Annotated in this window: 89 protein-coding genes, 1 tRNA gene, 1 rRNA gene, 1 pseudogene and 1 riboswitch (1 of these 93 running past the window's edge); of the genes and pseudogenes, 60 read left to right on the forward strand and 32 right to left on the reverse strand. The window is 69.9% G+C overall.

Features of this window, described 5'->3' with window-relative positions:
• The first annotated feature begins 163 nt into the window (after positions 1 to 163).
• The 3 genes from rrf to ABT004_RS08590 all read left to right on the forward strand — a co-directional run bounded on the left by rrf (position 164) and on the right by ABT004_RS08590 (position 1,222).
• Positions 164 to 280: ribosomal RNA gene (gene rrf / locus ABT004_RS08580) — 5S ribosomal RNA — on the forward strand.
• Positions 281 to 399: 119 nt separating this feature from the next.
• Positions 400 to 1,065 (forward strand): DegT/DnrJ/EryC1/StrS family aminotransferase, encoded by a 666-nt coding sequence (locus ABT004_RS08585; RefSeq protein WP_351333077.1) that lies wholly within the window; start codon positions 400 to 402, stop codon positions 1,063 to 1,065.
• Between the two features lie 84 nt (positions 1,066 to 1,149).
• Positions 1,150 to 1,222, forward strand: a tRNA-Thr gene (locus ABT004_RS08590).
• Between the two features lie 62 nt (positions 1,223 to 1,284).
• On the opposite strand, the gene ABT004_RS08595 is transcribed toward ABT004_RS08590, so the two are convergent.
• Positions 1,285 to 3,906, reverse strand: coding sequence for a SpoIIE family protein phosphatase (locus ABT004_RS08595; RefSeq protein WP_351332886.1), 2,622 nt, complete (start codon positions 3,904 to 3,906; stop codon positions 1,285 to 1,287).
• A 378-nt stretch (positions 3,907 to 4,284) separates the two neighbouring features.
• On the opposite strand from ABT004_RS08595, the gene ABT004_RS08600 reads away from it, so the two are divergent.
• From ABT004_RS08600 to ABT004_RS08640, 9 genes are all read left to right on the forward strand, one after another.
• On the forward strand, positions 4,285 to 9,834 hold the full coding sequence (locus tag ABT004_RS08600; protein WP_351332888.1) for a HAMP domain-containing protein: 5,550 nt from the start codon (positions 4,285 to 4,287) through the stop codon (positions 9,832 to 9,834).
• 274 nt (positions 9,835 to 10,108) lie between these two features.
• Positions 10,109 to 10,789, forward strand: a complete 681-nt coding sequence (locus ABT004_RS08605; protein ID WP_351332890.1) for a response regulator — start codon at positions 10,109 to 10,111, stop codon at positions 10,787 to 10,789.
• Positions 10,790 to 10,925: 136 nt separating this feature from the next.
• A complete protein-coding gene (locus ABT004_RS08610; RefSeq protein ID WP_351332893.1) occupies positions 10,926 to 13,703 on the forward strand; it encodes a DNA translocase FtsK in 2,778 nt (925 codons plus the stop codon).
• A gap of 216 nt (positions 13,704 to 13,919) precedes the next feature.
• Positions 13,920 to 14,774: a helix-turn-helix domain-containing protein gene (locus ABT004_RS08615; RefSeq protein WP_351332895.1), complete on the forward strand. Its 855-nt coding sequence runs from the start codon at positions 13,920 to 13,922 to the stop codon at positions 14,772 to 14,774.
• 66 nt (positions 14,775 to 14,840) lie between these two features.
• The gene (rimO, locus tag ABT004_RS08620; RefSeq protein WP_351332896.1) at positions 14,841 to 16,301 is read left to right on the forward strand and encodes a 30S ribosomal protein S12 methylthiotransferase RimO; all 1,461 of its coding nucleotides are present in this window, start codon (positions 14,841 to 14,843) and stop codon (positions 16,299 to 16,301) included.
• Positions 16,298 to 16,978, forward strand: coding sequence for a CDP-diacylglycerol--glycerol-3-phosphate 3-phosphatidyltransferase (gene pgsA / locus ABT004_RS08625; protein ID WP_351332899.1), 681 nt, complete (start codon positions 16,298 to 16,300; stop codon positions 16,976 to 16,978). The genes rimO and pgsA overlap by 4 nt, the downstream gene beginning before the upstream one ends.
• Positions 16,975 to 17,544 carry a CinA family protein gene (locus tag ABT004_RS08630; RefSeq protein WP_351332901.1) on the forward strand — a complete coding sequence of 190 codons (570 nt, stop codon included), beginning with the start codon at positions 16,975 to 16,977 and terminating at the stop codon, positions 17,542 to 17,544. Before pgsA ends, ABT004_RS08630 begins: the two co-directional genes overlap by 4 nt.
• A 109-nt stretch (positions 17,545 to 17,653) precedes the next feature.
• Entirely contained in the window at positions 17,654 to 18,034 is a 381-nt protein-coding gene (locus ABT004_RS08635) for a helix-turn-helix domain-containing protein (protein WP_351332903.1), read from the forward strand.
• Positions 18,035 to 18,211: 177 nt separating this feature from the next.
• Positions 18,212 to 18,685, forward strand: a complete 474-nt coding sequence (locus tag ABT004_RS08640) for a Dps family protein (RefSeq protein ID WP_351332906.1) — start codon at positions 18,212 to 18,214, stop codon at positions 18,683 to 18,685.
• 462 nt (positions 18,686 to 19,147) lie between these two features.
• Here ABT004_RS08640 and ABT004_RS08650 read toward each other — a convergent pair whose 3' ends face one another.
• From ABT004_RS08650 to ABT004_RS08660, 3 genes are all read right to left on the reverse strand, one after another.
• Positions 19,148 to 19,924 (reverse strand): SDR family NAD(P)-dependent oxidoreductase, encoded by a 777-nt coding sequence (locus ABT004_RS08650; RefSeq protein WP_351332907.1) that lies wholly within the window; start codon positions 19,922 to 19,924, stop codon positions 19,148 to 19,150.
• Positions 19,925 to 20,041: 117 nt separating this feature from the next.
• Positions 20,042 to 20,848 (reverse strand): Fpg/Nei family DNA glycosylase, encoded by an 807-nt coding sequence (locus ABT004_RS08655; protein WP_351332910.1) that lies wholly within the window; start codon positions 20,846 to 20,848, stop codon positions 20,042 to 20,044.
• A 45-nt stretch (positions 20,849 to 20,893) separates the two neighbouring features.
• Positions 20,894 to 25,744, reverse strand: a complete 4,851-nt coding sequence (locus ABT004_RS08660; protein WP_351332912.1) for an ATP-dependent helicase — start codon at positions 25,742 to 25,744, stop codon at positions 20,894 to 20,896.
• An 88-nt stretch (positions 25,745 to 25,832) separates the two neighbouring features.
• Here ABT004_RS08660 and ABT004_RS08665 point away from each other — a divergent pair, with 88 nt between their 5' ends.
• Genes ABT004_RS08665 through ABT004_RS08675 form a run of 3 tightly spaced genes read left to right on the forward strand, consistent with a single transcriptional unit; the run spans position 25,833 to position 27,858 of the window.
• Positions 25,833 to 26,852 (forward strand): AraC family transcriptional regulator, encoded by a 1,020-nt coding sequence (locus ABT004_RS08665; protein WP_351332915.1) that lies wholly within the window; start codon positions 25,833 to 25,835, stop codon positions 26,850 to 26,852.
• Positions 26,783 to 27,553: an AzlC family ABC transporter permease gene (locus ABT004_RS08670; RefSeq protein ID WP_351332918.1), complete on the forward strand. Its 771-nt coding sequence runs from the start codon at positions 26,783 to 26,785 to the stop codon at positions 27,551 to 27,553. Before ABT004_RS08665 ends, ABT004_RS08670 begins: the two co-directional genes overlap by 70 nt.
• A complete protein-coding gene (locus ABT004_RS08675; protein WP_351332921.1) occupies positions 27,550 to 27,858 on the forward strand; it encodes an AzlD domain-containing protein in 309 nt (102 codons plus the stop codon). The genes ABT004_RS08670 and ABT004_RS08675 overlap by 4 nt, the downstream gene beginning before the upstream one ends.
• Here the strand turns inward: ABT004_RS08675 and ABT004_RS08680 are convergent.
• On the reverse strand, positions 27,848 to 29,137 hold the full coding sequence (locus tag ABT004_RS08680) for an MFS transporter (protein ID WP_351332924.1): 1,290 nt from the start codon (positions 29,135 to 29,137) through the stop codon (positions 27,848 to 27,850). The genes ABT004_RS08675 and ABT004_RS08680 overlap by 11 nt on opposite strands.
• Positions 29,137 to 30,555 carry an alkyl sulfatase dimerization domain-containing protein gene (locus ABT004_RS08685; protein ID WP_351332927.1) on the reverse strand — a complete coding sequence of 473 codons (1,419 nt, stop codon included), beginning with the start codon at positions 30,553 to 30,555 and terminating at the stop codon, positions 29,137 to 29,139. Before ABT004_RS08685 ends, ABT004_RS08680 begins: the two co-directional genes overlap by 1 nt.
• 157 nt (positions 30,556 to 30,712) lie before the next feature.
• Between ABT004_RS08685 and ABT004_RS08690 the strand changes: the two genes are divergently transcribed.
• The gene (locus ABT004_RS08690) at positions 30,713 to 31,891 is read left to right on the forward strand and encodes a PucR family transcriptional regulator (RefSeq protein ID WP_351332930.1); all 1,179 of its coding nucleotides are present in this window, start codon (positions 30,713 to 30,715) and stop codon (positions 31,889 to 31,891) included.
• Between the two features lie 46 nt (positions 31,892 to 31,937).
• Here the strand turns inward: ABT004_RS08690 and ABT004_RS08695 are convergent, their stop codons facing one another.
• Positions 31,938 to 32,888: a hypothetical protein gene (locus tag ABT004_RS08695; RefSeq protein ID WP_351332933.1), complete on the reverse strand. Its 951-nt coding sequence runs from the start codon at positions 32,886 to 32,888 to the stop codon at positions 31,938 to 31,940.
• Between the two features lie 79 nt (positions 32,889 to 32,967).
• Here ABT004_RS08695 and ABT004_RS08700 point away from each other — a divergent pair, with 79 nt between their 5' ends.
• Positions 32,968 to 33,162, forward strand: coding sequence for a DUF3046 domain-containing protein (locus ABT004_RS08700; RefSeq protein ID WP_351332936.1), 195 nt, complete (start codon positions 32,968 to 32,970; stop codon positions 33,160 to 33,162).
• Between the two features lie 57 nt (positions 33,163 to 33,219).
• On the forward strand, positions 33,220 to 34,455 hold the full coding sequence (locus tag ABT004_RS08705) for an AI-2E family transporter (RefSeq protein WP_351332939.1): 1,236 nt from the start codon (positions 33,220 to 33,222) through the stop codon (positions 34,453 to 34,455).
• A gap of 6 nt (positions 34,456 to 34,461) precedes the next feature.
• On the opposite strand, the gene ABT004_RS08710 is transcribed toward ABT004_RS08705, so the two are convergent.
• Both ABT004_RS08710 and ABT004_RS08715 read right to left on the reverse strand, forming a co-directional pair.
• Positions 34,462 to 35,226, reverse strand: coding sequence for a hypothetical protein (locus tag ABT004_RS08710; RefSeq protein ID WP_351332942.1), 765 nt, complete (start codon positions 35,224 to 35,226; stop codon positions 34,462 to 34,464).
• 82 nt (positions 35,227 to 35,308) lie between these two features.
• Entirely contained in the window at positions 35,309 to 36,223 is a 915-nt protein-coding gene (locus tag ABT004_RS08715) for an aminoglycoside phosphotransferase family protein (RefSeq protein ID WP_351332945.1), read from the reverse strand.
• Positions 36,224 to 36,467: 244 nt separating this feature from the next.
• Between ABT004_RS08715 and recA the strand changes: the two genes are divergently transcribed.
• On the forward strand, positions 36,468 to 37,589 hold the full coding sequence (gene recA, locus ABT004_RS08720; protein ID WP_351332948.1) for a recombinase RecA: 1,122 nt from the start codon (positions 36,468 to 36,470) through the stop codon (positions 37,587 to 37,589).
• A 6-nt stretch (positions 37,590 to 37,595) separates the two neighbouring features.
• On the forward strand, positions 37,596 to 38,378 hold the full coding sequence (gene recX / locus ABT004_RS08725) for a recombination regulator RecX (RefSeq protein ID WP_351332951.1): 783 nt from the start codon (positions 37,596 to 37,598) through the stop codon (positions 38,376 to 38,378).
• A 130-nt stretch (positions 38,379 to 38,508) separates the two neighbouring features.
• On the opposite strand, the gene ABT004_RS08730 is transcribed toward recX, so the two are convergent.
• From ABT004_RS08730 to ABT004_RS08765, 8 genes are all read right to left on the reverse strand, one after another.
• Positions 38,509 to 38,910, reverse strand: a complete 402-nt coding sequence (locus tag ABT004_RS08730) for a rhodanese-like domain-containing protein (RefSeq protein ID WP_451190186.1) — start codon at positions 38,908 to 38,910, stop codon at positions 38,509 to 38,511.
• The gene (locus tag ABT004_RS08735) at positions 38,901 to 39,470 is read right to left on the reverse strand and encodes a cupin domain-containing protein (RefSeq protein ID WP_351332956.1); all 570 of its coding nucleotides are present in this window, start codon (positions 39,468 to 39,470) and stop codon (positions 38,901 to 38,903) included. Before ABT004_RS08735 ends, ABT004_RS08730 begins: the two co-directional genes overlap by 10 nt.
• A gap of 82 nt (positions 39,471 to 39,552) precedes the next feature.
• Positions 39,553 to 39,642 (reverse strand): putative leader peptide, encoded by a 90-nt coding sequence (locus ABT004_RS08740; protein ID WP_323187227.1) that lies wholly within the window; start codon positions 39,640 to 39,642, stop codon positions 39,553 to 39,555.
• A gap of 85 nt (positions 39,643 to 39,727) precedes the next feature.
• Positions 39,728 to 41,413, reverse strand: coding sequence for an FAD-dependent monooxygenase (locus ABT004_RS08745; protein WP_351332960.1), 1,686 nt, complete (start codon positions 41,411 to 41,413; stop codon positions 39,728 to 39,730).
• 212 nt (positions 41,414 to 41,625) lie between these two features.
• A complete protein-coding gene (locus ABT004_RS08750; protein WP_351332963.1) occupies positions 41,626 to 42,624 on the reverse strand; it encodes an amino acid ABC transporter permease in 999 nt (332 codons plus the stop codon).
• The gene (locus tag ABT004_RS08755; RefSeq protein ID WP_326021166.1) at positions 42,621 to 43,268 is read right to left on the reverse strand and encodes an amino acid ABC transporter permease; all 648 of its coding nucleotides are present in this window, start codon (positions 43,266 to 43,268) and stop codon (positions 42,621 to 42,623) included. Before ABT004_RS08755 ends, ABT004_RS08750 begins: the two co-directional genes overlap by 4 nt.
• 144 nt (positions 43,269 to 43,412) lie before the next feature.
• On the reverse strand, positions 43,413 to 44,333 hold the full coding sequence (locus ABT004_RS08760) for a glutamate ABC transporter substrate-binding protein (RefSeq protein ID WP_351332965.1): 921 nt from the start codon (positions 44,331 to 44,333) through the stop codon (positions 43,413 to 43,415).
• Between the two features lie 93 nt (positions 44,334 to 44,426).
• Positions 44,427 to 45,206: an amino acid ABC transporter ATP-binding protein gene (locus tag ABT004_RS08765; RefSeq protein WP_351332969.1), complete on the reverse strand. Its 780-nt coding sequence runs from the start codon at positions 45,204 to 45,206 to the stop codon at positions 44,427 to 44,429.
• Between the two features lie 247 nt (positions 45,207 to 45,453).
• Here ABT004_RS08765 and ABT004_RS08770 point away from each other — a divergent pair, with 247 nt between their 5' ends.
• A complete protein-coding gene (locus ABT004_RS08770) occupies positions 45,454 to 46,140 on the forward strand; it encodes a response regulator transcription factor (RefSeq protein WP_351332971.1) in 687 nt (228 codons plus the stop codon).
• 21 nt (positions 46,141 to 46,161) lie between these two features.
• A complete protein-coding gene (locus tag ABT004_RS08775; protein ID WP_351332974.1) occupies positions 46,162 to 47,676 on the forward strand; it encodes a sensor histidine kinase in 1,515 nt (504 codons plus the stop codon).
• On the opposite strand, the gene ABT004_RS08780 is transcribed toward ABT004_RS08775, so the two are convergent.
• Positions 47,655 to 48,650 (reverse strand): TAXI family TRAP transporter solute-binding subunit, encoded by a 996-nt coding sequence (locus tag ABT004_RS08780; protein WP_351332976.1) that lies wholly within the window; start codon positions 48,648 to 48,650, stop codon positions 47,655 to 47,657. The genes ABT004_RS08775 and ABT004_RS08780 overlap by 22 nt on opposite strands.
• A gap of 145 nt (positions 48,651 to 48,795) precedes the next feature.
• Here ABT004_RS08780 and miaB point away from each other — a divergent pair, with 145 nt between their 5' ends.
• Entirely contained in the window at positions 48,796 to 50,328 is a 1,533-nt protein-coding gene (gene miaB / locus ABT004_RS08785; protein ID WP_351332978.1) for a tRNA (N6-isopentenyl adenosine(37)-C2)-methylthiotransferase MiaB, read from the forward strand.
• Positions 50,329 to 50,413: 85 nt separating this feature from the next.
• A complete protein-coding gene (locus tag ABT004_RS08790) occupies positions 50,414 to 51,130 on the forward strand; it encodes a class III extradiol dioxygenase subunit B-like domain-containing protein (protein WP_351332981.1) in 717 nt (238 codons plus the stop codon).
• 79 nt (positions 51,131 to 51,209) lie between these two features.
• Here the strand turns inward: ABT004_RS08790 and ABT004_RS08795 are convergent, their stop codons facing one another.
• Together ABT004_RS08795 and ABT004_RS08800 are read right to left on the reverse strand one after the other, a co-directional pair.
• A complete protein-coding gene (locus ABT004_RS08795) occupies positions 51,210 to 51,494 on the reverse strand; it encodes an antitoxin (protein WP_351332983.1) in 285 nt (94 codons plus the stop codon).
• Between the two features lie 43 nt (positions 51,495 to 51,537).
• On the reverse strand, positions 51,538 to 51,816 hold the full coding sequence (locus ABT004_RS08800) for a hypothetical protein (RefSeq protein ID WP_351332985.1): 279 nt from the start codon (positions 51,814 to 51,816) through the stop codon (positions 51,538 to 51,540).
• Positions 51,817 to 51,998: 182 nt separating this feature from the next.
• Here ABT004_RS08800 and miaA point away from each other — a divergent pair, with 182 nt between their 5' ends.
• The 6 genes from miaA (at position 51,999) to hflX (ending at position 59,937) form a co-directional block, all read left to right on the forward strand.
• Positions 51,999 to 52,937 (forward strand): tRNA (adenosine(37)-N6)-dimethylallyltransferase MiaA, encoded by a 939-nt coding sequence (gene miaA / locus ABT004_RS08805; RefSeq protein ID WP_351332988.1) that lies wholly within the window; start codon positions 51,999 to 52,001, stop codon positions 52,935 to 52,937.
• Between the two features lie 108 nt (positions 52,938 to 53,045).
• Positions 53,046 to 53,513, forward strand: coding sequence for a hypothetical protein (locus ABT004_RS08810; protein WP_351333083.1), 468 nt, complete (start codon positions 53,046 to 53,048; stop codon positions 53,511 to 53,513).
• 67 nt (positions 53,514 to 53,580) lie between these two features.
• Positions 53,581 to 54,450: a diaminopimelate epimerase gene (gene dapF / locus ABT004_RS08815; protein WP_351332991.1), complete on the forward strand. Its 870-nt coding sequence runs from the start codon at positions 53,581 to 53,583 to the stop codon at positions 54,448 to 54,450.
• A gap of 139 nt (positions 54,451 to 54,589) precedes the next feature.
• Positions 54,590 to 56,719, forward strand: coding sequence for a RelA/SpoT family protein (locus tag ABT004_RS08820; RefSeq protein WP_351332994.1), 2,130 nt, complete (start codon positions 54,590 to 54,592; stop codon positions 56,717 to 56,719).
• A 78-nt stretch (positions 56,720 to 56,797) separates the two neighbouring features.
• Positions 56,798 to 58,252 carry a M1 family metallopeptidase gene (locus ABT004_RS08825; RefSeq protein ID WP_351332997.1) on the forward strand — a complete coding sequence of 485 codons (1,455 nt, stop codon included), beginning with the start codon at positions 56,798 to 56,800 and terminating at the stop codon, positions 58,250 to 58,252.
• 176 nt (positions 58,253 to 58,428) lie between these two features.
• Complete coding sequence (gene hflX / locus ABT004_RS08830; RefSeq protein ID WP_351333000.1) at positions 58,429 to 59,937, forward strand: GTPase HflX; 1,509 nt, start codon at positions 58,429 to 58,431, stop codon at positions 59,935 to 59,937.
• A gap of 111 nt (positions 59,938 to 60,048) precedes the next feature.
• Here hflX and ABT004_RS08835 read toward each other — a convergent pair whose 3' ends face one another.
• The gene (locus ABT004_RS08835) at positions 60,049 to 61,272 is read right to left on the reverse strand and encodes a trypsin-like serine peptidase (protein ID WP_351333003.1); all 1,224 of its coding nucleotides are present in this window, start codon (positions 61,270 to 61,272) and stop codon (positions 60,049 to 60,051) included.
• Positions 61,273 to 61,734: 462 nt separating this feature from the next.
• On the opposite strand from ABT004_RS08835, the gene ABT004_RS08840 reads away from it, so the two are divergent.
• From ABT004_RS08840 to ABT004_RS08860, 5 genes are all read left to right on the forward strand, one after another.
• Positions 61,735 to 63,150, forward strand: coding sequence for a diaminobutyrate--2-oxoglutarate transaminase family protein (locus ABT004_RS08840; protein ID WP_351333086.1), 1,416 nt, complete (start codon positions 61,735 to 61,737; stop codon positions 63,148 to 63,150).
• Between the two features lie 99 nt (positions 63,151 to 63,249).
• On the forward strand, positions 63,250 to 65,250 hold the full coding sequence (locus ABT004_RS08845) for an IucA/IucC family protein (RefSeq protein WP_451190050.1): 2,001 nt from the start codon (positions 63,250 to 63,252) through the stop codon (positions 65,248 to 65,250).
• A gap of 15 nt (positions 65,251 to 65,265) precedes the next feature.
• Positions 65,266 to 66,129 carry a GNAT family N-acetyltransferase gene (locus ABT004_RS08850; protein WP_351333006.1) on the forward strand — a complete coding sequence of 288 codons (864 nt, stop codon included), beginning with the start codon at positions 65,266 to 65,268 and terminating at the stop codon, positions 66,127 to 66,129.
• Between the two features lie 40 nt (positions 66,130 to 66,169).
• Complete coding sequence (locus ABT004_RS08855; protein ID WP_351333009.1) at positions 66,170 to 68,104, forward strand: IucA/IucC family protein; 1,935 nt, start codon at positions 66,170 to 66,172, stop codon at positions 68,102 to 68,104.
• Positions 68,105 to 68,144: 40 nt separating this feature from the next.
• A complete protein-coding gene (locus ABT004_RS08860) occupies positions 68,145 to 70,121 on the forward strand; it encodes an ATP-dependent DNA helicase (RefSeq protein WP_351333011.1) in 1,977 nt (658 codons plus the stop codon).
• Positions 70,122 to 70,222: 101 nt separating this feature from the next.
• On the opposite strand, the gene lexA is transcribed toward ABT004_RS08860, so the two are convergent.
• Positions 70,223 to 71,008, reverse strand: coding sequence for a transcriptional repressor LexA (lexA, locus tag ABT004_RS08865; RefSeq protein WP_327661174.1), 786 nt, complete (start codon positions 71,006 to 71,008; stop codon positions 70,223 to 70,225).
• A 530-nt stretch (positions 71,009 to 71,538) separates the two neighbouring features.
• Between lexA and nrdR the strand changes: the two genes are divergently transcribed.
• Both nrdR and ABT004_RS08875 read left to right on the forward strand, forming a co-directional pair.
• Complete coding sequence (gene nrdR / locus ABT004_RS08870; RefSeq protein ID WP_351333092.1) at positions 71,539 to 72,084, forward strand: transcriptional regulator NrdR; 546 nt, start codon at positions 71,539 to 71,541, stop codon at positions 72,082 to 72,084.
• 136 nt (positions 72,085 to 72,220) lie between these two features.
• Complete coding sequence (locus ABT004_RS08875; protein ID WP_351333015.1) at positions 72,221 to 75,121, forward strand: vitamin B12-dependent ribonucleotide reductase; 2,901 nt, start codon at positions 72,221 to 72,223, stop codon at positions 75,119 to 75,121.
• 116 nt (positions 75,122 to 75,237) lie between these two features.
• Here the strand turns inward: ABT004_RS08875 and ABT004_RS08880 are convergent, their stop codons facing one another.
• Positions 75,238 to 75,777, reverse strand: coding sequence for a TerD family protein (locus tag ABT004_RS08880; protein ID WP_351333017.1), 540 nt, complete (start codon positions 75,775 to 75,777; stop codon positions 75,238 to 75,240).
• 147 nt (positions 75,778 to 75,924) lie between these two features.
• Here ABT004_RS08880 and ABT004_RS08885 point away from each other — a divergent pair, with 147 nt between their 5' ends.
• The 3 genes from ABT004_RS08885 (at position 75,925) to ABT004_RS08895 (ending at position 78,218) form a co-directional block, all read left to right on the forward strand.
• Positions 75,925 to 76,530, forward strand: a complete 606-nt coding sequence (locus tag ABT004_RS08885; protein ID WP_351333020.1) for a YdbC family protein — start codon at positions 75,925 to 75,927, stop codon at positions 76,528 to 76,530.
• 110 nt (positions 76,531 to 76,640) lie between these two features.
• Positions 76,641 to 77,300 carry a histidine phosphatase family protein gene (locus tag ABT004_RS08890; RefSeq protein ID WP_351333023.1) on the forward strand — a complete coding sequence of 220 codons (660 nt, stop codon included), beginning with the start codon at positions 76,641 to 76,643 and terminating at the stop codon, positions 77,298 to 77,300.
• 12 nt (positions 77,301 to 77,312) lie between these two features.
• A complete protein-coding gene (locus ABT004_RS08895; RefSeq protein WP_351333026.1) occupies positions 77,313 to 78,218 on the forward strand; it encodes an ADP-ribosylglycohydrolase family protein in 906 nt (301 codons plus the stop codon).
• Between the two features lie 30 nt (positions 78,219 to 78,248).
• Here ABT004_RS08895 and ABT004_RS08900 read toward each other — a convergent pair whose 3' ends face one another.
• Positions 78,249 to 79,805 carry an MFS transporter gene (locus ABT004_RS08900; protein ID WP_451190058.1) on the reverse strand — a complete coding sequence of 519 codons (1,557 nt, stop codon included), beginning with the start codon at positions 79,803 to 79,805 and terminating at the stop codon, positions 78,249 to 78,251.
• A gap of 256 nt (positions 79,806 to 80,061) precedes the next feature.
• On the opposite strand from ABT004_RS08900, the gene ABT004_RS08905 reads away from it, so the two are divergent.
• From ABT004_RS08905 to ABT004_RS08915, 3 genes are read left to right on the forward strand one after another with little or no spacing between them, the layout of a single operon-like run.
• Positions 80,062 to 80,688, forward strand: coding sequence for a TetR/AcrR family transcriptional regulator (locus ABT004_RS08905; RefSeq protein WP_351333098.1), 627 nt, complete (start codon positions 80,062 to 80,064; stop codon positions 80,686 to 80,688).
• 51 nt (positions 80,689 to 80,739) lie between these two features.
• Positions 80,740 to 81,441, forward strand: coding sequence for a ribonuclease HII (gene rnhB, locus ABT004_RS08910; RefSeq protein ID WP_351333028.1), 702 nt, complete (start codon positions 80,740 to 80,742; stop codon positions 81,439 to 81,441).
• A 45-nt stretch (positions 81,442 to 81,486) separates the two neighbouring features.
• Positions 81,487 to 82,146: a hypothetical protein gene (locus ABT004_RS08915; RefSeq protein WP_351333101.1), complete on the forward strand. Its 660-nt coding sequence runs from the start codon at positions 81,487 to 81,489 to the stop codon at positions 82,144 to 82,146.
• 81 nt (positions 82,147 to 82,227) lie between these two features.
• Here ABT004_RS08915 and ABT004_RS08920 read toward each other — a convergent pair whose 3' ends face one another.
• Together ABT004_RS08920 and ABT004_RS08925 are read right to left on the reverse strand one after the other, a co-directional pair.
• The gene (locus ABT004_RS08920; RefSeq protein WP_351333031.1) at positions 82,228 to 82,866 is read right to left on the reverse strand and encodes a hypothetical protein; all 639 of its coding nucleotides are present in this window, start codon (positions 82,864 to 82,866) and stop codon (positions 82,228 to 82,230) included.
• Between the two features lie 224 nt (positions 82,867 to 83,090).
• On the reverse strand, positions 83,091 to 85,253 hold the full coding sequence (locus ABT004_RS08925) for a RecQ family ATP-dependent DNA helicase (RefSeq protein ID WP_351333034.1): 2,163 nt from the start codon (positions 85,251 to 85,253) through the stop codon (positions 83,091 to 83,093).
• A gap of 132 nt (positions 85,254 to 85,385) precedes the next feature.
• On the opposite strand from ABT004_RS08925, the gene ABT004_RS08930 reads away from it, so the two are divergent.
• From ABT004_RS08930 to ABT004_RS08960, 7 genes and pseudogenes are all read left to right on the forward strand, one after another.
• Positions 85,386 to 86,795, forward strand: a complete 1,410-nt coding sequence (locus ABT004_RS08930; protein ID WP_351333037.1) for a DUF4192 domain-containing protein — start codon at positions 85,386 to 85,388, stop codon at positions 86,793 to 86,795.
• Positions 86,796 to 86,962: 167 nt separating this feature from the next.
• Positions 86,963 to 89,145: pseudogene (locus ABT004_RS08935) on the forward strand (glycogen debranching N-terminal domain-containing protein).
• A 107-nt stretch (positions 89,146 to 89,252) separates the two neighbouring features.
• On the forward strand, positions 89,253 to 90,014 hold the full coding sequence (locus ABT004_RS08940; RefSeq protein WP_351333039.1) for an NUDIX hydrolase: 762 nt from the start codon (positions 89,253 to 89,255) through the stop codon (positions 90,012 to 90,014).
• Positions 90,015 to 90,237: 223 nt separating this feature from the next.
• Entirely contained in the window at positions 90,238 to 92,181 is a 1,944-nt protein-coding gene (locus tag ABT004_RS08945; RefSeq protein ID WP_351333042.1) for an ATP-binding cassette domain-containing protein, read from the forward strand.
• 163 nt (positions 92,182 to 92,344) lie between these two features.
• Positions 92,345 to 93,229 carry a FadR/GntR family transcriptional regulator gene (locus ABT004_RS08950; protein ID WP_351333044.1) on the forward strand — a complete coding sequence of 295 codons (885 nt, stop codon included), beginning with the start codon at positions 92,345 to 92,347 and terminating at the stop codon, positions 93,227 to 93,229.
• 456 nt (positions 93,230 to 93,685) lie between these two features.
• Positions 93,686 to 95,236: an RNA polymerase sigma factor gene (locus ABT004_RS08955; RefSeq protein ID WP_351333047.1), complete on the forward strand. Its 1,551-nt coding sequence runs from the start codon at positions 93,686 to 93,688 to the stop codon at positions 95,234 to 95,236.
• 159 nt (positions 95,237 to 95,395) lie between these two features.
• Entirely contained in the window at positions 95,396 to 96,220 is an 825-nt protein-coding gene (locus ABT004_RS08960) for a serine protease (protein WP_351333049.1), read from the forward strand.
• A 102-nt stretch (positions 96,221 to 96,322) separates the two neighbouring features.
• On the opposite strand, the gene ABT004_RS08965 is transcribed toward ABT004_RS08960, so the two are convergent.
• The gene (locus tag ABT004_RS08965) at positions 96,323 to 96,553 is read right to left on the reverse strand and encodes a DUF7455 domain-containing protein (RefSeq protein WP_266714963.1); all 231 of its coding nucleotides are present in this window, start codon (positions 96,551 to 96,553) and stop codon (positions 96,323 to 96,325) included.
• 440 nt (positions 96,554 to 96,993) lie between these two features.
• On the opposite strand from ABT004_RS08965, the gene ABT004_RS08970 reads away from it, so the two are divergent.
• The 6 genes from ABT004_RS08970 to ABT004_RS08995 all read left to right on the forward strand — a co-directional run bounded on the left by ABT004_RS08970 (position 96,994) and on the right by ABT004_RS08995 (position 103,923).
• The gene (locus tag ABT004_RS08970) at positions 96,994 to 99,117 is read left to right on the forward strand and encodes a DNA gyrase/topoisomerase IV subunit B (RefSeq protein ID WP_351333051.1); all 2,124 of its coding nucleotides are present in this window, start codon (positions 96,994 to 96,996) and stop codon (positions 99,115 to 99,117) included.
• A gap of 195 nt (positions 99,118 to 99,312) precedes the next feature.
• Positions 99,313 to 99,819 (forward strand): DUF1453 domain-containing protein, encoded by a 507-nt coding sequence (locus ABT004_RS08975; RefSeq protein ID WP_351333052.1) that lies wholly within the window; start codon positions 99,313 to 99,315, stop codon positions 99,817 to 99,819.
• Complete coding sequence (locus ABT004_RS08980) at positions 99,816 to 100,973, forward strand: sensor histidine kinase (RefSeq protein WP_451190071.1); 1,158 nt, start codon at positions 99,816 to 99,818, stop codon at positions 100,971 to 100,973. The genes ABT004_RS08975 and ABT004_RS08980 overlap by 4 nt, the downstream gene beginning before the upstream one ends.
• Positions 100,970 to 101,677, forward strand: a complete 708-nt coding sequence (locus ABT004_RS08985; protein WP_351333054.1) for a response regulator transcription factor — start codon at positions 100,970 to 100,972, stop codon at positions 101,675 to 101,677. Before ABT004_RS08980 ends, ABT004_RS08985 begins: the two co-directional genes overlap by 4 nt.
• A gap of 105 nt (positions 101,678 to 101,782) precedes the next feature.
• A complete protein-coding gene (locus tag ABT004_RS08990; RefSeq protein WP_351333055.1) occupies positions 101,783 to 102,316 on the forward strand; it encodes a DUF485 domain-containing protein in 534 nt (177 codons plus the stop codon).
• Entirely contained in the window at positions 102,313 to 103,923 is a 1,611-nt protein-coding gene (locus ABT004_RS08995; protein WP_351333058.1) for a monocarboxylic acid transporter, read from the forward strand. The genes ABT004_RS08990 and ABT004_RS08995 overlap by 4 nt, the downstream gene beginning before the upstream one ends.
• Positions 103,924 to 103,939: 16 nt before the next feature.
• Here the strand turns inward: ABT004_RS08995 and ABT004_RS09000 are convergent, their stop codons facing one another.
• The 4 genes from ABT004_RS09000 to ABT004_RS09015 all read right to left on the reverse strand — a co-directional run bounded on the left by ABT004_RS09000 (position 103,940) and on the right by ABT004_RS09015 (position 107,339).
• Entirely contained in the window at positions 103,940 to 104,617 is a 678-nt protein-coding gene (locus ABT004_RS09000; protein WP_351333061.1) for a response regulator, read from the reverse strand.
• Entirely contained in the window at positions 104,614 to 106,266 is a 1,653-nt protein-coding gene (locus tag ABT004_RS09005) for a sensor histidine kinase (RefSeq protein WP_351333063.1), read from the reverse strand. Before ABT004_RS09005 ends, ABT004_RS09000 begins: the two co-directional genes overlap by 4 nt.
• A 176-nt stretch (positions 106,267 to 106,442) precedes the next feature.
• A complete protein-coding gene (locus ABT004_RS09010; RefSeq protein WP_351333065.1) occupies positions 106,443 to 106,679 on the reverse strand; it encodes a hypothetical protein in 237 nt (78 codons plus the stop codon).
• Between the two features lie 129 nt (positions 106,680 to 106,808).
• Entirely contained in the window at positions 106,809 to 107,339 is a 531-nt protein-coding gene (locus ABT004_RS09015; RefSeq protein ID WP_351333068.1) for a DUF6082 family protein, read from the reverse strand.
• Between the two features lie 344 nt (positions 107,340 to 107,683).
• On the opposite strand from ABT004_RS09015, the gene ABT004_RS09020 reads away from it, so the two are divergent.
• Positions 107,684 to 108,796: a CobW family GTP-binding protein gene (locus ABT004_RS09020; protein ID WP_351333070.1), complete on the forward strand. Its 1,113-nt coding sequence runs from the start codon at positions 107,684 to 107,686 to the stop codon at positions 108,794 to 108,796.
• Between the two features lie 13 nt (positions 108,797 to 108,809).
• Here the strand turns inward: ABT004_RS09020 and ABT004_RS09025 are convergent, their stop codons facing one another.
• A complete protein-coding gene (locus ABT004_RS09025; protein WP_351333072.1) occupies positions 108,810 to 111,266 on the reverse strand; it encodes a DNA gyrase/topoisomerase IV subunit A in 2,457 nt (818 codons plus the stop codon).
• 294 nt (positions 111,267 to 111,560) lie between these two features.
• Here ABT004_RS09025 and ABT004_RS09030 point away from each other — a divergent pair, with 294 nt between their 5' ends.
• The 3 genes from ABT004_RS09030 to ABT004_RS09040 form a co-directional block, all read left to right on the forward strand.
• Positions 111,561 to 112,904 carry a M16 family metallopeptidase gene (locus tag ABT004_RS09030; RefSeq protein ID WP_351333105.1) on the forward strand — a complete coding sequence of 448 codons (1,344 nt, stop codon included), beginning with the start codon at positions 111,561 to 111,563 and terminating at the stop codon, positions 112,902 to 112,904.
• 17 nt (positions 112,905 to 112,921) lie between these two features.
• On the forward strand, positions 112,922 to 114,289 hold the full coding sequence (locus ABT004_RS09035; protein WP_351333107.1) for a M16 family metallopeptidase: 1,368 nt from the start codon (positions 112,922 to 112,924) through the stop codon (positions 114,287 to 114,289).
• 239 nt (positions 114,290 to 114,528) lie between these two features.
• Positions 114,529 to 114,690: riboswitch (cyclic di-AMP (ydaO/yuaA leader) on the forward strand.
• Positions 114,691 to 114,703: 13 nt separating this feature from the next.
• On the forward strand, positions 114,704 to 115,343 hold the 5' portion of the coding sequence (locus ABT004_RS09040) for a M23 family metallopeptidase (RefSeq protein WP_351333074.1). It continues 161 nt past the right edge of the window; 640 of the gene's 801 nt are visible here — the first part of the coding sequence; its start codon is at positions 114,704 to 114,706; its stop codon lies off the right edge, out of view.

Here is a 115,343-nt window from a genome sequence, read left to right on the forward strand (position 1 = left end):
TTGATAGGCCAGATCTGGAAGCACCGCAAGGTGTGGAGGTGACTGGTACTAATAGGCCGAGGGCTTGTCCTCAGTTGCTCGCGTCCACTGTGTTGGTTCTGAAACCACGAACAACCCCGTATGTCGGGCCACGACTACGGTGCGGTTGACAGTTTCATAGTGTTTCGGTGGTCATAGCGTGAGGGAAACGCCCGGTTACATTCCGAACCCGGAAGCTAAGCCTCACAGCGCCGATGGTACTGCAGGGGGGACCCTGTGGGAGAGTAGGACGCCGCCGAACTAATTTTAGAGAAAGAGCTGGTCCCCGAACCTTTTGGTTCGGGGACCAGCTCTTTTTTGTTGCGCTTCACCCGTCGTTCACGTCGCCTGGGCACGATCCCTGTCATGGGCACAGTTGAAATGCTGCGAGCCGCAGGTGTCGGTACCGGGGACGAAGTCATCGTGCCGGCCTTCGGGAACGCCGAGGTCGCAGAGGGCGTCGTGCGGGCGGGAGCCGTGCCGGTCTTCGCCGACATTCACCCGGAGACGTACTGCATCGATCCCTCCCACGTTGCCGCCGGCGTGAGCGCACGCACCGCGGCGGTTGTCGCCGTACACCGTTTTGGGCACCGGGCGGATCTTGCTGGTCTGCGGGAGCTGGGCCGGCGGCATGGACTGCTGGTCCTGGAAGAGCCGGGCGAGTCCGAGAAGTCGTACGACGAGGTGGCTCAACGCCGCGTCCACGCCGCCTATTTGAGTGCGAGGCTCACCGGCGTACGGACCCCTGTGGGGGAGGAAGGGCACACCTATCAGCAGTACGTGGTGCGGGTGCCCGGTAATGGGCGGCCGGATCGGGATGCTTTCGCGCGGGTGTTGCGTGGGAAGGGCGTCGAGTGCCGGGTGCCGGTGAAGACGCCGGTGCACCGACTGCCCGGATTGCGATGCGACATCGCACTTCCGGAAACCGAGCTGGCCGCCGACGAGACGCTTGCTCTGCCGATCGAAGCGGCAATGTCGCGGCGGCAGTTGCAACGGGTCGTACATGCCTGCAACGCATTGGGCGGACTACTGCAACCGGCCTTCTAGGACGCACTACTCGGTGGTCCGTAGGGGGTCCAACATCAGGTAAGCTTTGTTCCGTTGCCGAGCGGGAAACCGCGAAAGCGACAGGCCCCTATAGCTCAGTCGGTAGAGCGTCTCCATGGTAAGGAGAAGGTCAGCGGTTCGATTCCGCTTGGGGGCTCGTTCGTTCAAGGCCTCCGCCCATTGGGCGGAGGCCTTTTTTGCTGTCCCGTCCCGGCGGGCTCAGTCGTGGTGCAGGCCGGGCACGCGCATCGCGAGGATCGCCATGTCGTCCGACGGAGCGTCAGCGGCGAAGCGCTCCACCGCGCGCATGATGCGTGCGGCAACGGCCCCTGCCGTGAGGCCCGTACAGGTGGAGAGGACATCCGCCAGGCCGTCGTCGCCGAGCATGCGGCTGCCCTCACGGCGCTCGGTGATGCCGTCCGTGACGCAGAGCAGCACGTCGCCCGGGTCGAGCGTCAGCGTCTGCTCGTACAGCTCCAGGTCGTCCATGACGCCGAGCAGCGGCTGGGGCTCCGCGTACGGTGCGACGGAACCGTCCTGGCGCAGGCGCAGCGGGAGCGGGTGGCCGGCGCAGACCATCTTCAGGATCGCCGAGCCGTCCTCCTGCGGCCACAACTCCCCGTAGAGCAGGGTCAGGAAACGGCTGCGGGCGCCCTCGTCGAGGATCGCCGCGTTGAGGCGCTCCAGGACCGCGGGGCCGCCGAAGCCCTCGCGAGCGAGCAGGCGCAGGGCGTGGCGGGCCAGGCCGGTGACGGCCGCAGCCTCCGGGCCCGTGCCACAGACGTCGCCGATGGCGAAGCCGTACGCGCCGTCCCGGATGGGGAACAGGTCGTAGAAGTCGCCGCCCACCTCGTTGCCCTCGCCGGCCGCGCGGTAGATGACCTCCACCTCGACACCGGGGACGTCGGGCAACTCCGGGGGCAGGAGGCTGCGCTGGAGGGACTGGCTGATCGCCATGCGCTCCGAGTAGAGGCGCGCGTTGTCGAGGGCGAGGGCCGCCCTGCGGCTCAAGTCCTCGGCCAGCTCCAGGATTTCCTGGCGGAAGTGTTCGTCCGTCGGCTTGCCGAGGGTCAGCATGCCGATGACGCGGTTGCGGGCCACCAGGGGGAGCACGACGGTCTCGCCGCCGACCGCTGAGGCCGTCTGGAGCGTCGTGCCGATGCCGGAGCTGACGCTGGCCGGTTCGCCGAGCCCCAGGCTCCTCATGGACGTACGCAGAGCCGCCTGGTGGGCGGCTTCCGCGGGGGCCGCCCAGACGCGGGCGCCGGGAGTCGGGACCGGGTCCGGCGGGGCGATCTTCGAAAGGAGTGCCTTCAAGCCGTCGATACGCTCCTCGTCCTCGTGCAGCACATAGGAGAGGTACGGCTCCGAGGCCTGATCGGCGATCGTGTAGACGGCGCACCACGTGGCGAGGGTTGGAACCGTCATCTGGGCCATGAGCGCCAGGGTTTGGTCCCTGTCGAGCGTTCCCGCCAGGAGGTCGGAGGCTTCGACGAGGAAGCTGAGCGAGCCGCGGCGGAGCTTTTCGAGTTCGCCGAGGCGGGCCGATTCGACGGCCAGCGCGATGCGGTCGGCGGCGAACTGTAGGCGCAGTGCTTCTTCGTTGGAGTAGCGGTCGGGGGATTCCGCCGCCACTCCTAGGGAGCCCGTAAGCCGGCCTTCTACCTTGAGGGGCACCGTGACGACCGAGCGCATGCCCGTGCCGTTCAGGAGCGGGACGGCGCCTGGCACTTGGGTCAGGTCCTCGTGCACGGCGGGCATCCGGGCCGAGCCGTAGCGGTTGGGGCCGACTTCCACGGGCACGCGCGCGAAGCGCTGCCGTGCGGAGGGCAGGCCCGTCGACGCGCGGACCTCCAGCTCCGTCTCGTCGTCCGTGGCGAGCAGGAGGAACGCGGAGTCGCCGTCGAGCATGTCGCGGGCGCGCTCGACGGTGCGCTGGAGCAGCCCGTCGAGGTCGTCGGGGGCCGGCGAGCCGATGAAGACCTCGAACGGGTCGGAGCCCTGGCTGTCCGAGTGCGTCGCGGGGTCGGGCGAGGGGAGGCGCAGCGGGGTCTGGAGGATGGCCCGCTCGTGATCGCGTACCAGGAGGCACACGGTCGACGGCTCGCCGTCGGTGTCGCGGACACGCAGGTGCGAGGCGTACACGGGCGTCACACGGCCATTGGCGGTGCGGATGCCGTAACTGCCCTCCCAGCGCGAGAGCTGCAGCGCCTCGACGATGCCGGTGCTGGTGCCGGGCGTGTGCGGCCATGCCGCGAAGTCCGTGAGGGGCTTGCCGGTGACCTGCTCGGCCGCGTACCCGAAGAGCTCCTCCGCGTCCTCGTTCCACCCGGTGATCGCGCCGACCCGGTCGATCTGGACGACGGCCACGCGGACCCGCTCGTCCGCGAGCGGGAGGAGGTCGATGGGGAGGTTGGGGCCTGCGGCGCGGGTGCCCACCGAGCGCTCGGGCAGGTCGAGTTGGAACCAGACCCGCTTGTGCATGGCCGAATAGTCGACGCCCCAGCGGCCGGCGAGCGCGGCGCAGAGCTGGAGGCCGCGGCCGCCCTCGCGGTCGGGGCTGCCCATGTTCATGCCGGACGACTGAATCGGAATCTCGCGCTCCGGATAGCGGTCGGAGACCTCGATGCGGACGTGATCCTCACTTCGCAGGCACAGAACCTCCGCGGATGTGCCCGCGTGAACTACGGCATTTGTCACGAGTTCGCTGGTCAGGACGACGGCGTCGTCGATGATGTCGGCATGGCCCCACCCTTGGAGGGTGTCGCGCACGAAGGAGCGGGCGGTCGCGACGGATCGCCCGACCGGTTCGAAAGTGGCAGCCGCGCGCGCGGTGATCACAGAACTCCCTGTACGAGTTGTACTCGTTGTCCGAGTGTCGAGGCCCAGGTCTCCCGTACCCATGTCTCGGCCGCCCCTCCGATGCCCGCTCGTTTTTCGCCACCGCCCAGGCCGGGCAGACCGGGGTGGGTGGACAGCCGCTGCCAAGGTTACTTACCTTCGCCGTCCATGCGGATGCCGGTCGTCTGTCTTTCCGCCCGGAGGGTGTGCGGACGGTGTGCGAAGCTGCCGAACTGTTATGGCCTGGTTCAGCCATGGTGAAACACTGGGCAAGCTTCCATAGAAGAACGCATTGAACTGTCGATGCGGCGGTAGAAGCGAATCCGAGAAACCCGAGCTACCCGAGCAGTACAGGTCGACCCCTGCGGGAGGGACACAGTGGAGTCTGGCGCAGCGACGCGGAGCAAAAAGACGCGCGCAGAAGACGGACAGTCCCTGGCAAAACAGCGCAAAACGCGCGGTGGCGGCGGAACGACGACGGTGGATACCGCGGCGCTGAACAGGCTGCTCGCAGGCCTTGTCGCGATGAGAGACGGCAACGCCCGCAAGCGCCTGACCGTCAGCGGCGACGGAGTGATGTCGGAGATCGCGGCCGTCTTCAACGAGGTGGCCGACCGAAATCTGCACCTGACGGGTGAGATCTCGCGGGTGCGCCGCATGGTGGGCCGCGAGGGCAAGCTCACCGAGCGGCTCGAGACGGGCGCCTGTGAGGGTTCCTGGGCCACCGCGATCAATGCGTCCAACGCGCTCGTGGACGACCTCGTACGGCCCGTCTCAGAGGTCGGGAGGGTGCTCTCGGCGGTCGCGGACGGCGATCTGTCGCCCCGTATGGAGCTGCGGGCCCAGGTGCCGGAAGGGAAGCCGGAGGCGCACGGGCATCCGCTGCGCGGCGAGTTCCTGAAGGTCGGCCGGACGGTCAACAATCTCGTCGATCAGCTCTCCACGTTCACCGACGAGGTCACGCGCGTGGCCAGCGAGGTGGGTACCGAGGGCAAGCTCGGCGGGCAGGCGCGCGTACGTGGAATGTCCGGTTCGTGGAAGGATCTCACGGATTCCGTCAACACCATGGCGTACCGGCTGACCGCGCAGGTACGTGACATTGCTCTCGTCACCACCGCGGTGGCCAAGGGTGACTTGTCTCGAAAGGTCACGGTTCACGTCGCGGGCGAGATGCTCGAGCTGAAGAACACCGTGAACACGATGGTGGACCAACTGTCGTCGTTCTCCTCCGAGGTCACGCGTGTGGCCCGCGAAGTGGGTACGGAGGGTGAGCTCGGCGGCCAGGCGCAGGTGCCCGGTGTGGCCGGAGTGTGGAAGGACCTCACCGATTCGGTGAACCTCATGGCCGGCAACCTGACCGCGCAGGTGCGTGGAATCGCTCAGGTCACCACGGCCGTGGCCAATGGTGACCTGTCGCAGAAGGTCACGGTGTCGGCGCGCGGCGAGGTCGCCCAGCTGGCCGAGACCATCAACCAGATGACGGAGACCCTGCGAACTTTCGCGGACGAGGTCACGCGTGTGGCGAACGAGGTCGGCGCCGAGGGGCAGCTCGGCGGTCAGGCCAACGTGCCGGGAGCCGCCGGCACGTGGAAGGACCTCACCGATTCGGTGAACACGGTTTTCCGAAACCTCACAACTCAGGTGCGGGACATCGCCACCGTCACGACGGCGGTGGCCAACGGCGATCTGTCGCAGAAGGTCACCGTCGACGTCGCGGGCGAGATGCTCGAGCTGAAGAACACCGTGAACACGATGGTGGACCAGCTGTCCGCCTTCGGTTCCGAAGTGACGCGTGTGGCCCGGGAGATCGGTGTCGAGGGTGAGCTCGGCGGTCAGGCTCTCGTGCCGGGAGCAGCCGGGACGTGGAAGGACCTGACCGACTCCGTCAACACGGCGTTCCGGAACCTCACCGGACAGGTGCGCAACATCGCCCAGGTGACGACGGCGGTGGCGAACGGTGACCTGTCGCAGAAGGTCACCGTCGACGTCTCCGGCGAGATGCTTCAGCTGAAGAACACCGTGAACACGATGGTGGACCAGCTGTCGAGCTTCGCCGACCAGGTGACGCGGATGGCGCGTGACGTGGGCACGGAGGGCCGACTCGGCGGTCAGGCCCGCGTGGACGGCGTGAGCGGCACGTGGAAGGAACTGACCGATTCCGTCAACTTCATGGCCGGAAACCTGACTTCACAGGTACGGCAGATCGCTCAGGTCACGACCGCGGTGGCGCGGGGTGATCTGTCGCAGAAGATCGACGTGGATGCCCGCGGCGAGATCCTGGAGCTGAAGAACACCATCAACACGATGGTCGACCAGCTCTCCGCCTTCGCCGACCAGGTGACCCGCGTGGCCCGCGAGGTGGGCACGGAAGGCCGCCTGGGCGGCCAGGCCCAGGTGCCCGGCGTCGCAGGCGTGTGGCGCGACCTGACGGATTCCGTGAACGGCATGGCCGGCAACCTCACGGCGCAGGTGCGCAACATCGCCCAGGTGGCCACGGCGGTGGCGCGGGGTGATCTGTCGCAGAAGATCGACGTGGACGCGCGCGGCGAGATCCTGGAGCTGAAGAACACCCTCAACACGATGGTGGACCAGCTGTCGGCCTTCGCCGAGCAGGTGACGCGGGTGGCCCGCGAGGTGGGTACGGACGGCATCCTCGGCGGACAGGCCGAGGTGCAGGGTGTGTCGGGTACGTGGAAGGACCTGACGCAGTCCGTGAACGGCATGGCCAACAACCTGACGCTTCAGGTGCGCAACATCGCCGAGGTCACGACGGCCGTGGCGCGAGGCGACCTCTCCAAGAAGATCACCGTCGACGCCAAGGGCGAGATCCTCGAACTCGTCACCACGGTGAACACGATGGTGGACCAGCTCTCGGCGTTCGCGGAGCAGGTGACGCGGGTGGCCCGTGAGGTGGGCACCGAGGGGCAGCTGGGCGGCCAGGCCCGGGTGCCGGGCATCACCGGCATCTGGAAGGACCTGAGCGACAACGTCAACCTGATGGCCAACAACCTGACCATGCAGGTGCGCAACATCTCCCAGGTCGCCAACGCGGTGGCCAACGGCGACCTGACCCGGCAGGTCACCATCGAGGCGCGCGGCGAGGTCGCGCAGCTCGCCGACACGTTCAACACGATGGTGCGGACCCTGAGTTCGTTCGCCGACCAGGTCACCAAGGTGGCCCGCGAGGTGGGCACGGACGGCATCCTCGGCGGCCAGGCCCGCGTACCCGGAGTGTCCGGTACGTGGAAGGACCTGACCGAATCCGTGAACGGCATGGCCTCGAACCTGACCGGACAGGTGCGCAACATCGCGATGGTCACGACCGCCATCGCCAAGGGCGACCTGACCAAGAAGATCGACATCGACGCGCGCGGCGAGATCCTCGAGCTGAAGACCACGATCAACACGATGGTGGACCAGCTGTCGTCGTTCGCGGAGCAGGTGACCCGGGTGGCCCGTGAGGTGGGCACCGAGGGTCAGTTGGGCGGCCAGGCGCGGGTGCGCGACGTGGACGGCACGTGGCGCGACCTGACCGAGTCGGTGAACGAGATGGCCGGGAACCTGACCCGTCAGGTGCGCGCCATCGCGGCCGTCGCCACCGCGGTGACCCGCGGCGACCTCAACCTCAAGATCGACGTCGATGCCGCGGGCGAGATCCAGGTCCTGCAGGACAACATCAACAAGATGATCTCGAACCTGCGCGACACCACGATCGCCAACGAGGAGCAGGACTGGCTCAAGGGCAACCTGGCCCGTATCTCGGGTCTGATGCAGGGCCGTCGCGACCTCGACGACGTGGCGGGGCTCATCATGAGCGAGCTGACGCCGGTGGTGTCGGCGCAGCACGGCGCGTTCTTCCTGGCGCTGCCGCTGGACGACAGCGCCGACGTGGCGATCGCGGACGAGGACGCGTACGAGCTGCGCATGTGCGGGAGCTACGGCTACTCCATGGGCTCCATGCCGACGGCGTTCCGGCCCGGCGAGACGCTCATCGGGACGGCCGCGCAGGAGCGGCGCACGATCCTTGTGGACAACGCGCCCAGTGGCTACCTGAAGATCGCCTCCGGGCTCGGCGAGGCGCCGCCGGCACAGGTCATCGTGATCCCCGTGCTGTTCGAGGACACGGTGCTCGGTGTGATCGAGCTGGCGTCGTTCACGCCGTTCACGCAGATCCAGAAGGACTTCCTCGGGCAGATCGCCGAGATGATCGCGACGAGCGTCAACACGATCTCCGTCAACACGAAGACGGAGGTCCTGCTGCGGCAGTCGCAGGAACTGACCGAGCAACTCCGTGAGCGTTCCGCCGAGTTGGAGAACCGGCAGAAGGCCCTCCAGGCGTCCAACGCCGAGCTGGAGGAGAAGGCCGAACTGCTCGCCCAGCAGAACCGTGACATCGAGGTGAAGAACACCGAGATCGAGGACGCGCGGCAGGTCCTGGAGGAGCGCGCCGAGCAGCTCGCCGTCTCGATGCGCTACAAGAGCGAGTTCCTCGCCAACATGTCGCACGAGCTGCGCACGCCGCTCAACTCGCTGCTCATCCTTGCCAAGTTGCTGGCCGACAACGCCGACACGAACCTCACCCCGAAGCAGGTCGAGTTCGCCGAGACGATCCATGGAGCGGGTTCCGACCTGCTCCAGCTGATCAACGACATCCTGGACCTGTCGAAGGTCGAGGCGGGCAAGATGGACGTCTCTCCGACGCGCATCGCCCTGGTGCAGCTTGTCGACTACGTAGAGGCCACGTTCCGGCCGCTGACGGCGGAGAAGCAACTCGACTTCTCCGTAAGGGTGTCGCCGGAACTGCCCACTACGTTGCACACCGACGAACAGCGGCTCCTTCAGGTGCTGCGCAACCTGCTCTCCAACGCGGTGAAGTTCACCGACTCCGGTGCCGTCGAGCTGGTCATCAGGCCGGCCGGCGCCGACGTACCGAACGCGATCCGTGAACAGCTCCTGGAAGCGGGCTCGTTGACCGAGGTCGACGGGGACGTGATCGCCTTCTCGGTGACCGACACCGGAATCGGCATCGCGGCCAGCAAGATGCGCGTCATCTTCGAGGCGTTCAAGCAGGCCGACGGCACGACGAGCCGCAAGTACGGCGGTACGGGCCTCGGTCTGTCCATCAGCCGGGAGATTGCCCGCCTCCTGGGCGGCGAGATCCACGCGCAGAGCGAGCCCGGACGCGGCTCGACCTTCACGCTGTACCTGCCGATGCACCCGAGCGAACTGCCGCCCCAGGGGTACGCGCAGCTCGCGCCGACCATCGAACCGGGGGAGCGGCTCGCCCTCGACGCGGCGCCCGAGCCCGCGGAGGTGGTGACCCCGTCCGAGGTGAGGTCCTACCAGGACACCCAGAACGGGCCCGCGGCGCTCTTCCGGCGCCGCCGCAGGTCGACCCCGACGCAGCCCGAGCGGACGACGCTCCAGGGGTCGCCGCAGAGCCAGCCGATGCCCGCTCAGGAGCGCGCGGAGGAGCACTGGGACGGCGGCATGGCGGGTGCGACGGGTGCGGCCGAGAAGAGCTCGCCCACGCCGCGGCGCGGGCTGCTGTTCGGCGGCGAGAAGGTGCTCATCGTCGACGACGACATCCGTAACGTGTTCGCGCTCACCAGCGTCCTGGAACAGCAGGGCCTCTCGGTCCTGTACGCGGAGAACGGGCGGGAGGGCATCGAAGTCCTCGAACAGCACGACGATGTGACAGTTGTGCTGATGGACATCATGATGCCGGAGATGGACGGCTACGCGACGACGACGGCGATCCGTAGGATGCCGCAGTTCGCCGGGCTGCCGATCATCGCGCTCACCGCGAAGGCGATGAAGGGCGACCGGGAGAAGGCGATCGAGTCGGGTGCTTCCGACTACGTTACGAAGCCGGTCGATCCGGACCATCTGCTCTCTGTGATGGAGCGGTGGATGCATGGTGAGTGACAGGAATCCGAAATGTTCAAGATGAGTTGCTGACTGAGTGTGGTCGAAGTCGTGTAGAGGCGCGGGATTCGGGGAACCTTCTGGTCTCCCACCGCGTTTCTGCTACGTGCACGGTGACATCGCGGTGACAGGGTGTGGCGACAGGCGGGGTGCGGCTACCATGACCGGCACAAGGACGGGCGACGCAAGGGAGTCGTTCCCTGGGGCGGCGAAAGGAGCCTCCCCGAGTCCTGCGGACAGGGGCGGCCCCATGCCGGGGCGAGGAGGGCGGGCCATGGTGCAGAAGGCCAAGATCCTCCTGGTCGATGACCGGCCGGAGAATCTGCTGGCGCTGGAGGCCATCCTCTCCGCGCTCGATCAGACACTGGTACGGGCATCGTCCGGGGAGGAAGCGCTGAAGGCGCTGCTCACGGACGATTTCGCGGTCATTCTGTTGGACGTTCAGATGCCAGGAATGGACGGTTTCGAAACCGCTGCGCACATCAAGCGGCGCGAGCGGACACGGGACATCCCGATCATCTTCCTGACCGCGATCAACCACGGACCGCATCACACGTTCCGTGGCTACGCGGCAGGAGCGGTCGACTACATCTCCAAACCGTTCGACCCCTGGGTGCTGCGCGCCAAGGTCTCGGTGTTCGTCGAGCTGTACATGAAGAACTGCCAGCTCCGGGAGCAGGCGGCGCTGCTGCGGCTCCAGCTGGAGGGCGGCGGCAAGGCCATCGGGGACGCCAAGGAGCCCGCCGGGCTGCTCGCCGAGCTGTCGGCGCGGCTCGCCGCGGTCGAGGAGCAGGCCGAGGCGCTGTCGAAGCAGTTGGACGACGAGTCCGCGGACGCCGCGGCGGTGGCCACGGCGGCACACCTGGAGCGCAAGCTCACCGGACTGCGCAGGGCGCTCGACGCCCTGGAGCCCGGGGCGGGCAGCGGAGCGCCCTCACTGCCGTCCCAGAACTGAGGCGGCCGCCCCGGAATCGGGGGCGGCGCTCGGGCTTTGAGGGCACGTCAGTTTTCGCCCCGTCAGTTCGCGACACGATCGGGTGAAGCAGTGGGCACACGTGTCCAAGGTCGGCTCCCCCGGTAACCTCACACCTATGGCCTCACGTCCCGCAGCCAAGAAGTCGCCCGCGAAGAAGACGGCGGCGCCGACCAAGGCTCCGGCGAAGAAGGCCGCTGCCAGAAAAGCCCCCGCGAAGAAGGCCGCGGCCAAGCCGGCGCCCAAGAGGGCACCCGCCAAGAAGGCCGTGGGGAAGAAGCCCGCCCCCAAGGCGGCACCCAATCCGACCGGGGGCCTGTACAAGCTCGTACGAGCCCTGTGGCTCGGCGTCGCGCACAGTGTGGGGGCCATGTTCCGCGGGATAGGGCGTGGTGCGAAGGGGCTCGACCCGGCACACCGCAAGGACGGGCTCGCGCTGCTGCTGCTCGGGATCGGGCTGATCTGTGCGGCCGGCACCTGGTCCAATCTGCAGGGCCCGGTCGGTGACCTGGTCGACATGCTGGTGACCGGCGCGTTCGGGCGCCTCGACCTGCTGGTGCCGATCCTGCTCGGGGTCATCGCCGTGCGCTTCATCCGGCACCCCGAGAAGCCCGAGGCCAACGGGCGGATCGTGATCGGCCTCTCCGCACTCGTCATCGGCGTGCTCGGACAGGTCCACATCGCGTGCGGCTCACCCGCGCGCGGGGACGGCATGCGCGCCATAAGGGACGCGGGCGGACTCATCGGCTGGGCCGCCGCGACACCGCTGAGCTTCACGATGACCCAGGTGCTCGCGGTCCCGCTGCTCGTTCTGCTGACGGTGTTCGGGCTGCTCGTGGTGACCGCGACGCCCGTCAACGCCATTCCGCAGCGCCTGCGCCAGCTCGGCGTGAAGCTCGGCGTCGTGCACGAGGACGCGGCCTTCGCCGAGGGCGTCCCGGACGAGTACGACGACGATTGGCGCGAGGCCGCGCCCGTGCGCTCGCGCAAGCGCCCCGGCGCCCCTGCCCCGGAGTCGTACGACCCGGATCGGGCCGAGGAGGAGGCGTTCGCCAAGCGGCGCAAGTCGCGGCGGTCCGTGCAGCCCGCGATGGAGCGGCCGATGGACGCGGTCGACGTGGCCGCAGCGGCCGCCGCCGCGCTCGACGGGGCCGTGCTGCACGGCATGCCGCCGTCGCCGCTCGTCGCGGACCTCACGCAGGGCGTCTCCGGCGAGAGCGGCGGCGAGAACAGCGGTGAGACGTCCACAGATGGCCGCTCGGCACCCGTCCCGGGGGCCAGAGTCAAGAAGACCCCGGCAGGCGCTCAGAAGGAGCCTGAGCCGACCCCCACGTCCCTCGGCGTGCCGGACCTCACCAAGTCCGCGCCCGACGCGAGGGGGGACCTGCCGCCGCGCGCCGAGCAACTCCAGCTCGCCGGCGACATCACGTACGCGCTGCCCTCCCTTGACCTGCTCACGCGCGGTGGCCCCGGCAAGTCGCGCAGCGCCGCCAACGACGCCGTCGTCGAATCGCTGCAGACCGTCTTCACCGAGTTCAAGGTCGACGCGGGCGTCACGGGCTTCACGCGCGGCCCCACGGTCACGCGGTACGAGATCGAGCTCGGCCCCGCCGTGAAGGTCGAGAAGATCACGGCCCTGGCGAAGAACATCGCCTACGCCGTCGCGTCCCCGGACGTCCGGATCATCTCGCCGATCCCCGGCAAGTCCGCGGTCGGCATCGAGATCCCGAACACGGACCGCGAGATGGTCAACGTCGGCGACGTGCTGCGTCTCGCGGACGCGGCCGAGGACGAGCACCCCATGCTGGTCGCGCTCGGCAAGGACGTCGAAGGCGGCTACGTCATGGCCAACATGGCCAAGATGCCGCACATCCTGGTCGCCGGCGCCACCGGTTCCGGTAAGTCGTCGTGCATCAACTGTCTGATCACCTCGATCATGATGCGGGCGACACCCGAGGACGTCCGGATGGTCCTTGTCGACCCCAAGCGCGTGGAGCTGACCGCGTACGAGGGGATCCCGCACCTGATCACGCCGATCATCACCAACCCCAAGAAGGCCGCCGAGGCACTTCAGTGGGTCGTGCGGGAGATGGATCTGCGCTACGACGACCTCGCGGCCTTCGGCTACCGGCACATCGACGACTTCAACAAGGCGGTCAAGGACGGCAAGCTCACCACGCCCGAGGGCAGTGAGCGGGAGCTGAAGGCGTATCCGTACCTGCTGGTGATTGTCGATGAGCTCGCCGACCTGATGATGGTCGCGCCGAGGGACGTCGAGGACTCCATCGTCCGGATCACACAACTCGCGCGCGCGGCCGGTATCCACCTGGTCCTCGCCACGCAGCGGCCGTCGGTCGACGTCGTCACCGGTCTCATCAAGGCGAACGTGCCCTCCCGGCTCGCCTTCGCCACTTCCTCGCTCGCCGACAGCCGGGTCATCCTCGACCAGCCGGGCGCCGAGAAGCTCATCGGCAAGGGCGACGGCCTGTTCCTCCCCATGGGGGCGAACAAGCCGACCCGTATGCAGGGCGCTTTCGTCATAGAGGACGAGATCGGCGCCATCGTGCAGCACTGCAAGGACCAGATGGCGCCCGTCTTCCGGGACGACGTCACGGTGGGCACCAAGCAGAAGAAGCAGATCGACGAGGACATCGGCGACGACCTGGACCTGCTGTGCGCGGCAACCGAACTGGTTGTCTCCACGCAGTTCGGCTCGACCTCCATGCTGCAGCGCAAGCTGCGCGTGGGCTTCGCGAAGGCCGGTCGGCTCATGGACTTGATGGAGTCGCGAAGCATCGTCGGACCCAGTGAAGGTTCGAAGGCTCGTGACGTTCTTGTGAAAGCAGATGAGCTGGAGGGAGTGCTCGCGGTGATCCGCGGGGAGGCTCAACCCTAAGGTGACCCCTCGAACGACGTCACCCGTACGGGTATCGGAGCAACCGTTTCCTCGTCGGTTACGTCAAGTTGAGGAGGAGGCAGCCGCGTACGTCGCCAGCGGGATGGCGGGCCATTCCGATGGCGTACAAAGTCCGACCGCCCGGTTGCCTCACCCATTCACACCCCCCCTACACTGAACCTCCAGCAGGTGGCTACACGCTCGAAAGGCGCCCCCGTGTCCATCGGCAACTCCCCTGAAGACGACCGCCCTTCGGAAGACCGCACCCAGCACGCGGACGACGACCGGCCGTCGATCGGTCGTGCCCTTGAGCAGGCACGCATCGACGCGGGTCTGTCCGTCGACGAGGTCAGCCAGTCCACCCGGGTGCGCATCCCCATCGTGCAAGCCATCGAGCAGGACGATTTCTCGCGCTGCGGTGGCGACGTCTACGCACGGGGCCACATCCGCACGCTCGCGCGTGCCGTGGGCCTCGACCCCGAGCCGCTGCTCGAGCAGTACGGCGACGAGCACGGCGGACGCCCCGCGCCGACGCCGGCCACGCCGCTGTTCGAGACCGAGCGGATCCGCTCCGAGCCGCGCAGGCCCAACTGGACGGCCGCCATGGTCGCGGCGATCGTCGCGGTCATCGCCTTCGTCGGCTACACCGCCTTCAGCGGTGGTGACAGCGACGGCGGGCAGCAGCAGGCCGCCGAGGGCTCCACCCCGGCGACCGGCAAGCCCACGGCCAAGAAGCCGAGTCCCAGCACCAAGAAGCCCGTCGACCCGAAGCCGGATCCGACCGACAGCGCGATCGCCGCGGCCCCCGCCGACAAGGTCACCGTCAAGGTGAACGCGTCGGAGGGGCGAAGCTGGATCTCCGCCAAGGACCACAACGGGCGGACCATGTTCGACGGGCTGCTGCAGGACGGCCAGACGAAGACCTTCCAGGACAACCAGAAGATCGACCTCGTCCTCGGTGACGCGGGCGCGATCAAGCTGTATGTAAACGGCAAACAGATCGAGGACGAGTTCAGGTCCGGGCAGGTCGAGCGGCTGTCGTACACGAAGGGCGACCCCGAGGTCGGCTGAGCCCGGAGATCCGGCGGTAACCCCTCGCGGCGAGGGCTGTCAGTGGGACGAAGTAGTCTTGATTCCATGCCCGAACGCCGTACCGTCGCACTTGTCACCCTTGGCTGCGCCCGTAACGAGGTGGACTCGGAGGAGCTCGCAGGCCGCTTGGAGGCGGACGGCTGGGAGCTCGTCGAGGACGCCGACGCAGCCGATGTCGCCGTCGTGAACACCTGTGGCTTCGTGGAGGCCGCGAAGAAGGACTCCGTCGACGCCCTCCTCGAAGCCAATGACCTCAAGGGTCATGGCAGAACGCGGGCGGTGGTCGCGGTCGGCTGCATGGCCGAGCGCTACGGCAAGGAGCTCGCCGAGGCGCTGCCCGAGGCCGACGGCGTGCTCGGTTTCGACGACTACGAGGACATCTCCGGCCGCCTCCAGACGATCCTGTCCGGGGGCAACGTGGAGGCGCACGCCCCGCGCGACCGCCGCAAGCTGCTGCCGATCAGCCCGGCCGAGCGCCAGGAGGCGGGCGCCGGAATCGCGCTGCCGGGGCACGCTCCGGCGGACCTTCCCGACGGCCTGGCGCCCGCGTCCGGGCCGCGTGCGCCGCTGCGTCGCCGGCTCGACGGCACCCCTGTGGCATCCGTGAAGCTGGCCTCCGGGTGCGACCGACGCTGCTCGTTCTGCGCCATTCCGTCGTTCCGTGGTTCGTTCATCTCGCGCCGCCCCAGCGACGTACTGAACGAGACGCGCTGGCTCGCCGAGCAGGGCGTCAAGGAGGTCATGCTGGTCTCCGAGAACAACACGTCGTACGGCAAGGACCTGGGCGACATCCGGCTCCTGGAGTCGCTGCTGCCCGAGCTGGCCGGGGTCGACGGGATCGAGCGGGTGCGGGTCAGCTACCTGCAGCCCGCCGAGATGCGGCCGGGCCTGATCGACGTACTGACGGGGACCGACAAGGTCGTCCCGTACTTCGATCTCTCCTTCCAGCACTCGGCGCCCGGTGTGCTGCGCGCGATGCGGCGCTTCGGTGACACGGACCGGTTCCTCGAGCTGCTCGACACCATTCGGGCCAAGGCGCCGCAGGCAGGTGTCCGGTCGAACTTCATCGTGGGCTTCCCCGGCGAGACCGAGGCGGACTACGCGGAGCTGGAGCGCTTCCTGAACGGCGCGCGCCTGGATGCCATCGGCGTCTTCGGCTACTCCGACGAGGAGGGCACGGAGGCGGCGACGTACGAGCACAAGCTGGACGAGGACGTTGTCGCGCAGCGTCTCGCCCGCCTGTCCCGGCTCGCCGAGCAGCTGGTGTCGCAGCGCGCCGAGGAGCGCGTGGGCGAGACCGTGCAGGTGCTCGTCGAGTCCGTCGACGAGGAGGACGGTGTCGTCGGCCGCGGTGCCCACCAGGCGCCCGAGACCGACGGGCAGGTGCGCCTCACGAGCGGCGCCGGTCTGACAATCGGCCGTATGGTCGAGGCAAAGGTGGTCGGCACCGAAGGTGTCGATCTCATGGCCGAGCCGCTGGAGATCGCTGAGGAGGCGGACAGATGACCGGAGTCCCGGCGTCCGCTGCGGGCGGCACCGGCAGGCCGTCGTCCGGAGGCAAGCTGGGTACTGCGGCCGTCCATCAGGTGAGCCTGTGGAACATCGCGAACATCCTGACGATGATCCGGCTCCTTCTGGTGCCGGGCTTCGTGGCGCTCATGCTGACCGACGGCGGGTACGACCCGGCGTGGCGGGCCTGGGCGTGGGCGGCGTTCGCCGTTGCCATGATCACGGATGTTTTTGACGGGCATTTGGCGCGTTCGTACAACTTGGTCACCGATTTCGGAAAGATCGCCGACCCCATCGCCGACAAAGCGATCATGGGCGCCGCGCTGATCTGTCTCTCGTCGCTCGGTGATCTTCCGTGGTGGGTGACCGGCGTCATTCTCGGGCGCGAGCTCGGGATCACGCTGCTGCGTTTCATTGTCATTCGCTACGGAGTCATTCCGGCCAGCCGCGGCGGCAAGGTGAAAACACTCGCGCAGGGCACGGCTGTCGGCATGTACATCCTGGCGCTGACCGGGCCGCTCGCGAGCCTGCGCTGGTGGGTGATGGCGGTCGCCGTCGCGCTCACGGTGGTGACCGGGCTCGACTACGTGAGGCAGGCCGTCGTGCTGCGGCGCGCGGGTCTCGCCGAGTCGAAGGCCGCGGCGCGGGCGTCCGCGGGGGCTGCCGAGAAGTGACGTACGAGGCGGTCGAGGCGCTGCGCCTGTTGACGGAGCGGGAGGAGACCCTCGCCGTCGCGGAGTCGCTCACCGGGGGCCTGGTGGCCGCGGAGCTCGTGGCGGTACCCGGGGCGTCCAAGGCCTTCCGCGGCTCTGTCACGGCGTACGCGACCGAGCTCAAGCACCGGCTGCTCTGCGTCGACGCGGACCTGCTCGCCGCGCACGGGCCCGTGCACCCCGAGGTCGCGCTCGCCATGGCGGCCGGAGTGCGGGACGCGCTGGGCGCGGACTGGGGCGTTGCCACGACCGGCGTAGCGGGGCCGGAACCGCAGGACGGGCAGCCGGTCGGGACCGTGTACGTGGCCGCGGTGGGGCCCGGAGCTGATCATTCCGAAGGTGCGGCGGATTTCGCTGGTAGCCGCAAAGTGGCCGCCCTGCGATTGAACGGCGGCCGGACGGAAATCCGTATGGAGAGTGTACGGAGCGTGCTCGGGCTGCTAGTCAAAGAGCTGGTCGGAGCGCATTCCGGCGAACGTACGGAGAAAGCGCGGGCACAGGATACGGAACAGAACGGGGGGTTTTGATGTTTGCAGCCCTGAGTGAACACGACATCGCTCCCCGCACGGCCGCAGCACGAGGCGGTACGGTGGGGCGTGAAGGATGCGGCTACGCGGTCCGAGGAGGGAGCCACCGATGATTCTGCTCCGTCGCCTGCTGGGTGACGTGCTGCGTCGGCAGCGCCAGCGCCAGGGCCGTACTCTGCGCGAAGTCTCCTCGTCCGCCCGAGTTTCGCTCGGCTATCTCTCCGAGGTGGAGCGGGGGCAGAAGGAGGCTTCCTCTGAACTGCTCTCCGCGATCTGCGACGCGCTTGACGTACGGATGTCCGAGCTGATGCGCGAGGTGAGCGATGAGCTCGCTCTCGCCGAGCTGGCCGAGTCGGCGGCACGGGTGCCGTCGGAGCCGGTGCCCGCACCGGTTCGTCCGATGCTCAATTCCGTCTCTGTGGCCGGCGTCCCGCCGGAACGAGTGACGATCAAGGCGCCTGCGGAGGCTGTGGACGTCGTAGCGGCGTAACGCCTGCGCTCAGCGCTCTGAGCCCAGTTTGAACATGGGGAAAGCCCCGGCCGAGAGGTATCGGCCGGGGCTTTCTGCTGCGCGTTCTGGGTCTGCGTGGGCGAGAGTTGGGCTCGATGTGTCCGTAATCACCCATGTGTGCCATGGTTGATGTTGGTTTCGATACGGAGGTGACGTATGGACGTCGTGAAGAGCCCGCTGCCCGATGGCGACCTGAAGATCGTGGGCGAGGCGCTGCAGGGTGCGCTCGTGGATCTGGTGGACCTGTCCCTTGTCGCGAAGCAGGTGCACTGGAACGTGGTCGGCCCGCGGTTCCGGTCTGTGCACCTTCAGCTCGACGAGGTCGTGGACACCGCGCGGCAGCACTCCGACACGGTGGCCGAACGGGCCTCGACGCTGGGTGTCCCGCCGGACGGTCGCGCGAAGACCGTGGCGGACACGAGCGGCGTGGGAGTGGCTCCCGACGGCTGGGTGAAGGACACGGACGCGGTGGGGACGCTCGTGGACGCGCTCGGCGCGGTCATCGCGCGGATGCGTGCGCGGGTGGACGCGACCGGCGAGGCGGATCCCGTGAGCCAGGACATCTTCATCGGGATCACGGCCGACCTGGAGAAGCATCACTGGATGTTCCAGGCGGAGAACCGGGGCTGAATCGGGGCTGATCCGGGGCTGAACGGGGTCGAGAGTCCCGGTGGCCCGCCGCCTCGCGTGTCCTGCGTGCTCTGAGTGTCCTGTGTGCTTCGGATGCTTCTGGGTGTGGTGCTGAAAGCGCGGGGCAGATTGGTCGTGGTCCGTGGTCCCGGAGGTCGACGGGCGGAGGTGAGCGGTCGGTGGCACGGCCTGGGTGGTGGATGCTCCGGTGGGCGCCGGCCGTCGTGTGCGGGGCGCTGTGGTGGTGGGGCGCCTTGCGGCTCGTCTTCGCGCCGGGCTCAGGGTTGTTCGAAGGGGCGCTCGTCGCCGGAGGTTGGGGGCTGAGCCTGCTGCCGGTGCACGCGCTGCCGAAGGCGCGGGCGGCCGGCGTGGCCGGTGCGCCCGGGCGGCACGGCGCGCGGCGCGTGCGGACGCGGGCCGTGCGCGCCGGGCGCGAGGCCGCCGGCGGGGTGTGGCGGCTGGTCACCAGGGCATGGCGACGCCCCCGTTCGGGCGGAGGATCTGGCCCGTCGTGAACGACGCGGCGTCCGAGGCGAGGTGCAGCACCGCGTGCGCGATGTCCTCCGCCTCGCCGACCCGGCCGAGCGGTGACATGCGCACCATCAGGGCCTCGGTGTGGGCCTGCGCGCTCGCGTCGTGGCGGGTCGTCATGGGTGTTCGGATCCAGCCCGGCGCCACCGCGTTGACGCGGATGCCGTGCGAGCCGATCTCCGTGGCCAGCGTCTTCGTGAGCTGGACGACGGCGGCCTTCGCCGCGCCGTAGCAGAGCAGTCCCGGACCGCCGGTGTCGACCGCCCCTGAGGCCATGGTGACGATGCTGCCGCGGGTGCCGGCCGCGATCATGGTTCGGGCCGCTTCCTGGCACGCGTACAGGACGCCCTTGAAGTTGATGGCGAGGACGCGGTCCAGGTCCTCTTCGCGTGTCTCCAGGACCGTGCTGTTGTGCATGACCCCGGCGATGGCGGCCATGATGTCGAGGCCGCCCGAGGTGGTGGTGGCGCTCGCGACGGCTTCTGCGATCTGGGAGTGGTCGGCCACGTCGAGGGTGTGGGTGTGGGCCGTTCCGCCGCTCTCCTTGATGAGGGCCGCTGTCTCGTGCAGGCCCTGTGCGTCGCGGTCGGCGCAGTGGACGGTGGCTCCCGCCTGCGCGAGGAGCGTCGCCGACGCGCGGCCGATGCCGCTCGCCGCGCCGGTGACGAATGCGGTGCGTCCGGTGAGGTCGTACGCAGTGAGGGGCATGCAAGGGACCGTACGAGGTTGTCTGACGGGTCGTCAATTGCCGTGCGGTGGTTGTGTTTTGTGGGCCTATTGCGGTGCGGCGTGAGGTCGGTGCGCGAGGTCGGTGTGCGCGGTCCGCTACGCCGTGGGGGCCGGGCCCTGTTGGCAGTGCGGGCACCAGTACGTGGGGCGTTCGCGGGAGCCGTCGCCCTGGTCGGCCGTGCGGATGGGGGTGCGGCAGCGTAGGCACGGGCGGTGGGAGCGGCCGTAGACGTAGAGGCGTTCATCGGGGCGGGGGCGGCCGGTGGTGACACGGGCGGGGCGGTCGCGGTTGGCCTCGAGCAGCTTCTTCGCGAGGAGGGGGAGGCGGTTGGCGGCCTCGGCGGGCAGCTCACCGACCGGGAGCCACGGGGTGACGCGCAGCAGGAAGCAGAGCTCTGACTTGTAGATGTTCCCGATGCCTGCGAGGTTCCGCTGGTCGAGGAGGGCCTCGCCGAGGGAGCGGGCGGGGTCGCCGAAAAGGTTGCGCAGCGCGGTGTCCGGGTCCCAGTTCGGGCCGAGAAGGTCGGGGCCCAGGTGGCCGACGGCCTTGGACTCCTCGGTGGTGCGCAGCAGTTCCAGGACCGGGAGCCGGTAGCCGACCGCTGTGCGGGTCTCGGTGCCGAGGATCGCGCGGATCTGGTGGGCCGGGCCGCCGCGCCAGCGCTCGCCCGGCGCATAGACCTTCCACGAGCCGTCCATCCGCAGATGCGAGTGCAGGGTGAGGCCGCCCTCGATCCGGGTCAGCAGATGCTTGCCGCGCGGGGTGACCTCGAGGACCGTGCGCCCGGTGAGGTCTGCTGTGGCGTACCGGGGGACACGCAGGTCGGAGCGGGTGAGCACCTGGCCCGCGAGGGCGCTGTGCAGCCGCTTCGCCGCCTGCGCGACCGTGTCTCCTTCGGGCATGGGGTCAGGGTAGGCGGGTCGGAGTCGCTCGGGCGGGCGTCACCGTCAGGCGCGCAGGCGCAGGCCGCGCGGTGTCGCGTGGAATCCGGCTCCTTCCAGGAGAGGGGCATACGGGGACGTGAGCGCGGATTCCGCGTTGACGCGCTCGACCGTGATCGTGCCGAGGACGCCCGAGCGGGCGGCTTCGGCGAGTGCCTGCGCCGCGGCGGGCATGCGGGGCTCCTCCGCGAGCTGGGCGGGGGTGAGGGCAGGGCTCGGAGTGCGCGCCCCGGTCGTGGTCCCAGCCGCTTCGGAAGCAGAGGTGGTGGGGTCCGGGGAGGTGTGGGCCGGGTCGGACGCGGACCAGGCCAGGAGGGTCTTGCCACCCCGCTCCATGTAGAGCGTCAGCTCGCCGTCGACCAGGACCACCAGGGAGCCTGCCTTGCGTCCCGGCTTGTGCCCGGGCTTCTGGCCCGCGCCGGCGGGGGGATCGGGCCAGGGCAGAGCGGCCCCGTACGCGTTGGCCGGATCGGCCGCCGCCAGGACGAGGGCGCGGGGCGCGGCGGTCCTGCCCTTGCCGGCGGGGGCGTCGACCGGGGCGTACGGATCCGGGGGAGCGGCGCCGCGCTCCTGCGCGTTCGCTGCCGCGCGCAGGCGGTCCACGGCGCCGTCCATGGCGAACTGCGCCGCGCCGAGACCCTCCACCACGTAGCCACGCCGTGCCTGGCCGCTCTCCTCGAAGACGGACAGCACCCGGTACGTCGCCGAGAACCCGCCCTGGACGCCTTCGGCGGCCACCGCTCCCCGGGTGACCACTCCGTGGCGGTCGAGGAGCGTGCGGGCCAGGGTGTGGGCGCGCATGGTCGGGTCGGGCTCCTGGTCGGGCAGCAGTGACCAGCGTCCCGCGACTGTGGGCGGGCCGGTGCGTGACGTGGGACGGGCCCCCGCGGTGATGCCTCCGTAGCGGCCGCGCGGCACGGCTCTGCGCGCCCGGTGCGCGGTGGAGCCGGCGGTGCGCCCGGAGCCGAGGACGGCGCGCATCGGGGCCAGTGTGTCGTTTGTGAGGCGGCCCGACCAGGCCAGCTCCCAGAGGGCGTCGGCCAGTTGGGGATCGGTGACCTCGAAGGGGGTGCCTCGCTGGCCCTCGAGGCCTTGAGGGAGGGGCGTGGCGCGGACCTGGTCGGCGATCTGGCGGAAGAACAGGCCGTAGCCGCCGGAGAGCGCGTCCAGGACCGACTGATGGAGCGGCGTGAGCTCCAAGGGATGCGGGGACGGAAGGAGCAGCGGGGCCGTATCGGCGAGGTAGAGGCTGACCCAGCCGTCCTTGCCGGGCAGCGAGCCGGCGCCAGCCCACAAGACCTCGCCGGACGCCGTGAGTTCGTCGAGGAGTGCGGGCGCGTAGCCGGAGACGCGTGAGGGCAGGACGAGCTTCTCCAGGGCGGAGGCGGGCACCGAGGCGCCCTGGAGCTGTTCGACCGCCCGGACCAGCCCGTCGACCCCGCGCAGGCCGTGCCCGCCCACGTGCTGCCACTGGGGCAGGAACTGGGCGAGCGCCGCGGGCGGCACCGGCTCCAGCTCATGGCGCAGCGCGGCCAGTGAGCGGCGGCGCAGCCTGCGCAGGACCGTGGCATCGCACCACTCCTGGCCGATGCCCGCCGGGTGGAACTCGCCCTGGACGACCCGGCCGTTGGCGGCCAGGCGCTGGAGCGCGCCCTCCGTGACCGCGGCGCCGAGGCCGAAGCGGGCCGCTGCCTGCGTGGAGGTGAACGGGCCGTGTGTGCGGGCGTAGCGGGCCAGGAGGTCGCCGAGAGGGTCCTTGACCGGCTCGGTGAAGGCTTCGGGGACGCCGACCGGAAGCGCCGTGCCCAGGGCGTCGCGCAGGCGGCCCGCGTCCTCGATCGCCGCCCAGTGCTCGGTGCCCGCGATCCGTACGCGAATGGCGCGCCGGGCGCCCGCCAGGCTCTCGGCCCAGCCGGTCTCGGCGCCCCGCTCGGTCAATTCCTCGTCCTTGAGCGGTCCGAGGATGCGAAGCAGATCCGCGACGCCTTCGGCGTCCTTGACGCGACGGTCCTCCGTGCGCCACTGCAGCTCCTGTTCCAGGTCGGTGAGGACCTCGGCGTCGAGCAGCTCGCGCAGCTCGGCCTGGCCGAGGAGCTCGGCGAGCAGGCGGGAGTCCAGGGACAGCGCGGCCGCGCGGCGCTCGGCCAGCGGTGAGTCGCCCTCGTACAGGAACTGCGCCACGTATCCGAACAGCAGTGAGCGGGCGAAGGGGGAGGCCTCCGGGGTGGTGACCTCGACGAGGCGGACCTTGCGGGACTCGATGTCGCCCATCAGCTCGGCGAGTCCCGGAACGTCGAAGACGTCCTGAAGGCACTCGCGGATCGCTTCCAGGACGATGGGGAACGAACCGAACTCGCTCGCCACCTGCAGCAGTTGGGACGCTCGCTGGCGCTGCTGCCACAGCGGGGTGCGCTTGCCGGGGCTGCGGCGGGGCAGCAGCAGCGCGCGGGCGGCGCACTCGCGGAAACGTGAGGCGAACAGGGCGGAGCCGCCCACCTGGTCGGTGACGATCTGGTCCACGTCACCCTTGTCGAAGGCGACGTCGGCCGCTCCGATGGGGGCCTGCTCGTCGTCGTACTCCATACCCGGCTTGGCGGGTTCCTGGTCCAGGAGGTCCAGGCCCATCAGATCGGCGTCCGGGAGGCGCAGCACGATGCCGTCGTCGGCATGCATCACCTGGGCGTCCATGCCGTACTTCTCGCTGAGCCGGGCGCCGAGGGCCAGCGCCCACGGAGCGTGCACCTGGGCCCCGAACGGGGAGTGGACGACGACGCGCCAGTCACCCAGCTCGTCCCGGAAGCGCTCGACCACGATCGTGCGGTCGTCGGGGATGTGGCCGCAGGCCTCGCGCTGTTCGGCGAGATACGACAGGACGTTGTTCGCGGCCCACTCGTCGAGTCCCGCCGCTGTGAGGCGCACGCGCGCGTCGTCGGGCTTCTGGGAGCCGACCTCGCGCAGGAACGCGCCCAGCGCACGGCCCAGCTCGAGCGGGCGGCCCAGCTGGTCGCCCTTCCAGAACGGGAGGCGGCCGGGGACGCCCGGGGCGGGCGAGACGAGGACACGGTCGCGCGTGATGTCCTCGATGCGCCAGGAGCTGGTGCCGAGCGTGAACACGTCCCCGACCCGGGACTCGTAGACCATCTCCTCGTCGAGCTCTCCGACGCGGCCGCCGCCCTTCTTCGGGTCGGCTCCCGCGAGGAAGACTCCGAAGAGACCGCGGTCGGGAATCGTGCCTCCGGAGGTGACGGCGAGGCGCTGCGCTCCGGGGCGGCCCGTGACGGTGCCGGCGACGCGGTCCCAGACGACGCGCGGCCGCAGCTCGGCGAAGGCGTCGGAGGGGTAGCGGCCCGCCAGCATGTCGAGCACGCCTGTGAACGCGGACTCGGGCAGTGAGGCGAACGGGGCGGCGCGGCGGGCCAGCGCCAGCAGATCGTCGACCTGCCAGGTGTCCAGGGCCGTCATCGCGACCAACTGCTGCGCGAGCACATCCAAGGGGTTCGCCGGGAGGCGCAGAGCTTCGATGGCGCCTGAGCGCATGCGCTCGGTCACGACCGCCGACTGCACCAGGTCACCGCGGTACTTCGGGAACACGACCCCCGTGGAAACCGCGCCCACCTGGTGTCCCGCACGGCCCACGCGCTGCAGCCCCGACGCGACGGACGGGGGCGACTCCACCTGGACGACGAGGTCGACCGCGCCCATGTCGATGCCCAGCTCCAGGCTCGACGTGGCGACCACGGCGGGGAGCCGGCCCGCCTTCAGGTCCTCCTCGACCAGCGCACGCTGCTCCTTGGAGACCGAGCCGTGGTGGGCACGCGCGATGACCGGGGGAGCGCCCTTCGCGGCGCCGGATTCCGCCATCAACTCGGCCGGGGAGTGATCCTCGGGAAGAGGCTCGCCGGTGGCGCGCTCGTAGGCGATCTCGTTCAGACGGTTGCACAATCGCTCGGCGAGACGGCGGGAGTTGGCGAACACGATGGTCGAGCGATGGGCCTCGATCAGGTCAGTGATCCGCTCCTCCACGGAGGGCCAGATCGAGGGGCGCTCGGCTCCCTGGCCCCCGGCGTCGGCGACCGGCGAGCCGCCCAGCTCTCCCAGGTCCTCGACCGGGACGACCACCGACAGGTCGAACTCCTTGCCGGACGGCGGCTGGACGACCTCCACCCGGCGCTGCGGCGAGAGATAACGCGCCACCTCGTCGACCGGCCGGACCGTCGCGGACAGGCCGATGCGGCGGGCCGCGCGGGGCAGCAGCTCGTCGAGCCGCTCCAGGGAGAGGGCCAGGTGGGCGCCGCGCTTGGTGCCCGCCACCGCGTGCACCTCGTCCAGAATCACCGTGTCGATGCCCACCAGCGCTTCGCGCGTGGCCGACGTGAGCATCAGGAACAGCGACTCCGGCGTCGTGATGAGGATGTCCGGCGGGCGCGTGGCGAGCGCGCGGCGCTCGGCCGGCGGGGTGTCGCCGGAGCGGATGCCGACCTTCACCTCGGGCTCGGGCAGCCCCAGGCGGACGGCCTCCTGGCGGATTCCCGTGAGCGGGCTGCGCAGGTTGCGCTCCACGTCCACCGCGAGGGCCTTCATCGGGGACACGTACAGGACCCGGCAGCGCTTCTTAGGGTCGGCCGGCGGAGGTGTCGACGCCAGCTGGTCGAGCGCCGCGAGGAACGCGGCGAGCGTCTTGCCCGATCCGGTGGGCGCGACGACCAGCACGTCCGAACCCTCGCCGATCGCCTTCCACGCCCCGGCCTGCGCGGCTGTGGGCGCGGAGAAGGCGCCCGTGAACCAGCCGCGGGTCGCGGGGGAGAAGCCGCTGAGGGCCTGCGAGGCGCTGTGGGCCTCTTGCCTGGACCTGACCATGCCCCCATCCTGCACCCCGCCACTGACAACGGCGGTGACCTGCGGAAACTGGTGGTTCATCGCAGGCGCCCTGACGCAGAATGGGGTCATGGCACGGACAGCGGGAAAGGGCGAATGGGCGCGGCACTGGCGCTATGAGCGGCTGCCGGGCCTCGATCTGCTGCGGGCCCGCTATGTCCGGCACACCTTCCCGCGCCACAGCCACGACGGCTTCGTGATCGGCGCGGTCACACGAGGGGTCGAGGCCATCGGCCTGCCCGACGGGACCTTGCACGCGGGCCCCGGGACCGTCGTCATGCTCAATCCGGAAGTGGCGCACACGGCGCGGGCGGGCGGCCCCGACGGTTGGGCGTACGCCACGCTCTACCCCTCCGCCGAGGTCATCGCCGAGATCGCCGCGGAGACCGGCACCGGGCGCGGCACCACGGTCTTCGGTGAGCGGATGGTCGCCGACCCACAGGCCTCGCAGATGATCAACGAGGTGCACAGGGCGGCGGAGCAGGGCAACGCGCTGGCCGCCGACAGCCTTCTCAGGGTCGTGCTCGCCCGGCTGCTCCGGGCCCATGGGACCTCCCTCACCGTGCGACCCCGGCGGTCCGCGGGGGCCACGGCCGTGGACCGCGCACGCGAGCTCCTCGAAGAGCGTCTCGCGGACCCGCCGTCCCTGGAAGCCCTCGCGGCCGAGCTCGGAACCAGCCCCTTCGCGCTGCTGCGGGCCTTTCGTGACGCGTACGGAATGCCGCCGCACACCTGGCTCACCAACGCGCGGGTGCGCGTGGCACGGCGGCTCCTGGAGGCGGGGACGGCGCCGGCCGATGCCGCCGTGGCCCTCGGCTTCACCGACCAGCCGCACCTGAACCGGCACTTCACCCGGATCGTCGGGGTGCCGCCGGGCGCGTACCAGCGCGAGCGCAAGAACGTACAAGAACAGGACCCGTCCCTCCTCGTACCGTGCGAGGCGTGGCAGACAGGACAACATCCCCAGACATACGTGGAGCCGAGGCCGGCCCTCCCGAGTCCGAGCAGTCGACCGAGCGCTTGCTCGGGTCCGAGGCATCCGAGGCCGAGTGGGAGTCCCGGTCCGAATCCGGGCGGGTCGGCGCGGTAGCCAAGCCGGACTCTGCCGTCGTCCGTGACGCGCTCGGTGTCGGCGTCGCCGTGGGCCTCTCCGGATTCGCCTTTGGGGTGACCTCGGCGGGGAGCGGACTCAGCGTGCTGCAGACCTGCGCGCTCAGCCTCCTTGTCTTCACTGGGGCGTCGCAGTTCGCGCTCGTCGGGGCGCTCGCGGCCGGCGGCAACCCGCTCACCGCCGCCGCGGGAGCGTTCTTCCTGGGCGTGCGCAACGCGTTCTACGGGCTGCGCCTGTCCCAGCTGCTGGCTCTCCCGCGCGCGGTGCGGCCGTTCGCCGCGCACTGGGTCATCGACGAGACGTCGGCCGTCGCGCTGGCGCAACCGACGCGGCGCAGCGTGCGGCTCGGTTTCACCGTCACAGGACTGACCCTGTACGTGCTGTGGAACCTCACCACGCTGCTCGGCGCCCTGGGCGCCTCGGCCATCGGCGACACCGATGCGTGGGGGCTCGACGCGGCCGGGCCCGCGGTGTTCCTGGCGCTGCTCGCGCCGATGCTGAAGTCCACCACGGAGCGGGCCGTCGCCGCCCTCGCCGTGGTCCTGATGCTCGGCCTGCTTCCCGTGCTGCCTGCCGGGGTGCCGGTGCTCGTGGCCGCCCTGGCGGCCCCGGCCGTGCTCTACGTAGAGGGGCGCCGCCGCACCGTGGCGTCCAATGCACGACAAGGAGAAGACCGTTGAACTTCTGGATCGCCATCGCGGTCACCGCGGTCGGCTGCTACGCCGTGAAACTGATCGGTCTGCTGGTGCCCGCGGGCGCCCTGGAACGACCCGTGGTGAAGCGTCTTTCAGTGCTGCTCCCGGTCGCTCTGCTGGCCGCCCTCACGGCCCAGCAGACATTCGCGGACGGACGCGTGCTCGTCCTGGACGCCAGGGCGGCCGGGCTCGCCGCGGCCGCCGTCGCGCTCGTGCTGCGGGCCCCGTTCCTGGTGGTGGTCGCGGCGGCCGTGGTGGTCACCGCGGGGGTGCGGGCACTTACGGGGTGACCTGGTGCGCGGGGAGGGCGGCCGGGGCCTCAGGGACGCCGAGCTGCGCCGCCGTGCGCTCGGGGCGGCAGAAGACGGCCGCGAGGACACCACCCGTCACCAGGAGGGCCGCGGTCAGCAGCCAGCCGTGTTCATAGCCTGCCGACACGGTGGCAGCGCCGTCCACCAGGCGCCCCAGGACGAGCGGCGAGACGATGCCCCCGAGGGCGTACACACACGTCAATACGCCCAGGACCGTGCCTCGTTGGATCGGGGGCACGATACGGGAGCAGGCTGTCGCCGCAACCGTGAGCATCACCATGGCGAGTGCCATCGGCCCCAGCATCATCGGTACCTTCACGGCCTGCGAGTCGGACAGGCCGAACAGCGCGGTCGCGCAGCCCGAGACCGCGACCAGGAGGCCCGCACCCGCACCTACGGGGAAGCGGGGAGACGTGCCCTTCAGGGCGGAGCGCCGGGCGAGCAGGCCGTGCGCCAGGAGGATGACACCGTGAGCGACGGCGCCCGCGCCGACCATGGTGCTCGCCTGGTGCAGATCCCAACCCATGACGTTCTCCATGTAGTCCGGCGCCCACGTGAGCGTCGCACTCATCGACCAGTACGCGGCGAACGAACCGAAGGCCGCGGTCAGGAATGTGGGCGACAACAGGACACGGCGCAGCGGCACCGTGAGGCTGTCCTGTGGCGTCCCTCCCGCCTGTTTGCCGAGGCTCGGGGCCAGGGGGCCCTCCTTGCCCCACAGGAGCCACGCCGCCGCCCAGACAAGGCCAACCAGGCCCACCGCGCCGAACGACCAGCGCCAGCCCCAGTGGACGATCACCCAGCTCAGTGCGGGCGCGGCCACCGCGACCCCGGCCGCGGCACCGACGAGCAGCAGCGCGGTCGGCAGCGCCCGCTCGCGCTGCGGAAACCAGCCGTGCACGTGATGCATCGCCACCGGCGACGCCGGCCCCTCGGCGGCGCCCAGAAGGACGCGCGTGACCACCAGCGCGCCGAAGCCCGCCGCGCCCCACAGCATCGGCAGCTGTGCCGCCGACCACAGCAGGGCGAGCCCCAGGAGCAACGGCGTCGTACGCACCCGCTTCGTGAGGGCCGAGACGCCGAGGGCCGCGACCGAGAACAGCGCGAAGAACGCGGACTGCGCGGTGCCGAACTCCTGGCGGCTGATGCCGAAGTCCGCCCGGATCTCGGGACCCGCGAGCCCCAGGACCGCCTTGTCCGCGAAGTTCACCACCATGAAGGCGAGCAGCAGCCACGTGGTACGCCAAGCTCCGCGCATCAGCAGCAGCCGTCCTCGTCGTCGACCACGCCGACGCTGATCGAGCCCTCGGCCCGCTTGCGGCCCTCGGGGGAACGCGTCAACTCCGTGGCGACATCCGTGCCTTCGACGACCGCGGCGGACTCTGCGGCCGCCCAGGAGAAGACCCCGCGCGCCATGGTCGAGGTCTCCTTGCCCGCCCGCTGCGCGTACACCTCGGCACGCGTGCGTGCCACTTCGGGATCCGTGGGGGCCGCCAGGGCCGCCGTCTCCGCCAGGTGCGAGGCGAGCCGCGTGTCGCCCGCAGCGAGCAACTCCCGTGCCCGCTCGGACAGTGCCGCGGCGCCGCCCGCCGCGCGCGCGTACTCGGCCGCGACGGCCGCCTCCGGCGCGGGCTTGAGGTGGGCCGGGTTCTGGTCGTACCAGCCGCCCCACAGGCGCCACAGGTTCCGGACGACGAACTCCGGCTCGTCATAGGCGGGGTGGAGGTACGGGCGGGACAGGAGGTCTTCGGGGACCTTCACCTCGTGAATGACCGTGTCGAGCCGGTGACCCGCGTTCATCAGCTCCCGCGTCTGCTCGCAGAGCGACTCCAAGAAGCGCGCGGTGTCGTCCAGGGCGCGGTTCACGCGTTCGACGCCCATGATGGGAACGCCGTGCCCCGGCAGCAGCAGCTCCGCGCCCAGCTCCTGCATGGAGCGCAGGGCCCGCGCCCAGTCCTCGGGGTAGCGCTGCACCTTCTGCGGATTGCCCGCGTTCGGCGTGTTCCAGATGAACAGATCGCCCGTGCACAGGGCCTTGAGTTCCGGCACCCATACGTAGGTGTGGTCGTCGGTCTCCCCGCGCGCGTGGACGAGTTCGAAGGTCAGCTCGCCGCGGCGGAATGTCAGCCGGTCCCGGTAGACGGTGTCCGGGTAGCGGTACGTGGTGGGCCATTCCAAGGTGGGCACGCCGAACTGCCGCCGGTTGATCCACGAGTTGTAGCCGGCCGTCCGTATGTAGCGGTCGAACCGGGCCGACACAGCCTCGTGCGCCACCACCTCGGGGCGTGCGGCGCCGCTTTCCGCCGCCTCCTTGTCGAAGGGGAACACTCCGAAGACATGGTCCACGTGCCCGTGCGTGTAGACCACGGAGTGCACCGGGCCCGCCCCGAATCCCTTGACCGCCGTGTGCAGTTGCGCCGCAGTACGGAAGTCGCCCGAATCGACGAGCACCGCACCGTCACCGGTGTCGAAGACAGTCACGTTGGCGAAGGCGGGGAAGAAACCCACCCGTGGGCTCAGCCGCACCAGTTCGTCCGCCGTGTAGGCGCCCGAGAGATGCGGAAGCAGCGTCTCGGACCCCTGCCAGACCCGGTCCGCGTAAGCGGCGTAATCCACCGGCTTGTAGTCCACCGGCTCCGGCGAGGTCGTCTCCGGTGCGGGGTTGTGCTCGGTCATGGGTGCGGCTCCTCCGGGTACGGGGCGATCTTTCGGCGTTCCCCGAGTCAAGGCGCACAAGAAGGCCCGGAACAGCGCTTGGCGTCACATCCCGATTGTCTCAGCGCTGTGACGCGTCACAATGGGGCGCCCTGTAGCCGATATCGGTGGAGGTCCCGTGCCGTTGTCCCCGGAAGCGCGTTCTCTCGCCGCACGCTGCGAGCCGCGCGTCAACGAACTGGCGCGGCGCATGGCCAGGGATGCCTTCGAGGAACTCCCCGGCTACGCGGAGCTGCCGGACGACGTGAAGGACCTGGAGGTCGCGGCGACCGCGCGCTACGGCGTACGGCTGTTCCTGCGCCACGTCGGCGACCCGGACACGCAGCAGCCCGGAGGCCACCGGCTGTTCCGCGAGAGGGCCGCTCAGCGCGCCGAGGAGGGCATGCCGCTGCACCTACTGCTGCGCACGCACGCGCTCGGCTCCTACGTCCTGTGGCGGGCCCTGCGTGAAGCGGCGGAGCCCGGCGACGAGGCGGCCCTCGTCGAACTCGTCGACCTCCTGCTGCGGGCGCAGCCCGGAGTCGTCGGCTCGGTCGCCGAGACGTACCTGGACGAACGGTCCGCCCTTGAGGCCGAACAGCACGCGCAGCAGCGGTCGTTGGTGCGCGGGCTGCTCGACGGGATGCTCCCGCCCGGACACGTGCTGCTCGACCAGCTACGGCTCACGGGACCCGCCCATGTGCTTGCGCTCGGCACGGACGCGGCGCCCTCGGAGGAGCCCGTCGCGGTACGCCGCCGGCTGCGCCGTATCCAGAGCGTTCTGGACCGCACCTTCGGTGCGCCTGTGCTCGCCCTCCTGGACGGCGGCGGGGGACGGGTCGTCGTCCCGAAGGACCGCCCTCCGCCCGACGACCTGCCGCACCACCTCAGCCGGGCGAGCGGCCTGCCCGTACGGGTGGCCGCGGTGCGGGCGGGCGGCCCCGAGCTCATACCCGACGCGGCCCGTACCGCGACCGAGGTCCTGCGCATCACGCGCGTGTGCGGCCTGCCACCGGGTCTGCACCGTCTGGACGACGTCCTGCTCGAGTACCACCTCTCCCGGCGCAACGAGAGCAGCCACCTCATCGCCGCCCTCCTCGATCCTGTCGCCGAGCGGCCCGAACTCCTGGAGACGCTCCGCACGCATCTGACCCACCAACAGGACCGCAGGGCCACCGCGGAAGCGCTCGGGCTGCACCCGAACACGGTCGACAACCGGTTGGCAAAGATCGCCGAGTGGACCGGCATCGAACTGTCCTCACCCCGCGGCTCGGCCCTGGCCATCGCGGCGCTGCTCCTGCGCGACGCGGATCACTGAGGGGGAACGCGACACTACAGAGGACCGCGGCACGACAACGGTGGCACTACAAGGGACGTCCGTAAGCGCGCAGCGTGCGCAGTGCGTCGATGGTCACCATGGGGCGTGCCTCCATGACGATCGTCGGCGCCCACTGTCGCCAATTCATCGGCCAACCACCATCCTCCTGTTGCTCGCTCACCAGATGGTCGAGCGAACTGGCCATCTCCTCGTCGGTGAACCAGGAGCGGGCCAGCGACTCGGGCGCCTTGGCGAAGTCGTACGGGAAGTGGTGCTCGTCCGGGGCGTAGCCGGGCGCGACCGGGTAGTCCTCCCTGCGCTCCGGATCGAGCACCACGAGCCGCTGCTCGCGCACGAGGCGGCCGAGGCGGTCGGCGGCGACCCGGGCGCGCGGGCGGTCGGGTGCGCTGTCCAGGAAGGCGACCGCGGCCTGTACCTCGTACGGGTGGGACGTCTTCAGGGACTCGACGGCCGACCAGCAGAAGTCGGTGGCCCGGAACAGCCAGGCGTGCCACACCTCGTTGCGGTGCAGCAGGCCTACGACGGGCCCGGTGGCCAGCAGCTCACTCGGCGGATCGTCCACCACAGGGACGAACGGGGCGCAGGGAAAGCCGCGTTGGCTGGGGTGGACCGCCGGGAGCGCGCCTTCCGGGGTGGAGACGGCGGTCAGGTAGCGGCACAACCGCTCCACGCGCTGCCCCGAGCATCGCCCGATCGAGTCGAGGACGCGCAGCGCGTGCACGGTGTGCAGGGGCTGGCTGACCGGGCCGCGCAGGTCCGGTTCGAGTGCGTGTCCGTAGCCCTCGTCATCGTTGCGGTACGCGGTCAGAGCCGTCTCGACGGAGTCGGCCGCGGTGGGGGACCCGTCCAGGAAGTGATAGACGAAGCGGCGCTGTTCAAGGACGCGTGCGGTCAGCCAGATGAACGTCTCGGCACGGGAGAGCGGGGAGCGTGCCGGGGGCGACGGGGGGAGTGGGGAAGCTCCGGTTTCGGCCATGCACCGACCGTAGGACGGAAAGCGTTCTCGACAAGCCTCCCGAGCACGGCTGCACTCTCAGGGGCGGGATACTGGACGCATGCGGTTGACGGTCTTCTGGCAGCGAATGACGGATCACTTCGGATCCGGTTACGCCGACACATTTGCGAGCGATCATGTAATGGCGGGGCTCGGCGGGCGAACGGTCCACCAGGCGCTCGACGCGGGCTGGGAAGCCAAGGACGTCTGGCGTGTCGTGTGCACAGCGATGGACGTACCGGACGGGAAGCGCTGAAGGGTGAAGGAACGGGGGCGGCCGACGATTGTCGGCGGCGTGGGCGAGACTGGCAGCGTGGCACCGACAGACGAAACCTTCCAGGTGGCGGACGACGCCGCGCCGCCCGGCACTACGCCGCCCGAGCGGCCGCCGGGCTCGGCGCCGACCCCACGCGCGAGGATGCCGCGCTGGCTGCCGCGCGCCATGGTGCTCGCTCTGGCCCTCATCGCCTGTTTCCAACTGGGCTATTGGGCCTTCCACCAGCTGACCGGGCTGTTGATCAACGTACTGATCGCGTTCTTCCTGGCACTCGCCGTGGAGCCCGCGGTCAGCAGGATGTCGGCGCGCGGGCTGCGCCGGGGCTTCGCCACGTTCCTGGTGTTTCTGGCCGTGATGATCGTGAGCGCGGGCTTCGTCGTGCTCATGGGGTCGATGCTCGCGGGCCAGATCGTGGACATGTTCGACGACTTCCCGAAGTACCTCGACCAGCTCATCCGTTGGGTCAACGACACGTTCCACACTGAACTCAGCAGGGTCGAGGTGCAGGACAGCGTGCTGCACTCGGACTGGCTCCAGCGGTACGTCCAGAACAGCGCCACCGGCGTCCTGGATGTCTCCACCCAGGTACTCGGCGGGCTGTTCCAACTCCTGACGATTCTGCTGTTCTCGTTCTACTTCGCTGCCGACGGCCCGCGTCTGCGGCGTGCGCTGTGTTCGGTCCTGCCGCCCGCCAAGCAGGCCGAGGTGCTGCGCGCCTGGGAGATCGCCGTCGACAAGACCGGCGGGTATCTCTACTCACGTGGCCTCATGGCGTTGATCTCCGGGGTCGCGCACTACATCCTGCTCGCGGCGCTCGGCGTCCCGTACGCGCCCGTGCTCGCTGTGTGGGTGGGGCTCGTCTCGCAGTTCATCCCGACCATCGGCACGTATCTGGCGGGCGCCCTGCCGATGCTGATCGCCTTCACGGTGGACCCCTGGTACGCGCTGTGGGTGTTCATCTTCGTAGTCGTGTACCAGCAGTTCGAGAACTATGTGCTGCAGCCGAAGCTGACCGCGAAAACCGTGGACATCCACCCGGCCGTCGCCTTCGGTTCGGTCATCGCGGGCACCGCGCTCCTGGGGGCCGTCGGTGCCCTGATCTCGATTCCGGCCGTCGCGACGCTGCAGGCGTTCCTGGTGGCGTACGTGAAGCGCTACGACGTCACCGACGACCCGCGCGTGCACGGGCACCGCAGACGCGGGGCGTCTCTGCTGGCACGGATGCGGCGCATCGTGAAGGAACCGAACGAGCCGCATCCCGGGGGCCAGTAGTCCGGCTCAGTACGTGACGGCCGCCCAGAGCGCGGACGCGAGGACGGCGGCCACGTAGCAGCCGACTGCCGCGTACATGACGCGCATCTTGAGGCGGTCGCTCCAGGACGTGCGCGACATCAGCCAGGCGACGGCGGGGAGTACCAGCACGGCGTGCAGGCTGACACCGTGCAGCGGCTTGAGGGCGGCCGTCGAGTGGTAGGCCGCCTCCTGGTGCCCGGTCCGCGTCAGGACGACACCGCGCGCGATCATCGCCGCGCCGGACGCGAGAGCCACCAGAAGGACGGCGAACCCGGTGCGCACGGCGAGGGGCATCCCTGTGGGGCCGCTCGGCCGCTTCCTGAGGGACACGACGGCGAAGGAGGTCAGGAGTGCCACCAGGATGCCGCCGCCCACCGCGAGGGACATGGAGACGACACTGTCGAAGGCCGTCTCCATGTCGAGGTGCGACGGCACTTTGCGCCATGCCTGAAGGGTGATTCCGGCGACCTCCAGGACACAGTCCGCGGCGAACACCACGAGCAGGGTGTCGCGCACCCGGGCACTGACCTTGAGGTGCGAGGTCACCCAGGTGATGGCCATGAGGGTCAGGCCGAAGGAGAGCCCGAAGGTGATGGGCTTGCGCCAGGAGACCGGCCCGTTCCAGGGGCCGCCGTCGACTTCGAAGACGACGAGGTGCAGGAGACCGGACACGACCAGGGCCGCGCCGGTCGCGTAGCAAACGCGCTCGGCGGGTCGGCGGGCCGGAGCTCGGTTCGCGTGGGTGGCCATGGGACAAGGCTCGTCACATGGGCCCCTGTGGTCGTCGTCCGGCTGAAGACACTCGCCGTACGACGCGGGGAGTACGCGTGTGTCAGCGCGCGGCCGACGCGACCAGGCGGCGCAGCGAGGCGTGGCCGGGCGGCCCCCAGGTGGGTTTGCCGCCGGGGAGGCCGTGGTCGCCGGCGTGCCCGATGATGATGCAGACCAGGGCCTTCATGACCGCCCAGCCGCGGGCGCGGCGCAGGGTGGCGGCGTCGAGGGCCGGCCGATAGGCGTCGTGGAAGCGTTCGGTGGAGCCGTCCGGCAGCAGCAACCAGGCGGCGGCCAGATCGCAGGCCGGATCGCCTACGCAGAGGTCACCGAAGTCGATCACACCGCAGAAGGTGTCGTCCCTGGTGAGGACGTTCGCCGGATGCAGGTCCGCGTGGAGCCACAGCGGCGGGCCCGACCAGTCCGGCGCACCGGCGGCGTCCTCCCAGACCGCGCGGACGGCGTCCGGGTCGGGGATCAGGCCGAGCTCGGTGGCCTCCGAGAGGTACTGGGCGAACCCCTCGGCATGCTCGGCCAGCGGGCCCCCACGGTTGCGGCCGGTCGGCGCTCCCTCGGGGGCCGGCCGGTGAAGAGCGGTCAGGAAGGCTCCCAGGGTGTCGGCCGAATCGGCGGCGACGGCGGGTGCCCGGTCGGCAGGTGAGCCCGGCACCCAGGTGGTGACGATCCAGGGGCGGGGAAACCGCTCGGAGGGCTCACCGAGGCGCTGGGGGACAGGAACGGGCAGGGGAAGACGTGGGGCGAGGGCAGGGAGCCAGGCGTGCTCCTTGCGCAGCAGCGCGTCCGCCGACTCGGTGGCCCAGGGCAACCGGACGGCGAGATCGTCGCCGAGCCGCCACAGCTGGTTGTCCCATCCGCGGGCGCCGAGTCTCACGGGGCGGTCGGCCAGGTCGGGGTGCTGTTCGTGGAGCAGCTCCTGGACCAGCTCTGCGGTGATCTCGATCGCTGTGTTGGTCATGCGGAGTCACGGTAGCCGAGGCGTACCGGCCCGCGTGGTGCGCTTGACACCGAAATCGAACATCCATTCTTATGGAGTGTCCAGAGCCACTTTCCCCCAGTGTTTCCAAGGGATTCGGGGAAGGTGGCCGGGCGAGGAGCCTCGAGTTATCCACAGGCGAGACAGGCGTCGAGGCCGATTGTCAGTGGCAGGCGTTAGCGTCTTTGGCGTGAAGCGATCGACTCAAGCAAACCGGGTGGAACCCATGGCAGGAACCGACCGCGAGAAGGCGCTCGACGCCGCGCTCGCGCAAATTGAACGGCAATTCGGCAAGGGCGCAGTGATGCGCATGGGCGAGCGGCCGAATGAACCCATCGAGGTCATCCCCACGGGGTCGACCGCGCTCGACGTCGCGCTCGGCGTCGGCGGTATTCCGCGTGGCCGTGTGGTGGAGGTGTACGGGCCGGAAGCCTCCGGTAAGACGACCCTGACCCTGCATGCCGTGGCCAACGCACAGAAGGCCGGCGGCCAGGTGGCCTTCGTGGACGCCGAGCACGCGCTCGACCCCGAGTACGCCAAGAAGCTCGGCGTCGACATCGACAACCTGCTCCTGTCCCAGCCGGACAACGGCGAGCAGGCCCTCGAGATCGTCGACATGCTGGTCCGCTCCGGCGCCCTCGACCTGATCGTCATCGACTCCGTCGCCGCGCTCGTGCCGCGCGCGGAGATCGAGGGTGAGATGGGCGACTCGCACGTGGGTCTGCAGGCCCGCCTGATGAGCCAGGCGCTCCGGAAGATCACCAGCGCGCTCAACCAGTCGAAGACCACCGCGATCTTCATTAACCAGCTGCGCGAGAAGATCGGCGTCATGTTCGGCTCGCCGGAGACCACGACCGGTGGCCGCGCGCTGAAGTTCTACGCCTCGGTGCGTATCGACATCCGTCGTATCGAGACCCTGAAGGACGGCACGGACGCGGTCGGTAACCGCACCCGCTGCAAGGTCGTCAAGAACAAGGTCGCGCCGCCCTTCAAGCAGGCCGAGTTCGACATCCTCTACGGGCACGGCATCTCCCGCGAGGGCGGCCTGATCGACATGGGCGTGGAGCACGGCTTCGTGCGCAAGGCCGGCGCCTGGTTCACATACGAGGGCGATCAGCTCGGCCAGGGCAAGGAGAACGCCCGCAACTTCCTGAAGGACAACCCCGACCTGGCCAACGAGATCGAGAAGAAGATCAAGGAGAAGCTGGGCGTCGGTGTCCGCCCGGTGGAGCCCGGCAGCGAGCCGAGCGCGGACGCGGCGGAGACGGCCGCCCCTGCCGAGGACGCGGCCAAGACGGTCCCCGCGCCCAAGGCAGCCAAGTCCAAGGCCGCGGCGGCCAAGAGCTAGTCCGCCGTGACACGACGAACCGACTGGGCCGATGACGACGTACGCTTCGCCGTTCCCGAGGACCGGGGGAGCGGGGGCAGCGAGGTGTACGACGGCATGGCGTACGGCGAGGCCGGAGATGACGTCGAAGCGGGGAGCGGTGCGGCGGGCGGGCCGCGCCGTGGTGGACGCAAGCGAGGCGGGGCCGAGCCGCGTGGGCGTCGGCGCCGGGGCGGATTCGGGGATCCGTCCGGCGCCGTACAGGACGACGGCCCCCCTGACTCGTCGAGGGCCGAGCGGGGGGCGCCGTCAGGAGACCCGGCTGAGCGGGCGCGGAACATCTGTCTGCGTCTGCTCACCGGGACTCCGCGTACGCGCAAGCAGTTGGCCGACGCGCTGCGCAAGCGCGAGATCTCCGATGACGTGGCGGAGGAGGTGCTGAGCCGGTTCGAAGAGGTGGGGCTGATCAACGACAGCGCCTTCGCGGACGCGTGGGTGGAGTCGCGGCACCACGGCCGGGGACTTGCCCGCCGGGCGCTCGCCCGTGAGCTGCGCACCAAGGGCGTGGACTCGACGGTGATCGATGAGGCGGTCGGGCAGCTCGACTCCGAGCGGGAGGAGGAGACCGCGCGTGAACTCGTCGCGCGCAAGCTCCGTTCCACGCGAGGTCTCGACCGCGACAAGAGGCTGCGCCGCCTCGCGGGGATGCTCGCTCGCAAGGGGTATCCGGAGGGCATGGCGCTGAGAGTGGTGCGGCAGGCGTTGGAGGAAGAAGGGGAGGAAACCGAGGACCTGGAGTTCGGGGACTAACGACTCGGCCGGAAGCCGGAAGCCGGAAGCCGGAAGCCGGAAGCCGGAAGCCGGAAGCCGGAAGCCGGAAGCCGGAAGCCGGAAGCGCTCTCGCGCTTCCGGGTCGCGGCTGCCTGCCACGGTCTGCCCCTCACGCCTCCGTGACGGGCAGACCTGCCGTTCGCCAGGCCTGGAAGCCACCCACCAGGTCCGTCGCGCGGCGCAGGCCCAGTTGGTGCAGGGAGGCGGCGGCGAGGCTCGACGCGTAGCCCTCGTTGCAGACGACCACGACGCGCAGGTCGTGACCGGTGGCCTCCGGAGCGCGGTGACTGCCCCGAGGGTCGAGGCGCCACTCCAGTTCGTTGCGCTCGACCACAAGAGCCCCGGGGATCAGGCCGTCGCGCTCCCGCAGCGCCGCGTACCGGATGTCGACCAGTAGCGCCTCGCCGCGGGACGCCGCGTCGAACGCGTCCCGCGCCTCGACCCGGTCGAGCTCGGATCGCACCCGCTCAAGAAGCTCGTCGATGCCCACTGGTGAAGCGCTCACTGCCAGTCCTCCGGGCGCTCCACCGACTCCAGACGCAGCACCGGGCCCGTGCGGCTGTAGCGCCGGATCCGGGGGAGCGGTGGGTAGTAGGCGTGGACCGAGACGGCGTGCTCGATGGCGGACTCGTTCAGGACCTCGTGCACGTGGTGGCGGCCGAAGGCGCGTCCCTCCCCCACCGTCAACTCCCGTGCCCTGTCGACGTCTTCGGAGAGTTCCAGGGTCTTCCACCCGTCGGTGGGAAGGCGCGCGGCGAGCGAGTTCTCCGTGAGCGCGCCGCCCGCGGTCAAGAAGGCACCGACGGACTCGGCATGGTCGTGCCAGCCCGTGCCGGTGCCCGGCGGCCAGCCGATGAGCCAGGCCTCGCTGCCGTCGGGGCCTTCGAGCCGCACCCATGTGCGGCCCTCCGGATCGAGCGGCAGTGAGGCGATCAGGTCGCGGTCCTGAGCGACGCTGCGGACGAAAGCGAGGAGGTCGGCCTGCGTGGGCGCGGCCGACGGCGTACGGGAAGGAGCCGTACGGGAACGCGCAGTGGATTGCGCGAGAGCGGATTGCGTGAGACTGGACACCGGTACCGTCCTGGGAGTTCGCGAAAAGCACGCGCCGCCGAAACGCCGCACGGCGGGCACGTGAAAAGGAAGAGATGCGAATTCAGCAGGAGGGGTGACACACGCAGCCCGCATAGCGGATGAGGTCCATATGGACCCTCCGCCACAGGCGTACATCGGTGTCGACCGTCACGCTCCGGAGTACACCATGGGGGCAGGTGACGGTCAACTCATCGATCTCGGCGAGCGGCTCAGGCGAGGCGGCTTAGGCGGGCGGCTCAGCGGCCGGCGCCGCTTTTCACCGGACCCTTCTCCTCCGCGGGCCTGCCGAGGGCCGTGCGCGCGGCCTCGTAGAGCTCCGCCGGACGTACGCCGCTCAGTGCCGTGACCAGATGGCCGTCGGGCCGGATCAGCAGCACTGTGTGCGCAGGGGCCTCCGGGTAACGCTCCGCGACAAGCAGCTCGGCCTCGTGGGGGAGCGCCGCGACGGCCGCCGCGAGCCGTGGCATCAGGCCCGCCGACATCCAGTGCTTGCGCTCCCACACCACGGTCCCGGGGGCGACGAGGACGACGAGCAGTGGCCCGCGGCCGAGCCGGTCCCGGAGGCGTACGAACGAGCCGTCCGGCGCGGTCACCTCGACATCCGCGATCGGCGCGCCGGGCGCCGTGCCCACGTCCACCTGCGACTCGGAGCGCGCAGGCGCGAGCCGCGAGTCGGCGTACGCCCCCGGCGCGCCGAGCGGCCCGTGCCCCAAGTGACCGTCCGTGAGCAGCGCGTCGTGCCCGCGCGCGGCACCGGGGACGTACCCCCGCAGCCCCCCGCCACCGCGCAGTATCGGCAGCGCCTGGTCCGCGGCGCGCAGCCGCCCGGCCACCACGGCACGGCGCTCGGCCTGATAGCTGTCGAGCAGCGCGTCGGTGGCGGCGTGCGCCCCCTCATGCCAGGCGAGGGCCAGCTTCCAGGCGAGGTTGTCGGCGTCGCGCAGCCCCTCGTCCAGGCCCTGCGTGCCGAGCGCGCCCAGCAGGTGCGCCGCGTCCCCCGCGAGGAAGACACGGCCCACGCGCCAGCGGCGGGCGAGCCGGTGATGGACCGTGTGGACTCCGGTGTCGAGCAGTTCGTACGGCGGGGTGGAGCCTCCGCACCAGCCCGCGAGCGTCTCCCGGATGCGGGTCACGAGGACATCCGGGGTGACCAGGTCGCTGCGGGGCGGCAGCAGCCAGTCCAGGCGCCAGACGCCGTCGGTGAGGGGGCGGCCGACGACCTCCGAGCCCGAGCGGCCCGAGGTCCGCCACGGAGGGCTCCTATGGAGCAACGCCTCACCGGGCCACGGAAGTTCCGCACGCAGCGCGGCGACCGCGTGGCGTTCGACGGCGGTGCGGCCGGGGAAGCGGATGTCGAGGAGCTTGCGGACCGTGGAGCGCGGCCCGTCGCAGCCCACGAGGTAACTGCCGCGCCACCACGTGCCCTTGGGGCCGCGGGTGTGAGCGGTCAGGCCCGTCTTCTCCTCCTCGAGCGAGTCGAGACGGCTGTCGACGGCGAGCTTGATGAGTCGTTCCGAGTCCACGGCCCTGCGCAGGGCGTCGGTCAGGTCGTGCTGGGCGATGTGCAGGGGCGCGGGCAGCGCGTTGGCGGGTGCTACCGGGGCACCGGACGCCCCCGGTCCACCGGATGCTCCGGTCTCACCCTCCGTACTCTGCTCACCGAAGGTGAGCACACCCATCACTTGCTTGCGGCGCATGGAGCGCCAGCCCGTCCAGCGGGCGCCGATGCCCTCGAACGACGTCCCCGCGAGCCGCTCGGCCAGCGCCGCGGTGTCCTCGCGCAGCACCACCGTGCGGGCGGGCCGCTGTTCGTCCTTGCCGGGGCCCTCGTCGAGGATCACGGAGGGTACGCCGTGCCGCGCGAGAGCGAGGGACAGTGCGAGCCCGACGGGACCCGCGCCGACGACGATCACCGGGTCCACGGCGCGGCCCCTCCCGCCCCGAGAGACCCGCCGGGAAGTGTCCCGTGCCAGGGCACGGGCGGCGTACTGGACCTACAAGGACGGGCAGTTGGAGCGGGGTGCGCGTTCACAGAGCGTATGCAACCCATTGCCGGTGCTTGCGTCAAGTGACGGCGGCAGTGGCGATCACGCCACTGCCGCCGTGCAGCTCAGGCCCCGCGCGCGGGGTCGGGTCAACTTCTTGGCGAACCGGGTCCTTCGGATCGGTCATCACCCTGCGGCCGCTCGTCAACGGTCCCGGAGGCAGCCGTGCCATGGCCGGCCCCGCCAGGCAGGTCCGCGGAGTCCATCAGGCCCCCCTCGGCGACGGGTTCGGCGGCCGCGGCCACCTTGATGCCGGTCTTGGCGCGGCGGCCGCGCCGCTCGATCCAGTTGGCGAGCCCGGACAGGGCCAGACACATCAGGACGTAGATCGTGCCGGTCACGACGAGTACCGGAACGTACGGGTATTCGCCCTCGATCAAGGTGTTGTTGGCCAGCTTGCGGGCGGCGTACAGGAGCTCCGCGTACGTGATGATGTAGCCGAGCGAGGTGTCCTTAAGGGTGACGACCAGCTGGCTGATAATCGTCGGCAGCATCGAGCGGATCGCCTGCGGCAGCAGCAGCATGGTCATCACTTGATACTTGCGCAGGCCCAGTGCGTACGCCGCTTCGACCTGGCCGCGCGGCACGGCCTGGAAGCCGGCCCGCAGCACCTCGGCCTGAACCGAGCTGTTGTAGACCGTGAGGCCGATCACCAGCGCCCAGAAGGCGTTGTTCTCGCCGATCACACCCAGGTCGCTCTTGTAGGTGAGGAAAAGAACCCACAGGGCGTAAATGGTGATCAGTAGCGGGATGGCGCGGAACAGCTCGATGAAGCCCGTGGCGAACCAGCGGATCGGTCGGTGATCCGAGTACCGGGCCACCGCGAGGACGACGCCGAGCACCAGTGAGAGGACGCCCGCGGCGGCGAAGACCTTCAGGGTGGTCAGGATGCCGTCACGGATCGCGGCACGCACGTTGGCGTAGTTGAAGATGTCCCACTTGGCGGCGGCGAACTGGTCCTTGGACGCGAGCTGCGCGACCACGAAGACGATGAGCCCGACGACCGCGAGCGTACCGACGACGGTGTAGATCCGGTTGCGCGTGCGGGCCTTGGGGCCCGGGGCGTCGTAGAGAACGCTGGCACTCATCGGGCGACCTCCAGGGTCCTCTCGAGCACCCGGAACAAGATGCTGATGGCGAAGGTGATGACCAGGTAGCCGAGCGCCACCCACAGGAAGACCCAGGCGATCGGGTACCCCTGGTCGCTCAACAGCTTCTGCCAGCCGAACAGTTCGGTGACGCTGAAGGCGCCCGCGATGGCCGAGTTCTTGGTCAGCGCGATGAAGATGGAGCTCAGCGGCGGCAGCACGGTGCGCACCGCCTGCGGCAGGATGATCAGGCCGAGCGTCTGGAAGAACGACATGCCGATCGAGCGCGCCGCCTCGGCCTGCCCGAGCGGCACGGTGCTGATGCCGGAGCGCACCGCCTCGCAGACGAACGAAGAGGTGTAGCAGCTCAGTACGATCAGGGCCTTGACCCACGGGCTGAAGCCGAAGTCGAGGACCTGGGGCACCGCGAACCAGATGACGAGGAACAGCAGCGTCAGTGGGGTGTTGCGGAACAGCGTGACCCAGGCGGTGCCGAAGTACCGCAGAGGCGGTACGGGCGAGACCCGGAAACCGGCGAGGACCGTGCCGAGCAGCATCGCGAGGAGGCCGCTGGCCAGGGTCAGGCCTATGGTGCCGAGGAATCCCTCGCGGAATTCCGAAAGGTGGTCGAGCAGTACATTCACGGGGAGTTCCTCGTGGGGCGGCAGCGGTCGGGCAGGGGGAGCCGCGCCCTGTACGCCGATACGACGTACAGGGACACAGTCAACTCACTGCCTGCGAGTAACAGGCGGCTGGACGCTCAGGAGCGGCGAACGCTCAGCAAGCGCTCAGTAGCGCTCCAGGGCCGGCGGCTCGGTGAACTCGGCGCCGGAGAGGCCGAGCGTCGCGTCGTAGGCCTTCTTGTAGTCGCCGTTCTTCTCGTGCGCCTCAAGGGCGTCGGCGACCGCGTCGCGCAGGGCCTTGTCGTCCTTGCCCATGCCCACACCGTAGGGCTCCTTGGTGAAGGGCTTGCCGACGACCTGCAGCTTCTTCGGGTTCTGCGCGGCGTAGCCCTTCAGGATCGCGTCGTCGGTGGTGACGGCGTCGACCTCGTTGTTGAGCAGCTGCTGCACGCACTCCGAGTACTTCGCCAACTCGACGGTCTCGGCGCCGTACTTGGGCTTCTTGATCTCCTGCAGCGGGGTCGAGCCCTTGATGGAGCAGACCTTCTTGCCCTTCAGGGAGGTCGGGCCCGTGATGCCCTTCTCGTCGCTGCGTACCAGAAGGTCGGCACCGGCCATCATGTACGGGCCCGCGAAGCCGACCTGCTTCTTGCGCTCGTCGTTGATCGTGTACGTGCCTACGTAGAGGTCGACATCTCCCTTGGAGATGGTGGTCTCGCGGACGCCGGAGTCGATCGTCTTGAACGTGATCTGGTCGGCCTTGAAGCCGAGGTCGGCCGCGACCATCTTGGCGATCTCGATGTCGAAACCGGAGCGCTTGCCGCCGGAGTCCTGGAAGCCCAGGTACGGCTGGTCGTCCTTGGAACCGATGACGATCTTGCCGGCCTTCTGGGCCTTCTTCAGAGTCGCGGAGTCGACCTTCACATCACTCTTCACCGCGTACGTCGGCAGCTTGGGCTGGTCCTTGCCACCCGAGGCCCCGGCGGCCTTGTCACCGGCGTTGCCGGACTCGCCGCCACAGGCGGTGGCGGTCAGCGCGAGCGCGGCGACGGCGGCGGCCGCCGCGGCGGACTTTCGGAGCTTCATGGTGAACATCCTTCGTGTCGGCAGATTCGGCAGTAGGGAAAAGGCAACACGCGCGCGTGGGGCGCCGGTTGTGGCCCCGCGCGGGGCGCGCGTCTAGTGGTGCAGGATCTTCGACAGGAAGTCCTTGGCCCGGTCGCTGCGCGGATTGCTGAAGAACTGGTCGGGGACGGCCTCCTCGACGATCCGTCCGTCCGCCATGAAGACCACGCGGTTGGCCGCGGAGCGGGCGAAGCCCATCTCGTGCGTGACCACCACCATCGTCATGCCGTCCCGGGCGAGCTGCTGCATCACTTCCAGGACCTCGTTGATCATCTCCGGGTCGAGGGCCGACGTCGGCTCGTCGAAGAGCATCACCTTCGGGTCCATCGCCAGCGCCCGCGCGATGGCGACGCGTTGCTGCTGGCCGCCTGAGAGCTGCGCGGGGTACTTGTCGGCCTGCGCGGCGACACCGACCCGGTCGAGGAGCGCACGCGCCTTGTCCTCGGCCGTCTTCTTGTCCGCCTTGCGGACCTTGACCTGCCCCAGCGTCACGTTCTCCAGCACCGTCTTGTGCGCGAAGAGGTTGAAGGACTGGAAGACCATCCCCACGTCCGCGCGCAGGCGTGCCAGCTCCTTGCCCTCCTGGGGCAGCGGCTTGCCGTCGATCGTGATGTCGCCGGAATCGACGGTCTCCAGGCGGTTGATCGTGCGGCACAGCGTCGACTTGCCGGAGCCCGACGGGCCGATGACGACGACGACCTCACCTCGCGCGACGGTCAGGTCGATGTCCTGGAGCACGTGCAGCGCGCCGAAGTGCTTGTTGACTCGGCTCAGTGCGACCAGCGCGTCGCCCGCAGGGGGAGTGGCGTCCTTGGTCACCGAAACTTCGGTCATCGGGGTCTTGCTCCGTCCTCCTCGGTTGGGAGGACAGTAGTAACCCCGTACGACCAGCGTCATTACATCTGAGGGGAAATTGAGCATAACGATCCGGCCGCAACCGGACACTATGCGTGAAGGGGGCGCGGGGCGCTCATACCGGCTGCATAACGGAACACGGCCGTAACCGGAAGGCTCTTGACGTCGTCCTTGCTTTTCGGAGTGGATGCCTTGATGAACCGCGCGGGAGAGGTGAGGGGGCGTAATGAGACTGCTGCTCGTCGAGGACGACGACCACGTGGCCGGTGCCCTTTCGGCGGTCCTGTCCCGGCACGGCTTCGAGGTGAAGCACGCGCGCAGCGGCGAGGAGGCACTGCAGGCACTGGTGCCCGAGGCGGACGCCTTCGGTGTCGTGCTGCTCGACCTGGGCCTGCCCGACCTTGACGGCTACGAGGTGTGCGGCAGGATCCGCAAGCGCACCACGACGCCCGTGATCATGGTGACCGCGCGCGCCGACGTACGGTCACGCATCCATGGGCTCAACCTCGGCGCGGACGACTACGTAGTGAAGCCGTACGACATAGGGGAGCTACTCGCCCGCATTCATGCGGTGAGCCGCCGCACGGTGCAGGAGGAACCCGCTGCCACCGTCGACCATGAGGTGCAGTTCGGGGACGTCAGCATCGATCTGCCCACCCGTAAGGTCGCGGTCGCGGGAGAGGCGGTTCAACTCACCCGTAAGGAGTTCGACTTGCTCGCGCTCCTGGCGCAGCGTCCGGGCGTCGTCTTCCGTAGGGAGCAGATCATCAGCGAGGTGTGGCGGACCAGCTGGGAGGGCACGGGGCGCACCCTGGAAGTGCATGTCGCCTCGCTGCGTTCCAAGTTGCGCATGCCCATGCTCATCGAAACCGTGCGGGGAGTCGGCTACCGGCTCGTCGCCCCGGCCGCGTAACAGAAGCCGTAGAGTCCTGGCGTGCGCGCCCGCCTGCTTCCGCTGCTCATCGTCCTCATGGCGGGCGTGCTGCTCGCACTCGGCTTTCCGCTGGCCGTGAGCGTGGCCTCCGCCCAGCAGCAGAAGGTGGTCGTCGACCGGATCGACGACACCGCGCGGTTCGCTTCCCTCGCGCAGTTCGTGACCACGCGCCCGGACAAGGCCGGCAAGGGCGAGAAGCTGGTGAGCGACGAGCGGCAGCAGACGCTGCGCACCGAACTCGCCCGCTACCACGAGGTGTACGGAATCAAGGCGGGCGTCTTCTACCGGGACGAGGAGCCCATGGGGCGCGCGCCCGACGACTTCCGGGTGCCGCCACCGGGCTCCGGCGGTGCGCTGCGTGCCGCGTTCGACGAGGCGCTGTACTCGCGCGGCAGCCACGATCCGCCGCAGGTGTGGCCGTGGCAGCGCGGCCGGCTCGTGGTCGCCTCGCCCGTCATCCGGGACGGTGACGTCGTCGCGGTCGTGGTCACCGAGTCGCCGACCGGCGCGATGCGCAGCAAGACACTGCGCGGCTGGCTGGTCATCGGTGCCGGTGAGGTGGCCGCGATGCTGCTCGCCGTGAGCGCCGCACTGCGGCTGACCGGCTGGGTGCTGCGGCCCGTACGGGTCCTGGACGCGACGACCCACGACATCGCCACAGGACGCCTGAAGTCGCGGGTCGCGGCGGCCGGCGGCCCGCCGGAACTGCGGCGCCTGGCCCGGTCGTTCAACGAGATGGCGGACAACGTCGAGGACGTGCTCGAGCAGCAGCGCGCCTTCGTCGCCGACGCCTCGCACCAACTGCGCAACCCGCTCGCCGCCCTGATGTTGCGCATCGACGTACTGGCACTCGAACTGCCGGAGGGGAACGAGGAGATCGGGTCGGTGAAGGCCGAGGGCAAGCGCCTCGGCCGGGTCCTCGACGACCTGCTCGACCTGGCCCTGGCCGAGCACGCCGCCGCGGATCTTCAGCTCACCGACATCGGTGAGCTGGCCGCTGAGCGGGTGGAGGCCTGGCGCCCGCTGGCGGAAGAGGACGGCGTACGGCTCGTGGCCGACTGCCCCGCCGTGACGGGCTGGGCCGACCCGATCGCGCTGTCCAGCGCCCTGGACGCCGTGGTCGACAACGCCCTGAAGTTCACGCCCGAGGGTGAGCAGGTGACCGTCACGGCCAGGGCCACCGGCGACGCGACGGTGATCGAGGTCGCGGACGGCGGACCGGGCCTGAGCGAAGAGGAACTCGCCCGGATCGGCGACCGGTTCTGGCGCAGCGGTCAGCACCAGAACATCAAGGGCTCGGGCCTCGGCCTGTCCATCTCACGAGCGCTGCTGACGGCGGGCGGCGGCTCCCTCGGGTACGCGCGGCGGGAACCGCACGGCCTGGAGGTGACCCTGCGGGTGCCCAGGACGGCGCCGGTGCCGGTCCAGGGGGTCGCGGAGGTCGGCGGCGAAGCAGGCAGCGCGGAGAGCGGTTCAGGCCGGGAGACGGCCGCTCAGGGCTTGACCGAGCGGTAGTAGCGGCGCGCGCCCTCGTGGAGGGTGAGCGGGTTCGTGTAGACGGCCGTTCTGAGGTCGACGAGCTGGGCCGCGTGCACCTGCGCCCCGATGTGGTCGCGGCTGTCGATGACGGTACGGGTGACCGCCTCGGTCAGTTCCGGGTCCACCCGGTCGGTCGTCACCAGCAGGTTCGCCACCGCCAACGTGTTGACGGGCTCGCCCTGTTGGGCTGCCGGGTAGGCGTCGGCGGGCATCACGGCGGCCCGGTAGTAGCGCGAGTAGCCACCCATGGCGTGCAACTTGTCGACCAGCGAGCCGAGTTCGACGAGCCGGATGGGGGCGTCCTGGGACAGCTTCCGTACGTGGTTGGTGGGCAGGCCCCCGGACCAGAAGAACGCGTCGATCTCGCCCGACTCCAGGGCGCGCGGCATGGCGTCTATGCCGATGCCCACCTCGGTGACGTCCTTGCGGACGTCGAGCCCCGCCGCCTTCAGGATCCGCTCGGCGATCAGCCGCACCCCGGAACTCCGGCCGCCCACCGCCACTTTCATGCCGCGCAGGTCGGCGACGTTCCGCACGGACGAGGAACGCTTCACCACGAGCTGCATGTAGTCGTCGTAGAGGCGGGCGCAGCCGCGCAGCCGGTCCGCGCCGGGCTGCCCCTCGGACCGGTACTTGGCGACCGCGTCCGCCGCGGCGATGGTGAAGTCGGCCTTGCCGGTGGCCACGCGCTCCACGTTCTCCCAGGAGCCCTGGCTGCCGGTGAGGGCGACCCCCAGGTCGGGCAGGTCGCGGTCCACGGCACGCTTGAGGAGCTTGCCGTACCTCTCGTAGACGCCCGTGCGCGCGCCGGTACTGAAGGTCACCTGGCCCCGGGGCGACTGCTCGCCGAGCGGCAGCAGCCACCACAACAGCAGGCCGAACACCACGAGTCCGGCCACGGAACCCATGAGGGCCTTGCGGCGGGACACGCGAAGGGGCGGCTGCGGCATGGCGTGATCCTGCCAGCCCAGGCCGTGCGGTGGCCAGGTTCGGAACGTCCCCTTGTGGTCACGTTCGGTGACGTCGTTACCGCGCCGCAGGGAGGGCGAGGACGGCGCCACAGAACCACTCCGGGAACCCCATACCCTTGTTGTCATGAGCAGCAGCGACCCGCGTCCGGCCGTGGACGACCGTTCACCCAATCCCACGAAGACCTATGAAGTACGTACCTACGGGTGCCAGATGAACGTCCACGACTCCGAGCGCTTGTCGGGCCTCCTGGAGGGCGCGGGTTATGTGCGCGCCCCCGAGGGCTCCGACGGCGATGCCGACGTCGTGGTCTTCAATACGTGCGCGGTGCGGGAGAACGCTGACAACAAGCTCTACGGCAACCTCGGCCGCCTCGCTCCCATGAAGACGCAGCGCCCCGGGATGCAGATCGCCGTGGGTGGCTGCCTCGCCCAGAAGGACCGCGACACCATCGTGAAGAGGGCGCCCTGGGTGGACGTCGTCTTCGGCACGCACAACATCGGCAAGCTGCCCGTCCTCCTGGAGCGCGCCCGCGTCCAGGAGGACGCCCAGGTCGAGATCGCCGAGTCCCTGGAGGCGTTCCCCTCCACGCTGCCCACCCGCCGCGAGAGCGCGTATGCGGCCTGGGTCTCCATCTCGGTCGGCTGCAACAACACCTGCACCTTCTGCATCGTCCCGGCGCTGCGCGGCAAGGAGAAGGACCGCAGGACGGGCGACATCCTCGCGGAGATCGAGGCGCTGGTCGGCGAGGGCGTCTCCGAGATCACGCTGCTCGGCCAGAACGTCAACGCCTACGGGAGCGACATCGGCGACCGTGAGGCCTTCAGCAAGCTGCTGCGCGCCTGTGGTGGCATCGACGGCCTGGAGCGCGTGCGCTTCACGTCCCCGCACCCGCGCGACTTCACGGACGACGTGATCGCCGCCATGGCCGAGACCCCGAACGTGATGCCGCAGCTGCACATGCCGATGCAGTCCGGCTCGGACACGGTCCTGAAGGCGATGCGCCGCTCGTACCGCCAGGAGCGGTTCCTGAACATCATCGACAAGGTTCGCGCCGCCATGCCTGACGCGGCGATCTCCACCGACATCATCGTGGGCTTCCCCGGCGAGACCGAGGAGGACTTCGAGCAGACGATGCACGCCGTGCGCGAGGCGCGCTTCACCAACGCCTTCACCTTCCAGTACTCCAAGCGCCCCGGAACCCCGGCGGCCACCATGGAGAACCAGGTCCCCAAGGAGGTCGTGCAGGCCCGCTACGAGCGCCTCGTCGCCCTCCAGGAGGAGATTTCCTGGGAGGAGAACAAGAAGCAGATCGGCCGCACCGTGGATCTCATGGTCGCCGAGGGCGAGGGCCGCAAGAACGGCGCCACCCACCGTCTCTCCGGCCGCGCCCCCGACAACCGCCTCGTCCACTTCACCAAGCCCGAGGCCGAGGTGCGCCCGGGTGACGTCGTGACCGTCGAGATCACGTACGCGGCCCCGCACCACCTGCTTGCCGAGGACGACGTCCTGAACGTGCGCCGCACGCGCGCGGGCGACGCGTGGGAGAAGCGCAACCAGGAGGAGCAGGACAAGCAGCGGGGCGTGCTGCTCGGCCTCCCGCAGATCGGTGTTCCCGAGCCGTTGCCCGCGATGACCGGAGGCTGCGCCGTCGACTGACCGGCCTCGCTTCCTTCCGGCCTCGCTTCCTGTGCAGTACGGCCGCCTTTCCGGTGTGCGGCGGGCGCGCAGTAGGCTGCCGATCATGCTTGTCGCCGCTGCCGCCTGCCCGTGCCCGCCCCTGCTCGTGCCCGACGTCGCCGCGGGCGCGGCTCCGGAACTGGACGCCGCGCGCGCGGCCTGCGACGAGGCGATCGCGGCGCTGCTCGCGGCGGACCCCGACCTGGTGTGCGTCATCGGCGAGGGCCCGGGCACGGGCATCCACGAGCCGGGTTCCCGCGGCTCCTTCCGCCCCTTCGGCGTCGACCTCGATGTGTACCTGGGAGCGGCGCCGCCCGACGTTGTGGAGGCGACACTCCCGCCGTCCCTCTCCGTAGGCGCGTGGCTGCTCGCGCGCGCGGGGTGGACCGGTGAGGTGCGCGGCTACGAGGTGGCGGGTGGCGGCTCGGGTTTCGCCGACGCCGACGGGGCGATCCGCCTCGCGGAGGGCAGGACAGGAGCCGAGCGCGTCGCCTTCCTCGTCATGGGCGACGGCACGGCCTGCCGCACGCTGAAGGCTCCCGGCTACCTGGACGAGCGCGCCGAGGGCGTGGACGCGGCCATCGCCGCGGCCTTGCGCGACCTCGACGCCGACGGCACGCTCGCGAACCTCGACGCCGACCTCGCCCGTGAGCTGAAGATCTCGGGCCGCGCCCCGTGGCAACTCCTCAGCGCCGCCTGGGGCGAGCAGGACGGCACGGGCCGTCTGCTGTACGAGGACGCACCCTACGGAGTGGGCTACTTCGTGGCGTCCTGGACGTAGTGCGAAACGCTCCACAGACGGCGGCGGCCGCGAAGCCCAATGGGTTCGCGGCCGCCGCCGTCTGTGAAAGCGCAGTGGGTCACGATGCCCCGGAAGGGGGCGACGGCGGGGTGTTCCCACCGTCGGTGTCCTTGGCGCCCCCGGCGTTCTTGCCCTCCGCCGTTGACATCCGGTCGACGGCGTCCTTCGCCTTGTCCGTGCCCGTCCGGATCTTGTCGCTGTACTTGCCCTTGGTCTTCTCGTCGACCATCTTCCCGGCCTTGTCCAAGCCCTGGTCGATCTTGTCCCCGTGCTGCTGCGCGAGGTCCGAGACCTTGGCCCGGGCGGGGCCGAACTTGGCTTTCAACGTGTCCAGGATGCCCATGGCTGTACCTTCCGTGCCTTCCGTCGCACCGAGCTCTCGGGAACTATTTGCGGGCGCCCTCACTGGCCTCGTTGTCCGCGGCCTGCTCAGCGGACTGCTGCTTCGGGATCTCCACGCCCTCCGACACGGCCACCTCGGCCGTCTCGCCTTCGGGTGCGGTCTCCGTGGCCTCCTGGTCCGCTGCGGGGCCCGCGGTGGCCTCGATGGGCTCCTCGGCCTCCGCCACCTCCGGAGCGGCCGTCAGAGTGGCGGCCTGGGCCTCGGCGGTTGACGCCTCGTCCGCAGCGTTGACCTTCCGGCGAAACCTGGCAAAAACGCCCATTTCAACTCCATACGTTACTCGTGTGGGCGAAATCCCGCCCTACCCGGTGCGTCCCATTGCGGCGACCGGGGCGCCGGCCCTCGAAACCGGCGGCTGGAACCTCGCAACAGGCAACGAACCCGAACCTGTGGCGTCACGTCGCTCATTCGTGAAGACGTGCCCGGGTTTGCGAGACTGGGGCGGTGAGTAGCGCAGCTCCCGCCCCGCGGGTCATCGCCGTCGTCGGGCCGACCGCGGCAGGAAAGTCAGATCTAGGCGTGTTCCTCGCCAAGGAACTCGGCGGCGAGGTGGTCAACGCCGACTCCATGCAGTTGTACCGGGGGATGGACATCGGTACCGCCAAGCTGACGCCCGAGGAACGCGACGGGGTGCCGCACCACCTCCTGGACATCTGGGGCGTCACGGAGGCCGCCAGCGTCGCCGAGTACCAGCGCCTCGCCCGCACGGAGATCGACCGGCTGCTCGCGGCCGGCCGCTGGCCCGTCCTCGTCGGCGGATCGGGGCTCTACGTAAGGGGCGCCGTCGACAAGATGGAGTTCCCCGGCACCGACCCGGAGGTCCGTGCCCGTCTGGAGGACGAGCTCAGGCTGCGCGGTTCCGGCGCCCTGCACGCGCGCCTTGCCGCCGCCGACCCGGAGGCCTCCGTGGCGATCCTGCCGAGCAACGGCCGGCGCATCGTCCGCGCCCTTGAGGTCATCGAGATCACCGGCAAACCGTTCACCGCCAACCTGCCGGGACACGACTCCGTCTACGACACCGTCCAGATCGGTGTGGACGTGGCGCGGCCCGAACTCGACGAACGCATCGCCACGCGCGTGGACCGGATGTGGGAGGCGGGCCTCGTCGACGAGGTGCGCGCACTGGAGGCCCAGGGGCTGCGCGAGGGGCGTACGGCGTCGCGCGCACTCGGCTACCAGCAGGTGCTCGCGGCGCTCGCGGACGAGTGCACGCTGGACGAGGCGCGCGCGGAGACCGTCCGCGCCACCAAGCGGTTCGCGCGCCGCCAGGACTCGTGGTTCCGGCGCGACCCGCGGGTGCATTGGCTCAGTGGGGCAGTGGCGGAACGCGGGGAACTCCCGGCTCGCGCAATGTCGTTGGTCGAACGACCGGTTACAGCCTGATCACGTGATGGCATCGGGACGCTCCGCCCGTCATCCCGGCCTCTGTGGGCGTGCCATCATCGACCATCGATCGACCAAGTGGAGTCCGGAGTGGGAGGGCGCGTGGCGATGGAGGCCGGCCCTCGTGACACCGCACCAGGCGGAGAGCAGCTCAGTACCGATGGTCCTGAGGCGAGCGCCGACGGCGTGATCGCCGACGGTCCGACCGCGGAGGAACTCGCCGCGCAGGACGAGGGCCAAGAGGTCGAGGTCGAGCTGCGCCCGCAGCGCAGGCTCCGCATCTGGCAGCTGGCACCCATCGTAATGCTGGCTGCGATCGGCTCCCTGATGTTCGCGTTCCCGCTGTTCTTCGACTTCGGCGACGGCGGCGCGGTCGTGGCGATGCTCGGCCTCCTGATCAGCTCCTGCGCCGCCGGCTGGGGCATGATGGCGGCCCGCCGGGTCGGGTACACGCTGCCGGGACTGCCGCCGCGCGGCTCGGGCCGGTGGCCGGACTGGCGGGTCGTGGGCGCGTACGTCGTCGTGGTCGCGGCCGTCGCGGTGCTCGCCGTGTGGCGCGTGGCGCGGCTCCGCTGACCGTGCCCGGCGCCTCGTGCGGCACTCCGCCGACCGGATTGTCGGACCGATCTCGTACGATCGAGAAATGAGCACCTTCCTCAAGGGTCACGGGACCGAGAACGACTTCGTGATCATCCCGGACCCGGAGAACGCCATCGCGCTCTCGCCGACCGCCGTCGCCGCACTGTGCGACCGTCGGGCCGGCGTCGGGGGTGACGGTGTGCTCCACGTCGTGCGCACCGCCGCGCACCCCGAGGCGCGGCACATGGCCGACGAGGCGGAGTGGTTCATGGACTACCGCAATGGCGACGGTTCGGTGGCCGAGATGTGCGGCAACGGAGTGCGGGTCTTCGCCCGCTACCTCCAGCACGCGGGACACGTCGGCGAGGGAGACCTCGCCGTGGCCACCCGAGGCGGCATCAAGGCGGTCCACATCGACAAGGAAGGCCTGATCGCCGTTGGCATGGGCAGGGCGACGCTCCCCGAGGGCGACGTCACGGTCAGTGTCGACGGGCGGACCTGGCCCGCGACGAACGTGAACATGGGGAACCCGCACGCGGTCGCCTTCGTGGCCGACCTCGCGCACGCGGGCGCGCTGTACGACCCGCCCCCCTTCGCGCCGGCGAACGCATACCCGGAGGGTGTGAACGTCGAGTTCGTCGTCGACCGAGGCCCGAGGCACGTCGCCATGCGGGTGCACGAGCGGGGCTCAGGCGAGACCCGCTCCTGCGGCACCGGCGCCTGCGCCGTGGCCGTCGCGACCGCCCGCAGGGACGGCCTGGACCCGGCGGTGACCGGGGCTCCTGTCACGTACGAGATCGATCTGCCCGGAGGCAGGCTGACGATCACCGAGCGTGCGGACGGCGAGATCGAGATGACCGGTCCCGCCGTGATCGTCGCGGAAGGTCGGCTCGACACCGACTGGTTCGCGGCAATCGAAACCGTAAACCAGTGAACCTTCGCTCGAATGGGTGATCCGTTTCACGCTCGGCGAGAGCGGGACTGCGCCACGTGATGGGCTCGGTAGCATCAAGCACCGGTCCGGACGGGTGCCGCCGCCAGCCCGCCGCCGGTCGACAAAGCCGGAGGTGCTCATGAGTGCGGAGGCGACCAACCCCGCGAACCCGGGACCGATCACGCCCGGAGCGCACCGTCGGCGTGGCCGCCCCCGGATCGACCTGCGCCGTCTCGGCCGCGCGGCGTTCCTCGGCCCCACCGCCCGCGGCCGCCTCCCGGACGCGATCGGGCACGTGGCGGAGGCCCACCGGGCCCACTATCCCGACGCCGCTCTGGAGCCGCTGCACCGCGCCTACGTACTGGCCGAGTCCTCGCACCGCGGCCAGATGCGCAAGAGCGGCGAGCCGTACATCACACACCCGCTCGCGGTGACGTTGATCCTGGCCGAGCTGGGCGCGGAGACCACGACGCTGACCGCCTCCCTGCTCCACGACACCGTCGAGGACACCGAGGTCACGCTCAAGCAGGTGCGCGAGGAGTTCGGCGAAGAGGTCGCCTATCTCGTCGACGGAGTGACCAAGCTGGAGAAGGTCGACTACGGAGCGGCGGCCGAACCCGAGACCTTCCGCAAAATGCTGGTCGCGACCGGGAACGACGTGCGCGTCATGTCGATCAAACTCGCCGACCGCCTGCACAACATGCGCACCCTCGGCGTCATGCGCCAGGAGAAGCAGGAGCGGATCGCCAAGGTCACCCGCGACGTCCTGATCCCGCTCGCCGAGCGGCTGGGTGTGCAGGCGCTGAAGACCGAGCTCGAAGATCTCGTGTTCGCGATCCTGCGCCCCGAGGAGTACGGGCAGACGCGCGAGCTCATGACGGCCTACGCGCAGCAGACGGAGGACTCCCTCGCAGGGTTCGCGACCGAGCTGCGCTCAGTGCTGCGCGAGGCGGGCTTGAGCGCCGAAGTCCTCATCAGGCCGCGGCACTTCGTGTCCGTCCACCGGGTGCGGCGCAAGCGCGGTGAGATGCGCGGGGCCGACTTCGGGCGCCTCCTTGTCCTCGTGTCCGAGGACGCGGACTGTTACGGCGTCCTCGGCGAGCTGCACACGTGTTTCACGCCGGTGGTCTCGGAGTTCAAGGACTTCATCGCCGTACCGAAGTTCAACCTGTACCAGTCGCTGCACACCGCGGTAGCCCGCACGGACGGCGAGGTCGCCGAAGTCCTCATCCGTACGCACCAGATGCACAAGGTCGCGGAGGCGGGCGTCGTGGCGCTCGGCAATCCGTACACGCCCTCCGGAGAGGAGCACCTGGACACCGATGGCGAGCGCTCCGACCCCACGCGCCCTGGCTGGCTGAACCGGCTGCTCGACTGGCAGCAGTCCGCGCCGGACACCGACACCTTCTGGTCGACGCTGCGCGAGGACCTCGCCCAGGATCGCGAGATCACCGTCTTCCGGCCCGACGGCGGTTCCATCGGCCTCCCCGCAGGCGCCAGTTGTGTCGACGCCGCGTACGCGCAGTACGGCGAGGACGCCCACGCCTGCATCGGCGCGCGGGTCAACGGCCGCCTGGCGACGCTCAGTACGGTCCTCGGTGACGGCGACACCGTCCAGCCGCTCATGGCCGGGGTGGAGGGCAGCGCCGCGTCCGAGCCGTCGGTCGCCTGGCTCGACCACGCCCGTACGCCCGCCGCCCGCATCGCCATCCGCCGCTGGATCGCCACCCACCCGGAGGGTCCGAGCGCGCCCCAGTCGGCGCCCAGAGCCCCGTACAGCGGCCCATCGGCGCGGCCCTCCGCGGCGAACGCCCTGGTCGACCAACAGGGCGCCACGGTGCGCCTCGCGGGCTGCTGCACGCCCGTACCGCCCGACGAGGTGACCGCGTTCGCCGTACGCGGCGGCGTCGTCACCGTGCACCGTGTCGCCTGCGCCGGAGTGGCGCGCATGAAGGCCGCGGGGCGCGCGGAGGTCGGCGTGCGCTGGGCGGACGCCGACGCGGAGCCCGCCGAGTACCGGGTGACCCTGATCGCCGAGTCGTTCAGCCGCCCCCATCTCCTCGCCGACCTGACCGAGGCCATAGCGCTGGAGGGCGTCGCCATCATCTCGGCGACCGTCGACCCGCCCGACCAGGGCCGCGTCCGGCACACGTACACGCTCCAACTCCCGGACGCCGGACACCTTCAGGGCGTCATGCGGGCGATGCGGAACGTGCCGGGCGTGTACGACGTGGGGCGCACCCGACACGCGGCGGCGGGCGCCCTGTAGGCCCACCCGGAACCCTCGTTCGGGTGGTGCGGCGCGTGCCGCACCGTGCCCGGAGGCGCGCGCTGATAGCCGTAGTTCATGCTGCTCAGCTCCCGAACGCCCCGCGTCGCCGCACTTCTGGCCGCCGGCGCCTCGCTCGCCCTTGTCGCCGCGGCCGCGCCCGCCGAGCCGCTCGGCATCGGCGACCGGCTCTTCCCGCATCTCGGCAATCCCGGCTACGACGTCACCGACTACGACATCTCCTTCACGTACCACGGTGACAACAACAAGCCTCTCGATGCCGTCACCAAGATCGACGCGCGGGCGACGTCCTGGCTCGACCGGATCAACCTCGACTTCTCGCACGGCACCGTGCGTTCGGTGACGGTCAACGGCTCGCGGGCGCACCACGCCACCAAGGGCGAGGACCTGGTTGTCACGCCCGCTGCGCCCGTCGCTCCCGGTCAACCGCTGAACATCACCGTGCAGCACACCAGCGACCCCCGGCCCGGCAAGAAGGAAGTCGGCTGGGTGCGGACCAAGGACGGGCTCGCGATGGCCAACCAGGCCGACGCGGCGCACCGCGTCTTCCCGTCCAACGACCACCCCTCCGACAAGGCCTACTTCACCTTCCGGGTCACCGCGCCCAAGGAGTACACCGCGGTCGCCAACGGTCTCCCTGTCGCGAAAACGCGACAAGGAGGAGCCACGAAGTGGGCCTACCGCACCCTCCACCCCATGGCCACAGAGCTGGCCCAGGTCTCCATCGGCCGTTCCGCCGTGCTGCACCAGGAGGGCCCGGACGGACTTCCCGTACGCGATGTCGTGCCGGCCAGGGACGCCAAGGCCCTGAAGCCGTGGCTCAAGAAGACGCCCGGCCAGATCGCCTGGATGGAGGGGAAGGTCGGCAACTATCCCTTCGAGAACTACGGGCTGCTGATCGCCCATGCGTCGACCGGCTTCGAACTCGAGACACAAACGCTCTCTCTCTTCGAGAGAGACCTGTTCACGCGCTCCGAGTACCCGAAGTGGTACGTCGAGTCGATCATGGTCCATGAACTGGCACACCAGTGGTTCGGCGACAGCGTCAGCCCTCGCACCTGGTCCGACCTGTGGCTCAACGAGGGCCACGCCACCTGGTACGAGGCCCTGTACGCCCAGGAGAAGGCGGACCGGCCCATGGTGAAGCGGATGCGCGCCGCCTACCGTGCGTCCGACGCCATGCGCGCCGACGGCGGACCGCCCGCCGAGCCCAAGGCGCCCACGAGCGACGGGAAGATCAGCATCTTCCGGCCGGTCGTCTATGACGGCAGCGCCCTGGTCCTCTACGCCCTGCGTCAGGAGATCGGCGCGGACGCCTTCCGGCGCCTTGAGCGCACGTGGGTGGGCACGCACCGTGACTCCACCGCCACGACCGCGGACTTCGTAAGGCTCGCCTCGCAGCTGTCGGGGCGTGACCTGACCGGCTTCTTCGATGCCTGGCTCCACGCGAAGAAGACGCCGCCCATGCTGGGTCATCCGGGCTGGAAGTCCGAGCCGGTGTCGAAGCACTGACACAGGGAAACAATCCAGATGACGAGACGGCCCGTACCGTGCGAATATCGTCGACGTCGACGGCGCGGGCCACCGGATCGGCGCTCGCGGGAATCCCCGGAGCAGGCCGAGCGTTGTCACATATGACGGGTGTGACGCCCGTCGCGTATTCCGTATCCCACAGACGTAAGGACCAAATGACCTCCTCTTCTTCCCCTTCCCAGGACGCGCAGAACATGGTGCAGAACCACACCGAGAGCCTTCGGGCCGATGCCCTGATGGAAGAGGACGTCGCCTGGAGTCACGAGATCGACGGTGAGCGGGACGGCCAGCAGTTCGACCGTTCCGAGCGCGCGGCTCTGCGCCGCGTCGCGGGCCTCTCCACCGAGCTCGAGGACGTCACCGAGGTCGAGTACCGACAGCTCCGCCTGGAGCGCGTCGTCCTCGTCGGCGTCTGGACGTCGGGAACGGTTCAGGACGCGGACAACTCCCTCGCGGAGCTCGCCGCCCTCGCCGAGACCGCGGGCGCGCTCGTGCTCGACGGCGTCACGCAGCGCAGGGACAAGCCGGACGCGGCGACGTTCATCGGCTCGGGCAAGGCCCAGGAGCTGCGGGACATCGTGCTCGAGACCGGAGCGGACACCGTCGTGTGCGACGGTGAGCTCAGCCCCGGCCAGCTCATCCACCTCGAGGACGTCGTCAAGGTCAAGGTGGTCGACAGGACCGCTCTGATCCTCGACATCTTCGCCCAGCACGCCAAGTCCCGAGAGGGCAAGGCGCAGGTCGCGCTCGCGCAGATGCAGTACATGCTGCCGCGGCTGCGCGGCTGGGGTCAGTCGCTCTCCCGGCAGATGGGTGGCGGTGGCTCCGGCTCCTCGGGCGGCGGCATGGCCACGCGTGGTCCCGGTGAGACCAAGATCGAGACGGACCGGCGCCGGATCCGCGAGAAGATGGCGAAGATGCGCCGTGAGATCGCGGAGATGAAGACCGGCCGCGACATCAAGCGCCAGGAGCGGCGCAGGCACAAGGTGCCTTCGGTGGCCATCGCCGGATACACCAATGCCGGCAAGTCCTCGCTCCTCAACCGCCTCACGGGCGCGGGCGTGCTGGTGGAGAACTCGCTGTTCGCCACTCTGGACCCGACCGTGCGCCGCGCGGAGACCCCGAGCGGTCGGCTGTACACACTGGCCGACACGGTCGGTTTCGTACGGCACCTGCCGCACCACCTCGTCGAGGCGTTCCGCTCGACCATGGAGGAGGTCGGTGACTCCGACCTGATCGTGCATGTGGTCGACGGTTCGCACCCGGTGCCTGAGGAGCAACTCGCCTCCGTACGTGAGGTCATCCGCGACGTCGGGGCGACGAACGTGCCCGAGATCGTGGTGATCAACAAGGCGGACGCGGCCGACCCGTTGGTGCTGCAGCGGCTGCTGCGCGTGGAGAAGCGTGCGATCGCCGTCTCGGCCCGTACGGGCCAGGGCATCGAGGAGCTGCTCGAGCTCATCGACGCCGAACTGCCGCGCCCCGCTGTCGAGATCGAGGTGCTCGTGCCGTACACACACGGCCAGCTGGTCGCGCGGGCACACGCCGACGGCGAGGTGATCTCCGAGGAGCACACCCCGGAGGGCACGCTCCTGAAGGCGCGCGTGCACGAGGAACTCGCAGCGGAATTCGCGCCGTACGTTCCGGCGGCGGTCGCGGGCTGACGGCTCGTACCGAAGTACGTGAAGCACCTGAAGTACTGAACATGGCTGAGCCCCTCTCCGGTCGACCGGAGAGGGGCTCAGCCAGAGACCGGCCGCCTGCGCGGCGCGTGCTTACTGCCCGGCGAACTTCTTGCTCACCGAGTCGTAGATCCCCTTGGCCTCCTTGCCGAGCCGCGGGCCCGCGAGCCAGCCCGCCGTCACCGGGCCGATCGAGGTGTTGGACACCAGGGCTGGCTTGCCGTCGGAGCCCTGGCCGACCCAGCCGCCGCCGGAAGAACCGCCCGTCATCGTGCAGCCGATGCGGTACATCGTCGGGTCCGCGTCGTTCAGCGAAAGACGGCCCGGCCTGGCCGCACACTGGTACAGCTTCTGCCCGTCGAACGGCGCCGCCGCCGGGTAGCCCTTCGCGGTCAACTGCGAGACCTTCGGCACCGCCGGCGCGTTGAAGTTCACCGGAAGCGCCGAACCCACCGTCTCCTCAAGCGACTTGGTGGTGCCGCCCTTCTCCGGCGTCACATGGATCACAGCGAAGTCGTACGAGGCGCCCGCCCCGCCGCTCGGGCCGCCCTGCGCGATCCACTGGTCGGACGTCAGCGCCGCGTCGCCCCACCACACGCCGTACGGCGCCACCTCGTTCCTGGGCGCGTTCTGCAGCTCCTGCGCGGACTTGCCGCTGTCGTTGTACGAGGGCACGAACGCGATGTTGCGGTACCAGCCGCCGTTCTTGCCGGCGTGCACACAGTGGCCGGCCGTCCAGAGCATGTTGGACCTGCCGGGGTGCGCCGGGTCGGTGACCACGGTCGCCGAGCAGACCATCGAACCCTTGGGGCCGTCGAAGAACAGCTTGCCCGCGTACGGGGCGTTCGCGTGGTACGGAGTGGAGACGCCCGCAGCCGCCACCGGCCTCGGCTCCGGGTCCGTCACACCCTGGTCGCCGGAGAGGTCGTTCTCGTCGACCTCGCCTCCGGTGGGCTTGTCGGCGTCCCGCATCCGGTTGCTGTCCCACAGCCCGTCGATGATCGGGTTGACGAAGTCCTGCGCCTCACGCAGCCACTGGTCCTTGTCCCAGTTCTTCCACTCGCCGTCCTTCCACTTGTCCGGGTCGATCCCGTGTTCCTTCAGCCGATCCTGAATATCGTCCGGGATCTTGAACTTGCCATCGCCCGCGGATGCCGAGGCGGTCGGCTTGTCGTTCGCGTCGTCCTCGCTCGAGCCGCACGCCGTGGCGGTCAGAGCGACCACAGTGCCGAGCGCGACCGCCGCCGCTACGGGGAACGTTCTGCTTCGCGCGCCTCGAGTGCGGCGCGCGGCGAACTGCGGGCGTATGGGTCGCATGTCGTGAATCCCCCTGGGCTTCGAAAGGGTTGAACTGCCGTACGTGTGCGGTGGAGTCGAGTCGAAACCTCGCCTCCGAACGGCACACCACCCTATGCCGGTGCCGCCGGGGTCGGCCGACGGAACAGCAACGGTTCCGTCACGGAGGGATCTTCCGGCCGGTACGGATCGTTGGAGCATGGCTCGCCTCGGGCCCGCGATGAACGAGGGGCGGCTGCGACGGCCCATTGGGTGCCGCGGGCGCCCGGCAAAGGTCTGTTCATCAGTCCCGTACGAGCCGTGTTCCTCCGCCCGCCCCGTCGTTGGTACGTACGGGGGAACCGAGGCCGGCGTTCAGCGCGCGCCGACTCACCCCGCCGTTCGGTGAGTCGAGGGGCCTTTTCGGCCGTATATCCAGCGGGAGGACCAACAGCCGTGGCGGTGACCGATCCTGTGCCTGTGACCGATCCTGAGACCGTGGCGGTGCCGGCCCCGTATGACGGGGAGGCCGAGAGGGACCCTGTCCGCGACACCGTCGCGCACGAGGGGATCCTGCGCCGCCAGTGCGCGCGGGAGTCCGCGGCGCGCACCTACGCGCGCGCCCTGCCGATCGTGCCGGTGCGGGCGCGCGGGCTCACCATCGAGGGCGCCGACGGCCGGCGCTATCTGGACTGCCTGTCCGGCGCGGGGACGCTCGCGCTCGGCCACAACCACCCGGTGGTGCTCGAGGCCATCCGCAAGGTGCTCGACTCGGGTGCACCGCTGCACGTCCTCGACCTGGCCACTCCGGTCAAGGACGCGTTCACCACCGAGTTGTTCCGCACGCTGCCGCAGGGTCTTGCCGACCGGGCCCGCGTCCAGTTCTGCGGTCCCGCGGGCACCGACGCCGTCGAGGCGGCGCTGAAACTGGTCCGCACCGCCACCGGACGCTCGGGCCTGCTCTCCTTCGCGGGCGCCTATCACGGCATGACCGCGGGGGCGCTCGAAGCGTCCGGCGGGGCGCAGGACGTCCGCGTCACGCGCCTGCCGTATCCGCAGGACTACCGCTGCCCCTTCGGCATCGGAGGCCCGCGCGGCGCCGAACTCGCCGCCCGCTGGACCGAATCGCTCCTCGACGACACCAAGTCCGGGGTGCCGCAGCCGGCGGGCATGATCCTCGAACCGGTGCAGGGGGAGGGTGGTGTCATCCCCGCCCCCGACGCCTGGCTGCGCCGGATGCGAGCCGTCACCGAGCACCGCTCGATCCCGCTGGTCGTCGACGAGGTACAGACCGGCGTGGGCCGCACCGGAGCCTTCTGGGCCGTGGAGCACAGCGGAGTCGTGCCCGACGTCATGGTCCTGTCCAAGGCCATTGGGGGCAGCCTGCCGCTCGCCGTGATCGTCTACCGCGACGACCTCGACGTCTGGCCCCCGGGCGCGCACGCCGGTACGTTCCGCGGCAATCAGCTCGCCATGGCCGCGGGCGCCGCGACCCTCGCGTATGTCCGCGAGAACGGCCTCGCCGAGCGTGCCGCCGCTCTTGGCGCCCGCATGCTCGACCAACTCCGGCAGCTGTCCGACGAGTTCGCGTGCGTGGGCGAGGTCCGTGGGCGTGGCCTGATGATCGGCATGGAGCTCGTCGACCCGGAAGGCGCCGTTCCCGCTCCCACCGTGGAACTCGCCGGCGACCCCCTGCTTGCCGGGTCCGCCGCCCCGCTCCCGGCCGCGCCCCAACTCGCCGCAGCCGTGCGCGATGCCTGCCTCCACCGCGGCCTGATCGTCGAACTCGGCGGCCGTCATTCCAGCGTCGTGCGCCTGCTTCCTCCCCTCACCATCACCGACGAGCAGGCCGCAGCCATCGTGGACCGGCTCGCGGACGCCCTGGCGGCCGTCGCTCGCGCTCGCCGTCACGAGTCGTAGGAGCGCCCGACGACACACCACCACCAGCGACGGCAGTGACACGCCGGGCCCACCGGACCACCGCCTCACGGAGCCCACCACCCCACGCAAGGAAGCCAGTTGAACGCCACCCCCGCATCCGACGGCCGTTCCCGTCCCACCGCCGGCGGATCCTGTGACACGCAAGCCCCGCGCGCCCAGGAGCGTGACTCGATCCCGTGGCAGCAGGGCGGCGACCAGGACGCGGAGCGTCCATGCACCCCCGTCGACCTCCTGGAACACCCGGACCCCGCGACTGCCGCCCAGGTGGCAGCGGTCGAGAACCTGCTGCGCTGTTGGGTGCGTGAGAACAACATCGCTCCTCCTTCCTCGGGTGCGCTCCGCGTCCCGCTGCCCGCGAGCGGCACCGTCCTTCTCGTCCCGGTCCACTACTGGTCGCCCTCCGGCTGGCACCGCTTCGGCCTGCCCTCCCTGGAGAACGCGCCGCCGCACGCCAACGGCGTGGACGCCGTCGCCCTCGCCGCCCTCCTGAGCAGGGAGTCGGCCCATGGCGAGGCCGACGCCAACGCCCCTGCCGACTCCGGCGATCCCGCCCAGGGAGCCCCCGCCCCCGGGGGCGACAGTGGTGAACTGGTAGTCCGCGTCGCCGACTCCCTGCGCCGCACCACCGAGTTCATCGCGGACCGCCGTCACCGCCCCGCGGACGAGGCCGACCCCTTCCTCGCCGCAGAACAGGCGCTGCTCCTCGGGCACCCGCTGCACCCGACTCCGAAGAGCCGCGAGGGGCTGTCCGACGCCGAAGCGGGGCGCTACTCACCGGAGTTGCGTGGCTCCTTCCCCCTGCACTGGATCGCCGTGTCCCCGGGCGTGCTCGCCCACGACTCGGCCTGGACCGAACAAGACATCGCCCGCACCGCCGCCGAACTCACCTCCCAACTGGCAGGACCGGGACTCCCACTGCCCGCAGGGCACGCCGCGCTGCCCGTACACCCATGGCAGCTGCGCGAGCTGCGTGAACGCCCCGCCACGGCCGCCCTCCTGGACGCCGGACTGCTGAGCGACCTGGGCCCGCACGGTGAGCCCTGGTTCCCCACCTCCTCCGTCCGCACGTTGTACCGGCCCGGTGCGCCGGCCATGCTCAAGCTCTCCCTCGGCCTGCGCATCACCAACTCCCGCCGGGAGAACCTCCGCAAGGAACTCCACCGGGGCGTCGAGGTCCACCGACTCCTCGGCGCCGGTCTCGCCGAGCAGTGGCAGGCCGCGCACCCCGGTTTCGACGTCGTCCGCGACCCGGCCTGGCTCGCCGTCGACGGCCCGGACGGCGAACCGGTGCCCGGCCTTGACGTGATGATCCGCACCAACCCCTTCCGCTCTCACGACGACGCGGTGTGCGTCGCCGGCTTCGTCTCGCCCAGGCCGACCACCGACCCGACCGCAGACCCGACCGCCGACCCAGCCGACGCCCCGGCCGACGGCAGCGCCCACCCGGCCATGAGCTCCCGCCTCGCCGAGACCGTGACCCGGCTCGCGGCCCGCACCGGACGAGCCCGCGGAGCCGTCTCCGCCGAGTGGTTCCTGCGGTATCTGGAACACGTCGTACGGCCCGTGCTCTGGCTCGACGGCGAAGCCGGCGTCGCCCTGGAGGCCCACCAGCAGAACACCCTGGTGCTCCTGGACGCCGAAGGCCGGCCCGTCGGCGGGCGCTACCGGGACAACCAGGGCTACTACTTCCGCGAGTCCCGCCGCGCCGAACTCGACCGGCGCCTGCCCGGCATCGGCACGCACAGCGACACGTTCGTCGACGACGACGTCACCGACGAGCGATTCGCCTACTACCTCGCCATCAACAACGTCCTCGGCCTGATCGGAGCCTTCGGTTCCCAACGGCTTGCCGACGAGCAGCTGCTGATCGCCGAGTTCCGCCGCTTCCTCGGCGAAGCCGCCACCGGTCCGAACCGGCAACGCAGCACACTGCCGAGCCTGCTGCTCGACTCACCCACGCTGCGCTGCAAGGCCAACATGCTCACCCGGCTGCACGGCCTCGACGAACTCGTCGGACCTGTCGACACCCAGTCCGTCTACGTCACCATCCCCAACCCCTTTCATTCCCGTCGTACCTGAGAGAGGAGCGTCGCCTTGCCTCCCACCGATGCGAGCACCGACGCCGACACCACTCCCACCGCCGTCCCGCACGCCCCCGCCCCACCCGCGGAGCAGGCGGAGAGCGCAGGGAGCGCGGAGAGTTCGGAGGGCGCCGAGAACGCGGAGCACACGCGGAGCGCGGACGGTGCGGACAGCGCCGATTTCCAGGACACCCTGGACCTGCGCCTGCCCGACGAACTGCTCGCGCTCATCGCGGGGCAGGACAGCGGGCACCGGCTCGCCCCCGACCCCACGGCCCTGACCGAGCACGACCTGCTGGACGGCGTGGGGGAGTGGGGACCGGTCACCACTCCCTCAGGCGTGTTCCAGCTCGTCCCGGTGCGCGTCGAGCGAGACCTGGCACTCCTCAGCCGCTGGATGAACGACCCCGCCGTGGCCGCCTTCTGGGAGCTCGCGGGACCCGACACCGTCACCGCGGACCACCTGGGCCCCCAACTCGACGGCGACGGACGCAGCGTGCCCTGCCTCGGAGTCCTCGACGGCGCGCCCATGAGCTACTGGGAGATCTACCGCGCCGACCTCGACCCGCTGGCCCGCCACTACCCCGCCCGCCCGCACGACACCGGAATCCACCTCCTCATCGGTGGCATCACCGACCGCGGACGAGGTCTCGGCACCACGCTGCTCAAAACCGTCGCCGACCTCGTACTCGACCATCGACCGCGCTGCGCGCGCGTCATCGCGGAACCCGACCTTCGCAACACCCCCTCCGTCTCCGCCTTCCTGGGCGCGGGATTCCGCTTCTTCGCCGAGGTGGACCTCCCCGACAAAAGGGCCGCGCTCATGGTCCGTGACCGCGCCCTGCGCAACGTGCTCCAGGCCAATCACTCTCTGTAACGAACCTCGACCCGATCCGGTTCCCGTCCGAGGAGTCCCCGTGCCGAATCCGTCCGTCGCCCCGAGTTCCGAAGAGCCGGCCGAGCTCTACGACCCGCCCGAGCTCACGTCCGGGAACTGGGGCAGGGCGGGCGCACGGCTCCTGGCCAAGCTGATCGGCGAATTCGCCTACGAGGACATCCTGCGACCGACGGCCCTCACCCCGGCCGGCCCCGACCCCCGCCCCTACGCCCTGCCGCTCCCCGGCGGCCCCGGGGTCGAAGAGAGGGAGACCGGCGGCACCATCCATTTCCGCGCCCGCCGCGGCGCGTACGGCAGTTGGCAGGTCGACCCGGCGAGCCTGGAGTGGGAAGCCGGCCTGCCGGGCAAGGACGGGCCGACCGGGCATGCGGAAAGCGAGCCGACCGGGACAGCGGGAACGGCTCCGGCCGAAGGCGGACGCGAGCCCGTCACCGACCCGCTCGCCTTCCTCCTGCGGGCCAAGCACGCTCTCGGCCTCGACGGCAGCACCCTCGGCCATCTCATCCGCGAACTCACCGTCACCCTCGCCGCCGACGCCCGCCTCGACCACACGGCGCTCACCGCGTCGCAGCTGGCCGACCTCGGATACGCCGAGCTCGAGGGGCACCAGACCGGCCACCCCTGGCTCGTACTGAACAAGGGGCGTCTGGGGTTCTCCGCGACCGACACCGCACGCTGGGCACCGGAGTCGCGTCGCCTCACCCGCCTCCCGTGGCTCGCGGTGCACACTGCCCTCGCCAGCTACCGAGGCGTCGCGGGCCTGGAGGATCCCGCCTCCCTCTATGACGGCGAACTCGACGGGCCGACCCGGGCGTTGTTCGCGCAGGCGCTCCGGTCGCGCGGACTGGACCCGGCGGCGTATCTCTATCTCCCCGTGCACCCCTGGCAGTGGGACGACACCGTGCTGCCGCTCTTCGCGCCGTCCATCGCCACGAACGACATCGTTCCGCTCCCCACGGACGGTGATCTGCGCCTGCCCCAGCAGTCCATCCGTACGTTCCTGAACACGGCTCGCCCCGACCGGCACACCGTGAAGCTGCCGCTCTCCATCCTCAACACCCTTGTATGGCGCGGACTTCCCACGGAACGCACCTGGGCGGCGCCCGCCGTCACCACATGGGTGCACGCACTGCGCGATGCCGACCCCTTCTTGCGCGACGAATGCGGTGTCATCCTGCTGGGCGAGGTCGCATCCGTGACCGTGGAACACCCGCTGTACGACGGGCTCGACGAAGTCCCCTACCAGTACAAGGAATTGCTGGGCGCCATCTGGCGCGAGCCCCTCACCCGGCACCTCGCCCCTGGAGAGCGCGCCCGAACGCTCGCCTCCCTGTTGCACATCGACACTGAAGGGCGCGCGTTCGTCGCGGAGCTCGTCGCCCGCTCGGGCCTGGACCCGAAGACATGGCTCCGTAGGCTCTTCGCCGCGCTGCTGCCCCCACTGCTGCGCTTTCTCTACCGCTACGGGACCGTCTTCTCTCCGCACGGGGAGAACGCCATCGTCGTCTTCGACGACCAGGACGTGCCCGTGCGGCTCGCGGTCAAGGACTTCGTGGACGACGTCAACATCAGCTCGGAGGCGCTCCCCGAGCACGACTCCATGCCTGACGACGTGCGCGAGGTCCTGCTCACCGAGGACCCCGCGTTCCTGACCCAGTTCATCCATTCGGGACTCTTCGTCGGCGTCTTCCGCTACCTGGCGCCGCTGTACGAGGAGCAACTAGGGCTCCCCGAGGACGAGTTCTGGTCCCTGGTGCGCGCCGAGATCCTGCGCCACCACGCGCGCTTCCCGGAGCTCAAGGAGCGGTACGAGATGTTCGACCTGCTGACTCCGCGGATCGAGCGCCTGTGCCTCAACCGCAACCGGCTGCATCTCGACGGCTACCGCGACCGCGCCGACCGCCCGCACGCGGCCGTGCACGGCACCGTTGCCAATCCGCTGCATCAGCCGTGATCGCCGGATTGTCAGTGGCTCCGTTTAGGGTGGTCGAGCTATGACGAAGCCCTCACTCCCCGAGCTCCTGCACGCCGCCGTCACCGCTGTCGGCGGCACGGAGCGCCCTGGCCAGGTGACCATGGCCGAGACCGTCGCCGAGGCGATCGACGACGGTTCCCATCTGCTTGTCCAGGCGGGCACCGGCACAGGTAAGTCGCTGGGCTACCTCGTGCCGGCCCTGGCCCACGGGGAGCGCGTGGTCGTGGCGACCGCCACGCTGGCGCTGCAGCGCCAGCTCGTGGAGCGGGACCTGCCGCGCACGGTCGAGTCGCTGCACCCACTGCTCCGGCGCCGCCCCAGTTTCGCAATGCTCAAGGGCCGGTCGAACTATCTGTGCCTGCACCGTCTCCACGAGGGCGTACCTCAGGAGGAGGAAGGGGGCCTCTTCGACCAGTTCGAGGCGGCCGCGCCCACCAGCAAACTGGGCCAGGACCTGCTGCGCATGCGGGACTGGGCGGACGAAACGGAGACGGGCGACCGGGACGACCTCACGCCCGGCGTCTCGGACAAGGCCTGGTCGCAGGTCTCGGTCTCCTCGCGCGAGTGCCTGGGAGCGTCGAAGTGCGCCTACGGCCAGGAGTGCTTCGCCGAGATGTCACGGGAGCGCGCCAAGCTCGCCGACGTCATCGTGACCAACCACGCGCTGCTCGCGATCGACGCGATCGAGGGCGCGCCGGTCTTGCCGCAGCACGAGGTGCTGATCGTGGACGAGGCGCACGAACTGGTCTCGCGGGTGACCGGGGTGGCGACGGGGGAGCTGACTCCCGGCCAGGTCACCCGGGCGGTGAGACGCGCGGCGAAGCTGGTCAACGAGAAGGCGGCGGACCAGCTGCAGACCGCCTCCGAAGGCTTCGAGCGGGTCATGGAGCTCGCCCTGCCCGGCCGCCTCGAGGAAGTCCCCGAGGACCTCGGCTACGCGCTCATGGCCCTGCGCGACGCGGCCCGTACGGTGATCACCGCAATCGGCACCACGCGCGACAAGTCGGTCCAGGACGAGGACGCCGTCCGCAAGCAGGCCCTCGCCGCCGTGGAGAACATCCACGACGTGGCGGAGCGGATCGCGAACGGCTCGGAGTGGGACGTCGTCTGGTACGAGCGCCACGACCGCTTCGGAGCCTCCCTGCGCGTCGCACCCATGTCGGTGTCCGGCCTCCTGCGGGAGAAACTCTTCAGCGACCGCTCTGTCGTCCTGACCTCGGCGACACTGAAGCTCGGCGGCGACTTCAACGGGGTGGGGGCCTCGATGGGCCTCGCCCCCGAAGGCACCGAGGGCGAGGACCTGCCGGTCTGGAAGGGGATCGACGTCGGATCGCCGTTCGAGTACCGCAAGCAGGGCATCCTCTACGTCGCCAAGCATCTGGCGAAGCCGACGCGTGACGGTACGCGCACGGACATGACGGACGAGTTGAGCGAGCTGATCCAGGCGTCCGGCGGCCGTACGCTCGGCCTCTTCTCGTCGATGCGGGCGGCGCAGGCGGCGGCCGAGGAACTGCGGACGCGGATTCCGGAGTTCCCGATCCTGCTGCAGGGCGAGGACACCCTGGGGGAGCTGATCAAGGCCTTCGCGGCGGACCCGGAGACCTGTCTGTTCGGAACCTTGTCGCTGTGGCAGGGCGTGGACGTACCGGGCCCGAACTGCCAGCTGGTCGTGATGGACAAGATCCCGTTCCCGCGGCCGGACGACCCGCTGATGAGCGCGCGCCAGAAGGCCGTAGAGGAAGCGGGTGGCAACGGCTTCATGGCTGTGGCCGCGACACACTCGGCGCTCCTGATGGCGCAGGGCGCGGGCCGCCTCATCCGGGCCATGGGCGATCGCGGCGTGGTCGCGGTCCTGGACCCCCGGCTGGCGACGGCACGCTATGGCAGCTATCTGAAGGCCTCGATGCCGGACTTTTGGTTCACGACGGACCGGAACCAGGTGCGGCGTTCGCTCTCGTCGATCGACGCGGCTGCGAAGAAGGCGGAAGCGGAATAGGACCCGACCCGCACGCACGGAGCACGCACGGAGCCTGGCGCGGACAGCGCTGGGCCCCGGAACCGGCGCAGTTGGTTCCGGGGCCCGGTCAGGGAGGAGCGTCAGACGCGCCGCAGGACGGCCACCACCTTGCCGAGGATCGTCGCCTCGTCACCGGGGATCGGCTGGTACGCGGAGTTGTGCGGCAGGAGCCAGACATGGCCGTCCTCCCGCTTGAAGCGCTTGACCGTGGCCTCGCCCTCGAGCATCGCGGCGACGATGTCGCCGTTCTCCGCGACGGGCTGGCGGCGGACCGTGACCCAGTCCCCGTCGCAGATCGCGGCCTCGATCATCGAGTCGCCGACGACCTTCAGGACGAACAGCTCACCGTCACCGACGAGCTGCCGGGGCAGCGGGAAGACGTCCTCGACCGACTCCTCGGCGAGGATCGGACCACCGGCGGCGATCCGGCCCACCAGGGGCACATACGAAGCCGCGGGCTTGCCCGCGGTGTCCGTGGGCTGCGCGCTGGGCTGGTCCGAACCACGGACCTCGTACGCGCGCGGGCGGTGCGGGTCGCGGCGCAGGAAGCCCTTGCGCTCGAGCGCCATCAGCTGGTGCGCGACCGACGATGTGCTGGACAGGCCGACCGCCTGGCCGATCTCCCGCATGGACGGCGGGTACCCCCGACGCTGCACCGAGTCCCGGATGACCTCGATGACGCGGCGCTGCCGGTCCGTGAGCCCCGAGCTGTCCGCGCGGATACCTGGGGGCCGGCCGGGCAGTGAGCGCCCCGGCTTGGGGCCCTCCTGACTCATGGCTGTGTCATTCATGGCATGCACCGGCTCGAGTCGGCCCTGGGCGCGGCCCTGGGCAGTGATGGTGGCACTGTCTGCGGTCGTGGTCACGTCGGTAGGCCCCTCTCGAGAATGTCTCCCTAGCTAGCCAACGGTAGTTCCTTTCGAAAGGTTGCGCCAAACACACGTTCGAGTGAAAAACCGTCGATTGCTTGTCGTGATCATGTACCTGGGTGTACGGCGACCTCGAAGCGGGGCGGCAATTCAGCTCAATCCGGTACGCTTCTTCGTTGGAGTCGAGGCTCGGCCCGTGGGTCCCCACATTCTGCCACTCGCCTCTCCGTCGACCAGGCACCGCCCTTGTTCCTTCTCGTGTCGTGCCGGTGCGGATTCGAGCGTCGCGCGGCCCTTGCCGCAGCTGGTGCGAGGCGTTCCGCGCGTGCGACACGCCCGACACGCGCATGGGCCCTAAAAAGCGACCGAACCCCAGATGTAGTGGTTGGATTGGATCCGCAGCCCAGAAGTTGTGGTCCCCGGTCCATCTTGGTCGCGGTCATCGCCTATGCTTGGGGCTGCTTCGAGAGGCGTGATTCAGCCTCTTGTGGCTATCGAGTCGTGCCGTGAAGGAGGGTTGGGAGATCATGCACTGCCCCTTCTGTAGGCATCCCGACAGTCGTGTCGTCGACAGCCGCACCACCGACGACGGCACGTCGATCCGCAGGCGCCGTCAGTGTCCGGACTGCTCCCGCCGTTTCACGACGGTGGAGACGTGCTCACTGATGGTCGTGAAGCGGAGCGGGGTGACCGAACCCTTCAGCCGTACCAAGGTCATCAACGGCGTACGCAAGGCGTGTCAGGGTCGTCCGGTCACCGAGGACGCCCTCGCCCAGCTCGGCCAGCGGGTCGAGGAGGCGGTACGCGCCACCGGAAGCGCCGAACTGACCACGCACGACGTGGGCCTGGCCATACTCGGCCCGCTTCAGCAGCTGGACCTCGTCGCTTACCTGCGGTTCGCGTCCGTGTACCGGGCGTTCAACTCGCTGGAGGACTTCGAGTCGGCCATCGCGGAACTGAGGGAACAGACGCCCGGCGCGGAAACGGACGGCGCGGGCGAAGAGCGTACGCAGAGCGAGTGCGGGCCCGGCGGGACTGCAGAAGTCCCCGTGCCCGCCCACGCAGCCGACTGACGGCCACGGGCCGGGCGGCGGCGACCCCAAGACCTGTTGCGGGCGGCAAGAACTGCGGCCGCAACACAAGACAGACACCGTGCACGGGAAGATCCGGGCACTTTAGGGCGTTTTAGCCCGATATATGGGAGGCGGCATGACAGAGACGGCGAGCGGCCCGGCACGAGGCTCCCGAGCCAAGGGAGCCAAGGCCAACAAGGGTCTGCCTGTCGAGCGCGTCCACACCACCCCTGGTGTGCACCCGTACGACGAGGTGGAATGGGCGCATCGTGACGTCGTCATGACCAACTGGCGCGACGGCTCGGTCAACTTTGAGCAGCGTGGCGTCGAGTTCCCCGAGTTCTGGTCGGTGAACGCGGTCAACATCGTCACCAGCAAGTACTTCCGGGGCGCCGTCGGCACCCCGCAGCGCGAGGTGAGCCTCAAGCAGCTCATCGACCGCATCGTGAAGACGTATCGGAAGGCCGGCGAGGACAACAAGTACTTCGCCTCGCCCGCCGACGCCGAGATCTTCGAGCACGAGCTGGCCTACGCGCTCCTGCACCAGATCTTCAGCTTCAACTCGCCGGTGTGGTTCAACGTCGGCACGCCCCAGCCCCAGCAGGTCTCGGCCTGCTTCATCCTGTCCGTCGACGACTCCATGGAGTCGATCCTCGACTGGTACAAGGAAGAGGGCATGATCTTCAAGGGCGGCTCCGGCGCCGGCCTGAACCTCTCCCGCATCCGCTCCTCCAAGGAGCTGCTCTCCTCCGGCGGCAACGCCTCGGGTCCCGTGTCCTTCATGCGCGGTGCCGACGCCTCCGCAGGAACGATCAAGTCGGGTGGCGCCACGCGCCGCGCGGCCAAGATGGTCATCCTCGACGTCGACCACCCCGACATCGAGGGCTTCATCGAGACCAAGGTGAAGGAAGAGGAGAAGGTTCGCGCCCTGCGTGACGCGGGCTTCGACATGGACCTGGGCGGCGACGACATCACGTCCGTCCAGTACCAGAACGCCAACAACTCGGTCCGTGTGAACGACGAGTTCATGAAGGCCGTCGAGTCCGGCTCGAAGTTCGGCCTGCGCGGCCGCATGGACGGCGAGGTCATCGAAGAGGTCGAGGCCAAGTCCCTCTTCCGCAAGATGGCCGAGGCCGCCTGGGCCTGTGCCGACCCCGGCATCCAGTACGACGACACCATCAACCACTGGCACACGTGCCCGGAGTCCGGCCGCATCAACGGCTCGAACCCGTGCAGCGAGTACATGCACCTGGACAACACGTCCTGCAACCTCGCCTCGCTGAACCTGATGAAGTTCCTGAAGGACGACGGCAAGGGCCACCAGTCCTTCGACGTCGAGCGCTTCTCGAAGGTCGTCGAGCTGGTCATCACCGCGATGGACATCTCCATCTGCTTCGCGGACTTCCCGACGCAGAAGATCGGCGAGAACACCCGTGCCTTCCGTCAGCTCGGCATCGGCTACGCGAACCTGGGCGCCCTGCTCATGGCGACCGGCCACGCCTACGACTCGGACGGCGGCCGCGCTCTCGCCGGTGCGATCAGCTCGCTGATGACGGGTACGTCCTACAAGCGCTCGGCCGAGCTCGCCGCGGTCGTCGGCGCCTACGAGGGCTACGCGAAGAACGCCACGCCGCACCAGCGCGTCATGAAGCAGCACGCCGACGCCAACACGGCGGCCGTCCGCATGGACGACCTGGACTCTCCGATCTGGGCCGCCGCCACGGAGGCCTGGCAGGACGTCATCCGCCTCGGCGAGAAGAACGGTTTCCGCAACGCTCAGGCGTCCGTCATCGCCCCGACCGGCACCATCGGTCTCGCGATGTCCTGCGACACGACCGGTCTTGAGCCCGACCTCGCCCTGGTCAAGTTCAAGAAGCTGGTCGGCGGCGGCTCGATGCAGATCGTCAACGGCACCGTGCCGCAGGCCCTGCGCCGCCTGGGCTACCAGGAGGAGCAGATCGAGGCGGTCGTCGCCCACATCGCCGAGCACGGCAATGTGATCGACGCCCCGAGCCTCAAGCCCGAGCACTACGAGGTGTTCGACTGCGCCATGGGCGAGCGTTCCATCTCCGCGATGGGCCACGTCCGCATGATGGCGGCCATCCAGCCGTGGATCTCCGGCGCGCTCTCCAAGACGGTCAACCTGCCGGAGACGGCGACCGTCGAGGACGTCGAGGAGGTCTACTTCGAGGCCTGGAAGCTGGGCGTCAAGGCGCTCGCCATCTACCGCGACAACTGCAAGGTCGGTCAGCCCCTCTCCGCCAAGAAGAAGGAGCAGGCGAAGACCGAGGTCACCGAGAAGACCGAGGCGACGATCCGTGAGGCCGTCGAGAAGGTCGTCGAGTACCGCCCGGTCCGTAAGCGCCTCCCGAAGGGCCGTCCCGGCATCACCACCTCCTTCACGGTGGGCGGCGCCGAGGGCTACATGACCGCCAACTCCTACCCGGACGACGGTCTCGGTGAGGTCTTCCTGAAGATGTCCAAGCAGGGGTCCACCCTCGCGGGCATGATGGATGCCTTCTCCATCGCCGTCTCGGTCGGCCTCCAGTACGGGGTGCCGCTGGAGACCTACGTCTCGAAGTTCACCAACATGCGCTTCGAGCCGGCCGGCATGACGGACGACCCGGACGTGCGGATCGCGCAGTCGATCGTCGACTACATCTTCCGCCGCCTGGCGCTCGACTTCCTGCCCTTCGAGACGCGCTCGGCGCTCGGCATCCACTCCGCCGAGGAGCGTCAGCGTCACCTGGAGACGGGTTCGTACGAGCCGTCCATCGACGACCCCGAGGTCGACGTCGAGGCCCTGGCCCAGTCGGCGCCCCGCGCCCAGGAGCTGAAGGCCGTCGAGACGCCGAAGGCCGGGGACGCCACCGCGCAGTCGGTGCCGCAGCAGGCGCACACCAGCGCCGAGCTCGTCGAGATGCAGCTGGGCATCCAGGCCGACGCCCCGCTCTGCTTCTCCTGCGGAACGAAGATGCAGCGGGCCGGCTCCTGCTACATCTGCGAGGGCTGCGGTTCGACCAGCGGCTGCAGCTGATCCGGCTGAACGCCTGATCCGGCTGAACGCCTGAACTGAGGGGCGGCGGAACCACTACGGTTCCGCCGCCCTTTGGCGTAGGCGTCCGAACCCCGCAGTGGGCGCGCCGAATGTGCCTAGAGAGCGCCCATCGCCGCGGCGAACGCGTTCAGATCGCCGTCGTCGAAGCCCCGTACCGCCTCGTGGAACACCCACTCCCCGTCGGCACCCCGGGTGAACTCCGCGACCGTGGTCGCAGAAGCGCCGGAGACCACCGCGAAGTCGTGCTGCGACAGGTCGGTGTAGCCCTCTCTTATGCGGACCGCCGTGTTCGGGATGTCCGCGAAGACCTTGGCACGACCGGGCTCCTGCTCGCTCTGCTGGATGGCCACGCCCACGACCACGCGCGCGTACGAGGACGCGAGCCGCTCCAGTTCGAGCGTCATGACCTCGTCGAAACCGAAACCCTGTCCGGTCCTGCTGTCCCGGTTCAGCGTGATGGTCCCGTCCGGCGAACGGCTGTCGAAATGGACGATGTAGGCGGGGCTGCCGTGCGGGTCGTCGTCCGTGTACGCCGCGGCGATCAGGTCCAGGTCGTGGGGAGGCGAGCCCATCGGGCTCGGGTCCCACTTCAGGCCGATCTCGATCTTCTCGATCCCCTTGCGGAGGCTGCTCACCGAACTCCCCCTCCTCGGTGCGATGTTGAGTACTACGGACACGCTACGTGGTCCCACTGACAACAACACGACCATCTCCTCAGAGGCGTCTCGACCGTGGGTTCGGGACCACCACGGCAGGCAGCCGGCGCGCCGTACGATGGCGCGGTGCTGGTCAAGTGGATTCGTTGCACTGTGGTGGATCGTCGGGGTTTCGAGCGGGGACAGCGGAAATGGGCGGGGCTTCTGGGAGAGCCGGGATTCCGTGGTCAGGGCGGGGGCTGGAGCAGGCAACGGCCCGGTGTGGCCCATGTATTCGGCTTCTGGGAGAGCCGTGCCTTCTACGACTCCTTCATGGCGCGCTCCCACGACCGGCTCGCGGCCGCGCAGTCGGGGACGTACAAGAACCTCCAGGCGAAGCTCTTCGATCATCGCTTCGATGTGAAGACCGGGTTCGAGCCGCGGTTCACCGACGCGGACGTTGTGCGGGTGGCGCACTGCACGGTGCGCGCCGACCGGGCCGAGCACTACACGTTGATGCAGCAGAAGGTGTGGAACCCGGCGATGGCCGGCTCGCCCGGCATGGTCCGGGGACTGTTCGGCGACGCCCCAGGAGGCGAGTTTCTGGTCCTCTCCATGTGGCGCTCGGCGGCCGAGCACGGAAAGTACCAGGTCGACCGGGTGGAGCGGCTCTCCGCGCGCGCCCAGACGGATGCCGACATCGCGGCCATCACGGGGGACATCGTGGAACTGGAGTCGACCTGGACGGTCTGAGCGGGTGACCACGCGCGCGTGCCCGTCGCTCTGTCGTTGTGATCCACATGACCTCCGCCGCAGGGCCCGCACGGGTGCTCGAAGCCGCCCGGCGATCTAGGGTCGTGTGCATGGCACGACCGCGGCGCATCGTTCTTGTCCGGCACGGCGAATCCGAAGGGAACGCCGACGACACCATCTACGAGCGCGAGCCCGATCACGCCCTGACGCTCACCGACAAGGGGTGGCGCCAGGCCGAGACCACAGGCGAGGACCTCCGGCGTCTGTTCGGACGCGAGCGGGTGAGCGTGTACGTCTCTCCGTACCGGCGCACCCACGAGACCTTCCGCGCCTTCCGGCTCGACCCCGACCTCGTACGCATCCGAGAAGAGCCCAGGCTCAGGGAGCAGGACTGGGGGAACTGGCAGGACCGCGCGGATGTGCGGCTGCAGAAGGCGTATCGCGATGCCTATGGGCACTTCTTCTACCGGTTCGCCCAAGGGGAGTCGGGGGCGGACGTGTACGACCGGGTGGGCGCGTTCCTGGAGAGTCTGCACCGTAGCTTCGAGTCCGCGGACCATCCGCCGAACGTCCTGCTCGTGACCCATGGGCTGACCATGCGGCTGTTCTGTATGCGCTGGTTCCACTGGTCCGTCGCGGATTTCGAGTCGCTGTCGAATCCTGGGAACGCGGAGATGCGCGTGCTCGTTCTCGGGGAGAACGGCAAATACACCTTGGACCGTCCGTTCGACCGCTGGCGCGAACCGGAATCGTACGGAGTCACCGGATAGAGTGTCGATGCGATGACCACCGCTGACTCCTCACCCGACGGGCGCTTGAACCGCGCCCTGTCCAGCCTGCGCGGACTCTCCGTGGGAGACGCGCTGGGATCACAATTCTTCGTTCCGGCGAACTACCCGCTGCTCAAGGCCGGCGCACTGCCGGACGGCACATGGCAGTGGACCGACGACACCGAGATGGCTGCCTCAGTGGTGTCCGTCCTGGCCGCTCACGAGCGTGTGGACCAGGACGAACTGGCGCGGTCGTTCGCGGAGCGCCAGGACGTCGACCGCGGGTACGGGCCCGCCGTGAACCGGCTGCTGCAGCAACTGCGGGAGGGTGGCGACTGGCGGACCCTCGCCTCCGCGCTCTTCGACGGGCGGGGGTCGTGGGGGAACGGCGCGGCGATGCGGATCGCTCCGCTCGGCGCCTATTACGCGGACGACCCCGAGCAGGCCACGCATCAGGCCGAGATTTCCGCCTACCCGACGCACCAGCATCGGGAGGCCGTCGTGGGTTCGATGGCGGTGGCGGCCGCGGCGGCTCTGGTGGCCGATGCCGCGGGGCCTCCCACGCCTCAGGACCTCCTGGACGGGGTGATCTCGCTCGTCCCGCGCAGCGCGGTGGGCGCAGGCTTGCGCCGCGCCAAGGACATGCTCGACTACGGAGACCCGTCCACGGTGGCGGCCGTCCTCGGCTGTGGCCGGAGGACGACCGCGCACGACACCGTGCCGTTCGCCATCTGGTCGGCGGCGCGTGGCCTTGGTGACTTCGAAGGCGCCTTCTGGAGCACGGCCCAGGTCGGCGGCGACATGGACACGACCTGCGCGATCGTGGGCGGCATCGTCGCCTCCGGCGCGGACGGGGCGCCCTCGGCCGAGTGGCTCGGGCGGACCGAGCCACTGCCGGCCTGGGCGCCGACCGCGTAGGGGCACAGAACAGGTCCGGGGGAGTGCCCCTCAGACCGAGGCCCCGGGCTTCCCGCTCAGCGCCTCGAGGTCGCTCTTGCGTACCTGGATGACGAACAGGGCGATCAGCGCCGCGACCACGGCCAGCGACGCGGCCGCTATGAAGGCATTGCTGATGCCGTGGGCCAGCACCGAGTCGGTCCATGGAGCGGGCAGTCGGTGCGTCTTGGCGAACTCGGCCTTCTGCTCCGGTGAGCCTTCCGCGAGGAACTTCGGTATCTGCTTCTTGGCCTCGCTCTCGCTGGCGCTGCTGAAGATCGTGGTGAGGACCGACAGTCCGAGGGCGCCGCCGACCTGCTGTGTGGTGTTGAGCATGCCGGAGGCCGCACCGGACTCGCTGTCGGCTATGCCGGAGACGGCCGTCAGGGTCAGCGTGACGAAGTTCAGGCCCATACCGAAGCCGAACAGGAGCATCGGGCCGAGAATGCCGCTGAGGTAGGAGCTGCTGGGGTCGATGAGTGTCAGCCAGCCCATGCCCGTGGCGGTCAGCAGACAGCCCACGGCCATGAAGGGTTTGGGGCCGAGCCGGGGCAGCAGGTTCGTGGCGATCCCTGCGCCGAGCACGATGGCGGCGGTCACCGGTAGGAAGGCGAGGCCGGCCTTGACCGGGGTGTAGTGCAGCACGTTCTGCACGAAGAGCACGATGAAGAAGAACATCCCGAACATCGCTGCGGCGAGGCTCAGCATCATCGCGTAGGTGCCCGACCGGTTGCGGTCCTTGAACAGCGTCAGGGGCGTGATCGGCTGGCTGGTGCGCCTCTCGATGGCGATGAAGGCGATCAGCAGGACCGCGGCCGCGCCGAAGGACGCGGTGGCGAGCGTGTCGCTCCAGCCTTCGGAGGCGGCACGGATGAATCCGTACACGAGGGCGGCCATGCCGAGGGTCGAAGTGAGGGCGCCCGGCAGATCGAACCGGCCGGGGTGGCGCTGCGACTCGTTGATGTAGCGAGGGGCGAGGAGGGCGATCAGTACGCCTATGGGCACGTTGACGAACAGCACCCAGCGCCAGTCCAGCCAGTCGGTGAGCATGCCTCCTGCGAGCAGCCCGACGGCGCCGCCACCGGCGGAGACGGAGGCGAAGACCCCGAACGCCCGGTTCCGCTCGGGCCCTTCGGGGAACGTGGTGGCGATGAGGGCCAGCGAGGTGGGCGACGCGATCGCACCGCCGACGCCCTGAAGCGCACGGGCCGCGAGCAACTGCCAGGGCTCCTGCGCGAATCCGCCTAGGAGAGATGCGAGGCTGAACAGGGCGATACCGGTGATGAACATGCGGCGGCGCCCGAGAAGGTCGCCGGCCCGGCCGCCCAGGAGCAGCAGTCCACCGAAGGTGAGCGCGTAGGCATTGATCACCCAGGTCAGGTTGTTGGTGGAGAAGCCCAGTGCCGTCTGCATGTGGGGCAGGGCGATGTTCACGATGGTGGCGTCGAGGACGACCATCAGTTGACAGGCGGCGATCACTGTCAGCGCGATGCCGGGTCGGTGTGGGCGCGCGGAGGCGCGCGGTTTGCTGGGCGGAGCCGGATGTGCCTGGATCTGATCCTGTGTCACGAGCGATCCCCCATGGGCATGATTAGAGAACGGTCACGTTCCCTGTGTGGGATCGTAGTGTGCCCGCAGTAGTGAACACAAGCGTTCTTTATGGGAGTTGTGAATGCGTCGGCGGAAGCTTGCCGTCGACCCGTCGAAAGAAGGGGCTGAAGCCTGAGATGCTCGGTGGTGGCTCCCCATCAGTGCACGTGGGTGTGTGCTGAGCTCGCTGCCGCGCGTCCGAACCGCTCTCGGACGGCTCAACGGAGAGATGATGATGGTTAGTTCACGTCGGACGGCCGCCCCCGCTCAGGCGGCCGCCGCGCTTCGCAGGCGTGGCCCCGTGCTGGAACGGGCCATTCTGGAAGCGGCGTTGGATCAGCTCAGTACGGTCGGCTGGAACGGCCTCACGATGGAAGGCGTCGCCGCGGGCGCGCAGACTGGCAAGGCCGCGGTGTATCGGCGCTGGCCCTCCAAGGAGGACCTCGTCGTCGACGCGCTCCAGGCGGGGCTGCCTCCATTGGACTCGGCGCCGGAGTGCGGAAGCGTGCGGGAAGACCTGCTGGAGCTGTGTCGCCGCTTGCGGGAGGCCATGTACTCCCGGCCCGGCTACGCGCTGCGCTCGGTGCTTCACGAATGCGACACCCTCACCGCCGAACGCTTCCACAGCGTGATCGCCCAAGGTGTGGTCGAGCCCAGCGTCGAGTTGATCAAGGAGGTCGTCCGCCGTGGCGTTGAGCGAGGTGAGGTGCGCCCGGATGTCGACGAGTCCAGCGTGTGCGACGTGATTCCGGCGCTGATGATGTACCGCTCGAAGGTGTGCGGAAGCGAATGGGGAGAGGGGGATCTGGTGGAGATGATCGACCACGTGATGGTCCCGCTGTTGCGTCGGCAGGCGCGTTGAGGCGAGCCGGGTATCGCGGCGCTCCCCGGGCGGCGTACGCTGTTTGCCGCCATGCCGTACGAAGCACCCACCCACACCGTTGAGCGCTCACTGCGCGCCACTACCGGTGCCAAGATCATTGCCGGTGTCGACGAGGTCGGCCGCGGTGCCTGGGCGGGTCCCGTCACCGTCTGCGCCGCCGTCACCGGGCTGCGCCGTCCGCCGGAGGGCCTCACCGACTCCAAGCTCATCAGCCCCAAGCGCCGCGAGACTCTCGCGGTCGAGCTGGAGAGCTGGGTGTCCGGACATGCCCTCGGGCACGCTTCACACGAGGAGATCGATGACCTGGGGATGACGGCGGCCCTCCGACTTGCCGCCGTGCGGGCCCTCGAGGATCTGCCGGTGCGGCCGGACGCGGTCATCCTCGACGGGAAGCACGACTACCTGGGTACCCCTTGGCAGGTTCGTACGGTGATCAAGGGGGACCGTTCCTGCATTGCCGTCGCCGCGGCGTCGGTGATCGCCAAGGTCCGCCGCGACAAAATGATGGCCGAACTGGGCATCGACCATGCAGACTTCGGGTTTGCGGCGAACGCCGGATACCCGTCGCCGGTGCATCGCGCCGCGTTGGAGGAACGGGGGCCCACCCCGTACCACCGGCTTTCGTGGGCGTATCTTGATGCGCTGCCCCAGTGGCGGCACCTCAAGAAGGCCCGCAGTTGGGCGAATGTCGGCGTTCCAGAGATCGAGGGCCAGCTCGGCTTCGACTTCTGACCGCCTCGCTCGCACTGACGTGCCACCCGTTGACGCGAGCCGCACCTGCGTTTTGATAGATATCAGCTCAAGCCTCTCAGTCCCGAGGAGCCTCAGATTCACGAGAGTGCCCAGGGTCCCCGCGCCACGCCCGCCAGCGGCCGTACCGCGTCGACCCCCCGCCCTGTACCCGGCCCGCGTCCCGCGGCGCCACCGCGACCCGGACGTCCGGGTCCCTCCAGGCCCATGCCGCCCGCGCAGCGAACGCCGCGCGACTCGGCGGGTGTCCACAAGCCGGGGCCGAACGCCCCTGCCGCCACGTCGACTTCGGTCTCCCAGCCGCAGATCCAGCTCATCCCGGCCTCGGTCGAGGGCGCGCTGGACGCTGCGGAGGAGGCTCTCGACATGCTGCTCGACTCGGGCCGCGCCCCCGGCGACGTCCTGGTGGTCACCACCGGTGACCCGCACCCGTGGGCGGCCCACGAGCTGTCCTTCGGTGAGGACTCCTACTGGGCGCAGCACGACGCGCGTGACGACGTGTTCTACGCCGATTCCTCCGCCCTGGGGCGCGCCGCGTCCCGTCCGGTGGTCGTCGTCGCCGTGAACGGCGGAGCCGACGAGGTGGCCACCACAGCGCTGCCGATCGCGCTCGGCCGGGCCGGTGCGCTGCTCGTCGTGTGCGGCGACCCGGAGCGCATCAACTCGCTGTTGGGCGCCGGGGTCTGACGCGCCGCTTGCCGACTGCCCGCACCGCGAAGCGGTGTCCGGGGAGTCCGGCAGGCGGGCCCGCGGCAGGCGCGGTGCCATTCAGCGCGCCGCGGCGCGGCGGAGCACCTCCGTCGCGGCGCCGCCGGCGCGCGGCGCCGACGGCTCCCCGGACCCCAGGGCCTCGGCCACAGAGCCCACGCTCGGGCGCCGACCGGCTCTGCCCTCTCCGAGTACCTGCCAGCCGTCCCGCGTCATCGTGATGTACGCGCCGCAGCGCAGGCCGTGCAGCGTGCACGCGTCACGCAGTCCCCACATCCAGGCCCCGTCCTCCTCCGTCCAACGGGTGTCCCCCTCGCGGCAGTACAGCACCACCGCGGTGCGCACCGGCGTGCGGCGGCGCAGGTCGTGCGGGATCACCCGGCGTAACTGGGACAGCAGCGCGTTGCGGAACGTCCAGCCGTCGGCGGCGCTTTCGCGGCGCACGAACGAGGCGCTGGCCCGCAACCGCTCATCGGGGTCGAGCACGGCTATGACGACGGTCTGTGGGATCGGCCGGTGGCGGGAATACAGCCCGCTGACCACCTCGCGCGGATCGCGCAGCAGCGGGATGCCGGCCGCCGCCCACTCCGCGGGCTCGAGCAGCCTTGTCGGTCGGTTGACGGAATCGGCGGACCTGTCGGTGCGCATCAAGGACGCGGACATCGACACCGCCGAGGACGGAGCGAATCCAAAGGCCACGGTCCTCCCTTCGGCTACACGCCCACACTGCGGGCGGGGTCGGACTGGGGAGCGCACCGCGACACAGCTCTACCATCCACCGGATAACGGGGAGCCGTGCGGGGAGCAGTACCAATTCTTCCCGTCGCAGTGGCAGACGGCAACGAGCAATTGGGACCGCGTTCCTGTATCTGTCGATGCGTCGCCAATATCCCTGCCCCAAGGGTTGGATCGCTACGCGTCGCTCACCCCTGTACCGCCAGGACCAGTGGCAACACCCCCTCGGCGCCCGCCCGGCGCAGCAACCGGGAGGCCATCGCCAGCGTCCAGCCGGTCTCCATGTAGTCGTCGACGAGCAGAACCGGGCCACCCGCGCGTGAGAGCGCTTCGGACAGCTCGGGCGGAAGCGTCAACGTGCCGTCGAGGGCGCGCAGCCGCTGCGCGCTGTTACTGCGCGGGATGTGTGCGGTGTCGCTGCCCGGTGCGTACGAGATGCTGCCCAGCAGTGGCATGCGGCCGACCTGCGCGATGCCTGCGCCCAAGGACTGGATGAGCTGCGGGCGAGTGAGGGACGCCATCGTCACCACGCCGACGGGGCGCGGCGCGGTGTCGGCGGAGCCAGCCGCCCAGCCGCCCGGCCCCTTCGCCCAGTCGGCGAGCACGTCCACGACGGCTCCCGCCACATCGTCCGGCACCGGTCCGTCCGGGGCCTGCGGGGCGAACATGGGGCGCAGACGGTTCCCCCAGCCGATGTCCGACAGGCGGCCGAGTGCCCGCCCGGTCCCGGCCTGCTCACCCGCGGGGATGCGGCCCTTGAGGTCGATGCCGACGGCCGCGAGCCCGGTGGGCCACATCTTCCTGGGATCCACCTCGACTCCGGGGCGCCCGAGTTCACCTCGCGCCGAGTTCAGCGCTGCGGGCGAGACGGCGTCGGAGAATCGCGGCGGCGCGCAGTTGTCGCAGCGGCCGCACGGGGCCGCCTCCTCGTCGTCGAGCTGACGGCGCAGGAATTCCATGCGGCAGCCGTCCGTCGTCGCGTAGTCCCGCATCGCCTGCTGCTCGGCCTCGCGCTGCTTGGCCACCCACGCGTAGCGCTCGGTGTCGTAGACCCAGGGCTGTCCCGTGGCGATCCAGCCGCCCTTCACCCGGTGCACCGCACCGTCCACGTCGAGGACCTTGAGCATGGTCTCCAGACGTGACCGGCGCAGCTCCACCAGCGGTTCGAGCGCGGGCAGGGAGAGGGGCCTGTCGGACTGCCCGAGCACGTCCAGCGTGCGCCGCACCTGCTCCTCCGGAGGGAAGGCGAGCGAGGCGAAGTAGCGCCAGATCGCCTCGTCCTCCTTGCCGGGAAGCAGCAGCACCTCCGCGTGGTCGACTCCGCGCCCGGCGCGGCCCACCTGCTGGTAGTAGGCGATCGGCGAGGAGGGAGAGCCCATGTGGACGACGAACCCGAGGTCCGGCTTGTCGAAGCCCATGCCGAGCGCCGACGTGGCGATCAGCGCCTTCACGCGGTTCGCCAGGAGGTCCTCTTCGGCCTGCTGCCGATCGGCGTTCTCCGTCTTCCCCGTGTACGAGGACACGGTGTGGCCGCACTGTCGCAGATAGGCCGTGACTTCCTCGGCCGCGGCGACGGTGAGGGTATAGATGATCCCGGAGCCCGGAAGGTCGTCCAGATGGTCGGCGAGCCAGGCCAAACGGTGTGCGGCGTCCGGCAGTTGTAGGACCCCGAGGCTGAGGCTCTCGCGGTCGAGCGGGCCGCGCAGCACCAGGGCGTCAGAACCGGACCCGGTGCCGAGTTGTTCGGCAACGTCCGCCGTCACGCGCGCGTTGGCCGTAGCCGTCGTCGCCAGGACGGGGACGCCCTGCGGAAGGTCGGCCAGCATCGTGCGCAGGCGTCGGTAGTCCGGGCGGAAATCGTGCCCCCAGTCCGAGATGCAGTGGGCCTCGTCGACGACGAGCAGGCCCGTGGCCGCGGCGAGTTGGGGCAGTACGTTGTCTCGGAAGTCGGGATTGTTGAGCCGCTCAGGACTGACCAGGAGCACGTCGACTTCACCGGCCGCCACATCGGCCCGCACGGTGTCCCATTCCTCGGTGTTCGACGAGTTGATGGTGCGGGCGCGGATGCCCGCACGCTCCGCCGCCTCCACCTGGTTGCGCATGAGCGCGAGGAGCGGGGAGACGATCACGGTCGGGCCGCCGCCGCGGTGCCGGATCAGCGCGGTCGCGACGAAGTACACCGCGGACTTGCCCCAGCCGGTGCGCTGCACGACGAGGGCCCGCCGATGGTCGGCGACCAGGGCCTCGATGGCGCGCCACTGGTCCTCGCGCAGTCTGGCCGTGCCGCTCGGGTCGCCGACGAGACGGGCGAGAACGGTATCGGCGGCTGTCCGCAGCTCTTCGTTGCTCATGCCCCCATGCAACCCGATGGCACTGACATCACGCGAACGAGCCCGCGGACTGTGGACAACTTCTGTCGTGTCCCTGATCGGGGTTATCCACAGCCCAAACCGGAGCGCCGCGTTCCGGGGCATGGTCGGCGCATGACGAATCACAGCGAGCCGACCGGGCTGGTCGGCGAAGCAAAGATCACCCTTCGCACGGCAGGCGAACTTGCCGAGGCGCTCCCGTACTTGCTCGGGTTCCGGCCCGACGACAGCATCGTCCTGGTCGCCCTGCACAAGGGGCGTTTCGGCGGTCGTGTGCGCCTGGGCATTCCCGAGCGCACCGAGGACTGGCATGCAGTGGCGCGACAGATGGCCCAGTGTCTGATCGGCGAATGCGAGCGCAGGGACGGCCACCCCGACAGCGTCGTGGCGTTCCTGTGCCAGGACGCCCCGACCCCGGGCCCCGACGCGGGGCTGCGGATCATGCAACAGCTCAGGCCCCTGGCCCAGCTGCTGCGCACCGAGTGCGGCGGCCTCGACGTGCCGGTCACGGAAGCGCTGTGCCTCTCGGAAGGCAGGTATTGGTCGTACTGCTGCGCGCGCGCCGAGTGCTGCCCGGTGGAGGGCAACGTGATCGCGACCGACGGCACCTCGGTGATGGCGGCCACGGCCGCCTTCGCGGGCATTCAGGTACGGGGGTCGCTGGGGCGGATGAAGGCGCGCCTGGCCGTCTTGGAGACAGCGCTCGTCACGGATCAGACGCGCGCCCTCGATGCGGCGGCGATGGACCTCGTGCCGAGGATCTTCGCCGGGACACCTCGCCAGGAGGTGGAGGCGGCGACGCTGGATCTGGCCCGCCTGGTCATGCTGCGCTTCGCGGACGCGCCGGGAGAGGTTGACGCGCTCGCGGCCGACCTCAAGGACGACGAGCTGTTGGCACACGATGAGGCCGCGTCGCTGATTCTCGGTCTCCAGGACCGGCTGACCAGAGACCGGGCGGCGGAGTGGATGGAGGGCGCGGAGGCCGTCCACGCCCTGCGCCTGTGGCGGGCGCTGGCCCGCCGGTGCGTCGGCCCCTACGGGGAGTACGCCGCCGCGCCGCTGGCACTCGTGGGGTGGGTGGCCTGGTCGCTCGGCGACACCGTTGAGGCGGACCAGGCACTGGAGATGGCCCTCGGCGCCGACCCGCGGTACACGTTCGCCCGCTTGCTCAACGAAGCGCGGGCCGACGGGCTCGACCCCGAGCCGTTGCGGCGCTCCCTGCGAGTGGGGCGGACGGATCCGGATGCGGACTCGGCACCGGACACGCCGTCCGGAGTGGTCGATGACGACTGCACGAGTGCCACCGGAGTCGACGGCTCTCGACCCTCGGCGGTGGCCGTCCCCGGAGGCGCCGCCGATCCAGGAATGTCCCGTGCCACCCGAGGCCTGGAGGCCGCCCTGCGTCGGCGGGGCGAGCGGCGTCCCGGAGCTGGGACGCGCCCTGCGCGGGCGGGTGCGCGTGCACCCCGGCGGCCGACGGAGCTCCGCCGCCCCAGGCGCCAGCGGAGCAGGGGCGACGGATGAGGGCCGGCTGCCCCGCGGGCCCGCTTTCTCGCTTCGTGGCCCTGCGGCGTTACTTGGAGTGGGCGCGCCCCGTTCATCTGGGTGAGCGGTGGCGGCGGCCGGGTCGCACCGCCGAGGTGCAAGGCAGGCCGGCGGCGTGCCGTACCCGCAGGGGGAGGGGAGCGAAGATGACGTCCCACGCTTCGCCGCAGTACGCAGCCACGGTGCGTGACGATGATGTGCCCCGCGACCACCTCGCGGTCCGTGAGACGCCGAGGGCGACGGGCGCACCCGGCCCGCAGCGTGCCCCCGATGACGTTCCGGCCGGCCCCGCGCAAGGGCGACCACGTACGCCACTGGGCCACCCGGCGCTGCAGGCGCCATCGACGGGACCGGCCCGCGCGCTGTGGCGGAGCACGGAACTTGCGCCGGTTCACGAGGCGCTGATCTGTGTCGCGCTGCCCGGCCTCGCGATCTCTTCCAGCCAGGGCCAGTTGACGGGGCAAGGGCTTGAAGGCTTCTACCACCGGGGTAGACGCCTGCTGTCGCGCTGTCAGATTCGAGTGGCGGGGATGGAACCGCTTGCCGTGCAGTCCCGCATGATCTCCTCCGACCGGGCTTGCTTCACGGCCACCCTGCGGGTGGCCTCGGATGCCGGGCCCGATCCGGACGTGGTCGTTGAACGGATCCGGCGCGCGGAGGGCACGGAGGACATCACGCTGCACAGTTCCGCGCAGCGGACACTGCGGCTGCCGCTCGAAGTGGCGCTGGGCACCGACGTCGCCGAGATCGGTGCGGCGGCAGCCGGGAGCGGCGGGCGAGAACTGCCCGCCACGGTTCACGGCTCCGGACTGCGCTGGTCGTCGCCGACGGGCAGCGGGCCGACCGTCCTGGTCACGGTGACGCCACCACCGATGGACGCTCTGGCGTCCGCCGGCCTGCTGCGCTGGGAGTTCGAGCTTCCGCCGGGCGGCAGACGCACGGTGCGGTTGCGGGTACGGGCAACCGACGAGGGCGCCGGCAGTGCGGCGGGGTACGGCGCGATCCGGCCGTTCGCCCTGGCCACGGCACAGGGGGACGACCCGCGTGTGGGCCCGCTGCTGCGCGCCGGCATCTCCGACCTGCAGGCGCTCCTGGTGCGTGATCCCGCGCATCCGGCGGACGTCTGCGTGGCCGCGGGCGCTCCGTGGCGCTGCGGTCCGGCTCCCGCCGAGGCGCTGGCGGCCGCCCGGATGACCCTGCCGCTGGGGACCGGGCTCGCCTTCGGCACGCTACGAGCCCTGGCCCGTACGCAGCTGCGCGAGCCTGGAGCGGCGTTCGGAAAGGTGCCGGGGCCGCGGCGGCAGGCGGGTGGGCAACTGCCGCCCAGTTGCACAGGGATCGAGGCCACTCTCTTGTTTCCGGTCCTGCTCGCCGAGGCCAGACGCTGGGGTCTGGGGGAGTCCGAGGTGGCGGGGTTGCTGCCGACCGCCGAGCGCTGTTTGCAGTGGCTGTGGACCACTGCCCGCGAATGCCTCTACATCCCGGACCCCAGCCCGGGTGGCCCTCATCGGTGCGAGATCCAGGCGCATGCCCATCGGGCCGCTCTGCTCGGCGCCGACCTCTTGGACGCTCATGACAGACCTGGCGGCGGTGAACTGCGCCAGTGGGCCGAGGAACTGCGGCGGCGCTTCCAGGAGGACTTCTGGGTCGAGGACCGCGGCGGGGGTCGACCGGCGGCCGCGCGCACGGCGGATGGGCGCAGGTCGGCAGGGCTGGGTGGTGGCGCCGCCCACCTTCTGGACACCGGGATGCTCGGCGGGGGCGAGCGGGCGCCGGGCCTGCTGGACAAGGTGCAGACCGAGCACCTCGCAAGATTGTTCGGTGGGCCGGGGCTCGACTCCGGATGGGGGCTCAGAAGCCTGGGGGTGAAGGAGGCGTCGTACAACCCGTTCGGGCACCGCTCGGGAGCGGTACGGGTGCACGAGACCGCTGTCGCCGTCGCGGGCCTGTCCGCTGCTGGCTACGAGAAGGAGGCGGCGTCCCTGATCAGAGGCGTCCTCGACGCGGCCGACGCTTTCGACTGCAGGTTGCCCGAGATGTACGCGGGCTGCAGCGGGTCGAGGGAGGCATTCCGCTGCCACACCCCGCCGCGTGCAGACCCGCTGCCGTGTCGGCGGCGGCCGGAGTGCACCTCCTGGCCACCCTCGCGGGCATCCGCCCCGACGTGCCGGCGGGGACGGTGACGCTGTCGCCGATGCGAAGTGCCCCGCTGGGCGAGATCGGGCTGACCGGGCTGCGGGTCGCCGGGCAGGCGTTCTCCGTACGCGTCAGCAGGCTCGGCGTCGCCATGGTGGAGGAGGCGGCGGATGAACTGCAGTTGGGGGTGTGACGGGCGCGGACCCGGGCGGACCGGGGCCACCGCGCGCCGCCCGATACGAGGCGGAGCACGGGAGCCAAGGGAGTGTTTATCGTCAGGCAGACGACTATGATCGTTCCATGTCGCCCTACGACCCATCGGCCTTTCCGCCCTTCGCAGTCACCGTCGATCTGGTCGTGCTGACCGTGCGCCGTCACGCGCTGTGTGCGCTGGCGGTACGCCGTGGTGAACCGCCGTTTCAAGGGCGTTGGGCCTTGCCCGGCGGGTTCGTACGGGACGAAGAGGCCCTGACGGCGGCGGCCGCGCGCGAGCTGATCGAGGAGACGGGGCTGTGCGCCCACGACCCGATGACACCGGCGCAGGACAACGGCGCGCACCTGGAGCAGCTGGCCACATACGGCGACCCGAAGAGGGATCCCCGGATGCGTGTGGTCAGCGTCGCCCACCTGGCGCTCGCCCCTGACCTGCCCGCGCCGCGTCCCGGCGGCGACGCGCACAGCGCACGGTGGGCCCCCGTGGAGGCGCTGCTGAAGCGCGGCGGCTACGGGCGCGAGGACGAGCAGGCGGCACCGTTGGCCTTCGACCACGCGCAGATCCTGGCGGACGGCGTGGAGCGGGCGCGCTCCAAGATCGAGTACTCCTCGCTCGCGACGGCGTTCTGCCCGTCCGAGTTCACCGTCGGCGAGCTGCGCCGCGTCTATGAAGCCGTGTGGGGTGTTGCCCTCGACCCGCGCAATTTTCACCGCAAGGTGACGGGCACGCCGGGTTTCCTGGTGCCGACCGGCGGCACCACTACCCGTCAGGGCGGTCGGCCGGCCCAGCTCTTCCGGGCCGGTGGGGCCACGCTCCTCAACCCGCCGATGCTCCGACCGGAAGCCTGATCGATTCCTGGGGGACGCGGGGCGGCGCACGCTCGGTGTGGGCGGCGATCGATGGGTCACGGCGTACTGGAGCAGGCCCGGAATCGCGGGCACTCCCGTCAGCACGATGCCCGAAAAGTGCTAAATATCGCGTTATCTTGCTGCAGTACAAGGGGTTTGCCCGTCGCCCTGCCGGCGGGTGGGTCCCGGCCGCCGAGCGGTCGCCCATCCTGCGAGAGAAGCGATGATCCAGGCCACCGGACTGACGAGTAACGCACGCAAGGGGAGCCCGCCCGCGGTCGACGACGTGTCCTTCGACGCGCGCGCCGGCCGCGTCACCGCCCTGCTCGGCGCACGGCGGTCGGGCAAGACGACAGCTGTACGCCTGATGCTCGAACTCCAACAAGGCCGTGGCGCCACCTACTTCAGAGGTCGCCCGCTGCACCGCATCGCGCATCCCGCGCGGGAAGTCGGCGTGTTGCTCGGCGATGTGCCGGGACATCCGGCCCGAACGGTCCGGGGGCACCTGCGCATGCTCTGCTCCGCGGCCGGCGTGCCCGTGAGACGCGCGGACGAAGTACTTGAAGTGGTGGGCCTCGTAAGCCTGCGACAGGAACGCCTGGGCACCCTGTCGCGCGGCATGGACCGACGGCTCGGGCTGGCCTGCGCGCTGCTCGCCGATCCCCACACGCTGGTGCTCGATGACCCCGCGGGCGGCCTCTCCGCCCGGGAGGGCAGGTGGCTGCACGGCATCCTGAGGTCGTATGCCGCACTCGGTGGCACGGTCCTCTTCACCACCAGCGACGCCAAAGAGGCGGCCCGGGTCGCCGACCGCGTCGTCACGCTCGACGCCGGCAAGGTGGTGGCCGACCAGGATGTCGCCGACTTCGCGCGGACCCGGCTGCGGCCCCGGGTCGCTGTCCGCAGCCCGCACGCCGCGAGGTTCGGCGTCCTCCTGGCGAAGGAGGCGCGCACGGCCAAGCGCTCGGTCGAAGTGGTCACGGAGGACGGCAGTCGACTCTCTGTGTACGGCAGCACCTGCGCGGACGTCGGGGACATCGCGTTCCGGCACGGCGTCCTCGTGCACCAACTCGCCGACGAGATCGGCGATGCGGGCCCTTCGGCGGCGGTACCCGTGGTCACCGAAGGCCGGTCGGACAGCGACGGTGGCGATGCCGACACGGGCCCCCACGCCCCAACCGGCGTCGGGAGTGACAGCCGGACGCATACCCCTGCGGCGACCGCGCCCCTCAACCCCCTCACCCCCACCAGTACATTCGTGCCACTCGCCGATGCCGCGTCGCCTCCGGCGGCACAGCCTCGAACCGCCTCGAACGACCGTGCGCCTGACGCCGAATCCGCACGCGATACGCCCGTCGCACTCCCGACGTTGCCGCCACCGATCACCGTGCGCACCGCCCGCGGCCCGCTGCGTCCGGTGCGCTACGAACTGCGTCGCGCGACCGGCATCGCGACCGGACATGTCACCGTCGCACTCGTTCTCGCCGTCTCCGCACTCCTTTCCGTGCTGCTCGCACGTACCGGACACACGTCGCAGCCACGTCTGATCGCCGCCTGGCCGCAGGTGCTTCCCCTGCCGCCCGCCGCCCTGGGCGCGGGACTGCTCGGTGCCTTCGCCTTCGGCGACGAGTTCCGCCACCCCGCACTCGCAGCCGACCGCGGAACCGTCCCCCGCCGCCTGGGACTTCTCGCCGCGAAGCTGCTCGTCGGCGCGGCGGCTGCCCTCCTTCTGGGCGTGCTCACCGTCGCCTGCGATGCCGCGCTGCTCCACCTCGTATACGGATCGGAGCTCACACAAGTTCCCGCCGAGTGGCTTTCCCTGAGTGCGAGTTGGCTCGCTCTGGTCGTCGGGTGCGCCTGGGCGGGCGTCCTCGCGTCCGGTCTGTTCCGGTCCACGGCGGCCGGACTGGCCGCCGTGGTGGCCGTGCCGATCATCATCGTGCCGCTCGTACAGAAGGTCTTGGAGGGACCATCTGTGCGAACGGCGGCGGGACTTCCGGGGCGCCTGCGTGATCTTGCCCTGGTGGACTGGCCGTTCGGGATCGAGCGGTTCGCCGCTGCCGGAATGCGGATGATCACTCAACCCGTGGGCGGCGCGCTGATGTTGTCGCTGGGTGCTCTGCTCTGCGCATATCTGCTCACAGCACTGCGTACCCGGGTGCGGTGACGACCGGCCGACGTCTTCCGGTGCCTCGCTGAGCGCAACTCCCCGTGGAACGCCCATTTCTTTCCGATAAGGCGTCAAGTGCGGCGAGGAGGGAGATCACCCTTTCGTGTGCTTTTCACCAAAGACCTCAAGGGAGTTGGGGACGGCGCCGACAACAGATTCCGTGAGTACCCTTGCGCACACCATGATGACCGCCGCCCGCTCCGCCGACTCCGGCCTCGCAGGACCGGGCGAACTCGACCGCTACCCCTACATGGAGTCGACCGCCGGGCGCGTCGGCGGCCCTGCGTGGGAGAGCCCGGACCCGGATCTCGGCCGGGTGGGCCGACGTGCCGGGGGCAGCCGGGGGCGCGGTCTGCACGGCCAACTCGTCCAGCAGCTCGGGCAGATGATCGTCTCCGGCGATCTCGGCGCCGACCGCCCGCTGGTTCCGGAGGAGATCGGCCAGCGATTCGAGGTCTCCCGCACCGTCGTTCGTGAGTCCCTGCGTGTACTGGAGGCCAAGGGCCTCGTCAGCGCCCGGCCGAACGTCGGCACGCGCGTGCGGCCGGTCAGCGACTGGAACCTGCTGGACCCGGACATCATCGAATGGCGCGCCTTCGGGCCGCAGCGCGACGACCAGCGGCGCGAGCTGAGTGAGCTGCGGTGGACGATCGAGCCACTCGCCGCGCGGCTCGCCGCGGGTCACGGCAGGGAGGACGTGCAGCAGCGACTGGCCGACATGGTGGAGATCATGCGGCACGCGCTCGGCCAGGGCGACTCGATCACGTTCTCGCGCGCCGACGCGGAGTTCCACTCGCTGCTCATCCAGCTCGCGGGCAACAGGATGCTCGAGCACCTCTCCGGCATCGTGTCCGCCGCCCTGCACGTCTCCGGCGGTCCCGTCATCGGCTGCGACCGTCCGAACGAGGCGGTCGTCGTGCACCACGCGCGCATCGTCGACGCGCTCGCCGCGGGCGACGGCGCGGGCGCCGAGGCGGCCATGCGGCAGCTGCTCATCGTCCACCCCGAGGTGGAGCGCGTGGTGCCGGCTCCCCGCGAGCACTGACCGCGCCAGGGGCGCGGCAGGGCGAGGGAGGGCGAACCATGTGTCGCCGGACGGTGCCGCATGTGCGACGTGGGTACGGAGCATGTGTAGGAGGGCGCCATCCGGCGACTCGAGGCGTAGGCGGAAGGCCCGTTCTCCTCTAGGAGATCCGTTTCTTCGAGGTCGTTATGTGCCCGGACGAGTTCAGCCGCATGGCCTGTTCTGTCCGTATCGGTCAGTCTTTGACCGATAACGTGGTGTGACTCGGGCCACGCAGATTGGGCGTAACGCTCTTCGGGGCAGCGCGATGACCTAAGAGGTGACAGCCGAGGAGGGAATACAGCAGCCGCTTGTGGCGCTGTCCATCTCCCAGGCTCCTGCCCGCGCCGTCGGCCCATCCCCAAGCCGGCGGTCGTCGGCTCCGGTCCACACAGGACGGGGCCGGAAGCCGTTTTCCAACGTTCCGAGAGGTTGTTCGTGTCGGCCAGCACATCCCGTACGCTCCCGCCGGAGATCGCCGAATCCGTCTCTGTCATGGCGCTCATTGAGCGGGGAAAGGCTGATGGCCAGATCGCCGGCGACGACGTGCGCCGTGCCTTCGAAGCCGACCAGATTCCGGCCACTCAGTGGAAGAACGTTCTGCGCAGCCTCAACCAGATCCTCGAGGAAGAGGGTGTGACGCTGATGGTCAGTGCCGCTGAGCCCAAGCGTCCCCGAAAGAGCAGCGTCGCAGCCAAGAGTCCGGTCAAGCGCACCGCGACCAAGACCGTCGCGGCCAAGACGGTCACCGCCAAGCAGGTCGCCGCCACCGCCACTCCCGAGCCGCCGGCCGTCGAGGCCGTCGACGAAGAGGCCGAGTCGGCCAAGAAGGCTGTGGCGAAGAAGGCGCCGGCCAAGAAGGCCGCTGCCAAGAAGACGGTCGCCAAGAAGGCTGCCGCGAAGAAGACCGCCACCAAGAAGGACGACGACCTTCTTGAGGACGAGGCGACCGAGGAGACCACCCCCGCCGCCGGTAAGGCCGGCGAGGGCGAGCCTGCCGAGGAGAAGGAGGGGCAGGGCTTTGTCCTGTCCGACGACGACGAGGACGACGCGCCGGCCCAGCAGGTCGCCGCCGCCGGTGCCACCGCCGACCCGGTCAAGGACTACCTGAAGCAGATCGGCAAGGTCCCGCTGCTCAACGCGGAGCAGGAGGTCGAGCTCGCCAAGCGCATCGAGGCCGGCCTGTTCGCGGAGGACAAGCTGGCCAACGCCGACAAGCTCGCTCCCAAGCTCAAGCGCGAGCTGGAGATCATCGCCGAGGACGGCCGCCGCGCCAAGAACCACCTCCTGGAGGCCAACCTCCGCCTGGTGGTCTCCCTGGCCAAGCGCTACACCGGTCGCGGCATGCTCTTCCTGGACCTCATCCAGGAGGGCAACCTCGGTCTGATCCGTGCGGTCGAGAAGTTCGACTACACCAAGGGCTACAAGTTCTCGACGTACGCCACCTGGTGGATCCGTCAGGCGATCACCCGCGCCATGGCCGACCAGGCCCGCACCATCCGTATCCCGGTGCACATGGTCGAGGTCATCAACAAGCTCGCGCGCGTGCAGCGCCAGATGCTCCAGGACCTGGGCCGCGAGCCCACCCCGGAGGAGCTGGCCAAGGAGCTCGACATGACCCCTGAAAAGGTCATCGAGGTCCAGAAGTACGGTCGTGAGCCGATCTCCCTGCACACCCCCCTGGGCGAGGACGGCGACAGCGAGTTCGGTGACCTCATCGAGGACTCCGAGGCCGTCGTACCGGCCGACGCCGTCAGCTTCACACTCCTCCAGGAGCAGCTGCACTCCGTGCTCGACACCCTGTCCGAGCGTGAGGCGGGCGTCGTCTCCATGCGCTTCGGTCTCACCGACGGTCAGCCGAAGACCCTCGACGAGATCGGCAAGGTCTACGGCGTGACGCGTGAGCGCATCCGCCAGATCGAGTCCAAGACGATGTCGAAGCTGCGCCACCCGTCGCGCTCGCAGGTCCTGCGGGACTACCTCGACTAGCCACAGGCGCTGTACGGCCCTCAGAAGGCCCGGCACATTCCCGCTCGCGGGAATTGTGCCGGGCCTTCGTCGTCGGCTGTGGGCGGATCCTCGCAGTGCGCGGCGTGTCGCACTGAATGACTCTGGGTGTGCCGTTGCAACCCTGAGTGAGGAGACCGTATGCGTCGCTCTTTCACGAGAGTGCTGACCGCCCCACTGGCCGCGGCGGCGGTGCTGCCGTTGGCTTGTCCCCAGCCAGCGGCCGCCGACGAGGGAATTGTCGGAGGCCGTCAGGTCGACGCGGCCAAGAGTCCCTGGACCGTGGCGCTCGCAAGCCGTGACCGGTTCGGCGGTACCCGCGCGGGTCAGTTCTGCGGGGGAGTGGTCGTCGGACGGTCGACGGTCCTCACCGCGGCGCACTGCCTGAGCGAGGACGTACTCGGGGTGCCGCGCGATCAGGTGCGGGACCTCAAGGTGATCTCCGGCCGCGGCGATCTCGAGACGTCCGACGGTGACGAGCTGTCCGTGCGCAGTGAACGAATCAATCCGGCGTACGACAGCCGGACGAACGCCGGCGATGTGGCGGTCCTCACACTCGCCACGCGGCTACCCGAGGGATACGTGCTGCCGATGGCGCACGACGGTGACTCGGCGTACAAGGCCGGCACCGGCGCGTCCGTCTACGGGTGGGGCGACACGACGGGAGCGGGCGACTACGCCCATACGCTGCATGCCGCGAAGGTGCGTGTGCTCGCCGACGCCGAGTGCAAGCGGGCGTATCCGCCGGGCGGCACGGACGGGACGTACAAACCCTCGTCGATGCTCTGCGCGGGCGAGTCCGCCGGTGGCAAGGACGCCTGCCAGGGAGACAGCGGCGGGCCGCTGGTCGCCAAGGGCAAGCTGATCGGTCTTGTGTCGTGGGGGAGTGGGTGCGGGCGCGCGGGCAGCCCGGGTGTCTACACCCGCGCCTCGGAGGCGCTGCGGGTCCTGCAGGGGCGCGCCTGACACGACGTATGGATACGAGGACGGGCGGCTGCCCCTGGGGTCAGGGGCGGCCGCCCGATCACCGGCCTGATGCCGGAGCTGGCTCGTCGTGTGTGCGAGGCGTCAGCGTTCCTCGGTCTCGGCGCTTGCCGGATCGGCGGTGAGCCGCTCCGTCTCGTCCTGTATCTCAGCGGCGATCTTCTTGAGTTCCGGCTCGAACTTGCGACCGTGGTGGGCGCAGAAGAGCAGTTCACCACCGCTGATCAGAACGACGCGCAGATATGCCTGGGCGCCGCAACGGTCACAGCGGTCAGCGGCCGTCAGGGGGGTCGCGGGGGTCAGAACAGTAGTCACGTCGCCTCTTCTCTAGCTCGACGAGCTGTCGTACCAGGGTCAACATCCAACCAGGCCGAAAACGTTCCCGCTCGCGGCTTTTCCTCGAAAAATTTCTCCGAGGCCGGCTGTCTGTCGCCGGGTGGCGGCGAATGTGCCGTATTGCGTCTCTAACGTCTTACGGGTTCGCGCGTTCTGTCAGGTCGGTCCTCCCCCGGCTGGTTGCCGGTTTGTTCATGAGGACGTGCCCGGAGCCTAAATGGTTCATGCCTGGAAGGGAACGTGATGTGGGCGTCACTCCATCGAGGGATCGAACATTCATACGACCCTGGACTAGTCTGGGCTGAGGTGAGGGTGGCGTGACAAAGGCTCTACCAGGCCTCGGTACCCTCTGAACGGCGACCGACGCCGGCCCTTCATTCGTGAGGGGCCCATCTGAAATTCAGCGAGGAGCGAACCGCGTGACCGCCGATACGTCCGTGCCGTCCACAGCGCTGCTGACCGGAGCAGACCGGGACGGTTCCAACTACACCGCGCGGCACCTGCTCGTCCTTGAGGGGCTCGAAGCCGTACGCAAGCGTCCGGGCATGTACATCGGCTCGACCGACAGCCGCGGTTTGATGCACTGCCTCTGGGAGATCATCGACAACTCCGTCGACGAGGCCCTCGGTGGCTACTGCGACCGCATCGAGGTGATCCTGCACGACGACGCCTCCGTAGAGGTGAGGGACAACGGCCGCGGCATCCCCGTGGACGTCGAGCCCAAGACAGGCCTCTCCGGGGTCGAGGTCGTCATGACCAAGCTCCACGCGGGCGGCAAGTTCGGAGGCGGCGCATACGCGGCCTCCGGCGGTCTGCACGGCGTGGGCGCCTCCGTGGTGAACGCGCTGTCGGCGCGCCTCGACGTCGAAGTGGATCTCGGCGGGCACACGCACGCCATCAGCTTCCGGCGGGGCGTCCCTGGCGCCTTCGCCAAGCCTGGACCCGACGCGTCGTTCGACCCCTCGGCACGACTGAGCAAGGTCAAGAAGGTCCCGAAGGCACGCCGGGGGACCCGCGTCCGCTACTGGGCGGATCGCCAGATCTTCCTGAAGGACGCCAAGCTCTCCCTCGGGGATCTGCACCAGCGCGCACGGCAGACCGCCTTCCTGGTGCCAGGGCTGACCATCGTCGTCCGTGACGAGTTCGGTCTCGGCGAGGGCGGCAGCAAGGGCGAGGAATCCTTCCGTTTCGACGGCGGCATCAGTGAGTTCTGCGAGTACCTGGCGCAGGACAGGCCGGTCTGCGACGTCCTCCGCTTCACCGGGCAGGGCACCTTCAAGGAGACCGTCCCCGTGCTCGACGAGCACGGCCAGATGACGCCGACCGAGGTCCAGCGCGAGCTCGCTGTCGACATCGCGCTGCGCTGGGGCACCGGGTACGACGCGAGCATCAAGTCGTTCGTGAACATCATCGCCACGCCCAAGGGCGGTACTCATGTGGCGGGCTTCGAGCGCTCGCTCACGAAGACGATGAACGAGGTGCTGCGCGCCCAGAAGGTGCTGCGCGTGGCCGAGGACGACGTCGTCAAGGACGACGCCCTGGAGGGCCTTACGGCCGTCGTCACGGTGCGTCTGGCCGAGCCGCAGTTCGAGGGCCAGACCAAGGAGGTCCTCGGTACCTCCGCGGCCAACAGGATCGTCGCGAATGTCGTGGCCACGGAGCTCAAGGCGTTCCTGTCGTCCACCAAGCGCGATGCCAAGTCGCAGGCCCGCGCCGTCATGGAGAAGGCCGTCGCCGCGGCCCGTACCCGCATCGCCGCGCGTCAGCACAAGGACGCGCAACGCCGTAAGACGGCTCTGGAGTCCTCGTCCCTCCCCGCCAAGCTCGCGGACTGCCGCAGCGACGACGTGGAGCGCAGCGAGCTGTTCATCGTCGAGGGCGACTCCGCGCTCGGCACTGCCAAGCTCGCCCGGAACTCCGAGTTCCAGGCCCTGCTGCCGATCCGCGGCAAGATCCTCAACGTTCAGAAGTCGTCCGTGACGGACATGCTGAAGAACGTGGAGTGCGGCGCCATCATCCAGGTCATAGGAGCTGGGTCCGGTCGGACCTTCGACATCGACGCGGCGCGCTACGGCAAGATCATCCTGCTCGTCGACGCCGACGTCGACGGCGCGCACATCCGTACGCTGCTGCTGACGCTGTTCCAGCGCTACATGCGGCCGATGATCGAGGCCGGCCGTGTCTTCGCCGCCGTACCGCCCCTGCACCGCATCGAGCTGGTCCAGCCGAAGAAGGGCCAGGACAAGTACATCTACACGTACTCGGACCGGGAACTGCGCGAGACGCTGCTCGAGCTCCAGCGCAAGAATGTGCGGTACAAGGACTCGATCCAGCGGTACAAGGGTCTCGGCGAGATGGACGCCGACCAGCTCGCGGAGACCACGATGGACCCGCGCTACCGCACGCTGCGCCGGATCAACATCGGCGAGCTTGAGGCGGCGGAGCATGTCTTCGACCTGCTGATGGGCAATGACGTGGCGCCCCGCAAGGAGTTCATCAGCAGCTCCGCCTCGACCCTCGACCGGTCGCGCATCGACATGTAGCTGTGGCGACGATGAGGCCGGGGGACGTGCCGAGCGCGCTCCCCACCACGCAGTCCACATCATGCGGCTCCACCCACGGGTGGAGCCGCATGATCCACCCGTGGTCCACCCCGGGTCCGATCTCCTGACCTGCCGGTTTCCGTAGCGTCGAAGGCGTTGAACCACTTCGCTCCCGACCGCTCCACGGAGGCAGTCATGTCCGGGCTCCCCACCGTCTTGGTGATTGTCGCCGTCGTCGCACTCGTCCTGGTGCGCCAGTTCAAGACGGAGCGCCTGTCCGGCGACCGGAAGTGGTGGCTCCTGCCTGCGATCCTCGCGGTCCTCGCGGTGAAGGACGGCGGGGTGACGGATCCCCACCATGTGACGGGTTCAGCCGTGCTGCTTGCCGTCGAGATACTGGTGAGCGTGGGCATAGGTGTCGGGTGGGCGTTCACGACCCGCGTCTGGACGGACGAGCACGGCGACGTGTGGACCAAGGGCACCGTCGCGACGGCAGGTGCCTGGCTCGGTGGGGTCGCGGCCCGCGCGTGCGTGGCCGGCATCGGTCTGGCGCTGGGCATCCATCTCGGCAGCTCCGGCCTGATGCTCGGCTTCGCCGTCTCGCTCCTGGTCCGCTCGGGCCTGCTGATGCTGCGGGCCGACCGGGAGCGCTCGGCGTACGTTGGTCCTGTCGCCCAGCCGGCGTGGGAGGACCGTAGGTGATCCGCGGAAACTGGACGAAATGGCCCTCCCGGGAGGCGCTCTCCCGCGAGGGCGTCACCCGTGCCAGAGTCATGCTCACCCGCGCGGTGCGGGTGGTCGTGGTCGTGGTCCTGGTGTGGACCGCCGTCACGCAGCGCGACGTCAGCGAATGGGCGCTGATCCTCGCCCCCGTGCTGCTGATCGTTTGCGCGGTGGCAGCGTGGGCCTTCTTCCGCACCACGCTCGACCACCGACTGTGGCCCTCTCTCGGGCTGCTGGCGTTTCTGGTGGCGGTCGCCGTGCTGGCTCAGTGGGCCGGATTCATCGGGCCGGCCATCGTGCTGTGGTGCGGCTGCGCGGTCTCGGCGCTGGAGCGGCTGCCCCTGGCCGCGTGCGTGCCCGCCACCGTGGTGGCACTCACCGGGTTCGCGGTGGTCAACAATGACGCCTGGCTGACCACCGCCGCCGTCGCTGTCGGCCTCTGCCTCTCCGGGTACGTGCTGCGTCTGGACGCGGAGGCGCGGGGAAGTACGCAGCGGGCCCTGGAGCAGGAGCGTGCCGCGCGTACCGCCGAGGCCGAGTCGGCGGCGCTCGCCGAGCGGTCGCGCATCGCACGCGAGATCCACGACGTCCTCGCACACAGCCTCTCCGCCCAACTCGTGCATCTGGAGGCGGCCCGGCTCCTCATCGAGCGCGGTGCGGACCGGGACCAGATCCTCGAGCGCGTCGTGGCGGCGCGCGGCATGGCCCGGGACGGACTCGACGAGACCCGGCACGCCCTGTCCGCGCTGAGGGGCGAGACGACACCGCTGGAGGACTTCCTACGGGAGCTGGTCGCGGCCTCGGACGGGGCGGCGCTCACGGTGGAAGGCGGGCGCCGGCCGCTGCCCGTCGAGGCGTCCCAGACCGTGCGCAGGGTCGCGCAGGAGGCGCTGACGAACGTCCGCAAACACGCGCCGGGCGCGAAGACGGACATCCGGCTGGAGTACTGGCCGGGCGAAGTGGCCCTGGAAGTACGGGATTCGGGAGCTTCCCGGCCTCACGAGGAGCTCACTGTCAGTGGTGGCGGTTACGGTCTGTTGGGGATGAAGGAGCGTGCCGAGTTGTTGGGTGGCACGCTCGAGGCGGGGCCGTACGAGGAGGGTTTCGTGGTCAAGTTGAAGGTTCCCGTATGAGCGGAGCAGAGGCGGGGGAGCGCGCGGGGAAGCCACCGGCCCGCGTGCTGGTGGTAGATGACCAGACGGTGGTGCGTGAAGGCATCGTGATGCTGCTCGGACTGCTGCCCGGCATCGAGGTCGTCGGCTCCGGGGGAGACGGTGAAGAGGCGGTCGCGCTCGTGGCCGAACTGTCCCCGGACGTCGTTCTGATGGACCTTCGTATGCCGCGCTGCGACGGTGCGGAGGCGACCAGACGGATCCGGCAGGAGTACCCGGGCACCCAGGTCGTCATCCTGACCACGTACGCCGATGACGAGTCGCTCTTTCCGGCCCTCAGGGCGGGAGCGCGCGGCTATCTCACGAAGGATGCCGACGGGGACGAGATCGTCCGGGCGGTGGAGGGCGTGCTGTCCGGTGACGCGGGCCTCTCGCCGCAGATTCAGCGGCGGCTCCTGGAGAGACTGTCGCAGCCCGAGACCACCGTGCCGGTTCCCATAGAGCCACCCGACGGCCTCACGGCGCGGGAGGCCGAGGTCCTGGTGCTGATCGCCGACGGTCTGACGAACCAGGAGATCGCCCGGGCGCTGCATGTCTCCACGGCCACGGTGAAGACCCACATCAACAACCTGTTCGCGAAGACCGGACTCAAGGACCGTGCCCAGGCTGTCCGTTACGCGTATCGACACGGACTCGCGAAGCCGCCGGGGGCGCCCATCACCTAGCCCATCACCTAATGGGGTGAAGGGGCTGCGGAGAGCGTCCGGGATCTTCCCGATCTGTCCATCCTTGGTCCGCGGCCGCAGTGGGCCGCGGACAAGGAGAGTTCGGTGGACAAGCACGACGGGCGCGCGGCCGCGCGGCCCAGGGCCGTTGCCACGAGGGGCAGCGGCGATCCCTGGTACGGCGAGCCGGACTCGGAATGGGGTGATTGGCGCGGCCCGGGCGTGCAAGTGGCTGCTGTGCCTGCCCCGGCCGTACCGTCCGAGCGGAGCGCGGCGGGGGTCTACCTGGAGGTGCAGCGCAGCGCGGCGTTTCAGGAGGTGCGCAGGCGCTACCGGCGATTCGTCGTCCCGGCCACCGCGCTCTTCTTCGCCTGGTACGTCGCGTACGTCGTGACCGCCACGACGGCGCCCGGCCTGATGGCCCAACCGGTCGCGGGCGTCGTGAACGTGGCGATGGTGGCAGGCCTCGGGCAGTTCGCCAGTACGTTCCTGCTGACGTGGCTGTACGCGCGCCATGCGCGGCTGCGCCGCGATCGCGCCGCACTCGAACTGCGCTGGGACACACAGGAGATGACGCGCGGCATCGTCGAGCAAGCGCGCGTGAACGGTACTGCGCCTGGCGAGGGTGGCCGACTGTGACCGGGGCGCACCAGACTCTGGCGCTGGTCCTGTTCAGCGCGTTCGTGGCGGTCACGCTCGCCATCACGACCTGGGCGAGCCGCAAGCGACACGGTTCGGCGGAGGAGTTCTACGCGGGCGGCCGGCTGTTCTCGCCCATGGAGAACGGATTCGCCATCGCGGGTGACTACATGTCGGCCGCGTCCTTCCTCGGTATCTCCGGTCTGATCGCACTGTTCGGCTACGACGGGCTGCTGTACTCGGTCGGCTTCCTTGTGGCCTGGCTCGTGGTCCTCTTCCTCGTGGCCGAACTGGTGCGCAACTGCGGCCGGTTCACGCTCGCCGACGTCGTCGCGGCCCGGATGCGGGAGCGGCCGGTGCGCATCGCCGCGGGAACTTCCTCGGTCACCGTGTCCGTTCTCTATCTGGTGGCGCAGATGGTGGGTGCGGGAAGTCTGGTCGCGCTGCTGCTGGGGAAGGCGAGTGGCGCCGCGCAGGCCTGGACCGTCGTCGGCGTGGGCGCGCTCATGGTCATCTACGTGTCGATGGGAGGGATGCGGGCCACCACGTGGATCCAGATCGTGAAGGCCGTCCTGCTCATGGGCGGGGCGATCGTCCTGACGGTGCTCGTCCTGGCGCGCTTCCACGGCGACTTCGACCAGCTGCTGCGCACCGCCGCGGCGCGCAGCGGGCACGGATCGGACTTCCTCGTGCCCGGTCTGAAGTACGGCGGGAGCTGGACCGCTCGCTTCGACTTCATCAGCTTGGGCCTCGCGCTCGTGCTCGGCACGGCGGGTCTGCCGCACATCCTGTCGCGCTTCTACACCGTGCCGACCGCGCGGGCCGCGCGCCGCTCGGTCGTGTGGTCCATCGGGCTCATCGGCAGCTTCTACCTGATGACGATCGTGCTCGGGTTCGGTGCCGCGGCTCTCGTGGGCCCCCAGGCCGTACGGGGCTCGAATGCCGCGGGGAACACGGCGGTACCGCTGCTCGCCCTCGACCTGGGCGGCGGCGCGGACTCCACGGGTGGCACGGTGCTGTTCGCGATCGTCGCCGCGGTCGCCTTCGCCACCATCCTCGCCGTCGTCGCCGGGATCACGCTGGCATCCTCGGCCTCCGTGGCGCACGACCTGTACGCCTCACTCCGTAACGGCGGCCCCGACGGAAGGCCCGGTGGCAGGCAGTGGAGCGAGGTCGCGGTGGCGCGGATCGCCGCGGCCGGTGTCGGCGTGGTCGCGATCGGCCTCGGGCTGCTCGCGCGGGACCTGAACGTGGCGTTCCTGGTCGGGCTCGCGTTCGCGGTCGCCGCGTCGGCCAATCTGCCCGTGCTGCTCTACTCGCTGTTCTGGCGGGGCTTCACCACGCGGGGCGCTGTGTGGTCGGTGTACGGCGGCCTGGTGCCCGCGTTGGTGCTCGTGGTGCTGTCCCCGGTGGTTTCCGGGAGCCCCACGTCGCTGTTCCCCGGCGTGGACTTCCAGTACTTCCCGCTGGAGAACCCCGGGCTCGTCTCGATTCCGCTCGGCTTCCTCGCGGGCTGGCTGGGCACCGTGACCTCCCCCGAGGAGCCGGACGATGCCAAGCACGCGGAGACCGAAGTGCGGGCGCTGACGGGCGCGGGGGCGGTCTGAGGGGCCCCCTGGGGAGTCAGCGGCTGGCGGCCCACTCGTAGCGGTGCTCGGGCCGCCCGGTGTCGCCGTACTTGAGGCTCAGCCGTACCCGCCCGGTCCGCTCCAGGAGCTTGAGGTAGCGCTGGGCGGTCTGCCGGCTCAGCCCGGTGGCATCAGCCAACTCCTGTGCCGAGAGGGGGCCTTCAGCGGTCATCATGGCCCGGCGGACCAGCTCGGCGGTGGTGGGCGAGTGCCCCTTCGGCAGTTCGGGCGCGGGCCCGGCGGAGAGCGCGCCGAAGATCTGGTCGACCTCCGCCTGCTCCGCCTCGCCGCCGCCATCGAGGGTGCGCCGCAGCCGCGCGTACGCCTCCAACTTGCCCCGCAGCCCCGCGAACGAGAACGGCTTGACCAGGTACTGCAGCGCCCCGTGACGCATCGCGGCCTGTACGGTCCCCACGTCGCGCGCCGCGGTCACCATGATCACGTCGATCTGGTGGCCGCGTTCGCGGACCGTCCGCGCGAGTGTCAGGCCCGTCCGGTCCGGCAGATAGTGGTCGAGCAGCACCAGATCGACATGGAGCTCCTCGATCCGGTCGAGTGCCTCCGCCGCACTGTGTGCGGTCGCCACGACACGGAAGCCGGGAACCTTCGCCACATAGGCGGCGTTGACGTCGGCCACGCGGACGTCGTCGTCCACGACCAGTACGTCGATCATCGGGCCTCCTCGGTCACATCCGGCACGTCCAGCACGTCCACGGTGAGAGCCTCCGGCAGGACGACGACGAATTCGGCGCCCCCCAGCGGCGACCGGGTCACCTCGGCGGCGCCGCCCTGCCGCTCGGCGAACCTGCGCACCAGGGCGAGCCCGATGCCGCGCTTGCCGTGGGCCGGTGGCTCCTTGGTGGACCAGCCTTCCACGAAGACGCTCTCCCGCTGGTCGGCGGGGACGCCAGGACCCGAATCGCGTACCCGTAGGACCGCACTACGGCCCTCGGCCCGCAGGACCACCTCCACGCGCGCGTGCTGACCCGAACCGGAGGCCGCGTCCATGGCGTTGTCCACCAGGTTGCCGACGATCGTGACGAGGCCGCGCGGGTCGACGAGGCGGTCCGGCAGCCAGGTGTCCCCGGAGATGCCGAACGCGACACCACGCTCCGCGGCCACGGTCGCCTTGCCCACCAGCAGGGCGGAGAGCAGTGGGTCCTCGATCCGCTCGGTGATCTGTTCCGCGGTCACCCGGCGCGACCCCGCCACCTCGCCGACGAAGTCCACGGCCTCCTCGTACATCTCCAGTTCCAGAAGGCCCAACAACGTATGCATGCGGTTCGCGTGTTCGTGGTCCTGCGCGCGCAGGGCGTCGATCAGGCCGCGGGTGGAGTCGAGTTCGCGGCCCAGCTGCTCCAGCTCGGTGCGGTCGCGCAGGGTGGCGACCGCGCCCCCGTCGTCGGTGGGCATCCGGTTCGCGACCAGGACGCGCTGCCCGCGGACGGTGAGCAGGTCGGTCCCGGAGACGTGCCCCGCGAGCACATCCGTCGTACGCCCCGCCCCCAGCGCCTCGTCCAGCGGCTGTCCGATCACCTTCGGGTCCACGCCGAGCAGCCGCTGCGCCTCGTCGTTGAGCAGGCGTATCCGCCCGCCACGGTCCAACGCCACGACCCCCTCGCGAATACCGTGCAGCATGGCCTCACGCTCGGCCAGCAGTGCAGAGATGTCCGAAAAGGCCAGGTCACGGGTCTGCCGCTGGACCCGCCGCGAGATCAGATACGCGGCGAGCGCCCCGACGGCCAGGGCTCCTCCCGCGTACGCGAACAGCCCCGGGATGGCGTGGATGAGGCGCGCGCGGACGCTGTCGTACTCGATGCCGACCGAGACGGCGCCCACGATGGCCCCGTCCGGGGCCTTGAGGGGGACTTTGCCGCGCGCGGAGCGGCCGAGCGTCCCGTCGTCGATCTCCATGACCGCGCGGCCCGCCAGCGCCTCGCTGGGGTCCGTCGACACGACGTGCCCGATCCGGGTGCGATCGGTGTGCGACCAGCGCACGCCCTCCCGGTTCAGAATCACGACGTACTCGGCGCCACTGGCCCGGCGGATCCGCTCCGCCGCGGCTTGCACGGGACCGTCCGGGCTCGGCCGCGAGGAACGCAGCTCCTCGGCGATCCGAGGCTCCGCCGCCGTGGTCTGCGCGATGGCCAGAGCCCGGCGCATCGCCTGGTCGTCGAGCTGGTCGCTCAGTGGCGCCAGGAACAGCCCCGTCGCCAGCACCGCCACCCCCGCGGCGATCGCCACCTGCATCAGCAGCACCTGGGCGAACACCCGTTTAGGGAGGCCGAAGCGCAGCCGACGGGCAGGAGAAGTGGAGCTCATGGCTCAGAACGGTACGGGCCCGTCGGCCCTGGTCGAAGACCTTGTGGCGCGGATCTCCTCCGCCGCTTCCGACCGGGGCGGGGAGGAGGCACTGCGAGGTGAGAGGCGCGACGAAGGCCCGGCGGGCGCTGCTGCCGGGCCTCGGATGCTGTCCTGACGGAATCCGCCTACGGTCGTCAGTTGTCCGGGATGTCCCCCTTGGCGCGTACGAGCGTCTCCCGGTTCACGATGACGATGCGCTCGTAGTCGGCGACCCCGGCGTCCGAGGGGAGTTCACGTCTGAGGTCCGCGGTGGCCTCTGTCCCGATCACGGCGAAGTTCCCATCGCTGAGTTCGAAGACATCGGGGCAGGTGGCGCCGGAGCTGCTTCCGCGTGCGCTCGGGGGCACCCCGATGCGGCGTACGATCTTCAAGGGAACCGGATTCCTTCTCGGGGCGACGTTACGTCGCCACATTAGTGCGTCGCATGGGGCCTGCGGACACCGATTCGCCTTTCGCCAGGGGGAGTTGCCGTGCAACTTCACCGCTTCGGGGGAATCCCGTCAGTCCAACGGTGGCTCGCCGACGACCCACCACTCCTCCGTGTCCGCGGCGGCCTCGATCTCGTGGAACAGGGCCTCTGCCATGCGGCCGATCTCTGCCTCGCTGGACGAAGGGTCCAGGGAGGCGCGGTGGGGGCGCGTGGCCTCCCAGTACTCGCGCATGTGTGGGCTCTGGAACAGCTCCCGAAGGATGCCGAACAGTTCGCGCTGGTCGTGCAGGCCGGACTCGTAATTGTGGAAGGCGTTGATGTACCAGAGGTTGGCGTACATGTACTGACGCCGCTTCTGTGGAGTGAGGTCCAGGCCGTAGTTGTCGATCACGACCGCGAGGGCCGGGTCGTCGATCGCCTTGCTCAGCAACTCCCAGTGCATGCGCTGCTGATGTGCGCGGGCCAGGCGGCGGCGCTCCTGCGAGGCCGACTTCGTGCCCGGTCCGAAGCGATGCCACAGATGTGTCGCGGTGCCACCCGCGAGTCCGCCCACGGCAGCGGCGACTACCGTCCGGCACATTCCTTGGCTCTGTGTGGTCATGTCAACCCCCGATTCAGGCGACCGTGCGCCGGTCGTCGGATGCGGGGCGACGGAGACGGAGACCGGCGGCGGTGGGCGGCGCGCTTGCCGACTCCCAGGATGCCGGGCGGCTCTGACCGGCGGGGAGGCGGAGAGGAGGCGCACGGGTGGATGCTCAGTTCGCGAAAACCGGCGCCATGTCAAACGTGTGCCCAGCGCGCGCCGTTAGCAATCGTTCACTTCGCGGCCTTTCCGCCCGCTCGTATCCTGGGGCGGCATTCATTCTTCGTACGAGAGCCGGACCCTGAACCGGCGTGCGCTGCGGCGCGTGCCGCGGCGTGCGGGTCGGTGTGAGAGAGGTCGAGTTGAGCAAGGCCAGCCCGCAGCAGATCCCCGTCGTCGTCCTTGCCGGCTTTCTGGGGTCGGGGAAGACCACGTTGCTCAATCATCTGCTGCACCGCAGCGGGGGCACCCGGATCGGGGCGATCGTCAATGACTTCGGGGCCATCGAGATCGACGCGATGGCTGTCGCCGGGCAGCTGGGCGACTCGACGGTCGCGCTCGGCAACGGATGTCTGTGTTGCGCGGTGGATGCCAGTGAACTTGACGTGTATCTCGATAAGTTGACTCGGCCCGTCAATGACATGCACGCCATTGACGTCATCGTGATCGAGGCGAGTGGCATCGCGGAGCCTCAAGAACTCGTGCGTATGGTGCTGGCCAGTGACAACCCGCGGATCGTGTACGGAGGGTTGATCGAGGTCGTCGACACCGCCGAGTTCGACGCCACCCGCGAGAAGCACCCCGAGGTGGACCGGCACCTGGGGATCGCGGACCTGGTCGTGGTGAACAAGGGCGACCGCGTCGGCCCGGACGACCGTGAGCGGGTCCTGGGCGCCGTGCGGGCCGCGGCCGGCCGGGCCGCCGTGGTGTCCGCGTCGTACGGGCGCATCGACCCGGCGCTGCTCTTCGACTGCCGCCCCACCGAGGAGCGGATCGGGCAGCTGTCCTTCGATGATCTGCACAGGCATGACGATCATGGCGACCGTGACAGTTGCGGGGTGCACGGCGGGCATCTGCACGCCGCCTACGACAGCGTCGCGTTCACCTCCGAAGTGCCTATGGACCCCCGACGACTGATCGCGTTCCTCGACGGCAGGCCCGAGGGTCTCTACCGCATCAAGGGATATGTCGACTTCGGTGCGGGCGACACGGGTAACCGGTACGCCGTGCATGCCGTGGGGCGCTTTCTGCGGTTCTACCCGGAGCCGTGGCCGAGCGGCGAGGAACGCCTCACACAGCTCGTGCTGATCGGATCCGGCATCGACGCGACCGCCCTCGGCAAGCAGCTGGATGCCGCAAAGGGTGCCGCCACGAGCGACGCCCCACATGCCGCCGACGAGCAGGCCATGTGGGGCGTTCTCCGCTACGTGCAGGACAAGGGCGAGGCGGAGGAAGTCGCGGACTACGCGCCCTAGACCAGTCCCGGCCCTAGACCGGCCCCGCCGTCGCCGCCACCGTCTTCGGCAGGGACAAGCCCGAACCGTCGCGGCGCGGGTCCATCTCGGGCAGCTCCGCCGGCGTGCCGTTCTTCTGCGCCGCACGCGCGGGTGCCGGTCCTGCCCAGGCCAGGCTCAGACAGTCCTCGCCCTTCAGGAAGCGCTGGCAGCGGACGCCACCCGTGGCACGCCCCTTCCTCGGGTACTGGTCGAACGGTGTGAGCTTGGCCGTCGTCTGCACCGAGTCGTCCAGCGTGCCGCGCGAGCCGGCCACGGTGAACACCACCGCGTCGACTGCCGGGTCGACCGCCGTGAACGAGATGACCTTTGCGCCCGTCGCGAGCTTCACGCCGGACATGCCGCCCGCCGCGCGGCCCTGTGGGCGCACGATGGAGGCCTGGAAGCGCAGCAGTTGTGCGTCGTCCGTGATGAACACCAGGTCTTCCTCACCGGTGCGCAACTCCGCGGCGCCGACGATGCGGTCACCCTCCTTGAGGGTGATGACCTCCAGTTCCTCCTTGTTGGACGGATAGTCGGGCACCACGCGCTTCACGATTCCCTGTTCGGTGCCGACCGCCAGTCCGGGCGAGGACTCGTCCAGGGTCATGAGACACACGACCGTCTCGTCCGCCTCCAGGGAGGAGAGGAACTCGGCGACCGGGGCGCCTCCGGAGAGGTTCGGCGCGGCGGCCGAGTCCGGGAGCTGTGGCAGGTCGACCACGTTCAGGCGCAGCAGGCGCCCTTCGGATGTGACGACGCCGATCTCACCGCGAGCCGTCGCGGGGATCGAGGAGACGATCACGTCGTGCTTCGTGCGCTTGGTGTCTTCAGCTTCGGTGAAGGGATCGCCGTTCGCCGTACGAGCAAGGAGCCCGGTCGAGGAGAGCAGTACACGGCACGGGTCGTCGGCGACCTGGAGCGGAACCGCCGACACCGGGGCGCCCGCCGACTCCAGGAGCACCGTGCGCCGGTCGTCGCCGAACTTCTTCGCCACGGCGGCCAGTTCGGAGGAGACCAGCTTGCGCAGCTCGGAGTCGGAGTCGAGGATGCCGGTCAGCTCGTCGATCTCGCCGTTGAGCTTGTCGCGCTCCGCGTCCAGCTCGATGCGGTCGAACTTGGTGAGGCGGCGCAGCGGCGTGTCCAGGATGTACTGCGTCTGGATCTCGCTCAGCGAGAAGCGCTCGATCAGGCGTTCCTTGGCCTGCGCGCTGTTGTCGCTGTCCCGGATGATGCGGATGACCTCGTCGATGTCCACCAGGGCGACGAGGAGGCCCTCCACCAGGTGGAGCCGGTCCTGCTTCTTGCTGCGGCGGAACTCGCTGCGGCGGCGCACCACGTCGAAGCGGTGGTCCAGGTAGACCTCGAGGAGTTCCTTGAGGCCGAGGGTGAGCGGCTGGCCGTCCACCAGCGCCACGTTGTTGATGCCGAAGGACTCCTCCATGGCCGTCAGCTTGAAGAGCTGCTCCAGGACGGCTTCCGGCACGAAGCCGTTCTTGATCTCGATGACCAGGCGCAGGCCGTGCTCGCGGTCCGTGAGGTCCTTCACGTCGGCGATGCCCTGGAGCTTCTTGGAACCGACCAGTTCCTTGATCTTCGTGATGACCTTCTCGGGGCCGACCGCGAAGGGCAGCTCGGTGACGACGAGGCCCTTGCGGCGCGCCGTCACGTTCTCCACGGAGACCGTCGAGCGGATCTTGAACGTGCCGCGGCCGGTCTCGTACGCGTCCCTGATGCCGGACAGGCCGACGATCCGGCCGCCCGTCGGCAGGTCGGGCCCGGGAACGAACTTCATGAGCGTGTCGAGGTCCGCGCCCGGGTGTCGGATCAAGTGCCGCGCGGCGGCGATCACTTCACCCAGGTTGTGTGGCGCCATGTTAGTCGCCATGCCGACCGCGATGCCCGACGAGCCGTTCACCAGCAGGTTCGGGTACGCCGCCGGGAGGACGAGCGGCTCCTGCTCCTGGCCGTCGTAGTTCGAGACGAAGCCGACCGTGTTCTCGTCGATCGACTCAGTCATCAGGCTCGCGGCGGCGTCCGGACGGCACTCCGTGTACCGCATGGCGGCCGGGCGGTCGTCGTTGCCCAGGGAGCCGAAGTTCCCGTGCCCGTCCACCAGCGGGACGCGCATGGAGAACGGCTGGGCGAGGCGCACCAGTGCGTCGTAGATCGACGAGTCGCCATGGGGGTGCAACTTACCCATGACCTCGCCGACGACGCGGGCACACTTCACGTAGCCGCGCTCGGGGCGCAGGCCCATCTCGTTCATCTGGTAAACGATCCGACGGTGGACGGGCTTCATCCCGTCGCGGGCGTCGGGCAGGGCGCGTGAGTAGATGACCGAGTACGCGTACTCCAGGTAGGAGCCCTGCATTTCGTCGACCACGTCGACGTCGAGGATCTTCTCCTCGAAGTCGTCGGGCGGCGGGGTCTTCGTGCTGCGGCGGGCCATCGCGGCTGCGGCTCCTTCACCTACAAGAACGGTTACATGAACGGGAACTGTCGCGGACCATTGTGGACCGCCGCACTGACAACGCCGCTCGCGGCCCTTCAGTACCGGGTGTCGCACGGCCCCGGGAGGGCCGCCTGCTCGCTCACGGCGTAGCTCCGGCGGGAACTTCGCCAGGTGCCAGCACGCTTGCATACAGTGGCAGCACTTGCAGCAGTTCAGTGTTCCAGGACCTGCCGCAGTCCAGAGCTCACTGCGTATTCGCGTTGCACCGCGATCGAAGGGACGTACATGCCCATGGGTCACACGGCCACCGCCGAGGCCGGCTCCGGCGGCCTGACAGCGACCGAGCACCGGCTGGCCAACGGCCTGCGTGTGGTGCTCTCCGAGGATCATCTGACCCCGGTCGCGGCGGTCTGCCTCTGGTACGACGTCGGCTCGCGCCACGAGGTCAAGGGCCGTACGGGCCTGGCTCACCTCTTCGAGCACCTGATGTTCCAGGGCTCGAAGCAGGTGCACGGCAACGGGCACTTCGAGTTCGTCCAGGGCGCGGGCGGCTCGCTCAACGGTACGACGAGCTTCGAGCGCACCAACTACTTCGAGACCATGCCCGCCCACCAACTGGAGCTCGCGCTGTGGCTGGAGGCGGACCGCATGGGCTCGCTCCTGACGGCCCTCGACGACGAGTCGATGGAGAACCAGCGGGACGTCGTGAAGAACGAGCGACGCCAGCGCTACGACAACGTGCCCTACGGCACCGCGTTCGAGAAGCTGACCGCCCTCATGTACCCCGAGGGGCACCCGTACCACCACACGCCCATCGGCTCCATGGCCGACCTGGACGCGGCCACCCTTGAAGACGCGCGGAACTTCTTCCGCACCTACTACGCGCCCAACAACGCGGTGCTGTCGATCGTCGGCGACATCGACCCCGAGGCGACGCTCGCCTGGGTCGAGCGGTACTTCGGCTCCATCCCCGGCCACGACGGCAAGCCCGCCCCGCGCGACGGCGCGCTCCCGGAGGTCATCGGCGAGCAGCAGCGCGAGGTCATCGAGGAGGAGGTACCGGCACGCGCCCTGATGTCCGCCTACCGGCTCCCGCAGGACGGCACGCGTGCGTGCGACGCCGCCGACCTCGCCCTCACCGTTCTGGGCGGCGGCGAGTCCTCGCGCCTGTACAACCGGCTCGTACGCCGTGACCGCACCGCCGTGGCGGCCGGTTTCGGTCTGCTGCGCCTCGCCGGAGCGCCCTCCCTGGGCTGGCTGGACGTGAAGACCTCCGGAGACGTCGAGGTGCCGGTCATCGAGGCTGCCGTCGACGAGGAGCTCGCCCGGTTCGCCGAAGAGGGCCCGAGCCCCGAGGAAATGGAGCGCGCCCAGGCCCAGTTGGAGCGTGAGTGGCTGGACCGCCTGGGCACGGTCGCAGGACGCGCGGACGAGCTGTGCCGCTACGCCGTCCTGTTCGGTGACCCGCAGCTCGCCCTGACCGCCGTGGGGCGCGTCCTGGACGTGACCGCCGAGGACGTCCAGGAGATCGCCAAGGCGTGCCTGCGCCCCGACAACCGCGCGTCCCTCGTGTACGAGCCGACCGCGCCCGCCGACACCGAGAACGCCGAGAACGCTGAGGAGGCGGGCCAGTGACCGAGCAGCTCGCGAACATGGACTTCCACCCCCGGCCGCAGGCGGGCGAGCCCAAGCCCTGGGCGTTCCCGGCCCCGGAGCGCGGCGCGCTCCCCAATGGGTTGACGGTGCTGCGCTGCCACCGGCCCGGCCAGCAGGTCATCGCCGTGGAGGTGCACCTGGACGCGCCGCTGGACGCCGAACCGAAGGGCCTCGACGGCGTCGCGACGATCATGGCGCGGGCCTTCAACGAAGGCACCGACAAGCACTCCGCCGAGGAGTTCGCCGCTGAGCTGGAGCGCTGCGGCGCCACGATGGACGCGCACGCCGACCACCCCGGCGTCCGTGCCTCCCTCGAAGTGCCGGCCTCCCGGCTCGCCAAGGGCCTCACCCTCCTGGCCGACGCCCTGCGCGCCCCTGCCTTCGACGACAGCGAGATCGAGCGCCTCGTCCGCAACCGGCTGGACGAGATCCCGCACGAGAGCGCCAACCCGGCCCGGCGCGCCGCCAAGGAGCTCTCCAAGCAGCTCTTCCCGGCCGACGCGCGCGTGTCGCGCCCGCGCCAGGGCACCGAGGAGACCGTCTCGGCCATCGACGCGGTGGCCGTGCGTGCCTTCTACGACCGGCACGTACGCCCCGCCGCCGCGACGGCCGTCGTCGTGGGTGACCTGACGGGCGTCGACCTGGACGCCCTGCTCGCCGACACGCTCGGCGCCTGGACGGGCGACACCGCGGAGCCGCGCCCCGTGCCGCCGGTCGTCGCCGACGACACCGGCCGCGTGATCATCGTGGACCGCCCCGGCGCTGTGCAGACGCAGTTGCTCATGGGGCGGGTCGGACCGGACAAGCACGACCGTGTGTGGCCCGCGCAGATCCTCGGCACGTACTGCCTGGGCGGCACTCTCACGTCGCGCCTGGACCGCGTACTGCGCGAGGAGAAGGGCTACACCTACGGAGTGCGGTCCTTCGCCCAGGTGCTGCGCTCCGCGCCCGACGGCAGCGGCGCCGCGATGCTCGCCATCAGCGGCTCGGTGGACACGCCGAACACCGGGCCCGCGCTCGACGACCTGTGGAAGGTCCTGCGCACGCTCGCGGCCGAGGGGCTCACGGACGCCGAACGGGACACCGCCGTACAGAACTTGGTGGGTGTGGCCCCACTGAAGTTCGAGACCGCGGGGGCCGTCGCGAGCACCCTCGCCGACCAGGTCGAGCAGCACCTGCCGGACGACTTCCAGGCGCAGGTGTACCGGCAGCTGGCCGCCACGGGCACCGTGGAGGCCACGGCCGCCGTCGTGAGCGCGTTCCCCGCGGACCGCCTGGTGACGATCCTGGTGGGCGACGCCGAGCAGATCGAGGAGCCGGTGAAGGCGCTCGGTATCGGCGAGGTCACTGTGGTCGCGGGCTGAGTTCGTCTCCCGCGGCACGTCCGAAGCCCCGGCGCCGCTCCCGGCAGCCGGGGCTTCGTGGTGTCGGTCACGATCACCCCCAATCACCACACGTTCCCAAATGTCCGTATTGGCGTAGTGGTTGCCTGTCTGCCCTGTGGCGTGCGCTACAAAAGTCGGGTTCTGTTTGTTGATTCAAAGACGCCCCGCTTAGCGTTCCCTCCGGCTGTTCGCCAGACGTACGTCGCGCCCGCGACACCGGACAGTCATCGCCGAGTCCCCGTGGTGCGAGCCAGGGGAGCCGGGGACCCACCGAAGTCCCTGGGGTGAATCGGGCGCTCTTCCCGCAAGGGGAGGGGCCCGTAGGAGACCTTCCTGCTCCGAACCCGTCAGCTAACCCGGTAGGCGAGAAGGAAGGAAAGGACCAGCCACTTCATGGGGTTCACCCGTGCCACCGGGAAGCACCGCCGTCCCAGCCGCCTGACGCGCACCACCGCTCAGTTCGCGGGCGTCGCCGCCATCACCACGACGGGCGTGGTGGGTGGCCTCGCCGCTCCCGCCCTCGCCGCCGACACCGCGACAGCGCCGCACGACGGCCTCACGCAGGCCGTCGCCATCGGCGACTCCCTGGCCGAGCAGATCGACGCGCAGGCCACCGCGCAGCAGAAGGCCGCCGCCAAGGCGAAGGCCGAGGCCGAGGCCAAGAAGAAGGCCGAGGAGGCCAAGCGCAAGGCCGAGGCGGAGGCCAAGAAGCGGGCCGCCGAGAAGGCCGAGAAGGAGCGCGAGGCCAAGGAGCGCGCCGCTCGCGAGGCCGAGCGCAAGCGCCTGAACAGCTTCGTGTCGCCGATCTCCGGCTCGTACGTCTCCACCGCCTACCAGGCCGGCAGCGGACTCTGGTCCTCCGGAAGCCACACCGGCATCGACTTCCACGCCTCCAGCGGCACTTCGGTGCACGCGGTCGGCATGGGCACCGTCGTCGAGGCCGGCTGGGGCGGCGCGTACGGCAACAACGTCGTGATCAAGATGAAGGACGGTACGTACACCCAGTACGGTCACATGTCCTCGATCGGCGTCT

This window comes from Streptomyces sp. NPDC002790 (assembly GCF_040295505.1).
In the GTDB taxonomy this organism is placed as follows: Bacteria; Actinomycetota; Actinomycetes; order Streptomycetales; family Streptomycetaceae; genus Streptomyces.

What these genes read in the sequence shown, in the direction of transcription:
- ABT004_RS08585 (WP_351333077.1), top strand. Translation starts at nt 400, where the DNA reads ATGCTGCGAGCCGCAGGTGTCGGTACCGGGGACGAAGTCATCGTGCCG.
- ABT004_RS08605 (WP_351332890.1), top strand. Translation starts at nt 10,109, where the DNA reads ATGGTGCAGAAGGCCAAGATCCTCCTGGTCGATGACCGGCCGGAGAAT.
- ABT004_RS08610 (WP_351332893.1), top strand. Translation starts at nt 10,926, where the DNA reads ATGGCCTCACGTCCCGCAGCCAAGAAGTCGCCCGCGAAGAAGACGGCG.
- rimO (WP_351332896.1), top strand. Translation starts at nt 14,841, where the DNA reads ATGCCCGAACGCCGTACCGTCGCACTTGTCACCCTTGGCTGCGCCCGT.
- pgsA (WP_351332899.1), top strand. Translation starts at nt 16,298, where the DNA reads ATGACCGGAGTCCCGGCGTCCGCTGCGGGCGGCACCGGCAGGCCGTCG.
- ABT004_RS08635 (WP_351332903.1), top strand. Translation starts at nt 17,654, where the DNA reads ATGATTCTGCTCCGTCGCCTGCTGGGTGACGTGCTGCGTCGGCAGCGC.
- ABT004_RS08640 (WP_351332906.1), top strand. Translation starts at nt 18,212, where the DNA reads ATGGACGTCGTGAAGAGCCCGCTGCCCGATGGCGACCTGAAGATCGTG.
- ABT004_RS08650 (WP_351332907.1), bottom strand. Translation starts at nt 19,924, where the DNA reads ATGCCCCTCACTGCGTACGACCTCACCGGACGCACCGCATTCGTCACC.
- ABT004_RS08655 (WP_351332910.1), bottom strand. Translation starts at nt 20,848, where the DNA reads ATGCCCGAAGGAGACACGGTCGCGCAGGCGGCGAAGCGGCTGCACAGC.
- ABT004_RS08660 (WP_351332912.1), bottom strand. Translation starts at nt 25,744, where the DNA reads ATGGTCAGGTCCAGGCAAGAGGCCCACAGCGCCTCGCAGGCCCTCAGC.
- ABT004_RS08665 (WP_351332915.1), top strand. Translation starts at nt 25,833, where the DNA reads ATGGCACGGACAGCGGGAAAGGGCGAATGGGCGCGGCACTGGCGCTAT.
- ABT004_RS08680 (WP_351332924.1), bottom strand. Translation starts at nt 29,137, where the DNA reads ATGCGCGGAGCTTGGCGTACCACGTGGCTGCTGCTCGCCTTCATGGTG.
- ABT004_RS08685 (WP_351332927.1), bottom strand. Translation starts at nt 30,555, where the DNA reads ATGACCGAGCACAACCCCGCACCGGAGACGACCTCGCCGGAGCCGGTG.
- ABT004_RS08695 (WP_351332933.1), bottom strand. Translation starts at nt 32,888, where the DNA reads ATGGCCGAAACCGGAGCTTCCCCACTCCCCCCGTCGCCCCCGGCACGC.
- ABT004_RS08700 (WP_351332936.1), top strand. Translation starts at nt 32,968, where the DNA reads ATGCGGTTGACGGTCTTCTGGCAGCGAATGACGGATCACTTCGGATCC.
- ABT004_RS08710 (WP_351332942.1), bottom strand. Translation starts at nt 35,226, where the DNA reads ATGGCCACCCACGCGAACCGAGCTCCGGCCCGCCGACCCGCCGAGCGC.
- ABT004_RS08715 (WP_351332945.1), bottom strand. Translation starts at nt 36,223, where the DNA reads ATGACCAACACAGCGATCGAGATCACCGCAGAGCTGGTCCAGGAGCTG.
- recA (WP_351332948.1), top strand. Translation starts at nt 36,468, where the DNA reads ATGGCAGGAACCGACCGCGAGAAGGCGCTCGACGCCGCGCTCGCGCAA.
- ABT004_RS08750 (WP_351332963.1), bottom strand. Translation starts at nt 42,624, where the DNA reads ATGAGTGCCAGCGTTCTCTACGACGCCCCGGGCCCCAAGGCCCGCACG.
- ABT004_RS08760 (WP_351332965.1), bottom strand. Translation starts at nt 44,333, where the DNA reads ATGAAGCTCCGAAAGTCCGCCGCGGCGGCCGCCGCCGTCGCCGCGCTC.
- ABT004_RS08765 (WP_351332969.1), bottom strand. Translation starts at nt 45,206, where the DNA reads ATGACCGAAGTTTCGGTGACCAAGGACGCCACTCCCCCTGCGGGCGAC.
- ABT004_RS08770 (WP_351332971.1), top strand. Translation starts at nt 45,454, where the DNA reads ATGAGACTGCTGCTCGTCGAGGACGACGACCACGTGGCCGGTGCCCTT.
- ABT004_RS08780 (WP_351332976.1), bottom strand. Translation starts at nt 48,650, where the DNA reads ATGCCGCAGCCGCCCCTTCGCGTGTCCCGCCGCAAGGCCCTCATGGGT.
- miaB (WP_351332978.1), top strand. Translation starts at nt 48,796, where the DNA reads ATGAGCAGCAGCGACCCGCGTCCGGCCGTGGACGACCGTTCACCCAAT.
- ABT004_RS08790 (WP_351332981.1), top strand. Translation starts at nt 50,414, where the DNA reads ATGCTTGTCGCCGCTGCCGCCTGCCCGTGCCCGCCCCTGCTCGTGCCC.
- ABT004_RS08795 (WP_351332983.1), bottom strand. Translation starts at nt 51,494, where the DNA reads ATGGGCATCCTGGACACGTTGAAAGCCAAGTTCGGCCCCGCCCGGGCC.
- ABT004_RS08800 (WP_351332985.1), bottom strand. Translation starts at nt 51,816, where the DNA reads ATGGGCGTTTTTGCCAGGTTTCGCCGGAAGGTCAACGCTGCGGACGAG.
- ABT004_RS08810 (WP_351333083.1), top strand. Translation starts at nt 53,046, where the DNA reads ATGGAGGCCGGCCCTCGTGACACCGCACCAGGCGGAGAGCAGCTCAGT.
- dapF (WP_351332991.1), top strand. Translation starts at nt 53,581, where the DNA reads ATGAGCACCTTCCTCAAGGGTCACGGGACCGAGAACGACTTCGTGATC.
- ABT004_RS08820 (WP_351332994.1), top strand. Translation starts at nt 54,590, where the DNA reads ATGAGTGCGGAGGCGACCAACCCCGCGAACCCGGGACCGATCACGCCC.
- ABT004_RS08825 (WP_351332997.1), top strand. Translation starts at nt 56,798, where the DNA reads ATGCTGCTCAGCTCCCGAACGCCCCGCGTCGCCGCACTTCTGGCCGCC.
- hflX (WP_351333000.1), top strand. Translation starts at nt 58,429, where the DNA reads ATGACCTCCTCTTCTTCCCCTTCCCAGGACGCGCAGAACATGGTGCAG.
- ABT004_RS08835 (WP_351333003.1), bottom strand. Translation starts at nt 61,272, where the DNA reads ATGCGACCCATACGCCCGCAGTTCGCCGCGCGCCGCACTCGAGGCGCG.
- ABT004_RS08860 (WP_351333011.1), top strand. Translation starts at nt 68,145, where the DNA reads ATGACGAAGCCCTCACTCCCCGAGCTCCTGCACGCCGCCGTCACCGCT.
- nrdR (WP_351333092.1), top strand. Translation starts at nt 71,539, where the DNA reads ATGCACTGCCCCTTCTGTAGGCATCCCGACAGTCGTGTCGTCGACAGC.
- ABT004_RS08875 (WP_351333015.1), top strand. Translation starts at nt 72,221, where the DNA reads ATGACAGAGACGGCGAGCGGCCCGGCACGAGGCTCCCGAGCCAAGGGA.
- ABT004_RS08890 (WP_351333023.1), top strand. Translation starts at nt 76,641, where the DNA reads ATGGCACGACCGCGGCGCATCGTTCTTGTCCGGCACGGCGAATCCGAA.
- ABT004_RS08895 (WP_351333026.1), top strand. Translation starts at nt 77,313, where the DNA reads ATGACCACCGCTGACTCCTCACCCGACGGGCGCTTGAACCGCGCCCTG.
- ABT004_RS08905 (WP_351333098.1), top strand. Translation starts at nt 80,062, where the DNA reads ATGGTTAGTTCACGTCGGACGGCCGCCCCCGCTCAGGCGGCCGCCGCG.
- rnhB (WP_351333028.1), top strand. Translation starts at nt 80,740, where the DNA reads ATGCCGTACGAAGCACCCACCCACACCGTTGAGCGCTCACTGCGCGCC.
- ABT004_RS08925 (WP_351333034.1), bottom strand. Translation starts at nt 85,253, where the DNA reads ATGAGCAACGAAGAGCTGCGGACAGCCGCCGATACCGTTCTCGCCCGT.
- ABT004_RS08930 (WP_351333037.1), top strand. Translation starts at nt 85,386, where the DNA reads ATGACGAATCACAGCGAGCCGACCGGGCTGGTCGGCGAAGCAAAGATC.
- ABT004_RS08940 (WP_351333039.1), top strand. Translation starts at nt 89,253, where the DNA reads ATGTCGCCCTACGACCCATCGGCCTTTCCGCCCTTCGCAGTCACCGTC.
- ABT004_RS08945 (WP_351333042.1), top strand. Translation starts at nt 90,238, where the DNA reads ATGATCCAGGCCACCGGACTGACGAGTAACGCACGCAAGGGGAGCCCG.
- ABT004_RS08960 (WP_351333049.1), top strand. Translation starts at nt 95,396, where the DNA reads ATGCGTCGCTCTTTCACGAGAGTGCTGACCGCCCCACTGGCCGCGGCG.
- ABT004_RS08975 (WP_351333052.1), top strand. Translation starts at nt 99,313, where the DNA reads ATGTCCGGGCTCCCCACCGTCTTGGTGATTGTCGCCGTCGTCGCACTC.
- ABT004_RS08985 (WP_351333054.1), top strand. Translation starts at nt 100,970, where the DNA reads ATGAGCGGAGCAGAGGCGGGGGAGCGCGCGGGGAAGCCACCGGCCCGC.
- ABT004_RS09000 (WP_351333061.1), bottom strand. Translation starts at nt 104,617, where the DNA reads ATGATCGACGTACTGGTCGTGGACGACGACGTCCGCGTGGCCGACGTC.
- ABT004_RS09005 (WP_351333063.1), bottom strand. Translation starts at nt 106,266, where the DNA reads ATGAGCTCCACTTCTCCTGCCCGTCGGCTGCGCTTCGGCCTCCCTAAA.
- ABT004_RS09015 (WP_351333068.1), bottom strand. Translation starts at nt 107,339, where the DNA reads ATGACCACACAGAGCCAAGGAATGTGCCGGACGGTAGTCGCCGCTGCC.
- ABT004_RS09025 (WP_351333072.1), bottom strand. Translation starts at nt 111,266, where the DNA reads ATGGCCCGCCGCAGCACGAAGACCCCGCCGCCCGACGACTTCGAGGAG.
- ABT004_RS09030 (WP_351333105.1), top strand. Translation starts at nt 111,561, where the DNA reads ATGGGTCACACGGCCACCGCCGAGGCCGGCTCCGGCGGCCTGACAGCG.
- ABT004_RS09035 (WP_351333107.1), top strand. Translation starts at nt 112,922, where the DNA reads ATGGACTTCCACCCCCGGCCGCAGGCGGGCGAGCCCAAGCCCTGGGCG.